Here is a 103,689-nt window from a genome sequence, read left to right as displayed (position 1 = left end):
GGACGCAGACACCGTCGCGACCACATGGCCGGGACATCGACGCTCCTCGCAGTTTCTTGAGCGCCGAGGACATCGACGATCAGGCACCTCACCGAACCTCTTCGCGTCATGCTGGCGCAGCACCCCTCCCCGGCCGTACACACCCGATAGGAGCAGATCATGGAGTACACCGAGGTCGAGCAGAAGTTCCGCCTCCTCAGCCCGGTGGACGATCTGAAGGCCACTCTGACCGCTCGTGGTGCCAAGGTCGGGGAGTCCTCTCGCCAGGTTGACACCTACTACAACGCGCCGCATCGAGACCTCCTCAGCGGCGAGGTCATCTCCGAATGGCTACGCATCCGCCAGGAGGAAGGGCGCTCCTCCCTGAACTTCAAACGCTGGTACCCCCTAGAGGAGAAGATCAAAACTCACTGCGACGAATACGAAACTGTCATCTCCGACGCCGAGGCAGTCCGGCGCACCCTCTCGGCCCTGGACTTCACTGAGCTGACCGTCGTAGACAAGGCCCGCGAAGAGTGGCACCTGGACAGCATCGCGGTCGCCTTCGACACCGTGGCCGACCTCGGCAACTTCGTCGAGTTCAAGGGCGAAGCCGACAGCATCGACCAGGCCACCGCTGAGATCACTGCGTTCATCGCGAGCCTCGGCATCGAGCTCGGGGAGCGGATCCATGCGGGCTACCCGCACATGACGTTGGGCCTCCATCCGGCCGTCTGATACTCAATGGTGACGACATAGAAGCACCTGTCCGATTTATCCTTTCTTGGACAACACTAAACCCCTTCCCCTCGAAAGGGGTTTATTACGTTTAAGTCACTCCGCTTGCACGCATGACTATCCTGTGGATGCTTGATGCATGACCGTCAAGAGACCCCCTGCCGGAATTAGAAACCAGACGAACGCAATTCCGTTCGGGCGATTCTATCGCGATCACCTCATAGCGATAGCCGAAGCCTTACAGGAGGCTGGCGGTGTATACTTCAAATGCTGTCACGGCTATGAAGGAGACGATCCGAGCGACTTTAACAGCTTCCCCGAAAGGCTGGATTCGCTAAGAATTCAAGATTACCCCTTCGACCGCGAGCCGGAACCCGATCGAAGCCGTATCGCCATCGTCTTGGATGACAAGAAGGCATTCATTGAGCGCGTAAATCCGAGCCTGCGCCACGACGGAGCTGCCGATAGGATCTTTCGGATGGCGCACCTGCAGCGCAGCAAGCTGCGAGATGTTCTCGGAGTGGGCGCTATAGCGCTGTATACCTATGGCGTAATCGGGATCAGCTTCGCCATAGTAATCCTCATGCGACTTGCGTTCCCGAATCTAAATACCTCCATTAGCACTGCAAGTGGCATTATTGTAGGCGTGGCAATCCTGGTAATTAGCAATCGAAGAATCATAAAGTGGTTTCGAGGTAGTTTGATCATACACAACATATATCAAAAAGAAGCCGCGGCAAGCTTCTGGAAAAGGAAGCGCGACGACTTCATTGTCGGCACGAGCGTAAGCACCGCGTTCCTGATCATTGGAATCGTCATCGGACGCCTATTGGCGTAAGCCTGCCCGGTTGACCTTCACCGCGTTGCCGCTAATGCGCTGCCTCGTACTTCTCGACGACACTGGAAGCGATACGTCTGCGCTCGCTGACCGGCAAGCCGAGGGCCTCAGCGCCAGCCGGATTGGTGATCACGGCCTCCGCGCTTCTGTCTGCTTCTGCACGGATATGGTGCATTCCTTGACCGTCTGCGCAACCGACTCCTCGTGGCGCACCAGGTCGCTCAAGAGCCCGCGAAACTCTGCGCGTCGAACCCTCACCCTAGTTAGAATTAGGGCATGGGTAGACGCCCGAAGATGACCATCCCCACCCAGCTTGTCCTCCGGACCTTCCTCCAAGACCCTGCACGCGAGACCTATGGGCTAGAGATCGCTCAGGCAGCAGGGCTCCAACCAGGAACCATCCACGCCATCCTCGCCCGATTTGAAGGGCTCGGTTGGCTGGAGTCCCGTTGGGAAGACCTCGACCCCCACCAGACAGGCCGGCCTCTCCGCCGCTACTACCGGCTCAGCCCGGACGGCGCTGACCTCGCGCGCGAGGCACTCGATCAGGCCAGGACTAACGCCCCGTGGTTGCCTGGCTGGGTCATGCCGCAACGCGGAGGCGCTGCGTGAACATCCGCCACCAAAATCACCCGGCCGAGAACCTCTCCCGCGTCCGTGACATTGCTATTGCTGAGGCGCGCGTCCTTGCCCGCAACCGCGCCTGCATCCGCGCCCTCGCTCGCACCCTCGACCGCGCGAACGCCCGCGCCTTTGACCTCGACATCGCCCTCCTCTACGCCCGCGACCTTGCCACCTACCCCGACCCCGACATCAACCTCGCCACCGACATCGCCAACGTCCACGACCACGACCACGCAAGCGACCTCGCCAGCGACCTTGCCAGCGCCGTCAACCGCGCCTTCGACAGCGTCCTCGGATTCAAGTACGTCCGCGCGAACGCCCGCGCCCTCGTCCGCGACCTCGCCCACGACCCCGACCGGGCCTGCGGCTTCAACTGCTCCCGCGACTTCGCTCGCGACCTCGCCCACGACGTCACCCGCGCCCGCGACTGCGCCCGCGCCCTTCACCGCGCCCACGACCTCATCCGCGTCCGCGGCCTTGCCGACGCTCTCGTCGGAGCGGCGGAGCAAGCCCAACACCTCGCGTCCCGCCTTGATACCGCCGCACAGTCAGACGCCCAACTCCGGGAGCAGCGGGCGAGCAGAGCCGCGGGCTATCTCATCGAGTTGAACGTGCGGCTACTCCCCCGACAGCACCGTTCCCGTTACCGCCAAGAGTTTCAGGCCGAACTGTTGAGCCTTGCCGATGCCGGGGCTAGCCGCTGGTCGCGGGTCATGTATGCGGGCCGCCAGTTCTCTCGCGTCTTGGAGTTGAGGGCGTCGCTCCTGGCCCCTGGCGAGCCTCGTTTGTTCCGCTCCTACCGGATGGCCTGCTGGATCTTGAGCTCCGAGTGGCGGACGTGGGGGCTGCTCGGGCCTTTAATGGCCCTCGCCGCCGTCAACGTCTTCCTTCAGCAGGGTTGGGGGAGCGCTTTCTACACCTTGCCGGGAGTCGTCGCCTTCTTCGCGGGCGTCGAGTGGCTCCGGAAGCGCTGGGGGATAAGCGTGAAACGGCGAAGCCAGACGGGCAGCCCCGATTCCAAATGAGCATACGAAGGAAGCCCCCGGCAACCCGAAGTCGGGTTGCCGGGGGGCTCTGTGGCGGGTGCTGATCAGCGCGAGTAGTCGTACGGCTGACGCTGTGTGTAGGTGGGAGACTTGGTGGATCCAAGCAGGATGCCAAGGGCGGGCCAGCGCTGCTCCAGCGCCCGGAAAACGCCGTAGTACAGGCCGGTGCCCAGCACGACCGCGCCCGCGCTGATCTGCTCGGCGGTGATGCCGTCGACGGTGATGCCGCGAAGGGCGAGCCAGCCGAGAGCTCCGCCGACCAGCGACGGGACGACGGTGCGCCACAGGCTGAGAAGCCACTGATGGAACATGATCACTCCTCGAAATGCGAAAACCCCGCGCTCGGCGGGGCGAAAGGTGGGCGGGGCTAGTTGGTCTCGTCGAACAGGCCGGGCACGCGCTGCTCGGGCAGTTCGTCGTCGAGGACCTCGTTCTCCTCGGCGACATCCACCGGAGCCTCGATCTCGTCGGGGCTGGTGTCGTTGCCGTCCTCGGCCATGTCACGCCACCTTGAGCAGCGCGGCCCACGTCGGAGGACCGGTCCGGCCGGCCTGGTCTGCGACGCCTGCGGCCTTCTGGAACTCGCGCAGCTGCTTGTCGTGGTGGCGGGTGAACACGGTGGCGTCGACCGTGTCCGGGACGGGGTAGCCGCGGGCTTCCAGTAGGCCCGTCAGGGTCTTGACGTGCCAGCCGGTGAGCGGCTTGTCGGCGTCGTAGTAGAGGGCGGGCAGCTTCTTCACGATCTCCTCCATCCAGTCGAGGGCGGGCTGCGGCTTGGGCTGGGAGGGCTTGGACGGCGTCTTGTACGGCGGGTTCCAGAAGCCAGCGATAACGCTTGCGGCTCTGACACGGCGGCGGCAGGCGTCTCTCGTGTTTCCTTCGATGGTCTGGATTCTGCCGTCGCCCAAGTTGCGCTCGACGATGCCGACGTGGTCGATCGCGCCGATGCTGTCACTCCGGGACCAGTCGAAGAACACGATCGCGCCGGGCTTGGCGTGCTTGCGCAGGTTGTCGGCCGTGCCCGCGAACCAGCGGCGCAGCTCTTTGCCGTCCTGCGCGTGCCAGACGGTGTAGGCGCGGTCCCCGCGCGGCAGCACGGCCGCTGCGTTGTCGGAGCGCCGGGCCCACTCGGTCACGCTCATGTTGCACCAGGGCGCGGTGAGGAAGGCAGCGCCGTGCCGGGTAGCGTATGCGCGGGTGATGCCGTTCGGCCGGCCCTGCGTACCGAGGGTCGCGCGGGCAGCCGTCAGCATGGCGGTGACGCTCATTCGGGTGCTCCGTCCTCGTCGTGGGGGTCGCCTTCGTAGGTGCCGGTCAGCGGGTTGAGGACGTAGCCCAGGCTGCGCAGCACCTGCTCTTCGTCAGGCTCTGTCGGGCCCCATGGCCTCAGGTCCACGCCCGCGGCCACGAGCTGATCCTCGGTCGGTTCAGACATTGCTCACCTCCTGTACGGGGTCGAGGAGAAGCCACTCGGCGACGGTGAGCCCGAACGCCGAGGTCGGTACATGAATAGGGAGGACAGCGGGCACGACGAGAACGCCGCCGTCTGTCGGAAAGATCGTCATTCGGGAGGAGGCGTACCTTCCGCCGTCTCGCCCGCTCCGGCGCCCGGTGGCCGAGCTTCGGATGACGGGGCCGGTGATGGTCTTGCCGTTGAGTGCGTCGGCGGTGATCTTCTCAGCGGTGATCGAGCCTGCCGCGATCTTGTCGGCGGTGATGGCCGACGCCGCGAGGTGTCCAGTCTGGATGGCGCCTGCCTGGATCTTGTCGGCGGTGACGCTGTTGGCGTTCAGGTGCCCGGCGTTGATCGTCAACGCCTGAATCAGGTTGCCGGTGATCGTGTTCGCGGTGATCTTCGCGTTGGCCGGGAGGCTGCCATCGATGATCGCCGTCGCTCCGTTGATGACCTGGCCGATCACGTCGGTGTCCACGAGTGGCCGAGTCTGGGCCACCACATGCGGTGACTCACCGCTGATGTTCCCGCTGCGGTCGATCGCGGTCAGCCAGAACTCACGATCGGTGTTGTACGGCTGGCCTGGCACCACGGCGATGCCGGCGCGTTCCAGCCACTCAACCTGGCGGCCCTCATCGACCGGATCGAGAGGGTCCTTCATCATGATCAGCACGCGGGCGAAGTCCTTGGGCATGCCGGTGCCCGAACTGGTGAAGCCGTCCCATTGGATGCGGAAGATGCCGAGCCGAGAGTCCACCACCGGGGCAGACGGGTCAGGCGGCGGCGTCTCGTCGTCCGGGATGACGATCACGGCAGTGCCCGCGACCAGGCCCTTCGTGCCTTGGTTCGTGGCTCGGACGCCGAACTGCCACTGCGATTTCGGCTCCAGCGGCGAGTAGGTGATGCTGGTGCCGGTGGTGATGGCCAGGACACGCGTCGCACCGGTGCCCGGCGGGGATTGCCCGACCACCTCGTAGCCGTCGACCGTAAGCGGCGTGCCGTTGACGTCGCTGGTCACGCCGACCCACGAGACTGTGATCTGCCCGTGAGCGTACCCCTCGTCATCCTGGTAAGCGGAAGGGCTTACGAGTAGACCGGTTGGAGCTGCTGGGATCCGGTTCTCGTTGTCCCCTCCGGGGTCTCCGCCGTTGCCTCCGCTGGAGACGCCACCGCTGAGAATGCCCGCAGCCTGGCGGGCGAGCTTGATCTCCCGCTCCAAAAACCTGTCGTTAAGCGTGAGGTTGCCGCCCACGACGCCGTCGTCACCCCGCGACAGGGTGATCTGCCGGATCCGCAGCGCGTCGGGCTTGCCCTCCTCCCCCGGCGCTCGGATGGTGTCGCCCGGCCGGTAGTCGGCCAGCGGCAGGAACCGCGCCTGCTGCGGCTTGATCTGGCGGGTGAACTGCACCCGCTCCCGGCTCGCGCGCTCCAGCGCCTGCCCGGCGAGAAGCCTGGCGGTGCCCTCGTCCTTGACGCCGCCTTGCGACTGGTATGCCTCCCACCGGCCCCAGGGAGCGACCGCGCCGGGGTTGGTGACCTCGACGCGCAGCCCCTCCTCTCCGACGACGAGGATTGCTGAGGCGGCGTCTTCGAGCGTCGCGTCGTCGGGGGCCTGGTCGATGTCGCGGCCCAGGACCAGCTCGACCGGCGCGGGTCCGGCGGCCAGCTGGCGACCCAACGCGGTGCCCTCGTTGTAGACCTGCAGAACACGGCCGGTCATCTGCCAGTCGCATACGCCCTGCTCAGACAGGTTGATGAGGAGCTGAAGCAGGTCAGTTCCGGGCTCCAGCCCTATTGTCAACTCGGTCGACCAGGGCTGCCCAGCCGAGTCGTGGGTGGCCGTGAAGTCCACGCTGAGGCCGGGCAGCGTGCCACGGCCGGCTCCTTCACTGATCAGTGTGGTCAGGAGGTGGCCGACGCGGACGGCGTTGAACTGGCGTTTGCCGTCGACCATGTCGAGTGACGGGTAGAGGACCAGCTTGCGTAGCATCCACGCCCATCCGGGCAGCGAGAATCGCTGCGCGCCGGTCTGGTCGGTCGCGTCTCCGGAGCGCTTGATCCTCAAGAACCTGCCATTAGCGGCCTCGCTCCAAGCGCCGCCGTTCACGCTGTACTCCAGTGCCACCTCGCACGGCTCGCGCAGCCAGGCCGCGCCTTGAGCATGTGTGGTGTAGGTCAGCTCCAGGCTCGGCACGTCGTTCAGCGGAAGCCCGGCGTCCCAGCTCAAGGGCTCGCCCAAGAGCCCGAGCCGGGCTCCATTCGGGGCATGGGCAACGAGCCGAATTCCGTAGCGGAGCTGTTCCCCAGGGATGATCACTTGCATACAAACCCCCCGGTGATGTGTTGGACTCGGACGAAGTACCGGCTCCCCGGCATCGGGATTGGGACATACTCTGAAACTGTGAGAAGCCAGCGAACGCAGAAGCGGCGCGCGATTCACAACCGCCGTCCGCTACTCGCTGTACTCACAGGTTTGACGATGTCGTTCAGCATTGCGTCGAACTTCGGAGACATGCCGGAGTGGCACCAGGTCATGTTGGGCCTGGCCGCTGTTGCTGGTGCAATCAGCACAGTGTCGGCCAGCGACAGGCCGAGCCTCACAAAAAAAGACCTGCAACTTGCATGACAGCAATCAAGCAAGAATCGCAGAACCAGACTTTTAGTCTGCCTTCGAAGGGGCTACACCCGTCATCGGTGTGAGGCGCGCCTGGAGTTGGTCCACAGCCGCTGAAAGTACAGCGTTCTCGTAGCTCAGTTCGTCCAGGCGGCGGCGCAGAGCCGCGATGATCCGCTCGGCCTCGATACTCAGGTCTTGCACGGTCCTCCTTGGGTTACATGCGCCAGCCCCAGAGCTGGGCAGTGATGGCGACAACCTGCGTCGTGGTGGGGCTGACGAAGACGCTCGTCGTGGTCCTGGCTGACACGCACGCGCCGACGCGCGGACTGCCGGTTGCGCCGACGTCGATGGTGGCCACCACATACGGGGCGCTGGCCATGGTCGGCCCGTATGTGAAGGTGGCCCCGGCCTGGTTGGCGGGGATCGTGACGGTGCTCATCACGAGCCCGGCGTCGCCGCCGCTATAGGACCAGGCCCCGGTGTGCCTGGTCGACGTGGGCAAGAAGGTCATCTGCTGGAACTGCGCAGTGGCGTGCCGGTTGAAGCCGAACCGCGACTGCGACTCCTCCAGGGCGAGGAATCCGCCGTTGTCGAAGGTGGTGTTCGGGTCGCGGACACGAACGTGGTAAGCGCCCGCGGCGTGCATCACCCTGGTTTCGGCGGTACTGCCGCTGTTGGTACCCGACAAGCTGATCAGGGTCGCTTCACCAGGAAACAGGGAGGCGTCGCTGAAGATGCGCGAGGAGTTGGCTCCAGCGCCGGGGTAAAAGCGCAGCTCCGGGACCGTCGCCCCGGACGGATTGATGACGACGCGCGCCCCCGTAACGCCCGAGGCGAGCTGGCCCACGAGCGACACGCTGCCGGTCGCAGAGGAGATGGAGACCGTCTGGACGCCGCCCGAGTCGTAGGCGGCCAAGCCCGTGCTGTTGAGCTCGACCCGAGCCCCGGCCGCGCTGCCCGCGACGATGCGGGTGGACAGCGTCAGCACCGATTCGAGCTTGGCCGCCGTCACCTGGTTCGCTCCGATGTGGGCCGCCTGGATCGCACCGACGTCGATCTTCGCCGCCGTGACGGCGTTGGCGACCAGGTGCCCAGTCGTGATCGAACTCGCCGCGGCGTCCCCGGACACCAACTGGACGGCTGCGATCGTGGCCGAGCTGGACGGCGCGGACTCGTTGCCCGAGCGGTCCACCGCGGTCAGCCGGAACTCGCGGTCCTGGCCGTACGGCTGGCCGGGTACAACGATCCCGCCCGCCTGCTCCAGGTATCCGACCTCGGACCAGCCGAGCGAGAGCGGGTCCTGCATCCACACCAGGAGATGGGCGAAGTCGGACGGCATGAGAACGCCACCGACGCCGTGCCCGTCCCATCCGACGTGGATGACGCCGAGACGGGTCGAGAGCGAAGGAGGCGTCGGCACGGGTGGCGCATCGATGTCGTCGGGGACCGTGACCACCTGCTGCGCCGAGAATCCGCCCCGCGCGCCCTGGTTGGTGGCCCGGACCTTGAACGCGTACTGCTCGCCGATCACGAGCGGGCTGTAGGTCGCGTTCCTGTCGTCGGCCTGGGTCAGCGCAACGAGGAACCACGGTGCGTCCGTCTGGTTGACGCGCATGAACAGCTCGTAGCCGTCGATCTCGACGGCTGTGCCGTTGACGTCGGTGACTACCGCGCCCCAGGTGGCAGTGACCTGTCCTTGTGGGACGCCGGCCGAGTCGATGTACGCCTGCGCGTCCACAACCAATCCGGCAGGCGCGGCGGGGGTACGCGGCCGAGGTGATGAGGGCGCAGGGCGCGCCCCTGAGCCGCCAGACGCCGTCGAACCGCCGACGATGCCCGCTGTGCGTCGGGCGAGGCGGATGTCCTGTTCGAGCAGCCGGTCGTTGAGGACGACGTTGCCCGAGAGCACTCCTGCCTGATCGCGGACCAGCGTGACCTGCCGGACCCGCAGCGACTCCGGCAGTCCGCCCGCGCCGGGCGCGAGCACCCGGTCACCGGGCCGGTAGTCCAGGACTGGGAACCACCGCGCCGCCGCGAGACTGATCTGGCGGGTCCGCTGCACTCGTTCCCGTTCGGCGCGCTTGAGCGCCGCGTCGGCGAGCAGCGCCGCCGTACCAGGGTCGGACACGCCACCCTGGCCGACGTACTGCTCCCACCGCCCCCATGGCGCTACGGCAGAGGGGTTGGTGTAGGTCTGCTGGAACTGGTTATCGCCCACGACCAGGACCGCGGACGCGGCGTCCTCCAGGGTGCCGACGTCGGGGGCGTGGGTGATGTCGCGGCCATGGCGGAGGTCCACCGGGGCGGGTCCGGTAGCGAGATCTCGCGCCAGGTCGGTGTCAGCGTTGTAGGCGCGCAGCTGGCGCCCCTGCATGGACCAGTCCAGCACGCCTTGTTCGGCCAGGTTGATCAGCGTGGTGAGGGCGTCCAGGCCGGGTTCGTAGTAGATCGTCAGCACCTTGGCCCACGGCTGGCCAGCAGAATCGTGAGTCGAGGTGAAGTTCCACGACAGGCCGGTCAGCGTCCCCCGGGTTTGTCCTTCGGCCAGGAACGTGGCAAGGATGGCGCCCGGCGTCGCGCTGAGAAAGGCGCGCTTCCCGTCGACCAGCGGCTGACTGCCGGGGTAGAGGACGAGCTTGCGCAGCATCCAGACATAACCGGGCAGGTCGAGCTGCTCCAGTGCCGCTTTGTCGGTGCGGTCGAGACGCCGCCGGATCAGCAGGAATCGGGAGTCGGCGGGCTCCGCCCAGCTGGTCCCGTCTCTCGAGACCTCACCGGCGATCTCGCAGGGGTCGGTGAGAAGGTCACTCCCTGGCCCGGCCTGGCTGTGCGTGAGCTTGAGAGCGGGCACGTCGTTGAGCGGCCAGCCGATCTCGGTCGCGATCGGTGCGGGGAGCACGCCCAGGCGGGCCCCGTTGGGGGCGTAGATGACGAGGCGGAGGCCAAACATGCTGACCTCCGCCCACGTTCAACCACGCCGTGACGTGCGGTTCTAAGCAGCGCCAGCAGTCGCGAGGGTGACATCCTTGTAAATCTCATGCGTCCTCGAGACTCTTCATTGTCCAATGAGGCTGAACCAGTAAGCTCTGCAACCGGGATCATGAAGGCGCAAAGATGAGGCTGCCTCAAAAGATTCGCAGTGCCCGACGGCTTCGACGCACCAACAAGAAGGCCCGCACCAAGCAGGGTTTGCGTAAAAGCACAGCGGAGAATACAGCAAGCCGCGCCAGAGCATGGATTATAGGAATAATCCTGGCAGGCTTAGCTGCCGTATTGACCGACGCAACCACGGGAAGCATTTCGTCGCTCGCGAAGACAGCCAAGGATTACTTCTTCCCAGAGCCGCCCTTAAGAATTACACCTGCCACAACATTCATGACCCATAACCGCAGAGACATGCCGCGATCGAGATACTTCTTCGTAAATAAATCACCAAAAACGCTCGGCCCGCCCCCTAAGATTGATCTTACAGATTATGAAGCCAAAGCGGATTGGGCTCGCAAGAACGAGGCGATGGACGCCTCCTGCACCTACGTGTATGTCGTCGTCGACGCACAGCCGCCCAACACCGTGGTTCTAACGGGAATCTCGATGCGAATTCTTGCCAGACGACCTCCCCCCAAAGGAGTTGTTATCTCCGAAATTGGAGCAGGGCCTTTACGCACAAGAAGTTTCTATGCCGCACTCGATGAACCTAGACCGAATTTCGAGTATGAAGGCCCAGAGGAGGACGAAGGCGAGCCGGAGCGCCCAATAGACTTCCCCTATCGCGTCTCAGATTCCGACCCAGAGGTAATCCTACTCATTGCATGTACCGAAAAGTACGACATCGAGTGGCGCGCGGAACTTGCCTGGGTGTCAAACGGAATAAGCGGCAAGTCTGTGATTGACAATCAAGGAACGCACTTCAGGACTATCGCAGAAACAAACGCCGAAATATATACTGCATCCGATAAAGGCTGGGAGAAAGAATCTACATAGGCGCAGCGTCAGCTCTCCGGCAGTGGCTGCGGTCATTGTCATGCATCCGCCCACGCGACAGACAGGTCATGGCCAGCGACGGACTTCCGCCATAGGCATCACAGAAAGGACCGCCGAGCCCGTATCTCCAGGGTGGAGGCAGCGGTGATCGAGCTAGCCGAGCTGGCAATGAGCACAACGCGGGAAAAGGGATCCCCGACGCCCCCAGCGGGTGTGAGGTGGAGCCAGCGGAACGCCGAACCGGGGCCGGATGCCTGGATCTGGCCGGTCACAGCGGGATGTAGTAGCCCCGCCGGGCGGCGTAGGACTCAATGGAGTCACGCTGAATGGCTGGCGAGATTTTCTCTTCCAGCATCATCGAGACGCGGATGTACCCGATCGCCGGAATCAGGCCCGCCGCGACCAGCGCGCCGCTTCTTGATTCGCTCATGCGTCATGCTTGCACCAACGTAAAGCGTGGGCACCAGCACGAGGGTCAGCAGGGTCGAGGAGATCAGGCCGCCGATGACCACGATCGCCAGTGGCTGCGAGATGAACCCGCCCGATCCGGTCACGCCCAGTGCCATCGGGGTCAGGGCGCAGATCGTGGCCACCGCGGTCATCAGGATCGGCCGCAGCCTGCGCCGGCCGCCTTCGACGACCGCCTCGACGATGCCCATCCCCTGCTCGCGGTACTGGTTGATCAGGTCGATCAGCACGATCGCGTTCGTGACCACGATGCCGATCAGCATCAGCATGCCGATCAGCGCCGGCACGCCCAGCGCCGTGTCCGTGGCCACCAGCAGGCCGATCGCGCCCGTCGCCGCGAACGGGATCGACACCAGCAGGATCAGCGGCTGGATGAACGAGCGGAACGTCGCCACCATGATCATGAAGACGATCGCGATCGCCGCGAGCATCGCGATGCCCAGGTCCGAGAACGCCTCCGCCTGGTCGGCCGAGACGCCGCCGATGGTGTAGGAGGCGCCGGCGCCCAGGGCCACGCCGTCCAGCTTCGTCGTCAGCGTCTGCGTCACGCTGCCCAGGTCGCTGCCGGCCGCCTTGGCGGAGATCGTCGCCGAGCGCTCGCCGTCGATGCGCGAGACCTGCGTGGGCCCCGCCACCTCTTCGACGTCGGCCACCGACGACAGCTTCACCAGGCCCGCCGCGGTCGGCAGCTTCAGCTTCTCGATCTCCTTGATGTCGGCGGGCGCGTCGTCGCCGCGCAGCACCAGGTCGGAGGAGCGGCCGTCGAGCGTGACCTCGCCCAGCGGGGCGCCGCGGAAGGCCTGCGCCACGGCCTGGCCCACCTGGGCCTCCGACAGGCCCTTCTCGGCCGCCTTCTCCCGGTCCACCCGTACTTCGACGCGCGGCGCGCTGGCCTCCAGGTTCGAGGAGACGTCACGCAGACCCGGCACCTCGGACATCGCGGCCTTGACCGCCTCGGACGCCGTGCGCAGCGACTCCGCCTCCGGCGCCTGGACGATCACGTCGATGGAGTCGGAGGAGAACCCGCCGCTCTGCGCGCCGACCTTCACCTCGCCGACGCCGCTCAGTCCTTCCAGCCGCTCGCGGATGCGCTGCTCCACCGCGACCGTGTCGACGTCCTCCTTCAGCGTCACCGAGTACGAGGCCCGGTCGGCGCCACCGCCGACGCCACCCTGCATCTGGTTGCCGCCGCCCACGTTGACCTGGTAGGACTCCACGCCGTCCAGCCCGGACAGCGAGTCCTCCACCTTCTTGGCCGCCGCGTCGGTGGTCTTCAGGTCGGTGCCGACCGGCATCTTCTGGCTGATCGAGATCGTGTTCTGCCCGGAGGAGTCCAGGAAGTTCGTCCGCATCTGCCCGGCCAGGCCCATCGTGCCCACGAACACGGCCACGCCGATGAGCAGCGTCACCACCCGGAAGCGGGTCGCGAAGCGCAGCACCGGCAGGTACATGCGCTGCAGCGGGCTGCGCAGTTCCTTCGCCTCGGCCTTCTCCCGGTAGGCGCGCGCCTGCTCGGGCGTGAGCTTCGGCGTCTTCAGGAACCAGTACGCCAGCACCGGCACCACGGTCAGCGACACCACCAGCGAGGCCAGCAGGGCGACGGCCACCGTGACCGAGAACGGGCCGAACAGTTCGCCGACCATGCCGCCGACGACGGCGATCGGCGCGAACACCGCCACCGTGGTGAGCGTCGAGGCCGTGACCGCGCCCGATACCTCGCGGACCGCGGTCAGGATGGCTTGGAGTTTGGCCTCGCCGTACGCGAGATGGCGTTTGATGTTCTCCAGCACCACGATCGAGTCGTCGACCACGCGGCCGACGGCGATCGTGAGGGCGCCGAGGGTGAGCATGTTGAGCGAGTAGTCGCCCGCCCAGAGCGCGATCAGCGCGATGACGACCGACAGCGGGATCGAGACGGCGGTCACCAGCGTCGAGCGCACCGACAGCAGGAAGACCAGGATGACCAGCACGGCGAAGGCCAGGCCCAGCAGGCCCTCGGTGGTCAGGCTCTTGATCGACTCCTGGACGTAGGGGGCCTGGTCGAAGACCACCTCGACCGCCGTGTTCGAGGAGTCGCCCAGCGACTTGGTCAGCTCGGGCAGCTTCTCGCGGATCTCGTCGGAGATGGTCACGGCGTTGCCGTCGGGCGACATCGTCACCGACACGCCGAGGCTGGTGTGGCCGTCGGTACGGGTGATCGTGCTCGCCTCGGCCAGGCCGCGCTCGACCGTGGCCACGGAGCCGAGCTTGACCGGCTTGAGCGGCTTCGGCGTCGGGATCGCCTGCGCCGGGATCTGACCGGTCTGCGGGTGGCCCTGCGGCTGCGCCTGGGGCTGACCCTGCGGCTGGCCCTGCGGACGGGCCTGGGCCGGGTTCTGCGGCTGCGCCTGGGGCTGGGCCGGGGTGAGGTAGAGGTCCTTGAGCTTGTTCAGCGAGTCGACCCGGGCGCCCACCTGAACCGACAGCGACTTGCCGTCGTCGGTCAGCGAGCCGGCCGGGATCGGCGTGCCGTTGGCCTTCAGCACCTCGGGGATCTGCGCCGCCGACACGCCCGCCTTGGCCATCTTCTTGGCGTCGGGCGTGATGGTGACCACCTCGTCGCGGGTGCCGGTGACCGACGCCTCGCGTACGCCCTCGACCGCCTGCAACTCCGGCACCATGATCGTGCGCAGCTTCTCGGCCATCCCCCGGGGGTCGCCGCCGTCGCCCACCGACAGCACCATCACCGGGATGTCGTCGGTGTTGCCCGCCACGACCTGCGGATCGACGTTGTCCGGCAACTGCGACTGAATGCGGCTGACCGCCGTCTGCATCTTGTTGAGCGAGGCCTCGATGTCGGTGCCGAAAGCGAAGGCCACCTGGATCTGCGCCAGACCCTCCTTCGAGGTGGAGGTGATCTGCTCCATGCCTTCGATGCCCTTGAAGGAGTCCTCGATGGGCTTGGTGACCTGATCCTCCACGATCTCCGGCGAGGCGCCCGGATAAGGAGCGACCACGAACGCGCCGGGGAAGGCCAAAGAGGGCAGCAACTGCTGCTTCAACTGCGGAATCGTGAATGCGCCGAACGCGCTGAGCACGATCGCGACCAAGATCACAAGGCTGCGGTTGACAAGGCTCAACCGGGCGAGAGCGGTCATGGGGGTCCCTTCAGAGTTCGCCCCAGACTAACACTTCGCCTTGCACGAATATTTAACGAGCAGTGGACTTCCTGATAACCTTCTCAGGAAGCAAGGGGTGAGAGTGGACGACGAACGCGCCGAACTGATCCGCCGGATCACCGAGACTCAGCGTGACCTGGGTCGATTCCTCACCCAAGATCGATCGCCCCTCTTCGACAGCAACCTGACCCTGCGCCAGCTCAAGGTCGTCATGATCGTGTCCTTCCACGGCTCGGCCTCCGGTCAGGACCTCGCGCACAACCTCGGCGTCGGCCTCGGTACGGTCACCGGCATCGTCGACCGCCTCGTCGCCCACGGCCTGGTCAGCCGCTACGAGGACCCCCACGACCGGCGGGTACGCCGCATCCGCCTGACCGAGGCGGGCCGCGAGCTGATCGAGCAGATCAACGACGCCGGCCTCGGCCACTTCCGCCGCATCATGGAACGCCTCGACCTCGACACCCTGAAGACCCTCGCCGAGGTCACCGAGAAGATCCACGAAGTGGCCCGCTGCCTCTGAAGCTACGCCGGAGCGGACTCCAGCCGGGCCAGCGCCCTCGGCAGCGGCCCTTCGTGCACCACCGTCAGCCGCCGCGTCGCCCGCGTCACCGCCACATACAGGTCACGCCCGCTCATCCCCGCCGGATCGACCACCACCACCGTGTCGAACTCCAGCCCCTTGGCCTGCGTCACCGTCAGCACCGCCACCGGCGCGTCGAGGTCGTCGCCACCCGGGAACAACGCCGCCACCCGCGCGTGCTCCGCGTCGGAGACGATCACCCCGGCCCGCCCCTCCCCGATCTCCGCCAGCTCGGCCGCCACCAGGCCGGGCAGCACCTCGGGCCCGCCCGCCACCGCCCTGGGCTCGGCGCCGCCCTCACGCACCGACTCCGGCGGCTCGTGGCCGGGGTCGATCTCCAGCAGCACGTCGGCGGCCAGCCGCATGATCTCCACCGGCGTCCGGTAGTTGACCAGCAGCCGCTCCTCCCGCCACCGGCCCTCCAGGTACGGGTCGAGCATCTGCGCCCACGTGCGCGCCCCGGCCGCCGAGCCGGTCTGCGCCACGTCGCCCACCACGGTCAGCGAACGCGCCGGGACCCGGCGCATGACCAGCCGCCACGCCATCGCCGACAACTCCTGCGCCTCGTCCACGATCACGTGGCCGTAGGCCCACGCGCGGTCGGCGGCGGCCCGCTCGGCCAGGCTCCGCCACGGCCCGTCGTCGTGGTGGCGCTCGGCCAGGCCGCCGCCCTCCAGCAGGTGGCCGACGCCGGTCAGCCGCACCACCTCGCTCGCGAACAGCTCGTCATCCTCGCGCTCCCTGTCGGCCTCGCGGGCCGCCGCGCGCCCGGCCGAGTCGTCCTCGCCCAGGAGTTCGGCCGCCTCGTCCAGCAGCGGGACGTCGCCGACCGTCCACTCGGCGTCCGGGGGCCGCAGCAGAGCCCGGTGGTCGAGCCCCTCCGGCACGGTCCTGGCCAGCGCGTGCGGGTCGGCGAACGTCTCGCCGATCAGGCGCCGCGGGGTCAGCTCCGGCCAGAGGCCGTCGACCGCGCGGCGTACGCCCTCATCGGCCCACAGGCGCTCCGAGCCCAGCCTGAGGTCGGTCTCGTCGAGGTCGCGATCCAGCTCCAGCGGCGCGTACTCGGGGTCGTCCAGGTCCTCGATGCGCAGCGCCGCCTCCAGGGCCCGCGCCTCGGCCGCGACCAGTTCCTTGAGCAGCTCGGTCACGAACAGCTTGCGGGCCATGTTGTGCGGCAGGCGGACCGCGCGGGCCCGCCGCCGCAGCGCGGCGCACGTCTCGTGCGCGACCCGCAGCGGCAGGCCGTCGTAGAGGATCTCCAGGTCGCCCTCGGGCAGGCGCTGACGGTCGCGCACCGCCGCCGCCACGAAGCCGGCCATCCGCAGGTCGCCCTTGACCAGCGCGGCAGGGGCCGGGTCATGCGCGGTGGCCCGCACGCCGGGGAACAACTCGCCCACCGTCGCCATCACCACCTGCGTCTCGCCCAGCGCGGGCAGCACCTGGCCGATGTAGCGCAGGAACATGGGGTTCGGGCCGACCACGAGCACACCGCGCCGGTCGAGCGCGCCGCGGTGGGTGTAGAGCAGGTACGCCGCCCGGTGCAGGGCCGCGACCGTCTTTCCGGTGCCGGGCCCGCCCTGCACCACCAGCGCCCCCTGGAGCCCGGCCCTGATCACCCGGTCCTGCTCGGTCTGGATGGTGGCCACGACGTCGGTCATCCGGCCGGTGCGCCCCCGGCGCAGCGCCGCCAGCAGCGCGGCCTCGCCGACCAGGTCGCGGCGGTCGTGCTCGCTCATCCCGGCCAGGTCGAACACCTCGTCGTCCAGGCCCACGACCGTGCGCGCGCGGGTGTGCAGGTGGCGGCGCCGTACCAGGCCGGCGGGGTCGGCGGGGGTGGCGACGTAGAAGGGGCGCGCGGCCGGCGCGCGCCAGTCGACGAGGACGGACTCGTGCTCGTCGTCGCGCAGGCCGATGCGGCCGATGTAGACGGTCCGGCCGCCGCTCTCGTCGACGCGGCCGAAGCACAGGCCCCGCTCGACCGCGTGCAGCTGGGCCAGGCGGCCGGCCTGCTCGCCCGCCGTCACCTCGCGTTCGACCAGCATCCGGGCGGTCAGTCCCGCCCCGCCGCCGCCGTGCACCTCGCGCAACGCCCGTTCGGCCCGCTCGCGCGCGAGGTCGAGCCTGCCGTACAACATCGTGACCTTGACCTGCTCGGACGCGATCGCCTCAGCCAGAGCACTTTGACGATTGGACATCGCGTGGTATACTCCTTACTGGAGATGTGTAGCCACCAAGCAAACTCTCCCTATACTACCGCGTGCGGTCGCACGCGGTTTTCGCGTCTTACGACCGTTTTACGGCATGCGGCATTGACTCCCCGGTAGATCGAGGAGGCATGCCATGACCGACATAGACCCTGTCCGCGTGATCCCGCGCAAACTCATCATCGGCGCCGTCGCCGCGCTGGTGATCACCACCGCCGGCGGAGCGGGCGTGGCCACCGCGGCCAGCGCCTCGCCCACCCCCGCCCCCAGCGACAGCGCCACCCCCACCGAGACCCCGGCGCCCACCGACGACCCGACCGCGCAACCCCCGAGCGCGGCCCCGGAACCACCCAAGCGCGCCCACCTCAGGGCCATGAGCGGCATCCGCAGCGAGGTCGTCGTGCCCAAGGCCGGCGGCGGCTACCAGACCGTCGCCACCCACACCGGCGAGGTCACCGCCACCGACGCCGACAGCATCACCGTCAAGAGCGAGGACGGCTTCTCCCGCGAGTACGCCGTCAACGACACCACCCGCGTCAGCGCCGGCCGCGAGGGACTCGGCGGCGTCAAGAACGGCGACACCGTCCACGTCACCGCCACCGTCGAGGGCGACAGCGCCACCGCCCAGCAGGTCACCGACCTCACCCGCCCGGAAGCCGGGCCCGAGACCCTGCCCGGCCACTTCAAGGTGCTGCCCGGCATCATGCCGCCCGACATCGCCATCAAGAAGCGCCTGCCCGAGAGGGACTGACGGGCACGCTGCTAACTTCGAGGCCGTGTCCGCTTACCTGACCGAACTGTTCTCCCTGGCCGGTCGGCGCGCCCTCGTCACCGGCGGCAGCTCCGGCATCGGCTACACCATGGCCGAGGCCATCGGCCGCGCCGGCGCCGAGGTGGTCATCGTCGCCCGCCGGCGGCCCGAGCTGCGCCGGGCCGCCGACCGGCTGACCGCGCACGGGGTCAAGGCCTCATGGATCAGCGCCGACCTCGGCGACCGGGCCGATCTCGACCTGGTCGTCGAGGAGGGCGGCGAGATCGACATCCTCGTCAACGACGCCGCCAACAACATCCGCAAACCCATGGCCGAGCTCACCGACGACGACTACGAGCAGACCATCGCGCTCAACCTCACCGCCCCCTACCTCCTCGGCCAGCACCACGGCCCCCGCATGGCCGCGCGCGGCTGGGGCCGTATCCTCAACATCGGCTCGCAGCAGACCAACAGCGCCTTCGGCAACAGCGGCGTGTACGGCGCCGCCAAGGCCGCCATCGCCGGCCTCACCCGCTCCCAGGCCGAGGCCTGGTCCCGCGACGGCGTGTGCGTCAACACGATCATCCCCGGCTTCGTGCTGACCCCGCTCACCGAACCCGCCCAGGCCATCCCCGGACGCACCGAGGAACTCGCCGCCCGCCACATGAGCGGCCGCAACGGCCTGCCCGCCGACTTCGCCGGCGCCGCCGTCTTCCTCGCCTCCGCCGCCTCGGCCTTCGTCACCGGCCAGCAGCTCTTCGTCGACGGCGGCTTCTCGGTGCACTGACAGCGGTACGCCCTGGAGATCGTCCGGCGGGCGGAGGGGCGCTGCAGGGGTCTCGTCCCAGGTGAGGACGCCCACGTGGTCCGGCGCTAAAGGCCAACGCCTTTACGTTGTAGATTTATTGCGCCGGGCCCGGTACGCGGCGGCCTTGGCGCGGTTCTGGCAGGCCAGCCCGCAGAACCGGCGCGAGGCGTTGCGCGTGACGTCGAAGAACACCAGCTCGCAGCCCGCCGCCTGACACGCGGCCAGCCGCTCCCCCTGCCCCACGCCGATGACCATCGCCAGCGCCGTGCCCGCGTCCGCGGCCATCGCGCCGGCCACGTCGGCCTCGACCGCGTGAAAGGCCAGGACCGGGGGCTCGCCGTGGAGGTTGGGTACGGCGCCGTGCCGTACCAGGAGGGTGTTGAGCTCGGCCACGCCCGCGTACGGGCCGTCCGCGAAGGCGGGACGCAGGGCCTTGGCCACCCCGGCCAGCCGGTCGGTGTCGAGCGGGCCGCCGTCACCCTCGGCGCGGGGGTGGCGGGCGCGCCAGTCCGCCAGCGCGGGTTCGAGGGCCGCCAGCCGTTCGGGCGCCGTCGCCGGAAGGGGCCGGGTACGGCCCTGCGTGTGGTCGACGGCGAGGGCGTTCACCAAGACGACGGCCAGCTCCGCCCACCGCCCGACATAACTGTCTATTTGGGATTGACCAGTGATGCGCCACACGTCTATCGTCACTGCCATAACCTTATTAGACAGTGAGAGGACGCCTCATGTCCACGATCTCCAGGCTTGCCCGCAGCATGTGGCACCAGCTGGAGCCCGTCCACGCCGCCGTCTACTTCGCCCCGCAGGCCTTCGAGCGGGCCGCGAAGCTCGGCTACGACGTCGAGTCGCGCTGGCCGAGCTACTTCGCCTGGCGCACCGCGCCGCTGGGGACGGCCGGCCCGCACCTGGTCGGCGCCGCCTATTACAGCTTCAGCCCGGCCATGGTCGCCGGGCACGTACCCGGGATCTGGGCGACCGCCTCCCCCTCCGAGGTGCTGACGGCCCGCCTGGAAGCCGTGGACCACCTCTACCGCGACTGGCTGGGTGACCATTTGACCTCGCCCGGCCTGGCCGAGGCCGCCGGGCTGGCGCGGTCCGCGGCCGAGAGCGTCACCACGCCGGGACGCCCCCTGGCCGCCGCCAACCTCGACCAGCCCTGGGCCGCCGAACCGCACCTGGTGCTCTGGCAGGCGGCGACCATCCTGCGCGAGCACCGCGGCGACGGGCACCTCGCCGCGCTCCAGGCGGCCGGGCTGGACGGCTGCGAGTCGCTCGTCTCCTTCGCCGCCATCGGCGCCGCGCCGGTCGAGACCTTCGCCGGGCGCGGCTGGAGCTCCGAAGAATGGGCTGCCGCCGCGGAACGGCTGCGCGAGCGCGGGCTCATCGGCGCCGACGGCCAGGCCACCGGCGCGGGACACGCGCTGCGCGACCAGGTGGAACGTATGACCGACGACCTGGCCGCCGCGCCGTGGCGCAGCCTGGGCGAGGAACGCGCCCAGCGCCTGGCCCAGCTCAACGGCCCCGTCCTGGGCGCCGTCTTCCAGGCCGGTGTGCTGCCCATGACCAGCACGCTGGGCATCGCCACCGTCAAGGCCCCGGCCTGACGATGGTCGAGCGACTGACGGGTGAGTCCGCGCGGGCCCGCGTCGAGGCCCTGGTCACGGTGTACCGGGAGGCGTTCGGGCCGCCGCCGTGGAACGAGGGCGAGGACGAGGTCGGCGCCTTCCGCGTGCGGCTCGACGAGGACTCCCGCCGGCCGGGGTTCGTGGCGGTGCTCGCCACCGCGGACGGCCACCCCTGCGGATTCGGTACGGCCTTCCCCACCCCCTCGCCCCTCCCCCGGCGCAGGTCCTACGGGTGGGCGGCGGAGATCGCCGGGACCGAGCGGCTGACCGGGGCGCTGGAGGTGACCGAGCTGGCCGTCTCGCCGCACGCCCGCGGCCGGGGCCTGGCCGGCCGCATGCTGGACGACCTGTGCGCCGGGGCGCCGCGCCGCTGGCTGCTGACCTCCACGCAGGCGCCGGACGCCGTCCGCCTCTACGAACGGCTGGGCTGGCGGCGGCTCAACGACGGGCCTGGGGCGATCGTGTTCACCTGGGATATAGTTGCCCCAGACGTTAACGGTTAAGGGCTGGGGACAGTGAACGACCTGGACGCCACGCTATCAGCGCTCGCCGACCCGACCCGGCGCAAGGTCGTCGACCTGCTCCGGGAGGGGCCGCGACCGGCCGGTGAGCTGGCCGAGGCGGTCCAGATGAGCGCGCCCGCGCTCAGCCGGCACCTGCGGGTGCTGCGCGCCGGCGGGCTGGTCCAGGCCGAGACCGGCGACGACGACGCCCGCCTGCGCCTGTACTCCCTGCGCCCCGAGCCCTTCACCGCGCTGCAGGCCTGGCTGGACCAGGTCCAGGCGTTCTGGGCCGAGCAGCTCGGCTCGTTCAAGGAGCACGTGGAGCGCGACCGGTGAGCGGGAGCACCGACTCGGTCACCGTGAGCGTGACGGTGGCCGCCGATCCGGGCACCGCGTTCCGGGTGTTCACCGACGAGATCGACGCGTGGTACGTGCGCGGGCCCTACAGCTGGGTCAACGCCGAGCGGGCGGCGCAGATCAGGTTCGAGGACGGCTACCTGCGCGAGGTCTGGACGGACGGCGGGCACGTCGACACCGGCCGGATCCTCACCTGGGAGCCGCCCCGGCGCCTGGTGTGGGCCGACCTGCTCAACGACGGCGCGATGGAGATCGAGGTGGAGTTCCGCGGGGTGACCGGCGGCACCGAGGTGGTGCTGGTGCACCGCGGCCTGGACACGCTGCCACCGGACGTGGCGGGGCGGATCCGCCGCGGATACTCCTGGAACATCGGCCTGAAGTGGTACGCCGAGTTCCTCGGCCGCTGAACGGTCAGCGTCTGCCGTACTTCTTGTGCGCGGCCTGTTTGCTGACCCCGATCGCGTCGGCGATCGTCGCCCAGGGCAGGCCCGCGACCCGCGCCCGCCGGACCTGCACCGCCTCCATGCGCTCGATCTCGCGCCGCAGCGCGGTCGTGGCCCGCAGGGCCAGCAGCGGGTCCTCGTCCTGTGCCTGCCGTACCAGGCCTGCCAGGTCGTTCGTCATGGACTAAAGGTAGTCCAGCAACAGCGTGGTGATCACCTTCGGACGTTCCAAGGACGGCAGATGACCCGCCCAGTCGAGCTCCACGAGCCGCGCGTCCGGCAGGTTCTCCGCCAGGTGGCGGGCGCTGCGCCGGAAGTGGAGCAGGTCGTGGGCGCCGCCGACGACCAGGGCGGGCACGCCGATCCCGGCGAGCGTGAAGTCCGGCTCGAACTCGTCCACGTCGCGGCCGAGCTGCAGCGAGAAGGCGTTCGCCTGCATCTCCACGACCAGGGCGCGCGCCTCGTCCGTGGCGTGGGGGCCGAGCCACGTGTCCGCGTTCAGCTCAGCGGCGCCCCTGATGTCGCCCAGCTCCAGCAGCCGGTCCTCTTCGGCGCCGAACGCCTTCATGTCCTCGGTCTCCGGTACGTCGGAGGAGCCCGGGTTGAGCAGGACCAAGCGGGTGGCGCGGCCCTGCTGGGCCAGCTGGAGGGCGATGCGGCAGCCGTAGGAGGAGGCGACGATCGCCGCGCGCCCGTGACCCTCCGCGTCCAGCACGTCCGCGACGTCCCCGCAGGTGCTGAACGGCTCCGCCGCCTCATACGGGGTACGGCCGAAGCCCCGGTAGTCAGGGCTGATGACACGGAAGCGCTCGGTCAGCTCCGCCGCCTGGGGCTCCCACATGCGGGAGTCGGCCACGCCGGAGTGCAGCAGGAGCACCGGGTCGCCGGATCCGGCGGCGCCGTACCAGATCGTCATCGTGCCTCCAGGACCAGGCGGACGCCGAGCCCGATGAGCACGACGCCGGAGATCTGCTCCAGGCGGCGGCGCACGGACGGGCGGGAGAGCACCGCCTTGGCGCGCACGACCGTCCAGATGACCAGGCCGTACCAGAGGGTGTCGACGAGCACCCAGATGACGGCGAGGGCGACGAGGGTGAGCGGCACGTTCTGGCCCTGGGGTACGAACTGCGGCAGGAACGACATGGCGAACACCGCGGCCTTGGGGTTGGCCAGGCAGGTGCCGAGGCCGGCGAGGTAGGACCGGCGCCAGCCGTCCACGGCCACGGGTTCGGCGAGCTCGGGACCGGCCGCGTCCCGGCGGCGCTTGCGGGCCTGCCACAACGACTGCGCGCCCATGTACAGCAGGACGCCGGCGCCGGCCACGCGCATCACGTCGTAGGCGAGCTGGGAGGCCAGCAGCAGCGCCGACAGGCCGAAGGCGGCGGCCAGGGCCCACAGGAAGATGCCGGTCTCGTTGCCGAGGGTGGCGGCCATGCCGGAGCCGCGGCCCGCGCGCAACGTCTGGCGCAGGATGATCGCGGTGCTCACCCCGGGGACCATCGCCACCAGGACGCACGCGCCGATGAACGCGAGAAGATACATGGCGGCCATACTCGCACGTGCCCGGACATGTCAGCCGTAGATTTTTCCCAGCTCGGCGACCGCCTCGGCCATCAGCTCGCGCAGCTCAGGGGGCCCGAGGACCTCCACGCTCGCGCCCATGCGCAGCAGCAGCCACCGGGCGTGGGTGATCGACTCGATGGGCACCGTGAGCGTGCGCCGGCCCTCGGCGTCCGGCTCGCCCGCCGCCGCCAGCGCCCCGGCCACCACGTCGTCGCCCATCGTGTACGCCAGCAGCTTCTCGATGCCGGGCGCCGTCCTGATCACCGCCTCGGCCGTGTACATGCGTTCGCGGAACTCCTGCGCGTAGGCCCGCCAGAAGCCGCCCAGCTCGAAGCCGTCAGGACGCTCGAAGGAGTGCCCGCCAGGCTCGGCGGTCAGGACGCGCGAGACCCGGTAGGTGCGCGGATCGCCGCCCCCGGCCGGAGCCGCCACCAGGTACCAGGAGCCGCCCTTCAGCACCAGCCCGTACGGATGCACGAGGCGCTCGACCACCTGCTGCCCCCAGCGCCGGTAGGTCATCCGCACCGCCCGCTGCTCCCACACCGCCTCGGCCACCACGCTCAGCAGCGGCACGTCGTCGGCCCCCCGGTACCAGCCGGGCACGTCGAGCAGGAACCGCTCACGCATGCGCGAGGCCTGCGAGCGCGGCTCGGGCGGCAGCGCCGCCAGCAGTTTGAGCTCGGCGTTGGCCACGACCTCCGACAGCCCCAGTTCCGCCGCCGGGCCGGGCAGGCCCGCCAGGAACAGCGACGAGGCCTCCTCGGCGGTCAGGCCGTTGAGCCGGGTGCGGTAGCCGTCGAGCAACTGGTAGCCGCCGGCCGGGCCGCGGTCGGCGTAGACCGGGACGCCCGCCGCCGACAGCGCGTCCACGTCGCGGTAGACGGTCCTGACCGACACCTCCAGCTCCCCGGCCAGCTCGCCGGCCGTCATCCTGCCCCGCGTCTGGAGCAGAAGGAGCAGGGAGAGCAGGCGGCTGGCGCGCATGTCAGCACCCTACGCGATAGGTTTCTTGCCGCCTCGCCGGCGGAGTCCGAGGCCTGGTCACGCGCTAGCTCGTACCGGAGCACGGCGGGTGCCGGGGCGGAGTCAGGCGAACTGCTGCCAGGCCAGGCGGGTGACCATGGCGGCCACGACGATCAGCAGCACGATCCGGACGAACGAGGCGCCGCGCTTGAGTGCCATGCGGGCGCCCAGGCGGGCGCCGGCGATGTTGCACACCGCCATGCCGAGACCAAGCGCCCACAGCACGTGCCCCTGCAGCCCGAAGACGACGAGCGCGCCCACGTTGGTCCCGATGTTGATGATCTTCGCGGTGGCGCTGGCGTTGACGAAGTCGAGGCCCAGGATGGTGGTGAACGCGATGATGAGGAAGGTGCCGGTGCCCGGCCCCATGATGCCGTCGTAGAAGGCGATGCCCACGCCGCCGACCGCGACCGCCGCGACCACCCGCGCGTTGGTGCGCAGGTGCGGCTTCGGCACCTGGCCCATCGCGGGCCGCAGCGTGACGAACGCCGCCACCCCCAGCAGCACCACCATGACCACCGGCCGCAGCACCTCGGCGCTGATCGCCACCGCGGCCGTGGCCCCGAGCCCGGAGCTCAGCACCGCCAGCGCCCCCGCCGGGATCGCCACCTGCCGGTCCAGCTTGGTGGAGCGCACGTACGTGATGGCGGCGGTGGTGGTGCCGAAGACGGACGACAGCTTGTTGGTCGCCATGGCCTGCACCGGCGCGATGCCCGCCACCATGAGCGCGGGCAGTTGCAGCAGCCCGCCCCCGCCCACGACCGCGTCCACCCATCCGGCTCCCGCGGCGGCCACGAGCAACACGACGACCTGTTCCAGCGACACGCCACTCCCCCGTCACGGCCCACACGGACCGCAAAGAGGGTACAAACCCCACCCGAACTCCCCTGCACCCGGGGTCACCCGCGCCATCGGCGGCGCGTGGGCCATCACAGGAGATCACGCCTCTCCCCGGCACCCGGGGCGGCGTAGGCGCCGATTCCTGAGTGCCGGGGAACCGGAGGGGGATCAGCGCGGGAGGAGCGTGCGCTTGCGGCCGGCGAAGACGTCGTCGATCAGGCCGTAGGTGCGGGCCTGCTCGGCGGTGAAGATGCGGTCGCGTTCGAGGTCGCGCCGGATCTCCAGCTCGTTCCTGCCGGTGTGCCGGGCCAGGATGTACTCCTGCTGGTCGCGCATGCGCAGGATCTCCCTGGCGTGGATCTCCAGGTCGCTCGACTGCCCGCGCCCGCCCTCCGTGGACGGCTGGTGCAGCAGCACCCGGGCGTGCGGCAGCGCCGCCCGCTTGCCCGGCGCCCCGGCGGCCAGCAGGACGGCGGCGGCCGAGGCGGCCTCGCCGATGCAGACGGTCTGCACCTCGGGACGCACGTACTGCATGGTGTCGTAGATGGCGGTCATGGCGGTGTGGGAGCCGCCGGGCGAGTTGATGTAGAGCTGGATGTCCTGGTCGGGGTCGATCGACTCCAGCGTCAGCAACTGGGCCATCACGTCGTTGGCGCTGGTGTCGTCGATCGGCGTGCCGAGGAAGACGATCCGGTCCTCGAACAGCTTGTTGTAAGGCGTCATCTCCTTCATGCCGTAGGAGGTGCGCTCGGTGAAGGAGGGCAGGACGTAGCGTCCGCTCATGGTCAGTTCACCCCGCTGCTGGAGATGTGGTCGACGAATCCGTACTCCAGGGCCTCCTGCGCGGTGAACCAGCGGTCGCGGTCGGAGTCCTCCCTGATGCGCTCCAGCGGCTGCCCGGTGTGGAAGGCGATGAGCTCGGCCATGCGCCGCTTCGTGTACATCAGGTTCTCGGCCTGGATCTGGATGTCGGTGGCCGACCCGCCGATGCCGCCGAGCGGCTGGTGCATGACGATCCGGGCGTTGGGCAGCGCGTAACGCTTGCCCGGCGCGCCGCCGCACAACAGCAACTGCCCCATCGAGGCGGCGAAACCCATCGCGACCGTGGCCACGTCGCAGGGCACGAACTGCATCATGTCGTACAGCGCCATGCCGGCGGAGACGGAACCGCCCGGTGAATTGATGTAAAGGGTCACGTCGCGCTTCGGGTCCTCGGCCGCGAGCAAAAGCAGCTCACCACAGAGCCGATTACAAATCTCGTCGTCGACCTCCTGGCCGAGAACGAGGATGCGCTCCTTCAGCAAACGCTGGCCCAACTGCTCCGGCCACTGCTTCGTCTCTGTCATGACCTGCCTTTCCGTCGACGTGCAATTACTTCCGACGGTAGACCCGGCGGCCTTGAATTCGGCTTTCTTTTCGCTCACGGGGGATTTCACCAAAGGCGTATTATGCCGTGCGCGAATTTCGTCGACATACAATGCACCCTGTGAGAAAGAACCTCGCCAGGCGGTGGGCCTGCCTGGTGCTCGGCGGCGCGCTGCTGATGCCGTACATGATGGCCGGGGTGCTGATGTCCGGGGTGCTCAGCGGCGGCAGGCGGGTGCCCGACCTGCTGCTCCCCGTCGAGCTGGGCGTGTTCGCGGCGGTCCTGCCCGTCGTGGCGCTGACCGGGCTGTTCCTGCCGGTGCGCGCGCTGGAGGTCAACGCCGCGCAGGGACTGCTCGGCGTGCACGTCGACACCCCGCCGCGCCAGGCCCGGCGCAGCTGGCAGGAGCGGCGCCGCACCGCCGCGTGGTTCACGCTCCACCTGGGCGTCGGCGGGATCATGAGCGGCTGCACGCTGGCGATCGTGCCGTTCACACTGTGGACGCTGCCGCTGCCCTGGCGCGGCGCCACCTGGCTCGGATACACCGTCGAGCCCGGCTGGGCCGCGCTGCCCTGGACGCTGGCCGGGCTCGCGCTGCTGGTCGCGCTCGTGTTCGCGGTCGCGGGGTCCGGGGCGCTGCTGGCCAGGCTGGCGCCCGTCCTGCTCGGCCCCACCCCGGGCGAGCGGCTGGCCGCCGTCGAGGAGCAGGCGCGCGGCCTGGCCGAACGCAACCGGCTCGCCCGCGAACTGCACGACTCCGTCGGCCACGCGCTCAGCGTCGTCACCCTCCAGGCCGCCGCCGCTGGGCGCGTCCTGGACCGCGATCCCGCCACCGCCCGCGCCGCGCTGGCCGCCATCGAGCAGTCCGCGCGCTCGGCCCTCGACGACCTCGACCACGTGCTCGGCGTCCTGCGCGAGGACCGCGGCGGGCACGGCGGCCACCGTGGCCACGGCGGCACCGAGCCGCAGGCCACGCTGGCCGACCTCGACGCGCTGGTGCGCGCCTCGGGCGCCGAGGTGCGCGCGGAGGTGGGCGACCTGAGCGGGGTGCCCGCCGTGGTGTCGCGCGAGGCGTACCGCATCGTGCAGGAAGCGCTCACCAACGCCATCAAACACGGCCATGGTCCGGTACGGCTGGCGGCAGCCGTACAGGGAGACGATCTGAAACTCGAGGTCAGCAACCCCGCGGCGGCCCGGGAGGGACGCGGCGGCGGGCGGGGCGTGACCGGGATGCGCGAGCGCGTCCGGCTCCTGCGCGGAGAGCTGGAGGCCGGGCCCGCCGAGGGCGGCTGGCAGGTCTCGGTACGGCTGCCGCTACGGTCGAGCCCATGACAGTCAGGATCGTGATCGCCGACGACGAGGACCTCATCCGCGCGGGCCTGCGCGTCATCCTCGACTCCGAGCCCGATCTCAGCGTCGTGGGCGAGGCGGCCGACGGGGCTTCGGTCGTCCCGGTGGTGCGGCGCGAGCGGCCCGACGTGGTGCTCATGGACGTGCGGATGCCCGCCGTGGACGGCATCCAGGCCACCCGGCGGCTCGTGGCGATGGAGGAGCCGCCGAAGGTGCTGGTGGTGACCACGTTCGAGAACGACGACTACGTCTACGACGCGCTGCGGGCCGGCGCCGACGGGTTCCTGCTCAAGCGGACCAGGCCGGAGGAGCTCGTGAGCGCGATCAGAACGGTGGCCAGGGGCGAGTCGCTGCTGTTTCCCGCGGCGATCCGGGCGCTGGCGGGCAGCCGTCCGCGCGTGCAAGTGCCGGGGATCGAGCGGCTGACCGGGCGCGAGGGCGACGTGCTGCGGCTGATGGCCAAGGGGCTGTCCAACGGCGAGATCGCCGCCGAGCTGGTGGTGAGCGCCGAGACGGTCAAGACGCACGTCGGCAACGTGCTGACCAAGCTCGGCGCCCGCGACCGCACCCAGGCCGTCATCGCCGCCTACGAGTCGGGGTTCGTCAGCCCGGCCTGAGGCGTCACCTGCTCGCGCGCAGGATCTCGGCGGCGGGCAGGCCCGAGCTGTCGGCGGCGCTCATGCCGGTGGCGGCCAGGTGGGCGTCGACCAGGCGCAGCCCGACCGCGTACCCGGCCATGTCGGGGATGCCGCGCGGCTCCCCGCCGAACTTGCGCACCGCGCTGTCGCCCAGCACGTACGCGGGCGTGTGCCGCATCCCCTCCAGATCGATGTCGGCCATGATCTTGCGATAGGCGTCCTCCAGCGGCTCGCCGCTCACCATCGACGACCACGGCCCCATCGCCCGCGGCCCGGACAGCTCGCGCACGAACGCCTCCGCCAGCCCCTCGGCCACGATGTGCTCGCCGACCGTGACGGTCTCCGGGTTCCACACGACGTTGTGGTAGCGGATCTGGTGGTGCATCTCGTGGACGGCGCAGTGGGCGATGCGCTCCACGTTCTCGTCCGTGGGCCAGGCAAGCAGGTAGAGCCAGCCGGGGGCGCCGCCCATGCCGTAGTAGCCGCGCGCGGTGGTCATGAGGTGTTCGTTGTCGGGGTTGCCGAGGACGAACATGACGCGTACCCGCTCGGGCTGCTTGAGGTGGGCCAGGCCCGCGCCGGCGCGCTCCAGCTCCTTCTCTATGCGGCCCTTGAGGTCGATCGAGATCAGCCGCTCGATGGCGGGCAGGTAGCGCGGGTCCTCGATGTCGGCCCGGAAGCCGCCGCCCTCGTGGTGGATGTCGACGAGGTCGCCGGGGAACGGGATGATCTCGCCGACCGGGGCGAGCATCTCGCGCAGCAGGTCCGGCCGTTCGGGCAGCGGGGCGCGCAGGATCGCGGCCATCGCGTCCAGGTTGTCGTGAACGATGATTTCCATGCCGGCGACGCTAAACCCTCCCGTTACGGGAGGGTCAAACCGGTTTCAGATGGGGTTGCCCTCGCCGGACTCGTCACCCGGCGTCGGCCCGGGGGTGCCGCTGCCGCTCTGGCTCGGCGACGGTGACGGCGTCGGCTGCTGCGGCTCCGGCGTGAGCGGCGTCGGCGGCGGCGTCGGCACCTGCACCGTCGGCGGCAGCGGGCGCGGCAGCGGCTCGCTCTCCTGCCTGCCCAGCAGCAGGACCAGCGCGATCACCACCCCGACCAGCAGCAGCGCCAGCAGAACGGCCAGCGCCAGCAGCACGCGCCGCGCGGTCTCGGTCAGCGGCCTGGCCGCGCCCGGCCGCCCCGGCAGCGCCGGAGCCCGGTCCCCCAGCCAGTACGGCACGAAGTCCGGCCCGTGCGCCTGCCCGATCAGCGTCCCGCCGACCATCACCGGCTCCAGGAAGCGCTCCGCGCCCGGCCGTCCCGGCAGGTACGGCACCGCCACCCAGGGCGCCACCCCGGCGTCCATGGCCAGCACCTGGGGCGTGCCGTCGAGCACCGCCGCCCGGCCCGTGGCCCGGCCCAGCCAGCCCCGCACCCCGGCGGGCGCCGACTCGCGCACGGCGGTGACGAACCGGTCGCGCGCCGCCGCGTCCAGCGCCGCGCCCTTCGTCAGCACGGCCAGCGACACCGCCCGCCCGTCCTGGGCCTGACCGAGATAGACGAACCCGGCGGGCAGGACGTGCAGGCGCGCCTGCACGGTGAAAGGGCCCAGCGAGGGCGGATCACCGTGCTGCAGCGGACTGGCCACCCACCCATGAAAGCACAGCCGGCCTGCCGCGCCGGCGGGAGCGGGGCCGCCCGGCCGGGGGTGCCTCCGTGCGCGTTCGCGGCGCGTTTGGTGAAATGGCACCCATGACCGTCGCTGAAGAGCTGCCCAGCGGAACCGACCCGGCCGTGCTGCGCAAAACGCTGGACGAGGTCCGGCGCGTCATCGTGGGCCAGGAGCACATGGTGGAGCGCCTGGTCGTGGCCCTGCTCGCGCGCGGCCACTGCCTGCTCGAAGGCGTGCCGGGCGTGGCCAAGACCCTGGCCGCCGCCACGCTGGCGACGGTGGTGGGGGGCACGTTCGCCCGCATCCAGTTCACCCCCGACCTGGTGCCCAGCGACATCGTCGGCACCCGCGTCTTCCACCCGTCGAGCGAGAAGTTCGACGTCGAGCTCGGCCCGGTGTTCGTCAACTTCCTGCTGGCCGACGAGATCAACCGCGCCCCCGCCAAGGTGCAGTCGGCGCTGCTGGAGGTCATGGCCGAGCGGCAGGTCACGCTGGCCGGCGTCACCAACCCGCTGCCCAAGCCGTTCATCGTGCTGGCCACGCAGAACCCGATCGAGTCCGAGGGCGTCTACCCGCTGCCCGAGGTCCAGCGCGACCGCTTCCTGTTCCGCGTACGCGTGCCGCACCCGAGCGCGCACGAGGAACTGGAGATCCTGCACCGGATGAGCGTGGCGCCGCCGGTGCCCGAGCGGATCCTGGAGCCGGACACGCTGATGGCGCTGCAGGAGCAGGCCGAGCAGGTCTCGGTGCACCAGCTCGTCGCCGACTACGTGGTGCGCCTGGTGATGACGACGCGCTCGCCCGCCGAGTACGGCCTGCCCGACCTCGCCGAGATGATCGAGATCGGCGTGAGCCCGCGGGCCACGCTGGGACTGGTGTCCGCCGGGCGGGCGCTGGCGCTGCTGCGCGGGCGCGACTACCTGCTGCCCGACGACGTGCGCGACGTGGCCGTGGACGTGATGGCGCACCGGCTGATGCTGACGTTCGACGCGCTGGCCGACGGGGTGGATCCGGAACAGGTGGTCAGGCAGATCCTGCACGCCGTACCGCCGCCTCTGGTGGTCTGGAACCAGAACCGATGAGCGAGGCGGGAGCCGTACCCCCGAAGAAACGCGGCGCCGAGCACGCGCTGCGGCGGCTGGAGCTGACCGTCACCCGGCGCCTGGACGGGCTGCTGCACGGCGCGCACCAGGGACTGCTGCCGGGGCCGGGCAGCGAGGCGGGCGACAGCCGCGTCTACGTGCCCGGCGAGGACGACGTGCGGCGCATGGACTGGGCGGTGACGGCGCGCACGACGGTCCCGCACGTGCGGGACCTGATCGCCGACCGCGAACTGGAGACGTGGGCGCTGGCGGACCTGTCGGCCAGCATGGACTTCGGCACCGCCGACACCGACAAGCGCGATCTCGTGGTGGCGGCGATCGGCGCGATCGGCTTCCTGTCCAGCCGGATGGGCGACCGGTTCGGCGCGCTGGTGCTGCACGAGGAGTTCATCCACCGGCTGCCGGCGCGCACGGGCCGCCCGGCCCTGTACGGGCTGCTGCACGCGCTGATGGACGCGCCGCGCGGCGGTCCCCGGCAGGACGCGCCGGACCTGGCCGAGGGCATCGACGTGCTGGCGGCCACGCGCAGGCGGCGCGGCATGCGGCTGGTGGTCTCCGACTTCCTCGACGCCCGGCCGTCCCTGGACCCCGACGCCGAGCGCCCCTGGGAGCGCCCGCTCCGGCGGCTGGCGGCCCGGCACGAGGTCCTGGCGGTCGAGGTGATCGACCCCCGCGAGCTCGAACTACCCGATGTCGGGCAAATCGCGTTCACTGATCCGGAGAGCGGGAAGGTACGCGACGTGCACCTTTCACCCAAGGTACGGCAGGCCTACGCCGAGGCCGCGGCGCTGCAGCGCGAGGGCACGCGGGCCGCCCTGCGCCGGGCCGGCGTCGCCCACCTGGTGCTGCGTACCGACCGCGACTGGGTGTTCGACGTCGCGCAGTTCGTGCTGCGCCGCCGCAGGATGGCGCACCTCGCCCACCGGAGGGGCGCGTGACGTTCCTGTCCCCGGCCTGGCTGTGGCTGTTCGCGCTGGTGGCGGCGCTGATCGGCGGCTACGTGGCGGCCATGTTCCTGCGCCGGCGCTACACGGTGCGCTTCACCAACCTCGCCCTGCTCAACCTCGTGGTCCCCGAGGGCCCCGGCTGGCGCCGGCACGTGGCGCCCGCGCTGTTCCTGGTGATGATGTCGCTGCTGGTCATCGGCGCCGCCCGGCCCGCCGACCAGGTACGGGTGCCGCGCGACCGGGCCACGATCATCATCGCGCTGGACGTTTCGCTGTCGATGGAGGCCGACGACGTCCAGCCCAACCGCATCAGCGCCGCCAAGGCCGCCGCCCAGGCCTTCGCCCGCGACCTGCCCGAGCGCTTCAACGTGGGCGTGGTCGCCTTCGCCCGCTCGGCCAACGTGGTCATCTCCCCCACCACCGACCACCAGGCGGTGGTGACCGCCATCGGCAACCTGACCACCCGGCCGGGCACCGCGATCGGCGAGGCCGTCTTCAACGCGCTCGACTCGATCCGCTCCTTCGACCAGCAGGCCGCCACCGACCCGCCGCCCTCGGCGATCGTGCTGCTGTCCGACGGCGACAACACCTCCGGCCGCTCGGTGCCCGAGGCGATCGAGGCCGCGACGTCCGGGCGCGTGCCCGTCTCCACCATCGCGTACGGCACGCAGGAGGGCACCGTCTCCATCGACGGCCGGGAGGTGAACGTGCCGGTCAACAAGCAGACGCTCCAGTCGTTGTCCGAGGGCACCAACGGCCGCGCCTACGCCGCCGAGTCGGGCACCGAACTGCGCGAGGTCTACGAGCAGATCGGCACCTCGCTCGGCTTCAAGCTCGTCAACCAGGAGATCAGCCAGTGGTTCATCGTGGCCGCGGTGCTGCTGGGCGCGCTGGTGGCCGGTGCCTCGGTCTGGTTCGGTGCCCGGATCCCGTAACGTTTCTGCACGTGGCCCACTACTTCTCCGAGCGGCCTGACACGAGCCACAAGCCGGGCTCGGTCAGTCTCGTGCTGCCCGATCTGCACCTGCGGCTGGAGACCGACAGCGGCGTGTTCTCCCCCGAGCGGGTCGATCTGGGGACGAAGATCCTGCTGGAGAGCGTGCCACCGCCGCCGCAGGAAGGCGACCTGCTCGACCTGGGCTGCGGCTACGGGCCGATCGCGCTGACGATGGCCACGCGGGCGCCCGAAGCGACCGTCTGGGCGGTCGACGTGAACCGGCGCTCGCTGGAGCTCACGGAGCGCAACGCCCAGGCCGCCGCCCTTTACAAAGTAAGACCGATTCATATCGACGACGTACCAGATGACGTGAAATTTCGGGCTATCTGGTCTAATCCGGCGATCCGGATCGGCAAGCCGGCACTCCACGCCATGCTCACCAGGTGGTTGTCGCGGCTGACCCCCGACGGCGTCGCCTACCTGGTCGTCCAGAAACACCTCGGCTCCGACTCCCTGCAGCGCTGGCTCGGCGAGCAGGGCTGGCAGGCCTCCCGTGAGGCTTCCAGGGCCGCGTACCGAATCCTGAAGGTGACACGATGAGAAGGCAGCTTCGCCCCACGGACGTGAAGCGGCTCAACCGCACCTGGCGGCGCGGCACCGAACACCGGATCGCGCTGATCCTCGAGTCGGTGACCGGCCCGTTCAATGTCGGCTCGATCTTCCGCAGCGCCGCCGCGTTCGGCGTCGACACCATCTGGCTGGCCGGCAACGCGACCCCGCCCACCAATCCCAAGGCGGGCAAGACCGCGCTCGGCACCGACCGCCTCGTCACCTGGCACGAGCCCATGCCCGCCGTCGACGCGGTCAAGGCGGCCCGCGAGGACGGCTACGCCGTACTGGCGATCGAGCTCACCTCCGACGCGCGGCCGATCTTCCGCGCCGACCTCGCCCGCGACGTCTGCCTGGTCGTGGGCAGCGAGGACCACGGCTGCTCGCCCGCGCTGCTCGACGCCGCCGACGGCGCCTGCTACATCCCGCAGGTCGGCCGGGTCGGCTCCTTCAACGTCGCGGTGGCCGCGGCCATGGCACTGGCCGAGACCCGCCGCCAGGAATGGGCAGACCTGCCTGATTCGTAACCCAAACGTTCACCCACGGAAGGCATACTCGACCCGTGCTCAGCCGTCGATTCCCGTTCCTCGACCATCCGGGCCCCCTGGCCTTCGCCCACCGGGGCGGGGCGCTCGAAGGACGGGAGAACACCGCTGCCGCCTTCGAGCGGGCCGTCGCTCTCGGCTACACCTACCTGGAGACCGACGCCCACGCCACCTCCGACGGCGTGCTGCTGGCCTTTCACGACCACACGCTCGACCGGGTCACCGACCGGCGCGGCCGGATCGCCGACCTGCCCTACAGCGCGGTACGCCAGGCCCGCATCGGCGGCGCGCACGAGATCCCCCTGATGGAGGACCTGCTCGGCAGCTTCCCCGAGGCCCGCTTCAACATCGACGTGAAGGAGGCCGGCGCGATCGCCCCGCTGGCCGAGGCGGTCAGGCGCACCGGCGCCCACGACCGCGTCTGCCTGACCTCCTTCTCCGACGATCGCCTCGAACGGGCCAGGGCGGCGATGGGCCGCGAGGTCTGCTCCTCCCTCGGTCCGCGCGGCGTGGCCGCCCTGCGCACCGCCGCCAGCACCTCCGGCTACGGCCGGCTGCTCACCCGCCTGGCCCGTTCCGGGGTCCCCTGCGCGCAGGTCCCGGTCGGCTTCCGCGGCCTGCGCGTGACGACCAGGGCCCTGGTGCACACCGCGCACGCCGTCGGCATGCAGGTGCACGTGTGGACCATCAACGACCCGCTCCGCATGGAACGCCTGCTCGACCTGGGCGTCGACGGCATCATGACCGACAACATCTCGGGCCTGCGCGACGTCCTCGACCGGCGCGGCCTCTGGCATCCCGGCTCCCTGGCCGCATAGGAGAAGCATGACCGTCCCCTCACCCCCCGCGGTCTTCGACGACTCCCCCGCCGCGCGCAAGCGCGAGCAGTGGGGCTGGTACTTCTACGACTGGGCCAACTCCGCCTTCCCGACGACGGTCCTGACCGTCTTCCTCGGGCCGTACCTGATCACGATCGCCGAGGCGGCCGCGAACGGCGCGCCGTACGTGGACGTGCTCGGCTTCGACGTACGGCCGGGCGCGTACTTCTCCTTCGTCGTCGGCGTCGCGGCCATCCTGCAGATCGTCTTCATGCCGGTGGCGGGCGCGCTGGCCGACCACACCGGGCGCAAGAAGGAGCTGATGGGCTTCTTCGCGATCCTGGGCGCGCTGGCCACGGTCTGCTTCTGGTTCGTCGGCGACGGCCGCTACATCCTCGGCGGCCTGCTGTTCCTGATCGCGAACGTCGGCTTCGCGTGCGCGTTCGTCATCTACAACTCCTTCCTGCCGGACATCTCCACGCCCGACGAACGGGACAAGGTCTCCGGCATGGGCTGGGGCTTCGGCTACCTCGGCGGCGGGCTGCTGCTGGCCGTGCACCTGGTGCTGTTCCTGTTCGGCGAGGACATGCTCGGCATCGACAAGGGCACCGCGGTGCGCATCGCGCTCGCCTCGGCGGGCCTGTGGTGGGGCGGCTTCACGATCATCCCGCTGCTGCGGCTGCGCAACCGGCGCGGCGCCGCCCCGCGCCGCGAGACGGCCGGCCAGGCGATCGGCGGCTCCTTCCGCCAGCTCGGCCGCACCGCGATCGGGCTGAAGGCCTACCCGCTGACGCTGGCCTTCCTCGTCGGCTACCTGCTCTACAACGACGGCGTCCAGACCGTCATCTCCTTCTCCGCGACCTTCGCCGAGAAGGAACTGGGCCTCGACACGACCGTGCAGATCGGCGCCATCCTGATGGTGCAGTTCGTGGCGTTCTTCGGCGCGCTGCTGCTGAGCTTCGTGGCCTCGCGGATCGGCGCGAAGAAGGTCGTGCTGATGGCGCTGGTGGCCTGGACGGTCGTCGTCGCGATCGCCTACTTCCTGCCCGCGGGCTCGGCCGCCGCCTTCTACGCCCTCGGCTTCGCGATCGCCATCGTCATGGGCGGCACCCAGGCGCTGTCGCGCTCCCTGTTCTCCCACGTGATCCCGAAGGGCAAGGAGGCGGAGTACTACAGCCTCTACGAGATCAGCGACAAGGGCTCGACCTTCCTCGGCTCGGCCACCCTCGGCATGGCCATCCAGTTGTCGGGCAGCTACCGGCTGGGCATCATCTCGCTGGTCGCCTTCTTCATCCTGGGCGGCGCCATCCTGGCCGCGGTCAACCTGCCCAAGGCCATCCGCGCCGCCGGCAACGACGTCCCGGACAAGCTCTAGTCCGGTTTGGCCAGCACCATCGTCCCCGGCCCCTGCGCGGCGCCGGGGCCGCCGACCATCGTGATCGTGTCCGCGCCGGCGGCGCCGCCGCAGTGCGGGCACGTCACCTCGGGCGTGAACTGCCGCCCGCAGGAGTGGATCAGCAGCGCGGGCGGCCCGCCGGGCGGCGTCGCCCACCGGTCGCCCCACGCCATCAGCGTGATGAGCGCGGGCACGATGTCGCGGCCCGCCTCGGTCAGGTGGTACTCGTGGCGGGCCGGCCGTTCCTGGTAGGCGACCTTCTCCACCACGCCGGCCGCCCGCAGGCGCTCCAGGCGTTGCGTGAGCAGGTTGCGCGAGATCCCGAGGTCCTCGCTCAGCTGGTCGAACCTGCGCAGGCCGAGGAAGAGGTCGCGCAGGATCAGCGGCGTCCACGGCTCCGCCACCACGCCGACGGCCTGGGCGATGGAGCAGTGCATGTCCCCGAACCTGTTCATGACCCCAGCATAGTCAGTTGATAAAGTGAACCCATGACAGTTCACTTTCAGGACTCACTCAACGAGGTCAGCCGGCGCTACCGCGAGGCGGGCGAGGCCAAGGACGTCGACGCCCTGATGGCCACGCTCTCCCCCACCGTCACCTTCCACTCCCCGCTGAGCGCCCGCGCGGGCTTCTCCGGGCACGCGCAGGTCCGCGAGCTGTTCACGGTGGCGCTCGGCGCGCTGCGCGAGCTGCGCTACCACACCGACGTCGGCGACGAGCGCACCCGCATGCTCGCCGCCACCGCCCGCCTCGGCAAGCACGAACTGGAGGAGGCCGCCCTGGTCAGGATCGGCGAGGACGGTCTCATCGAGGACGTCACCATGTGGATCAGGCCGCTGCCCGCGCTCACCGCCATGATGGCGGCGCTCGGTCCCGGCCTGGCCCGCGCCGCCGGCAAGCCAGCCCTGGCGGCGCTGGTCGGCGCCTCGGTCAAGCCGCTGGCGTTCATGACCGACTTCGGCGACCGCACGCTGGTGCCCCTCGTCACTCCGAAGTGACGCGTACGTGCGCGCAGTGGCGGAAGACGTCGTCCGGGTCCCAGGCCGACTTCACCCGCCGCAGCCTGCCGTAACGCTCCTCGCCCATCGCCCAGCGCACCCGGTCGTCGTCCGGGGCCTCCAGGTTCAGGTAGGTGCCGGTCACCTCGTGAGCCCGGATCGCGGCGGTCACCTTGGCCGTCCAGGCCCGGTTGGCCTCGTCGTCGGCCGGGTCCGTCCAGACCGCCATGGGGTGGATGAGGTAGCGGCCGCCCTCCCGGCCCGGGTAGGCGGAGTCGGGTCCGTTCCTGACCGCCTCCGGCATCGCCGCGACGACCAGTTGCGTCAGCGGGCTCGGGGCGGTCATCGCAGCGTCCTGCAGGTCGGCGACGAGGTCCGGCGGCAGGCCGCGGACCAGCTCGGCGCTCCACCGGTTGCGCCAGCCCGGCTGGGCGCCGCCGTCGATCATCGACTGCAGCGCCACGTAGGGCATCGGCTGGACGGCGTCGAACAGGGGCTCGGCCGCCGCGTACAGAGGCCTGATCAGCTCCTTTCCGGCGTCCGGGTCGCCCAGCCACACCGGCGCCACCGCGAGGACCGGCCGGCCCACCACGTGGCCGGGCACGAACGGCTCCGGCGGCGCCGTCATGAAGATCACCGCGCCGTTGTAGTCGGGGAACTCCTCCAGCCCGGCCAGCGCGTCCAGGACGGCCGGCGCGTCGGCCACCCGGTAGCCGATCAGCCCGCCGAGCATCAGCGGCTCCACCGGGTGCAGGCGGAAGGTGAAGGAGGTGACGACGCCGAAGTTGCCGCCGCCGCCACGCAGCGCCCACATGAGCTCCGGCTCGTCCCGCTCGGTGACGGAGACCACGCGGCCGTCTGCGGTGACCATCTCCACGCCGATCAGGTTGTCGGAGGTCAGGCCGTGCCGTCCCGACAACCAGCCGTGGCCGCCGCCGAGCGTGAGCCCGGCCACGCCGGTGTGGCTCACCCGGCCGCCGGGGACGGCCAGGCCGTGGGCCTGCGTGGCCTGGTCGACGTCGCGCCAGGTCGCGCCGCCCTGGACCACTGCGGTGCGCTCGCGGGCGTCGACGGTGACGCCGCGCAGCGCGGACAGGTCGATCACCAGGTCGCCGCCGAGCGCGAGCCCCGCCACACCGTGCCCGCCGCCGCGCACACTCACCTCCATGCCGCGGGCGCGGGCGTGGGCCAGCGCCACCACCACGTCCTCGGTGCCGCCGGCCCGCACGAGCAGCGCGGGCCGCCGGTCGATCATGCCGTTGTAGAGCCTCCTGGCGTCCTCGTAGCCCGGGTCGTCGGGGGTGAGCGCTTCTCCTCGTACGGCGAGCCGCATCGTTGTCTCCTCAGGCCGTGAAACCGATGCCGCCCAGCCTGGACGGGCGACCTTCCACCTCCGTTTCACCGGCGTCTCACCGGCGAGCCTGGGATAATCCAGCCCATGTCATCGCCCTCCGGCCTGGACGTCCTCGTGCTCGGACCGGTCGTGATCCGCGCCGGGGAGGCTCTGGTCCGCCTGGAGCGCCCGCTCGAACGCGCGCTCCTGGCCCGGCTCGCGCTGGCCGGCGGGCGCCCCGTGCCCGACGAACGGCTCGCCGCCGACCTGTGGGGCGCGGCCGAGCTCACCCGGCCCACCGAGCGGCTGCGCGTCCTGGCCTCCCGCCTGCGCACCGCCCTCACCGCGGCCCCGTCCCCGTCTCCGTCCGGTGCGCGGCTGGCGCGGGCGGCCGGCGGCTACTCCCTCGACGCCGGCCCCGCCGACCTGCGCGCCGCCCGCGAGGCGGCAGAGAGCCTGCACGCCGCCGCGCGCGCCGGTGACCACCGCTCGGCCAGGGCCGCCGCGGCCGAGGCGCTCGGGTTGTGGCGCGGCTCGTCGCTGGAGGACCTGCGGGCCGTCCCCTTCGCCGCCGCGGAGGGCGAGCGGCTGGACGCGTGGCGCTTCGACCTGCTCGTGGAGCGGCTGCGGGCCGACCTGGCACTGGGCGCCGCCACCGAGGCACGGCCCGAGCTGGAACGGCTGGCCGCCGAGCACCCCCTGCACGAGCCGGTGCACGGGCTGCTGGCCACCGCCCTCTACCGGAGCGGCCGGCAGGCGGAGGCCCTGGACCGGCTGGCCAGGCTGCGCCGCACGCTTGCGGAGGAGCTCGGCGTGGACCCGGCCCCGGAGACGGCGCGGCTGGAGATGCTCATGCTCCGCCAGGACCCCTCCCTCCTTCACGAGCAGCCCGCCCCGGCACGAGAGGCGAGGGCGGCACGCGAACCCGCCCTCGGCGGGCCGCCTGAAGAGGACGGACCGCCAGGAGAAAACGGGCGGCCGGGAGAAAACGGGCGGGCGGGTGAAAGTGGGCGGCCGGGAGAGGGCGTGCGGGCGGGTGAAGGGGCGGTGCGGCTTCCCGGGCCCGCGACCAGTTTCGTGGGCCGCGACGGCGACCTCGCCGCCCTGGTGGGCCGGTTGGCGCGGCCGGGGCTGGTGACGCTCACCGGCGGGCCGGGCAGCGGGAAGTCCCGGCTGGCGATCGAGGCGGCCAGATCGGTGGCCGGGCAAGGGCCCGAGGTGGCGGGACGGCCCGAGGTGGCGGGACAAGGGCCCGTGGTGGCGGGAGTGCGACCGGTCCCGGTGGCCGGGCAGCGGGCGGTCACGGTGGTCGAGCTCGCCCCGCTGCGAAGGCAGGACGCGATCTGGGCGGCCGTCGGCGCCGATCCCGGCGACCCGGCCGAGGCGGCCGCGCGGCTCGACGGCTCCCTGCTGGTGCTGGACAACGCCGAGCACCTGGTCGAGGCGGTGGCGGAGCTGGTGATGGCGCTGCTGGGCCGTACGACGGAGCTGACCGTGCTCGTCACCTCACAGCGGCCGCTGCTGGCCCCCGGCGAGGAGTTGCACAGGGTCGGGCCGCTCGCGCCCGCGGCGGCGGCGCGGTTGTTCCTGCAACGGTGCGCGCCCGACCAGAGCGGCGCCGAGCCCGCCGCCGTGGCCGCGATCTGCGCCGCGGTGGACCGGCTGCCGCTCGGCATCGAACTGGCCGCGGGCCTCACCCGGGCGCTGACCGCGGCGCAACTGGCCACGCGCGTGGAGGACCGGCTGCGGCTGCTGGTCGGCGGCGCGCGCGGCGCCGGCGGACGGCACACGAGCCTGCGCTCCGCCCTCGACTGGAGCCACGACCTGCTGGAGCCCCGCGAGCGCGCGGTCCTGCGCCAGGTGTCGGTCTTCAGCGGCGGCTTCACGCTGGAGGCCGCCGAGCACGTGGCCGCCGCGCGCATGCCGGTCGGCGACGTCGCCCCCGCGCTGGCCGAGCTCGCCGACCGCAGCCTGGTGACGGTGGAGACCGGCGGTGGCGAGCGCAGGTTCGGGCTGCTGGAGACCGTCAAGGACTACGCCACGGTACGGCTGGCCGCCGCCGGCGAGAGCGAGCCGGCCCGCGCCGCGCACCTGGCCTGGTGCCTGGAGTTCGTCAGGCAGGCCGGCGACCCGGACGACTTCGCCGGCGCGGAGGCGGTCGGGGCGGTGTTCGCCGAGTGGCCGAACCTGCTGGCCGCCCTGGACGGCGCCCCGGACACCGAACGCGCCGCCGACGGCCTGCGCCTGGCCCTCGAACTGCACACCCCGTGGCTCATCAGAGGCTGGTACGCCGAGGCCAGACGCCACTTCGCCGCCCTGTCCGACGCCCCGGGCAGCACCCGGGCGGAACGCGCGGCCGCCCTGTGCGACCACGGCTTCGTCACGACCATGGTCGGCCGCTTCGACGAGGCCGCGGCCCTGCTGGCCAAGGCCGCCGAACTGGCCGACGACGACACGCTGACCATGAACGTCCGCTACTACCGCGGCATCGTCGAGATCGAGCGCGGCCGGCTGAAGGACGCCCTCGCCCCGCTGCTGGAGGGCCAGGAACTGGCGGAGCGGCTGGCCAACAGGCAGCGCAGGTCCGCGTTCGCCGACGCGCTGGGCACCCTGTACCTGTACACGGGCCAGGCCGAGGCGGCGCTCGACCGCTACGTCACCGCCAACGCGCTCGACCGGGAGAGCGGCGACGAGCACGGCCTGGCCAGGGGCCTGAGCAACCAGGCCCAGGCGCTGCTGGCCATGGGCCGTACCCGCGAGGCGGTGGCCTGCGCCGACGAGTCCGGCCACTACGCGACCCGGCTCGACGACCGGCAGATTCTGCCGCTGAACGAGCTGATCAGGGGCAACGCCCGGCTCGCCGACGGCGACACGGGCGCGGCGCAGACGCATCTGCGCGCGGCGCTGGCCTACGCGGCCGAGGACGGCACCGGGGCGAGCATGGCGCACATCGACCTGGCCGACGTGCTGATCCTGCGCGGCGACCTGGACGAGGCGGGTTCGCTGCTGCGGGCGGTCTACGCCGACGCGCCGGAGGGCAGCACGCCGTGGCTGGCCGCCAGGGCGGTGTCGGCGGCGCTGACGCTCGCCTCCGGCGACCGGGCCGGCGCCGGGGACCTGGCCGAGGCGACGGCCTCCGCGTACGCCGCCTCGGGGTTCGGCTGGCCGAGATACACCGCCCGGCTGGCGGCGGTCCGCCACGAGCTGAGCCTCTAGAGGCTGTCTCAAAGGGCTGACCGCCGGTGATCCGGTCGTCCAAGGGCTCAGCCTTCGGTGATCTGGGCGTCCAGGGGCTCGCCGTACCCGCCGAGCTGGACCTTCACCGACGCGACGTTCCCGGGGGGCGCGGGCAGCAGCCCCCACAGCGTCACCTCGGCGCCGGCGGGCAGCACGTCGAGCTTGCCCGGCATGAAGCCGGAGCTGAGCGTGCCGACGAAGTCGAAGTAGGTGGGCTCGGCGAACCCGCACAGCTCGTGGCGGCTGCCGGGGCCGCTGACCGACAACTGTCCCGTGGTCAGCTCCTTGGGCGTGAAGTGGTTCTCGTACGGCAGCGGCGCGGGCTCGGAACCGGGGTTGGTCACCTTCACCGAGGCCAGCAGGTAGCCCGACAGCCGCCGCACGCCGTCGACCTCGGCCCGCAGGCCCGCGTCGGACAGTTCGCCGCCGGAGACGGGCGCCTCGGGCTCGCGCTGCCCGTCGACCTCGACCTCGACGCGCCGGTTCTTGGCCCGTCCCCGGGGGTCGTCGCTGCCGTCCGGCTTGGCGTTCGGGGCGACGGGGTCGCTCTCGCCGTGGCCCTTGGCCCGGTAGTCGAAGGAGTCGCCGAGCGAGGGCCCCAGCGCCTGGCGGACCGCCTGCGCCCGGCGCTCGGACAGCGTCTGGTTGTCGGCGTCGCCGCCCACCCCGTCGGTGTGGCCGTCGACGGTGACGGTGCCGGAGGAGGCGCCGACCCGCTCGCCGAGACCGGTGATCGCCGACCTGGCCGCCGGTGACAGCTTGGCGCTGCCGAACTCGAACAGCACGTCGCTGGGCAGCGTGAACGCCTCCTTGCCGCCCCTGCCGACCTTGCAGACCAGCGCGCCCACCTGCGCGTCGCCCCGGCCCGGCGGCACCGCGCCGTCCTCGGGACCGGCGGGGCCGATCGGCACCATCACGGGCCGCAGGCCGTTGAGCGCCACGAGCAGTTCGGTGGTCTCCTCGGGCGGCGCGGTGAACACGGCCGTCACCGGCGTGCTTGCGCCGGGCTCCACGTCCACGTCCTCGCTGATGCGCCCTTCGCCGGAATTGCCCGCCAGGCCGTAGGCGGTGCCCGTGACCGGGTCGACGAGGGCCACGAGCCGTTCGCGGGCGTCCAGGCCGAGCGTGCCGGGCGACAGTTCCTTGTCCGTGCCGTTGAACAGGTCGAACCGCAGCGCCAGCTCCTTCTCCCCGGTCCTGGACAGGCGCAGGTTCCTGCCCTCGACGGGCAGCGCGGTGGAGACGGCGGGGGCGACGATGCCGGGATCGGGCCGGCCCGGCTGGGGCTTGTTCGCGCTCGGCCGCGCCTCGTCCCGCGTGGACCGGGGCTCCTCCTCCGCCGGGGCGGAGGGCTCCCCCGCGGAGGAGGAGGGCTCGTCCCGGCCGGCGGCGGGGGGCGGGAGCGCGCCACAGGCGGACAGTCCGATGACGAGGGCCACGCCGCAGGCCAGGCGCCGGGTGTGAGGGGTCATGCCGAAAGCGTGCCGGGGGCGCGTTCCACGGACATCTCACCGGCGTCTCACGCGAAACGCCCTTCCGAGAGCGGTGCTCTTGACACTGGCGCTCTCTTTCGAGAGCATTGCTCTCACAACAGAGCGATGTACTTCAAGGAGACTCCGATGCCCGCCCCCCGTCTCACCTCCGCCGCCTTCGCGGCCACCGGCCTGATGTTCCTGCTCTATCCGGTTCTGCGCCCCTCGGGCGACGACGCGGCCGCCATGGCCTCGGCGAACTGGGTCATCGGGCACCTCGCGGCCATGCTCGGGTTCATCCTGATCGGCCTCGCCGTACTCGGGCTCCACCAGGTCCTCGGCGACCGGCTCTCACTGCGCGCCGCGGTCGTGACCTGGATCGGCGCCGGGCTGACCCTGCCCTACTACGGCGCGGAGGACTTCGGGCTCAACGTCATCGCCGAACGATCCCTGCGCGACGGCGCGCCCGCGCTGATGGAACTGGCGCAGGACTTCCGTTACGGGACGGTGGAGGTCACGATGTTCGCCGGCGGCCTGCTGCTGCTCGGCGCCGGCGCGGTCATGGCCGCGGTCGCCGTCTGGCGCACCGGCGTGCTGAGCAAGTGGAGCGCGGTGCCGCTGGCGGCCGGGTTCGCCCTGTTCATCCCGCAGTTCTTCGCGCCGGTCTACGCCCTGCGCATCGCCCACGGGGTGCTCATCGCGCTGGGCGCGCTGTGGCTGGCCGGGGAAATGTGGCGCTCGCGAACCGCGTGAAACAAGAACTTCCTCCCACTCCTGGCGGCCTGAGCGGTTGGATCACGCTCCGGGTGGGAATCCCATCACGGTACCAAGCGTTAGACACCGTGGGAGACAGACCCCCCATCTTAGTGGGGGCCCTGTAGGAGGCATTTAGACATGGGCGAGCGCGCACTTCGTGGCACCCGGCTCGGGGCAACCAGCTACGAGAACGACCGTAACACGGATCTGGCCCCGCGCCAGGAGGTGTCCTACACCTGTCCGAAGGGCCATCGCTTCGAGGTTCCGCTTGCCGCTGAAGCCGAGATCCCCGCCACCTGGGAGTGCCGCATGTGCGGCGTGACCGCGGTGCGCGTGGACGGCGAGCAGCCGGAGTCGAAGAAGGCGAAGCCACCGAGGACGCACTGGGACATGCTCCTGGAGCGGAGGTCCATCGAGGACCTGGAAGAGGTGCTCAACGAGAGGCTGGCCGTCCTACGCGCCCAGCGTCGCAAGAGCGCCTGACACATTCTCACGGTGAAGCCCCCGGGCCCTGACGGGTCCGGGGGCTTTGGCTTGTCCGCGACCGGCCGCTCAGCCGCCGTCGCGCTCCTCCCTGATGACCTCGCCGTGCACGACCTTGCCGCCGCCGCCCGACGGGTCGGCCGAGGGGTCCTGGTCCGCGCGCTGGAAGGGCACACCCAGGTTCGCGTACGGCGAAGCCGCCGCCATCGCCTTGACCCGGCGGGCGAAGAACCACGACCCCAGGCGGCGCATCATCGGCCGCGTGAACGGCAGCACGCACAGGAACCCCGCGATGTCGGTCAGGAACCCCGGCGTCAGCAGCAGGGCCCCGCCGACGAGGATGAGCCCGCCGTCGGCCAGCTCCTTGTCCGGCATCCGGCCCGACTGCAGCGACTCGTTGATGCTGCGCCAGGCCCGGCGCCCCTCGCGGCGCACGATCCACGCGCCGAACAGGCTGTCGGCGATCAGCAGCGCCACCGTGGTCCAGCCGCCGATCACGGAGCCGACCTGGATGAGCACCCAGATCTCCAGCACGGGCACGACCAGGAAGGCCAGGAAAAGCAGGAGCCGGACCATCGATTTCCTCATTCGGGCAGGCGGACGCCGTTTACTGACGGTACAACGTCCGGGCCGCCCCGGACGTTCCGCGCGAGGGCGGTGTCAGCGGCGGCGGCGCAGGCGTGCGGGCAGCCCGGTGACGCCCCAGAGGCTCACCCGCCACAGCGCCTCGGTGATGACCTTGCCGCTCATCTTGCTGACCCCGTTGACCCGCTCCACGAACGTGATCGGCACCTCGCGGGCGCGCAGCCCGCTGCGCACGGTGCGCAGGGTGAGGTCGACCTGGAAGCAGTAGCCCTGCGACTCCACGCCCGACACGCCGATCTTCTCCAGCGTGGCGGCGCGGTAGGCGCGAAAGCCCGCCGTGGCGTCGCGGATCGGCAGGCCCAGGATGAGGCGCACGTAGACGTTGGCGCCCCGGGACAGGAACTCGCGGTGCGCCGGCCAGTTGACGACCTTGCCGCCGGGCACCCAGCGCGAGCCGATCGCCAGGTCGGCGCCCTCGGCCAGCGCCTCCAGCAGCTTGGGCAGCTCTTCGGGCTGGTGGGAGCCGTCGGCGTCCATCTCGACGAGCACGTCGTAGCCCTCGCTCATGCCCCAGCGGAACGCGGCGATGTAGGCGGCGCCGAGCCCCTGCTTGCCCGGCCGGTGCAGGACGTGGACGTGGTCGTCCTCGGCGGCCAGTTCGTCGGCGAGGTCGCCGGTGCCGTCGGGGCTGTTGTCGTCGACGATCATGAGGTGCGCGTCGGGCACGGCGGCCCGGATCCGTCCGGCGATCAGCGGCAGGTTGTCACGCTCGTTGTACGTGGGTACGACGATGAGCACCCGGCCAAGCGTCTCCATGGTCAGTCGTTACCTCATCCGATCGTCTCGGCGCCTGCCGCGCCACGCGGCGACGCCTACGGCCCCCACACCCATCACCATCAGTGCCCATTCGGGCGCCGCGCCCACCGTGGTGGCGAGCGTGGCCCGGGTCCTTACGGGCACCTTGACCACGTTCATGTCGGCGACCCCCTCGCGGGTCTGCCAGGAGACCTTACCCTCCGGCGTGACGAAGGCGGAGATCCCTGTGGTCGCGGCGGTCACCACGGCTCGATTGTGCTCCACCGCGCGCAGCTTGGACATGGCCAGTTGTTGCGGGGGAAGATTGGACAGTGCGTAGGTGGCGTTGTTCGTCTGCACGGCCAGCGGCGTGCCACCGGCCCTGACGGTCTCGCGGACGGTCGCGTCGAAGGCCACCTCGTAGCAGTTGACGGCGCCGATGGTGACCGGGCCCATCCGCAGGTCGCCCGGCCTGGTGCCCGCCACCGACTGCCGCCCGACGAGCCTGGCCCGCTCGAACAGCGCCAGGAAGACCTCCTTGAACGGCGTGTACTCACCGAACGGGACGAGCTGCCGCTTGTCGTAGTAGGCGCCGGGCCCCTTGACCGGGTCCCAGACGAGGCTGCGGGTGGCGCGCTGCGCGTCGCCGATCGAGACGACCGCGCCGACCAGCGTGGGCACCCCGACGTCCTTGACCGACTCGTCGATGACCGAGCGGGCGAAGTCGCTGCGGTAGGGGTCGATGTCGGTGGAGTTCTCGGGGAGGATGACGATGTCCGGCTTGAGGACCTTGCCCTCGCGCGCGGCCTGGGCCAGGCGCTTGGTCTCGTTGGCGTGGTTCTGCAGGACGATGGCGGGTTCCTCGCCGAAGGCGTACATGCCCTTGCCGGGCACGTTGCCCTGGACGATGCCGATGTTGACCGACCGGCCCTCGTCGCCGGGCCGCGGGATCGCGAGCGCCGCCAGCGGTACGGCCAGCGCGAGCGCCAGCGGCGCCACCGCCAGGCGCCCGTCACGCGGCTCTGGGGCGCCGGTGGCCCGGCGTAGCGCCGGAAGGTAGCGGACGGCCGCGTAGGCGATCAGCGAGCCGCACAGCGCCACGACGAAGGTCACCAGCGGCACGCCGCCGAGCGCGGCGTACGGGGTGAACGGCGACTCGCCCTGGCTGAAGGCGACCCTGGCCCAGGGGAAGCCGCCCACCGGGAAGGTCGAGCGGCACCACTCCATGCCCACCCACAGCGCCGCCGGCCACAGCGGCCACCAGGGCAGGCGCAGGGTGAGCCGGGTCAGGAAGGCCCAGGCGGCGTAGAAGAGGCTTTCGACGGCGACCAGCGCGATCCAGGCGTCGACGCCGATCGGGCTGACCCACCACAGGGTCGGCAGCAGGAAGACCACGCCCGCCAGGTAGCCGAGCCAGGCGGCGCGGCGGGGGCGGCAGCCGTACACGGAGATGACCAGGAGCGCCAGGCCGATCGGCGCGCTCCACCACCAGTCGAGCGGCGGGAAGGCGAGGAAGAGCGCGAGCCCGCCGGCGACGGCGGCGGCCACGCGGGCGAGCAGGCGCGCGGGCGGTTCCTTCGGCCACTTCACCGATGGCGGGGCGGGCGCGGCGGGGCCGGGGAGGGGTGAGGGCGGTGGGGCCGCCGCTTTCTCCTGCACCACGCCGGTCTCCTCGCGATCGCTGCAAGCCGTCGCGCAAACGGTACCGCCTGGCCGGGGCGATTGGCTCCGCGCCTGGCCAGGAGTGCCGCACCTGGCAGGGTGACCTCGCGGGCCGTCGGCCGCGAGATCACCCGGCGCTTTGTGGTGATCCACTGGCACGGGAGCGGGAAGAGGGCCCGGAAACCCTTCGGACCGGACCCGTCTCGTCGGCGGCGAGCGCGGAATTCCGTTGTCTACTGGGCTACCGGGCCCGTCCCGGGTCCAACCCCCCGCCCGGTTGGGGTGCCCCGACTCGACGGACCGACGGCCCTGCACCTGGCTGTGTGGACGGAGTCGCGCGCAATATGTCACGCTCCGTCACGGACGCAGGATCCGACGATGTCAGAGACGGCCAACCGGCCAAGTCCCGTGCTGGACTGCGCAGCAAACTACCGACTCCAACTCAGATGTCAACCGTGTCCCGATCAGCGGAAACATCAAGTTTTCGCAGGTAGTCCATGGGAGCGGCAGGGAGACCGCGCGGTGACCCGCCACGACCCGCCCGCGCGGCCGCCGCGCTAAAGCCCATTTGTCGGTCCATTTCCTCGAGGCCGCAAGCGGCTCAACGCGGGCCCCAGCGGGCGATCGTGGGCGACGCCCAGGCGTTGTGTGGCGCGGGTCAGGGCCACGTAAAGATCGCTCGAACCGCGCGCCGACTGCTCGACGATCAGTTGCGGTTCCGTCACGATCACGGAGTCGAACTCCAGCCCTTTCGCGTCCGCCACGCCCATCACCGCCACCGGCGCGTCCAGTGCCGCCGCCCCGCCGCCCACGGCCGTGCCGGGCACCGCCGCGGCGACGCTCGCGCCGAGCGTGCCGACCAGGACGTCCGGGGCGACGACCACGACCTTGCCGCCCTCGCCCACCTCGGCCTTGACCAGGTCCGGCAGCTCGGTCAGCGGCGCCGACCAGGGCGTCGCCCCGCTCTCGCGCACCGAGGTCGGCGCCCGCAGCTCGGGGTCGATCGTGGCCAGCACGTCGGCGGCGACCGCCATCAGCTCCACGGGCGTGCGGTAGTTCACCGTCAGCTTCTCCTGGCGCCAGCGCCCGGCCACGTAGGGGTCGAGGACCTCGGCCCAGGCGCGCGCCCCGGCCGCCGAGCCGGTCTGGGCGATGTCGCCCACGATCGTCATCGAACGGGTGGGGATGCGGCGCATGAGCGCCCGCCAGGCCATCGGCGACAGTTCCTGCGCCTCGTCCACGATGACGTGGCCGTAGGCCCAGGTGCGGTCGGCGGCGGCGCGCTCGGCCGTGGTCAGGTAGGGGCCGCCGCCGCGCTGGCGCTCGGCCAGCCGCTCGGCCTCCATGACGTCGGACAGGCCGGTCAGCTCCAGGACCTCGCGCGCGTAGGCGAGCTCCGCCTCGCGCTCGTGCTCCTCGGCCTGGCGGGCCGCGGCGAGGTCCTCCTCGGCCTGGGCGGCACTGGCGCGCAGCACCTTCTCGTCGATCTCGCCCAGGAGCTCGGCCGCCTCGTCGAGCAGCGGGACGTCGGACTCGGTCCACTCCCCGCCCTCCCTGCGCAGCAGTGCGCGTTCCGCGGGGGTCAGGGCGGCGGCGGCGTAGTCGAGCCGTTCGGGCGAGCCGTACAGGCCGAGAAGGAGGCGCTGCGGCGTCAGATACGGCCAGAAGCGGTTGAGCGCGGTGCGCACCACCTGCTCGGTGCGTAGTTCCTCGCGCAGGTCCGCCAGCTCGTCGTCGTCGATGAGGCCCTTGCCTATCTTCTTGGCCGCCTGGCGGGCGAGGGCGTTGAGGATGGAGCGGACGAACACCGTGCGCGCCTGGTTGTGCGGGCGGCGCGAGCGCACCGCCTTGTTGCGCGCGGCGTCGAGCATGCCGGGCTCGATCGTGAGCGTGTAGCGGCCCAGCGGGAGCTGGACGGGCTTGCGCTGGACGCGCTGGCGGTCGCGCACGGCCCGCGCGATCACCTCGGCCATCCTGATGTCGCCCTTGAGCGCCGCCGTGGGCGGCCGGTCGCGGGCGGTGGCGTTCAGGCCCGGGTAGAGCTCGCCGACCGTGGACAGCAGCACGTCGGTCTCGCCGAGCGAGGGCAGCACCTGCTCGATGTAGCGCAGGAAGGTCAGGTTGGGGCCCAGGATGAGCACGCCGCGCCGTTCCAGGCGCTCGCGGTGGGTGTAGAGCAGGTAGGCGGCGCGGTGCAGCGCCACGACCGTCTTGCCCGTGCCGGGGCCGCCCTGGACGACCAGGACGCCGTTGAGGTCGGCGCGGATGACGCGGTCCTGCTCGGCCTGGATGGTCGCCACGATGTCGCGCATGCGGCCCGTGCGCTTCTCGTCCAGCGCCGCCAGCAGGGCGGCCTCGCCGTTCAGGGTGGCGCGGTCGGCCTCGCTGATCCCGTCGAGGTCCAGCAGGTCGTCATCGACCCCCACCACGGTACGGCCGCGCGTCTGCAGATGCCGGCGGCGGGTGACGCCCATGGGGGCGGCCGGCGTGGCGCGGTAGAACGGCTGGGCGACCGGCGCGCGCCAGTCGATGAGCAGCCGCTCCTGCTCGTCGTCGGTGAGGCCGAGCTTGCCGATGTAGAGCCGGCCCTCCTCCGTGTGGTCCAGCCGGCCGAAGACCAGTCCGCGCTCGACCGCCCACAGGCGGGCCAGGCGGTTGGCGTACATGTCGGCGAAGGTGTCGCGTTCGGAGCGGTTCTGCATGGTGCCGACGGCTCCGGTGGCCAGGACGTCCTTCAGCTGGCCCTGGGTGCGCTCGCGTAGCACGTCAAGCCGGGTGTACAGGCGGGAGACGTACTGCTGCTCCTTGGCCAGCTCGGTTTGACGGGCGGTAGTGGGACCACTAGTGTTTGTGGTGTTAATGGGACACTCCGGGCCATTCTGCTAGTTGTTACGACAAATCACGACCTTAGCATGCCTGTTGAGACACCCAGGATCTTCCTTTCCTTGAGACGGTCACGTCTTGGTTTCACCTCTTGACCGATCCTGCCAGGACTCCGTACGTTCACACCAAGTTAGGAAACTTTCCTAACCCTCACTCCGCTCGTCGGGACCCGCGGATCCCCAGGGTGAGGATGTGGCGAGGGAGATGTCGTGAGTGGTCCGGTTCCTGGTACTCCAAGTCTGCTACGCGCGATCAACGACCGCGCGGCCCTGCAGGCGCTCCTGGAGCGAGGGCCCCTGACGCGCCCCGAGATCGGCACCCTGACCGGCCTGTCCAAGCCCACCGCCTCCCAGCTCCTGTCCCGTCTGCAGGATGCCGGCCTGGTGGTCCTCGACGGGATCAGGGAAGGACTGCCGGGCCGTACAGCAGAGGTTTACCGGATCAACCCCGCCGCCGCCTACGTCGGCGCGCTCGACGTCACCCCCGACCGCGTCCAGGCGCGGGTCGCGGACATCACCGGCGCCGTCGTGGGCGAGTACACGCTACCCACGACGCGCCGCCCCTCGGGCACCCTCGTCGAACGGCTGCGCGCCGCGCTGGACGGCGCCAACGCGCCCGGCCCGCTGCGCCGCGTGGTCATCGGCGTCCAGGGCGCCATGGACCCGACCACCGGCCGCCTCGGCTTCGCCACCGCCAAGGACGTGCCCGGCTGGCTGATCCCCGACCTGGTGCCCACCCTCGCCGAGGGCCTGGACGCCCCGGTCGACGTCGAGAACAACGTCAACCTCGTGGCGCTGGCCGAGCAGGCCCACGGCGTGGCGCGCGGGCACGGCGACTTCGTGCTCCTGTGGGCCGACGAGGGCATCGGCATGGCCATCGTGCTCGGCGGGCGGATGCACCGCGGCGCCACCGGCGGCGCCGGCGAGGTCGGCTACATGCCCACGCCCGGCGCGCCGACCGCGCGGGAGGCAGGGCGCTACGCCAACCACGGGTACCAGGCGCTCAGCGGCGGCCCCGCCGTACACACCCTTCTTCAGTCCTACGGCGTGCGCGGGTCCGACTTCCGCCAGGCCATCGCCAACGCCACGCGCGCCGCCCAGGGAAGCGGGCAGCGCGCCGACGACGCCAGGGCGGGGCTGCGCGATGTCGCGGCCCGGCTCGCGGTGGGGCTGGCCTCGATCACCTCGGTGATCGACCCGGCGCTCATCGTGCTGACCGGCGGCACCGTGCTGACCGGCGGCGAAACCCTGCGTGAGCTCGTCGAACACGAGCTTCACGCGCTCACCACCCTTCGACCTCAGGTGCGCTTGTCGACCATGGAAGGCAATCCCGTCCTCGCCGGCGCGCTCGACCTGGCCCTCGACACAGCCCGTGACGAGGTCTTCAGCAGTACGGTTTCCACGCCATGAGGAGGCACCCCCCGTGCGCTTCGTCCCCCTGGCGGTCGCCGGGCTCACAGCCCTGGTCCTGACCGCCTGCACCGCGGGCAAGGAAGCGGCGCCGTCACTCGGCGCCCAGCCCAAGCCCTCAGGATCGGCCTCGCAGGCGCTGCCCGCGGCCACCCTCGAACTCTGGCACGGCTTCGCCACCGATGCCGAGGCCAAGGCGTTCGAGGATTCCGTCGCGGCCTTCACCAAGAAGTTCCCGCAGATCACCGTCAAGACCAAGAAGGGCGTCCAGGACGACCAGATCACCGCGGCCATCCGCGGTGGCAAGGCGCCCGACGTGGCCGCGTCCTTCACCACCGACAACGTCGCCCAGTGGTGCAAGTCGGGAGCGTTCCAGGATCTGACCGCGGTCATCCAGCAGGACGGCATCGACCTGTCGGTGCTGCCCGAGGCCTCGCGCGCCTACACGGAGTTCGAGGGCAAGCGGTGCACGATGCCGCTGCTGGCCGACGCCTACGGCCTTTACTACAACCGCGCCCTGATGAAGGGCAGCGAGCCGCCCAAGACGCTGTCGGAGCTGACCGAGCTGACCAAGAAGCTCACGGTCCGCGACGCCAACGGCGACATCAAGGTGGCCGGCTTCATCCCCAGCGCGCAGTACTACGAGAACAGCCCGTCGCACCTCGGCCCCATGGTCGGCGCCAAGTGGTACAACGACGACGGCACCTCGGCCATCGGCACCGACCCCGCCTGGAAGCAGTTGCTGACCTGGCAGAAAGAGCTGGTCGACTGGTACGGCTACGACAAGCTCGAGAAGTTCCGCAAGGGCCTGGGCGACGAGTGGGGCGCCGAGCACCCGTTCTTCAAGGGCAAGGTCGCCATGATCCTCGACGGCGAGTGGCGCAACGCCATGATCGCCAATGACCCGAAGGCCAAGAGCCTGGACTACGGCACCGCCCCCCTGCCGGTCGCCGACGACAAGCCCGACCTGTACGGCAGCGGCTTCACCGCCGGAACCGTCATCGGCGTCCCCAAGGGCGCCAAGAACCCGCAGCACGCCTGGGAGCTGATCAAGCACCTGACGACCGACACCGACTCGCTGGTGACGCTCTCCAACGCGCTGCGCAACGTGCCCACGACCAAGGCCGCGATGGAGTCGCCCAACCTGGCCAAGGACGACAACTTCAAGACCTTCCTCGACATCTTCGCCCACCCGAAGACCTCGACGCTGCCCGCCAACGTCAACAGCGTCTTCAACCAGGACGCCCTCTCCACCTTCATGGCCTCCTGGGAGAAGGGCCAGGTCAAGGACCTGGACGCCGGGCTGAAAGATGTCGACAAGCGGATCGACGACAAGATGAAGCTGTCCGGAGGCTGATGTGGCTTCCCGCGCTCACGCTGCGCCGCCGTCCCGGTGGCGGCGCAGCGAGGGCCTGCGCGCCCTCGTGTGGCTGTCGCCCTGGCTGGTCGGGATCTCGATCTTCTTCGTCTACCCGCTCGTGGCGACCGTCTACTTCTCCTTCCACCGCTACGACCTGTTCACGCTGGAGTTCATCGGCCTGGACAACTGGCGCTACCTGTTCAAGGACGACCGGGTCTGGACCTCGATCCAGAACACGCTGTGGCTGGTCGCGATCATGGTCCCGGCGCAGCTGATCTTCGCGCTCGGCGTGGCCCAGCTCATCACCCGGCTGAAGTCCGGCCTCGGGCTGATCCGCACCATCGTCTACCTGCCCTCGCTGGTGCCGATGGTGGCCGGCACGGTGGCGTTCGTCTTCCTGATGAACCCCTCGACCGGCCCGTGGAACCAGATCCTGGCGCTCATCGGCATCACCGGCCCCGACTGGTTCGGCAACCCCGCCTGGTCGAAGCCGAGCCTGACGCTGCTGGCGATGTGGAGCTGCGGCAACATGATCGTCATCTTCATGGCGGCGCTGCTCGACGTGCCCAAGCACCTCTACGAGGCGGCCTCCATCGACGGGGCGAACGCCTGGCGGCAGTTCCGCAGCGTCACGCTGCCGATGATCTCGCCGGTGCTGCTGTTCTCGACGATCACCGCGGTCATCTACGCCCTGCAGTACTTCACCCAGGCGATGATCGCCTCCCGGGTCGCGTCGGGCTCCACCGACTCGGCCGGGTCCGTGTTCACGCCCGGCTATCCCGACCAGTCACTGCTGACCCTTCCGCAGTGGCTCTTCCACGCCGGCTTCCGCGACTTCTCCATGGGCTACGCCTGCGTGATGGCGCTCCTGCTGTTCGCGGCGGCGATGGTGTTCACCACGGTCCTGCTGCGCAGGTTCCGCTACGCGGAGGAGGTCTCATGAGCGCCACCGCGACCGCACCCGCCCGGCGGCGGGCCGTACGCGCACGACCGGCGGCCGGCGCCCGGCGCAAGACGCTCATGTGGATCGCCAAGCACGCGATCACCATCGTGCTCTGCATCATCTTCATCGCGCCGCTGGTCTTCGTGTTCCTGACCGCGCTGATGACCGACGAGCAGGCGCTCACGAGTGAATTGTGGCCGCAGACGTGGAACTGGTCGAACTTCGCCGCCGTGTTCGCCAAGTCGAAACTGGTGCAGTGGACGCTCAACACGTTCATGTACGCCGCGCTGGCCACGACGTTCACGCTGCTGTCGTCGATCCCGGTCGCCTACGCGCTGGCCCGCTTCCGCTTCCGGGGGCGCAAGCTGGCGTTCCTGCTGGTCATCACCACGATGATGCTGCCGCCCCAGGTGGTGGCCGTCCCGGTGTACCTCATCTGGGCCCGCTTCGACCTGACGGACTCACTGTGGCCGCTGATCCTGCCGATGCTGCTGGGCGACGCCTTCTCGATCTTCCTGTTGCGCCAGTTCCTCGTCACGATCCCCCGCGACTACACCGACGCCGCCCGGGTGGACGGCTGCTCGGACGTCAAGACGCTGTTCAAGGTCATCCTGCCGATGGCCCGCCCGGCGATCGCGGCGGTCGCGCTCTTCCAGTTCTTCTACTGCTGGAACGACTACTACGGCCCACTCCTGTATGCGGGAGTCGACCAGGAGGGGTGGACGCTATCGCTGGGTCTGGCCACCTTCAAGGCCTTCCACAGCGTGCAATGGAACCTCACCATGGCGGCCACGCTGCTCGTGACGGCTCCGGTCATCATCATCTTCTTCCTCGCGCAGAAGGTGTTCATCGAGGGGGTGACATTGACGGGGGTGAAGGGCTGATCCTGGCCATCGACGGGGGCAACAGCAAGACCGACGTCGCTCTGGTCGCCGCGGACGGCCGGGTCCTGGCCACCGCTCGCGGCGGCCCGTTCACGCCGCACACCGACGGCGTCCCCGCCGCCGTCGCCACGGTCCTCCACACGGTACGGCGGGCCGGCATCACCACCTCCCCCGCGCTGGTCGCGGCCTTCCTGGCCGGCGCCGACCTGCCCGCGGAGGAGGAGATCCTGGCGGCCGAGTTCGCCCTCCAGGGCTTCTCCGGCCGGATCGTGGTCCGCAACGACACGTTCGCGCTCCTGCGGGCCGGAGCGTCGGGACCGTGGGGAGTGGCCGTCGTCTGCGGCGCCGGCATCAACGCGGTCGGTGTCTCCCCCACCGGCCGGATGGCCCGCTTCCCCGCCCTGGGGAAGATGTCGGGCGACTGGGGCGGCGGGCAGGACGTGGCGGAGGAGATGCTCTGGCACGCCGTCCGCGCCGAGGACGGCCGCGGCCCGGCGACCTCGCTGAGCACGCTGGTCAGGCGGCAGTTCGCCGTCGGGTCCGTCGAGGAACTCGTGCTCGACCTGCACTTCGGCCGGATCGATCCGGCCCGCGTGCTGGAGCTGGCGCCAGGGTTGTTCACCGCCGCCGGCTCCGGCGACGCGGTGGCCGCGTCCCTGGTCCGGCGGCTGGCCGAGGAGGTGGTGGTGATGGCTGAGGTGTGCCTGCGGCGGCTCGATCTGCTGGAGACGCCCACCGAGGTGGTCCTGGGCGGCGGCATGCTGACCGCGCGGGACCCGCTGATGACGGCGCTGCTCGACGGTGAGTTCGCCGGGCGGGCGCCGCGGGCCAAACTGCTCGTCGCCGACGTACCGCCGATCGCCGGGGCGGCGCTGAGCGGCCTGGACCTGCTCGGCGCCACCGAGGAGGCCAAGGCCCTCCTGCGCGCCCAGTACACCCCCCGGCTTCCCTGAACGGCTTCCCCGCTGCCGTGCGGGGAGCCTGTTTAGGCATTCTGAGCTGCGGATACTAATCACCTCGGCATGAGTTTCGCGACTCTGGGTGATGGTGTGACCACGGTGTGTTCGCAGATCGGATCGGCGCGGTGGCCGGCGGTGCTGGCCGCGTTCTGGCTGTGCGCCGCGTTGTGGTCGCCCGGTCACGCCGCCTGGGCGGCCGAGTCCGTCGCGGTGGCCTCCGCCGTACACCTTGTTGAGGAGTGCGGCACCGACGAGGCCGGGCCGCGCGGCAACCGCCGCCCGCCCGTGAAGCGACCGCGCAGCGCGGCCGCCCGCCCTTTTCCCGAGGTACGGCGGGCCGCGGCGCCCACCCGGGCGACCGGGAACACCGAGCGCCTGGTCCTGCTGAGCGTCTGGCGGCTGTGAGCCGGCGGGACACCACTCCCCCGCCCGTCAGCCATCCGCACCGAACGCCAGGAGGGTGCTTCGCCATGCGCGAAACCGACGTCTTCTCGGAAATCTGGACCTTCTTCTGCCAGCGCTGCTCACACGTCTGGCAGGACGAGTACGAAGCCCGCCACCTCGACGACGGGCACGGCGGCGACACCGTCGCCTGGCGCCACCACGGCGTGCACAGCATGCCGCCGTGGGCGCACGCGACCTGCGTGAGCTGCGACGGCGTCATGGTCACCGTGCTACCGGCCATTCCCGGCCAGCGCTGAGCCTCCCGCCCGCCGGGGAAGCCGCCGCGACGGTCAGTCGACGGGGTCCGCACCGCCCTCCAGCAGCGGGGGGCGGTGCTCGTACGGGGTGCTCAGGACCACGGTCGTGCGCGTGGAGACGTTGGCCGCGGCGCGGATCTGCTGCAGCAGTTCCTCCAGGCCCACCGGCGAGGCCACGCGGACCTTGAGTATGTAACTCTCGTCACCGGCCACGCTGTGGCAGGCCTCGATGCCGTGCAGATGGGCCAGCCGGTCGGGCGCGTCGTCGGGCGCGGCGGGGTCGATGGGTTTGATCGACACGAACGCGGTCAGCGGCAGCCCGATGGCGTCATGGTCGATCACGGCGGCGTAGCCGCGCACGATGCCGCGCTTTTCCAGGCGGCGCACCCGCTGGTGCACGGCCGAGACGGACAATCCCGTCTCCCTGGCCAGATCGGTGAAGCTCATCCGGCCGTCCTTGGCCAGCAGCGTGACGATCCGGCGGTCGATCTCCTCCATCGGTCAAAGGTAGCGGCTTCGTGTCACGGCGCGGTTCCGACGGGCTCGGCGCCCGTCCGCAGCGCGTGCTCGACGAGCGTGATGAGCACCTCTTTGCCCGAGTCCTTACGGCGGGCGTCGCATAACACGATCGGGATCTCGGGCTCCAGCTCCAGCGCCCGGCGCACCTGACCGACGGTGAAGGGGCGGGCGCCGTCGAAGCAGTTGAGGGCGACGACGAAGGGGGTGCGGTGGCGTTCGAAGTAGTCGATGGCCGGGAAGCAGTCGGCCAGCCGCCGCGTGTCGGCCAGCACGACCGCGCCCAGCGCGCCGAGCGCCAGCTCGTCCCAGACGAAGTAGAAGCGCTCCTGGCCGGGGGTGCCGAACAGGTAGAGCATGTAGTCGTCACGGATGGTGATGCGGCCGAAGTCCATGGCGACCGTGGTCGTGGGCTTGGTCTCGACACCGGACAGGTCGTCGACACCCGCGCTGACGTGGGTGATCATCTCCTCGGTGCGCAGCGGGCGCGTCTCGGAGACGGCGCCGACCATCGTGGTCTTGCCCGCGCCGAACCCGCCGGCGATCAGAATCTTGATCGCGGTCGGCAGTCGCCATCGTTCAGAGCGACCGAAGTCCATCGAGCACCGCCCTGTGAAGTGCCCTGGTCAGAGTGACCTGTCAAGGCGCAGAGAAAAGGTCCCATCCACTTACCTGGCAACGAGACACCCTAGCAACGCCACAATTTCCACTCAAGGCACAATCCATCACAGGAAGCCATATGTCCCTCTTTGTCGCCTAGAGCACGGTAATACATGGCGGCCCGTTGCGCTCCTAAACTCCGGAGTCAGCGAGTTGTCAGGCCATGAGGCCCGAAATGCCATGAAAACCGGTATTAAATCCGATCTGACGGCGCAGGTACGCGGCCGTCAGCGGGCTCACCTCGCGCAACGGCCCGATCAGCGCCGCCGCCTCCTGAGCCAGAACGGTCATCCGATCGGTCACGTCGCCGTGACTGACCCCCAGCATGAGCACGTTGAGGTCGCCCCAGCTGACATCCCGGCGGTAGGAGGCCAGGTCACCCAGCAGGTGCAGATACCGCTGCACATGCCTGCTGGCCGGCTCCAGCTCACCCAGATGCCGCCGCGCCCACGGGTCGCCCGCGTAGATCCAGTGTGACACATCCACGAAGCTCGAACCGCAGCTGTCAGCGTTGTCGAGATAGCGCCCGAGCGAGGGCACCATCCCCGCCTCCCGCCACACCCAGGCCCGCTCCATGGCCGTCAGCATGCGCTCCAGCTGCGCCCGCCAGCGCCCCCGCAGCCCCTCGAACCCCTTGACCGTCGCCATCTCATCCCGCAGATCCGCCAGGAACCGGGTCGCCGGCACCCTCGGCGCCGCACCGTCGGCGACGGCCATGCAGTCGCGGCTCAGCTCGTCCACCTCGTCGCGGGTGGCGGCCGCGTGCTCCACCAGCCACCCGACGGCCCGCACCCACAACGCCGCCCGGTTGGCGACCTTCAGCCGCTCCGCCGCCGACCAGGGCGAACTGAACGCGGTAGACAGGCAGAGCGCATGATAAAGATCGGGGTCGAAGGCGGCCCTGGGAAACAACCCGCCGTACATCTCAACGCACCGGCGCAGATCACGGGCGCATTCGGCGGCGAGCGCACAGACGCGACCAAGCTCGGAGGCCTCGCCCAGCTCGTCGCCCGCCACCCTAGGGCCGCTCGCTCAGCGTTCGCACCATGACGCCGACCCCCACACCGCGTGTATCGACCTGTGGGCGAATTGTCACATGATCGCGCACTACCGATCAAGGTATGCCCCCGTTCCTTCCCCACCCATCCCCAACCCCCAGACCCAGCCACCAACCCCAAGCCATCCAGCCCCACCCAGCCACCCGCAACCCCGCGATGTCTTCACGCGCCGCCAGCCGCGCCCCACACCCTGCGTCCCCGCATCCCCGCCCCGCCACGCCCCGCCCCGCCCCGTCACGCGCCGCCGAAGCCGTGCATCACGCGCCGCCCCGCATGTCCCGCACCCCGCCCCCCACCCCGCGTCCCCTCCCCGCCACGCGCCGCCGACGCCTTTCATCGCGCCCCGCCTCGCATGCCCTGCACCCCGCCCCGCCTCCCGCGCCCCCGCCTCCCGCGTCTCGCGCGCCCGACATCGCGCCCCGGCGTCATGCGTCCCCGCGTTCGACGCACCGCTTCCCACGCGTCCCGCGTCTCGCCTCGCCCCGAGCGCCCTGGGGGTGGCATCCCGCGGCCTGGTGGCATCCCGCGGCCTCGGGTGTCGCGTGAAGGTGGCCGACTACAGGCGCGCGGACGTTGCCCGGCGACGCATGGTCTGCTCAGCGGCCGGAAGGTCGGTGGCGAGTCGGTGGCGCCGAGGTCTGTGTGGTTGCCGGGAGATGTGGGGCTGACCGGGAGATGTGGGGCTGGCCGGAGTTATTTGAGGGTGTCGAGGAGACGGTTGAGTGGGCTGTCGAGGTCGTAGCGGTCGGCGAGCTGGACCAGGGTTTCCGGGTCGCGGGGCTTGGTGGGCAGGGTGAGGTCGGTGGTAGGCAGCGGGGCGTCGGAGGCGACCTCCACCACGGCCGGGGCGACGCGCAGGTAGTCGCGGGCGGCGGCCAGCTTGGTGCGGGCGCCGGCCGGGAAGCCCTCGGTGGCGCCCTCGTCCAGGGCGGTGAGCAGCGCGTCCAGGGAGCCGAAGCGGGTGATCAGCGCGGCGGCCGTCTTCTCCCCCACTCCCGACACGCCGGGCAGGCCGTCGGACGGGTCGCCACGCAGGGTGGCGAAGTCGGCGTAGGAACGGCCGGGAATGCCGTACTTGGCGCTCACGAACGCCTCGTCCACCACCTGGAGGTTGCGGATGCCGCGCGCCGTGTAGAGGATGCGAACCGGCCGCGAGTCGTCAACCAGCTGGAACAGGTCCCGGTCCCCCGTCACCACGTCCACCGCGCCGCCGCCGGCCGCGTGGGTCAGGGTGCCGATGACGTCGTCGGCCTCGTACCCGGGAGACTCCAGGCGGGCGATGCCGACCGCGTCCAGCACCCGCTCGATCACCGGGATCTGCGGCACCAGCGTGTCGGGCACCTCCTCGGTGTCACCGTGGGCCACCCGGTGCGCCTTGTAGGTGGGAATCGCCGCCACCCTGAAGGCCGGGCGCCAGTCCGCGTCCATGGTCGCCACGAGCTCGGCCGGGCGGTACTTGCGCACCAGCGTGGCGATCATGTCGATCAGCCCGCGAACCGCGTTGACCGGCATCCCGTCGGGGGCGGTCATCGACTCCGGGATGCCGTAGAAGGCACGGAAGTAGAGCGAGGGTGTGTCGAGAAGCATCAGCACCCGCCCATGTTCGCACCCCGCCCCGACATTCCGCTCCCCACCACCCCCACCACCACCCGTTTCCCCCCGGTACGGCCCCGCCCGAACCGCCTCCGGCTGTGAGGCAGGGCGTGGGCCAAGCGGTGGGCCAAAGCCCCAGGGTCAAGGCGAGTCGGCCGGATCTCAAGGCCGAAGGCGCACAGACCGGGGCCGAAGGGCCGGGAGCCGAAGGGCCGGGAGGGGCGAGGGCCGGGAGGGGCGAGGGCCGGGAGGGGCGAGGGCCGGGGACAGAGGGCAAGGGGGAGGGGCCGGAGGCGCACAGGCTGGGGCCGAGAGCGGAGGGCCGGGGCACCAGGAGTCAGAGGCCGGCGGGTCAGAGGCCGAGGGCAGGAAGGGCGGGAGGGCGGGAGGGCGGGAGGGCAGGGTTGGGGGTGGTGGGGGTGGGGTTGCCGGGGCGCGGGCTCAGGGTGGAGTCGTTACGGCGAGCAGCCCGTGAGCCCTCACGACCGGCGCTTGACGGGCGGTCACGCACGACGGCGGGGCGGGTGGGGCGGCTTGCCGTAACGGATAAAGGGACCGGAAAGCCCTCACGACCGGCGCTTGACGGGCGGTCACGCACGACGGCGGGGCGGGTGAGGCGGCTTGCCGTAACGGATAAAGGGACCGGAAAGCCCTCACGACCGGCGCTTGACGGGCGGTCACGCACGACGGCGGGGCGGGTGGGGCGGCTTGCCGTAACGGATAAAGGGACGGAGAGACGTCAGATGCCAACTCCCACGGCGAGGAGGCAGGCGTCGTCTTCTGGGTTGGGGCCGCCGATGGCGGCGAGGAGGCGGTCGAGGCCGGCGTCGAGGTCGGTGGTGAGGAGGTGGGCGGCGGCCGACACCGCCAGGTCCAGGCCTTCGTCGATGTCGCGGGTACGTCGTTCGACCAGGCCGTCGGTGAACAGCAGGAGGAGGTCGCCGGCGCGGAGTTCGACGCTGGCCAGGCGGTAGGGCTGGTCGCAGGTGGCGCCCAGCAGGACGCCTCTCGGCTGGCTCAGGGTTTCGGCTTTGCCGTCGCGGACCAGGATGGGTGGCAGGTGCCCGGCCTGGCTCCAGGTGAAGATCCGGGTCTCGGTGTCGAGGTGGCCGATGATGGCCGTGGCGGTGGTTTCGTCCAGGCGGTGCAGGACGAGTTCGTTGAGCCAGGCGAGAAGCTGGTCGGCGGGCTGGCCGGTCATGGTGAGGCCGACGAGGGCGTGGCGGAGCTGGGCCATGTGGGCGATCGCGGGCAGGCCGTGGCCGGAGACGTCGCCGATGGCGAGCATGACGCGGTCGTCGGGCAGGGCGGCGGCCTCGAACCAGTCGCCGCCCAGGTTGGCGGTCTTCTCGGCCGGTACGTAGCGGACGGCGATCCTGGTGCCGGGCAGGTCAAGGCGGCCGGTCGGCTCGGGGAGGATGGCCTCGCGCATCGCGAGCATGACGTGGCGTTCCTCGGCGGCGCGTTCGCGGGCCTCCAGGAGCTGGCGGCGTGATTCGGACATGATGCGTTCGGCGCGGCGGCGGCCGGTGATGTCCTGGACGACGCCGTGGACGCCGATGGGACCGCCGGGGGCGATGAGGGGTTCGAGGACGACGCGCAGGTTGCGTACTTCGCCGCCGCGCCGGATGCGGAACTCCGCCTGGACCGGCTCCACGCCCTGCACCACGCTCCACAGGAGCTGGTCGAGGGCGCCGAGGTCGCAGGGTTCGACGTAGCCGGCGAGTTCGGGCAGGCCGAGCGGGCCGTCGGCGCGGTCGCGGCCGAAGATGACGTAGACGTGGTCGGACCATACGGCGTCGCCCGTGCGCAGGTTCCACTCGGCCCAGCCCATGTTGCCGAGCCGCTCGGCGTGGGACAGGCGGATGGCCAGCATGGCGGCGTCGTGCTCGCCGGCCTGCTGCCGGGTCAGGTATCCGATGAGCTCGGCCGCGCTCATCGGACGGTGGTCCGGTGATGGGAGGGGTGGCTGATGGCCGCCCGTAACGTCGACCATAGTTCACTCGCAAACGACATGGATCGGGACAAGAGGTCCCACAGTATGTGATCGTCCTTGAACGGAGTGTAGCGATGGCTTGCCGTGTTGTGAGAGCTTTTCGCGGATTTTAGGTGAGCGGTGACGAGTAGATTGGGGCCCGTGACGTCCCAAGACTTGTATCCCGTGTCCCGTCTGGCCGCCGCCCAGGAGGCCACCGCCAAGGCCGGGCTCGACGCCCTGCTGCTCACTCCCGGGCCCGATCTGCGCTACGTCAGCGGCTACCAGGCGCTGCCGCTGGAACGGCTCACCTGCCTGGTGGTTCCGGCGGCCGGCGAGCCGTACATGATGGTGCCGCGGCTGGAGCTGCCGGCGGCGCAGGCCTCGCCCGCCTCGCGGCTGGGGCTGGAGTTCGTGGCGTGGGACGAGACCGACGATCCCTATGAGATCGCCGCGAGGCGGCTCGGTCCGGTGGCCAAGGTGGGGCTGGCCGACCGGATGTGGGCGATGGCCTCGCTGGCCTTCCGCGCCGCGATGCCGGGGACCGAGCAGGTGCTGGCCGGGACGGTGCTGCGCGAGCTGCGCATGCGGAAGTCCCCGGCCGAGGTCGAGGCGCTGCGCGAGGCCGGTGAGGCGATCGACGCCGTGCACCGGCAGGTGCCCGGTTTCCTGCGGGCGGGGCGGACCGAGCGCGAGGTGGGCCGCGACATCGCCGACGCGATCCTGGCCGCCGGGCACGAGACGGTCGACTTCGTCATCGTCGCCTCGGGACCCAACGGCGCCAGCCCGCACGCCGAGCTGTCGGACCGGGTCATCCGGGCGGGCGAGCCCGTCGTGGTGGACATCGGCGGGCAGCTGCACAACGGCTACTGCTCCGACTCCACGCGCAACTACTGCGTCGGCGAGCCGCCGGCCGAGTACGCGGCGTACTTCGAGGTGCTGCGCCGCGCCCAGGACGCCGCGTGTGATGCGGTACGGCCCGGCGTGTCGTGCGAGTCGATCGACGCCGTGGCCCGCGAGGTGATCACCGAAGCCGGGTTCGGGGACAGGTTCATCCACCGCACCGGGCACGGGATCGGCATCGAGACGCACGAGGAGCCGTACATCGTGGCGGGCAACGGCGAGCTGATGGAGCCGGGCTTCGCGTTCTCGGTGGAGCCGGGCATCTACCTGGCGGGCTCGCACGGGGCGCGGATCGAGGACATCGTGGTCTGCACGGACTCGGGCGGTCTGCGGCTCAACAACACGCCGCGCGACCTGGTGATCGTCTAGCCTGGCCAGCCCGGTTCGAGCAGGTCGAAGACGGCGTGCATCGCGGCCAGGGGGTCGGGCTCGGCGCCCGCGAGCTCGGGGATCTCCAGCACGTAGCGGGCCAGCGCGCGCACGGCCATGCCGTCCGGGTCCCGGCCGCTCTCCGCCGCGATCGCCGCCGCCAGGACCGGCTCGCCGGCGATCCACAGCTTGCGCGAGTACGCGCGCAGCGCGGGCGTGTTCACGATCAGGTCGCGTTTGCGCCGCAGCTCGGGCGGCAGGTCGCCGGCGAACGGGCCGCTGGCGGCCAGCCGGCGCCGCAGGGCGCGTAGCACCGGCTCGCCGGGCGGCCGTTCGCGCACCGCCTCGGCGAGCCAGGCGCCGCGCCCGGCGCCGTCGTCGAAGATCAGCGCCTCCTTGCCGTCGGGGACGTGCGCGAACAGGGTCGCGATGGACACGTCCGCGGCTTCGGCGATCTGGGCGACGGTGACGCCGTCGTAACCGTGCTCGGCGAACAGCCGCACCGCCGCGTCCGCCAGCGCCTTGCGCGTCTGCGCCTTCTTCCGCTCACGGCGGCCCATCGTCGTCCCCATGCACCCCACTGTAGCGACAAATCCAGAATGACTATAGTTTCAGAGTCGTTTCAGAATTTTTCGCGATAAAGGGGGCGTCATGGCGTGGGACGTGCACCGGCCGCCACGGGCGGAGGGCAAGACGGTCCTGGTCACCGGCGGCAACGCGGGCATCGGCTACTTCGTGGCCGAGCAGCTCGCCGGAGCCGGGGCCGAGGTCGTGCTCGGCAGCCGCGACCCGGCCAAGGCCGCGCTCGCGAAGCAGGCGATCCTGGCCAGGGCGCCCGGCGCGCGGGTGCGGCACCTGCGGCTGGACCTCGGCGACCTGTCCTCGGTACGCGCCGCCGTACACGAGCTGAACCGCCTCGACGCGGTGGTCTGCAACGCCGGGACGCTGCTCGACCGGCCGCCGCGGCGTGAGACGGAGGCCGGGCACGAGCTGATGTTCGCCACCAACCACCTCGGGCACTTCGCGCTGGTCGGATGGCTGGCGCCGCTGCTGGCCCACGGGCGGGTCGTCACCACCGGCAGCTTCACCGCGAAGTCCGTGACCCTCGACCCCGCCGACCTGCAGAGCCGGCGCGACTACGAGCCGAAGCGCGCCTACTCGCGCTCGAAGCTGGCGCAGATGCTGTTCGGCTTCGAGCTGGACCGCCGCCTGCGCGCGGCGGGCGCCGCGACGCTCAGCGTGGTCACCCATCCCGGCGGCGCGCTCGACTGCCTCACCCCGTCGCGTCCGCCGCTGCGCCGCCGGTCGGCCGGCGAACGGCTGCGCGCCCTGCCCGCCGGGCTTCTGTTCCAGAGCAAGCGGGCGGCGGCGTGGCCGGCGGTCCGCGCCGTCCTCGACCCGGACGTGCGCGGCGGCGAGCTGTGGGGGCCGAGGGTGTTCGGCCTGCGCGGCCGGCCCGTCCGCGAGCCGGTACGCGGCCCGCTGGCCGACGCCGGTCTCGCGGCGGCCGTGTGGGCGGCCAGCGCCGAACTGACCGGCGTCGACCCGGCCTGGACCCTCCGCTGACCGTCAGCCGGCGCCGAACCGCGGCACCGGCAGGTCCTCGGTCGCCAGGTGCACGATCGGCGAGACCGTGTACACGTCGATGCTGTGCCGCCCGCCCTCGCGGCCCAGGCCGCTGGCCTTCACCCCGCCGAAGGGCGTGCGCAGGTCGCGGACGTTCTGGGAGTTGACCCAGAGCATCCCGGTCTCGATCGCCTGGGCCATGCGGTGGGCGCGGCGCAGGTCGTTGGTCCACAGGTACGCGGCCAGGCCGTACCGGGTGGCGTTGGCCAGCTCGATCGCCTCGGTCTCGCTGCCGAACGGGGTGACGCACACGACGGGGCCGAAGATCTCCTCCTGGAAGATCCGCATGTCCGGGGTGACGTCGGCGAAGACGGTCGCGGCCAGGAAGTTGCCGTGGGGCAGATGCGGCGGACGGGCGCCGCCGGCGGCGAGGCGGGCGCCCTCCTCGACGCCGAGCCGTACGTGGTCGGTCACCCGCGCGTAGTGCTCGGGGTGGATGAGCGCGCCCAGCTCGGTCGCGGGGTCGGAGGGGGCGCCGACGCGTACCTGGGCGGCCCGCGCGGCCAGCCGTTCGGTGAACTCGGCGTAGATCGAGGCGTGCGCGAGCACGCGGGAGCTGGCGGTGCACCGCTCGCCGTTGAGGGAGAACACGCCGAAGACGGCGGCGTCCAGCGCGCGCTCCAGGTCGGCGTCGTCGAACACGATCAGCGGGGACTTGCCGCCCAGTTCCATGGACAGGGTCTTCAGCGCGCCCGCGGCGTTGCGCATGATGGCCTGGCCGGTGGCGCTCTCCCCGGTGAAGGAGATCACCGGGACGTCGGGGTGCGCCACGAGCGCCGCGCCTGCCTCCTCGCCGATGCCGTGCACCAGGTTGAACACCCCGGGCGGCAGGCCCGCCTCCTCCATGATGTCGGGCAGCAACCCGGCCGACAGCGGCGACCACTCGGCGGGCTTGAGCACCACGGGGCAGCCTGCCGCGAGCGCGGGCGCCAGCTTCCAGGTCTCCAGCATGAACGGCGTGTTCCACGGGGTGATCAGCCCGGCCACGCCGGCGGGTTTACGCAGGACGTAGTTCAGCTGGGCCGAGCCGACCCGGTAGACGTCCTCGCTGAGCGTGGTGACGACGTCGGCGAAGAAACGGAAGTTCTGCGCCGCGCGCCTGGCCTGCCCGCGGGCCTGGGTGATCGGCAGGCCGGTGTCGCGGCACTCCAGCGCCGCGAGGCGCTCGTCGCGCGCCTCGATGGCGTCGGGGAGGCTGGGCCGGCACGCGGCCCCGGCCACGGCCGGCCGCCGCCCGCCCGCCCCCGCGCAGCGCACCGACCTGCGCAGGATCGCGGCCCGTTCCTCGCCGGGCAGCCGCGGCCACGGACCGTCGCTGAAGGCCTTCCTGGCCGCGGTCACGGCCGCGTCGACGTCCTCGGCGCGTCCGGCCGCCACCGTCAGGTACGCCTCGTTCGTCGCCGGTTCCAAGGAGGTGAAGGTGGCGCCGGAGATGCTCGGGACGCGGGCCCCGTCGATGTAGTGCTCCAGGGTCATCGGGTCAGTTCCTCACAGTCGGCCAGCAGCGCCTCGATCCGGGTGATTCCGGCCGGGGTCGGCGGGATGAGCGGCGGCCGCACGTGTCCCGAGGCGATCCGGCCCCGCTGCTCCAGCACCCATTTGGCCGGGGCGGGGTTGGTCTCCACGAACAGCAGCTCCACGAGCGGGTGCAGGGCGTAGTGCAGGTCGAGCGCGGTCCGGTGGTCGCCTTCCGCGTACGCGGTGTACATGCGGGCCACGGCCGCCGGAGCCAGGTTGGCCGCCGCGCTGACGAACCCGGTGCCGCCGATGGCCAGCAGCGGCAGGCAGAGCAGCTCGATGCCCGACCACATGAGGAAGTCGCGGCCGCACCGGTGGAGTACCTGCGAGAAGTGCTCGAAGTCGCGGGTCGTCTCCTTGATGCCGGCGATGTTGTCGTGCGCGCGGCGGAGCCTGGCGACCGTTTCCGGCGCGATGTCGACGGCCGTGCGCGAGGGCACGTTGTAGATCACGATCGGCAGGCCGGGGAACTCCGTGGCGATCGTGGAGTACCAGCGGAAGAGCGCCTCCTGGCCCGGCCTGGCGTAGTACGGGGTGATGACGAGGACGGCGTCGGCGCCGAGCCGTTCGGCCTCGGCGGTGAGCAGGAGGGTCTCGTCCAGCTTGGCCGAGCCGGTGCCGGGCAGGAACGGCGCCCGGTCGCCGACCTCCTCGGCGACGGCGGCCATGGCGGCGATCCGCTCCTCGGCCGACTGGGCGCCGGGCTCGCCGGTGGAGCCGCCGATGGAGACGCCGTGCGAGCCCTGGCCGAGCTGCCAGCGGACCAGGCAGCGCAGCGAGGCGAGGTCGAGCGCGCCGTCGGCGGTGAAGGGCGTCACCACCGGCGCGATGGACCCCCTGATGGCGGCGGGGTCGGAACGGTACTTCACGCGTCTCCTCCTTGCTGCCAGGCCCGGTAGGACTCGCGCCAGGACTGGTTCATCGGGTAGAGGCCGTCGATCGAGGCGCCGGCCGCGACCCGCTGGTAGATGAAGCGCTCCTCGTCCTCCTGCCCGGCGGCGGCCCCCGCCACCTCGGCGGCCAGGGCGGGCGGCAGCACGACCACGCCCTCGGCGTCGCCCACCAGCACGTCGCCCGGCATGACGAGGACCCCGCCGCACGCCACGGGCACCTGCGACTCGACGGGCACGTGCCGGCGCCCGAGCACGGCCGCGTGCGGCACCGCGAAGTAGGCGGGCAGGTCCAGGTCGGCGAAGGAGGGGCTGTCGCGCAGCCCCCCGTCGGTGACCACCCCGGCCGCTCCTCTGCGCAGGGCGCGCATGGCGAGGATGTCGCCGAGCGTGCCGGCGCCGTGCTCGCCGCGCGCCTCGATCACCAGCACCTCCCCGGGCCTGATCTCCTCGACGGCGCGTTTCTGGGCGTTCATGCCGCCGCCGATCTCGGCGAAGACGTCCTCGCGCAGCGGCAGGTAGCGCAGGGTCCGCGCGAGGCCGACCATGCGCAGGTCGGGCCGGGTGGGCCGGACGCCTTCGATGAAGTGGTGGTCGATGCCGCGCCTGCGCAGCTGCGCGGAGAGCGTGGCGGTGGAGACCGTCCGCAGCGCCGCGATCGTCGGATCGTCCAGGGGGTACGGCGCCGCCGCCCGCCCCCGCCCGACCGCGGCGGCCCGGCTCTCCTCGTCGGCCCTCGGCTGCGCGCCCCACGCGGCAGGGGCGGCCCGGGGCTCGGCGACGACCTCGTTGCGCAGCCGTCCGGCGTCTTCGAGCTCGACCTCGACCACGTCGCCCGGCTTCACGACGGTCGAGCCGGCGGGTGTGCCGGCGAGGATGAGGTCGCCGGGCTCCAGCGTCATGTACCGCGACAGGTCGGCGATGAGCAGGTCGAAGCCGAACAGCAGTTCGCCGGTGTCGGCCTCCTGCGCGAGCTCGCCGTTGACGTAGGTCCGCAGCCGCAGGGCCCCGGGGTCCACGCCGGTGAGGATGGCGGGGCCGACGGGCGTGTAGCCGTCCTGGCCTTTGGCGCGCAGGTTGGATCCCCGGTCGGCGTGCCGGAAGTCGTACACCCCGAAGTCGTTGGCGGCGGTGTAGCCCGCGACGTGCTCCAGCGCCCGCTGCGGCGGCACGCACCGGGCGCGCGCGCCGATGACGACGGCGATCTCGCCCTCGAAGGTGAGCAGCTCGCACCCGGCCGGGCGCACGACGGGCCGGCCCGACCAGGACAGCGAGGAGGGTGGCTTGAGGAAGTAGGAGGGCGCCGAGGGGAGGCGTCCCCGTTCGGCGGCCCGGCCGCGGTAGTTGAGGTGAACGGCGATGATCTTCCCCGGCGCCAGGCCGAGCGGGTGATCCATGGCGACTCCAGATCATATACGACATCGTGGATGATAGCGGATCCGAAGGATGGAGTACTATAGACAAAGATATCTGAGTTCGTACATGATTTTGCGATGCCGGGGGGTGGAACAGGCCCCCCGCCCTTCGGCATACTCAGTGAGCCGATGCCGGGCCTGGGAGGATGCGCATGGGAGAGATCGTCCTGGCAGCCAAGATCACACACGTCCCGTCCATCTGGCTGTCCATCCAGCCGGGCAAGCACTACGGCATCCGCCGGCCGGCCGAGATGGCGCTGACGGAGATCGGCAGGCGCGCCCGCGAACTCGGCACCGAGACCTTCCTGGTGGCCGACACCCACTGGATGAACAGCATCGGCTTCCACCTCAACGGCAAGGAGCGCCACCGCGCCTCCTACGCCAGCCACGAGCTCCCGCACTTCATCCACGACCTCAAGTACGACTACGACGGCGACCCCGAGCTGGCCGAGCTCATCGGCGAGGAGATCGTCGCCGGCGGCCAGAAGGCGCACGTGCACACCTACAAGGACCTCGGTCTGGAGTACGCCACGCTCGTGCCCATGTACTTCGTCAACGGCGACGCCGCCATCAGGGTGCTGCCGATCGGGTGCAACATCTACTCCTCCATCGAGGAGAACCGCCGGATCGGCGAGGCGCTGCGCCGCGCGATCCTGCGCAGCGGGCGCAAGGTGGCCTTCCTGGCCAGTGGCTCGCTCTCGCACGCCTTCCCGCCCAACGAGATCGCCGAGACCCTGCTCAACGAGGTCAGCAGCGCGTTCAACCGCAAGACCGACATGGCGGTGCTCGACCTGTGGACCGAGGGGCGGATCGCGGAGTTCCTGGAGATGCTGCCCGACTACAACCTGCGGTGCACGGGCGAGGGCGCCATGGCCGACACCGCCATGCTCTTCGGGCTGCTCGGCTGGGACGAGTACACGGGCAAGGGCGAGCAGCTCTGCCCGTACTTCGGCAGCAGCGGCACCGGGCAGGTGGTGGTCGACTTCCCGGTGCCCTCGTGGAGTAACATCTGAAATCGTATGTGAAAGGTGCTGGAGTCATGGGAGAGCCGGCCGTACGCGTGTTCGCCGCCGAGGTGACGGCCGGTCCCCCGGTGCTGCTTCTGCACGGGTTCGCCTCCGACGGGCAGCGCGACTGGGTGGGGACCGGGATGGCGGACGCGCTGGCCGCGACCGGCCGCCGGGTCGTCGTCGCCGACCTGCCCGGGCACGGGGACAGCGCGGCGCCGGTCGGCCCGGCGGAGGCGGGGGCCCGCCGGATCGCCGAGGCGCTGGTCGCGGTGATGGACGACGGGGTGTTCGACGTCGTCGGGTACTCGCTGGGGGCCAGGATCGCCTGGGAACTGCCCGGCGCGGCGCCCGGCCGGGTGCGCAGGGCGGTGCTGGGCGGGCTCAGCCCGTCCGACCCGTTCACCGCCGTCGACGTCGAGGCGCTGCGCCGGGCCGTCGCGGGCGGTCCCGCGCCCGCCGACCCGCTCACCGCCATGATCGCTGATATGGTCCTCGCCCAGGGCCATCGGGCGGCCGGGCTGGTGACCTGCGTGGAAGGGTTGCGCGCCACCCCGTTCGAGCCGGGGGCGTGGACCGGCGCCGAGCCTCCGGTGTTCGTCGCGGGGCGGGAGGACGTGGTCGTGGCCGAAATCGAGCGTATCGTCGGGCAGGTGACGGGTGCCCGGCTGGTCACCGTCGCGGGCGACCACGTCGAGGCGTTGTCCGGTCCCGGCCTGCGCGAGGTCGTGACGACGACGCTGGCGCCTTGACAACGAGGGGGATCCCGGACATGAGAGGGATCTCGATATGAGGGGAATGAGGAAAGAGCGGTGAGTACCGCGAAGGGGTCCACGCGGGCCAATGCGTCCAAGGCCGAGATCAGCTACGAGCTGCTGCGCTCGCGCATCCTCGACGGCACCTACGGGCCCGGCTACCGGCTGGTGATGGACCAGCTCGCCCGCGAGACCGGGGTCAGCACCATCCCGCTGCGCGAAGCCGTACGGCGGCTGCAGTCCGACGGGCTCGTCGAGGTGGTGCGCAACATCGGCGCCCGGGTGGCCGTCTTCGACGCCGCCCAGGTCGAGCACGCGCTGCAGGTGCTGGCCCGGCTGGAGGGGTACGCCACGGCCATCTCGGCGCCGCTCATGACCCCGGAGCAGCTCGCGCGGGCCCGCGCGGTCAACGACCGGATGGTCGAGGCGCTGGAGGAGTTCGACCCGGTGTCGTTCACCGCGCTGAACAGGGAGTTCCACTTCGCCATCTACGCGCAGTGCCCGGACGAGCACCTGCTGGCGCTGCTGGAGGCGGAGTGGGCCAGGCTGGACCACATGAGGCGCTCCACGTTCAGCCACGTGCCGGGGCGGGCGCGCCGTTCCGTGGAGGAGCACGAGCACATGCTCGACCTGATCCAGGCGGGAGCGCAGGCCCAGGAGATCGAGCGGGTGGCCTGTGCACACAAGATCGCCACCGCCGACGCACTCCACAAGGCCCAGGCCAAACACCTCAAGACCAGCTGAGCCACCCCACCACCGGCCGGACGCCACCGCTCAGCTCAGCGGCGACCTCATGGGCACGCGCGTGAGGCTGTCCTTCGCGTGGGAGACGACCCACGGCACCACGAGCGGAGGGCGCTCACTGGACGGCCTCGTGGCTCGCTCTGCCGGGAGGTCCTTCGCGGGAGACGGGGCGTGGTTCAGGTGAGGAGCTGCCCGCCGTCCACCTGGATGACGGTGCCGGTGATGTGGCGGGCGGCGGGCGAGGCGAGGAAGAGGACCAGCGGCGTGATGTCGCCGGTCCCGGCGATCCTGCCGAGCGGGATGCGCGACTCCCAGGCGGCGCGGGCCGCGGGGTCGGACATGAGGCCGGCGGTCATCGGGGTCAGCACCGGGCCGGGCGCGACCCCGTTGGCCCTGATCCCGTGGGGGGCCAGCTCCAGGGCGGCGGTCCTGGTCAGGGCGTCCACGGCGGCCTTGGTGGCCTCGTAGTGACCCAGGCCGGCGGTGGGCTGGCGGGCGCCGATCGAGCTGATGTTGACGACGCAGCCCCCGCGCCCGGCCGCGATCATGGCGGCGGCGACCGCCCGGGTGACGGTGAACGTGCCGCGCAGGTTGACCGCGACGACCCGGTCGAAGACCTCCAGCGGCAGTTCCACCAGCGGGCCGCCACCGGCGACGACCCCGGCGTTGTTGACCAGGACGTCGATCGTGTCCCCCACACCGGCCAGCGCGGCGTCCACCGACGCGGCGTCGGTGACGTCCATGGTCACCGACGCGGCCCCGATCTCGGCGGCGGCCTTCTCCCCCGCCTCCCCGTCCACGTCGGCGATCACCACCCGGTCCCCCGCCCGCGCGAACGCCCGCGCCACCGCCTTCCCGATCCCACTGGCCCCGCCGGTGACCAGCACCAGCCGTCCAGAGCGGCCCTGCTCACCGGAGAGGTCGTGGTCCGGCCCGCCAGATGCCGCGGGCTCGGCGTGCGGGCTCATCGGGCGTACGCCACGATCACGCGGGGGCAGCCGGGCAGGCACAGGGTCGGGCCGGGTTCCCAGCCCGCCTCGGTGAGCCAGCCGCGTACCTCGTCCTCGGGATAGACCGTGGTGCCGTCGATGACCAGGTACTCGGCGGCGTGCAGGGCGTCCACGACCCGCTGCACGGGGTCGGCGTCGAGGAAGAAGTCCAGCAGGAGCAGCGTGGCGCCGGGCGAGGCGAGTTCGCGGGCGCGTTCGGCGTAGCGGATGTTCCGTTCCGGGCCGAAGCGGTGCACGACGTGCTCCAGCAGGACGAGGTCGTAGCCGGTGGTCAGGTCAGCGGTGAACGGGTCGGCGGCGGCCAGTTCGGCGCGGTCGCCGACGCCCGCCTCGTCCAGCGTCCGCTTCGCGAAGGCGGCCAGGTCGCCCTCGGCGCAGAACGTGCCGCGCAGTTCCGGAGCCGCGTTCAGGGCCTGGGCCAGGAACGCCCCGGACAGTCCGCCGAGGTCCAGGGCGCGGCGGTGCGGGGTGAAGTCGTAGTGCGCGGCGAGCGTCTTCGCGTGCAGGGAGTTGTAGGTCATCACGCCGGTGAGGAACACCTCCATCCGCTCGCCTTCCAGGTCCAGCGGCGCGGTCTCCCCCGTACGGGCGCTGGCGCCGAAACCCAGCCAGTGCGGGTAGCTGACGGCCTCCAGGAAGGTGAGGAAGGGGCGCAGGTCGAGTTCCCCCGCCGCGCCGGTCAGGTGGCGGTCGGTGGCGGGCGTGTTGGTGTAGACGCCGCCGGTCCTGGTGAGCAGGCCGAGGCCGGACATGGCGTCGGCGAGGATGCGCACGGTGCGCTCCGGGAGGCCGGTGCGCCGGGCCAGGTCGGGCGCGCTCGCCGGGCCGGTGGCCAGCGCGGCGAACAGGCCGAGCTCGCCGGCCGCGAAGAGCTGTTTGGCGGCCATGTATCCGGTGGCCACCTCCACGATGCGCGCCGCGCCGCTGCTGTCCTGGTAAAGCGACATGTGACACCCCTTCAGGAGCGAACAGTATCGGGAATGCTATACGATTCTTGGGCGTGGCCGCCAGGCCCGTTGTCGCTCGGCTCAGGAGGTGTGCGGTGCGATACTCCGGTGCGGTGCCCAGGCGCAGGCTCGGCGTACGGGGGCCCTTGGTCCCCATGGCCGGGCTCGGCTCGTGGAACACCTGGGATCGGATGGAGTTCGGCGCGGCGGTCGAGCTGATCGGCGCCGCCGTACGCCATGGGGTGAGCCTGTTCGACGTCGCCCACTACAACGCCGGGCCGCACGCCGAGGACGCGACGACCGACGTGATCTTCGGCAAGGCGGTCAGGGAGGCGGGGATCGCGCGCGAGGAGTACACGCTGTGCGGGAAGCTCTGGCTCTGGGACTACCCCGCCAGCTCCTTCGCCGCGCAGATCGAGACGTCGCTGGAGCGGATCGGCACCGACCGGGCCGACCTCGTGGTCGTCGGCGACTTCCTGGGTGAGCTCGACCTGCGCGCGGTGCTGGCCGACGTGTCGGAGCTGGTGCGGGCGGGGCGGTTCGCGGCCTGGGGGGTCAACAACTGGGCGGCGCGCGATCTCGGGCGGGCGTGCGCGCTGGCGGCCGCCGAGGGGTTCACGCCGCCGTCGTTCGCCCAGCTCAAGTACAGTCTGGCCCGGCGTTCGGTGCCCGAGGGCCTGCCGTACGGCCGGCTGCTGTCGCAGGCGGGTCTCGGGCTGCAGGCCTCCGACGTGTTCGAGGGCGGCATCCTGGCGGGCCGGCTGCACCCGCGGCGCAAGATCGGCGCGGACCCGGGCGGCATCCGCGAGCGGATCCGCGCCTCGTTCCCGCTGGTCATGCGGGCCGCCGAGCGCTTCGGCGCCACCCCGGCGCAGCTGGCCGTCGCCTTCTGCTTCACGCACCCGGCGGTCGCGACCGTGCTGTTCGGGGCGAGCGGCCTGCGCCAGCTCGAGGAGAACCTGGGCGCCCTCACCCTTCTCGAACGGCACGGCCCCGAACTGCGCGAAGCCGTGGCCGAGCTGTGGCTGGACCGGGGCGTGGTCGACCCCGAGGCCTCCTGGGGAACCGCCTAGGCCTGGTGCACGACGCGCCCGTCCACCATCGTCAGCGCGACGGGCACCCCGGGCAGCGCGGCGGGCTCGACCGCGCGCAGGTCTCCGCCGAGCACGCACAGGTCTGCCACCTTGCCCGTCTCCAGCGTCCCCTTCCAGTCCTGCGCGCCGTCCTGCCGGGCCGGGACGACGGTGTACGCGCGCAGCGCCTCGTTCATGGGCAGTCCCGCCTGGGCCACGCCCACCCGCCAGTCGGGCGTGAGCACGGGCGCGTCCGAACTGAGGCAGAGCCGTACCCCCGCCGCCAGCGCCTCGCGCAGGGGCCAGGCGCCCGCGAGCGCCTCCGGTCCCAGCGCGGCGGCCAGCATGTCCCCGGTGGCCGCCGCGATGCCCGGCTGGGTGTTGAGCCCGATCCCCGAGGCGGCCATCGCCGCGAGCGTCCGCGGCGCGACCAGATCGCCGTGGATGACGTAGTGGCGCCGGTCTCTGCCGTCGCGGGCGGCGGCGGCCCGCATGGCCTCGACCACGGCGTGCACGGCCCTGCCGCCGGTGGCGTGCACGCCGACCTGGTACCCGGCCGCGTGCGCCGCGGCGATCATCTCGGTCAGCGCGGCCGCGCGGGCCTCGGGTGAGGAGCCTTCGACCAGGAGCCCGCCGTGGCCGCCGTGCGTGTAGGGCTGGTCCGTCCACGCGGTGCCCATCGGCGGGATGCCGTCGGCGAAGATCTTGACCCCCGCCACGTTCAGCCATCCCGGCACCTCGGCGGGCGGCCGGAAGCCGCGCAGCCCCTCCCGCAGGTCCGCCAGGGTGCTGGGCCCGTCGAGCTCCCCGAACAACATCAGCGCGGTGACCCTCGCCGTGAGCCGCCCGTCCGCGGCCAGCCGCGCGTAGTCGCGCAGCGCCGCCGACCCGAAGCAGCCGGTACGGCCGGCGTCCTCCCCCGGCCCCAGCCCCGGCTCGGTGTAGCTGGTGACGCCCAGCGAGGCCAGCAGCCGCCCGGTGCGCAGGATGGCGGCGCGGCGCTGCCGTCCGTTCTCCAGCCGGACCGGCGCGCCGTCGTGCTCGCCCCCGGCCAGCTGGTCCATGAGCAGTTCCGGCCACATCGCGCCGAGCCACACGCCGTGCAGGTGCGAGTCGTTGATGCCCGGCAGCACCGACCGGCCGCGCAGGTCGATCACCCGGGTGCCGGGTCCGATGAGCGGCGCGACCTCGCGGGCGGAGCCGGCACGGGCGATGAGCCGGCCGCGTACCGCGAGCGCCTCGACGACACGATCTTCCTGGTCGAGCGTGTGCACCACTCCGCCCGTGAGCACCGTGTCGGCGGGCCGGGAACCGTTGCGCAACATCTTCCTCCCCACTCTGGACACCACTGCGTGGATGCCCATAACGTACACGGAATCAGATACGATTCGAGTTCTGACCCCGGGTGCGTCTCTCACCCAGGCGAGCGGAGGTAGGCATGCCTTTGCATCCCGACGCGCAGGCGATCATCGACCGCACTCCCGCCGTAGAAGCAGGCCGGCCCGTCGTGCTGGACCCCCAGACCATGCGCGAGCAGTTCCGCACCACCTGGCGGCTGCCCGACATCCTGCCCGCTGTGCACCGGGTGCGCGACACCGCGATCCCCGGCCCGGCCGGTGAGATCCCCGTGCGCGTCTACACCCCGGAGGGCGCCGGGCCCTTTCCGGCCTTCGTGTGGTTCCACGGCGGCGGGTGGACGATCGGCAGCCTTGAGGAGAACGAGTACGCCTGCCGTACCGTCTGCGCGCAGGCGGGTGTCGTCGTGGTCTCGGTGGACTACCGGCTCGCGCCCGAGAACCCCTATCCGGCCGCGGCCGACGACTGCTTCGCGGCCGTTCGCTGGGTGCACGGGCACGGGGCGGAGATCTCGGCCGATCCGGAGAGGATCGCGGTCGGCGGGGAGAGCGCGGGCGGCAACCTGGCCGCCGTGGCCGCGCTGAAGGCCCGCGACCTGGGCGGACCGCGGCTGGGGCTGCAGGTGCTGGTCTCGCCGGTGCTCGGGCATCCCGACGACGGGCGCGCCTCCTACCGGGACTTCGCCGAGGGCTACTTCCTGTCACGGGCGAGCATGGAGTGGTTTTTCACCCTTTATCCGCGTGATCCCACGAACCTGCGCGACCCCTACCTGCTGCCGCTGCGGGCCGATGACCTGTCGGGCCTGGCCCCGGCGCTGGTGCTGGGGGCGGAGTACGACGTGCTGCGCGACGAGGGCGAGGAGTACGCGGCCCGGCTGCGCGCGGCCGGGGTGCCGGTGGAGGTGGTCCGCTACGACGGGCTGATCCACGGCTTCTTCGGCCTGCTGGCCACCGAACTGCCCGCCGCGCGCGCTGCGCACGACCGGGTCGTCCAGGCGCTGCGGGCGGCGTTCGGCGGAGGCGGGCGGTGAGCGGCAGCACCCCCGGCCCGGACCCCGGCCCGGACACGGCCCTCAACCCGGACCCGCACGGAAACCCGGACGCGCACGGAAACCCGGACGCGCACGGAAACCCCGGCCCGCACCCCAGCCCCGGCCCGCACCTCAGCCCGGACGCGCACCCCAGCTCGGACGCGATCCTCCGGCTGGAGGCGGTCGGCGTCAACCGGGGCGAGGCCGAGATCGTCCACGAGGTCTCGCTGGAGGTCGGGCCCGGGACGGTGACCGTCGTCCTGGGCTCGAACGGGGCCGGGAAGACCACGCTCATGGACGGCATCGCCGGCGTCGCCCGGGTGTCGTCGGGCGCCATCCGGCTCGGCGGCAGCCCGATCGAGAAGCTGCCGGCCTACCGGCGGGCCCGCGCCGGCCTCGGCTACGTCGAGCAGTCACGCACCGTCTTCCGCACGCTCACCGTCGAGCAGAATCTGCTGGTCTCGCGCAGCGGGCAGGGCGAGCTGGGCCGCGTGTTCACGCTCTTCCCCGAGCTGGAGCGCCGCAGGAACCTGCAGGCCGGGCACCTGTCGGGCGGCGAGCAGCAGATGCTCGTGCTCGGCCGCGCGCTGGTCGGCGACCCGCGGGTCATGCTCATCGACGAGATGTCCATGGGCCTGGCGCCCGTGGTGGTGCGCCGGCTGATGGGGGCGGTGGGCGACATGGTCGGCCTCGGCATCTCGGTCCTGCTCATCGAGCAGTTCGCGGCGCTGGCGCTGGAGATCGGCACCCGCGCGTACGTGCTGCGCAAGGGGCGGGTGGTCTACGCCGGCTCGTGCGCGGAGCTGAGGCGGGACCCGGACCTGCTGCACGAGTCCTACTTCGGGGTGGCGCCGGCATGAACCCGCGCTCCCTGGCGATCGGGCTCGGCCTGGCCGTGGCGGCCTGCGTCGCCGTGCCCGCCCTGTTCTCCGCCCACTGGGTCTTCCTGGCGATCACCGCCGTCGTCGTCTCCGTCATCATGCAGAGCTACGGCGTGATCGTCGGCAGGGCCGGGATGATGTCGCTGTGCCAGATGTCGTTCGCGGCCATCGGCGCCTGGGTGGTGCTGAAACTCAACCTGCACGACGCCCCCGGCGGGTTCCTGCTCTGGCTCGTGCTGGGCGGGCTCGCCGCGGTCCCGGTGGGGGTGCTGATCGGCCTGCCCGCGCTGCGCATCCGCGGCGTCAACCTGGCCGTGGTCACGTTCGGGTTCGCGGTCTCGACCGACATCGTGCTCAACGCCAACCAGTTCCCCGGCACCGGTGAGCTGAAGACGGTCGTGCGGCCCGCGCTGTTCTCGGGCGACCGGGCCTACTTCGTGCTCACGGTGATCGTCTTCTGCCTCGTGGCGATCGGGCTGGCTCTGTTCAACCGCACCCGGCTCGGCATGTCCTGGCTGGAGCTGAAGCACTCCGAGCGGGCCGCGGCCGCGCACGGGGTCTCGGTGGCACGCAGCAAGCTGGCCGCCTTCGCCATCAGCGCGTTCGTCGCGGCCGTCGGCGGCGGGCTGATGGCCGGTCAGCTCGGCCTGGTGGTCGCGCAGAACTTCTCGATGGGACAGTCGCTGGCCTTCTTCGCGGTCGCGATCCTCATCGGGCCGCACCACGTGGACGGCGCGATCATGGGCGGCCTCTTCGGCGCGATCATGGCCACGATCCTGGAACGGCTCCACCTGCCGCAGGACCTGGGCGGCATGCTGTTCGGCGTCTTCGCCGTGCTCGCGCTGCGCTCCGGCGTGAGCCAGACCGACTTCGTCCAGGCCCGCAGGCGCGAGCGGGCGGCGCGGCCCCTGCTCGAAGGGCGCGGCGAGGTTTCCGCGGCGGTGGTGCCGGCGCCCGTGCCGCCGTCCGGGCCGCCGGGTCCCCCGCTGCTGGAGGTCAGCGGCCTCACCGTGCGCTTCGGCGAGGTCACCGCGCTGCACGAGGTGGACCTCACCGTGCCGGAGGGCGCGGTGACGGGTCTCATCGGGCCCAACGGGGCGGGCAAGAGCACGTTCATCGCCGCCGTGACCGGTTTCCTCGGCGGCTACCGGGGCTCGATCGTGCTCGCCGGCCGGCCGCTGGACGGGCTGCGGCCCGAGGTGCGGGCCGGGCGCGGGCTGCGCCGTACCTTCCAGACCACCACGATCCCGGCCGAGCTGACCCAGTACGAGTACCTGACGATCGGGGCCGGGCGCCGCCTGGACCGGGGCGAGGCAGGGGAACTGCTGGAGTTCTTCGGCTGCCCGCCGGCGGACGTGCCGGTGTCGCTGCTGGACGCCGGGACCCGGCGGCTGCTCGACGTGGCCGCCGCCGTCGCCGCCCGGCCCAAGGTGGCGCTGCTCGACGAGCCTGCGGCCGGCCAGTCGGGCGCGGAGTCGATGCGTTTCGCGGCGCGGCTGGCCGAGGTGCCGGCCCGCTTCGGCGTCGCCGTCCTGCTGGTCGAGCACGACATGGAACTCGTCTCCGCGGCCTGCTCGCAACTCACCGTCCTCGACTTCGGGCGGGTCATCGCCTCCGGCCCCACCAGGGACGTCATGGAGGACCCCGCCGTCGTCAACGCCTACCTCGGCATAGCGGCTGCCCCGCTGGCCTGATCTCCCTGAGGAGGAAGCACGCACATGCAGCTTTCACACAGGCTCGCCGCCGCGTCCGGGGCCGCGGCGCTCGCGCTGACCGGATGCGCCGCCGGCGGCGGCACCGACGGGCCCATCAAGGTCGGCTCGATCAACGGCGTCACGGGCCAGTTCCAGGCGCCCGAGGTGCCCAAGGCCGTGCAGGCCGTCTTCGACGAGGTCAACGCGGCGGGCGGGATCGGCGGCCGTACGATCGAGTTCATCAGCAAGGACGACGCCATGAACCCGCAGCGCTCCACCGAGGCGGCCGTGGAGCTGATCGAGTCCGAAGGCGTGGTGGCGCTCGTCGGCTCCTCCAGCGCCGTCGACTGCGGCCTGAACCGGGCCAAGTACGGCAGCGCCGGCATCGTCTCCATCCCGGCCGTCGGCGTCGACCCCGCCTGCTTCACCAGCCCGAACATCGCCCCCGTCAACCCGGGCCCCTACAAGCTGCTGACCGCCGCCCTGTACTTCCTGTCGCAGACCAAGAAGCACGAGAAGGTCTGCGCCTACCTGACGGTCCTGCCCGGCAGCGGCGACGGCATCGAGAACGCCATCAAGGAGTGGTCCACGGTCACCGGCAAGCAGCTGACCGTCAAGGAGACCTCCGTCGGCACCGGCGACCCGACCCCCTACCTGGTCAAGGCCAAGGAGGCGGGCTGCACGGGCATCGTGTACAACTCCCAGGTCGGCCCCTGGTTCGCCCAGGCCAAGACCCAGGGCATGACCGCCGTCGACTTCGCCATGCTGGCCAACAGCTACACCGACGCCAACGCGCAGGCGATCCCCGAGGGCCTCAACGTGTACTCGGCCACCGAGTGGCAGCCCTACACCGACGAGAGCCTGCCGGGCAACGACAGGTGGGCCAAGATCGTCGGCTCCAAGGGGATCCCGAAGACGGCCTTCAGCCAGGGGGCGGTCATGGCGGCCGACGTCTTCGTCCAGGTGCTCAAGGGCATCCGGGGGCCGATCACGCGCGAGTCGGTCACCAAGGCCTTCAAGGAGATGAAGCCGGTGGACTATCCCATGGTCGGCACGCCGTACGTGTTCGGGCCCGGCGAGGCGCACAACCCGGTCGAGGGCGCCAGGTTCGTGAAGGCGGAGAACCGCGCGTGGCGGGTGCTGCCCGAGGGGTTCGTCGTCCCCGGCAAGGGCTGAGCGATGCTCAACTCCCTGATCGCCGGGCTGACGAGCGGCGGCGTGTACGCGCTGCTCGGGCTGTGCGTGGTGCTGACCTACCGGCTGGTCGCCGTGGTGAACTTCGCCATGGCGGCCACGGGGGCGGTGGGCGCGTACGTGATGGTCTCGCTGATCGGCGCGGGTGTGCACGGGGCGCTCGCGCTGGCCGCGGGGGTCGTGGCGGGCGCCGCGCTGTCGGCGCTCGTCGGCGCGGTGCTCGTGCGGTGGTTCGGCGAGCACAGCGAGCGGACCAAGGCGGCGGTGACCGTCGCGCTCTACGTGGCCGTCATGGCGATCGGGCTGCGCGTGTTCGGCAGTGCCACCACGGGCACCCGGCGCTTCCCCGCGCCGCTGGACGGGCCCGCGTTCGTGCTGGGCGACGTGGTGGTGCCGGTCTCCACGCTGGTCTCGCTGGCCTTCGCCGCGCTCATCACCGCCGGGGTGGGGCTGTTGTTCAGCCGGACCCTGCTGGGCCTGCGGCTGCAGGCGCTGTCGGAGCGTCCGACGACCGCGCAGGTGGTCGGCATCGCCGTGCCGCGCCTGGCCATGGCGGTTTGGGCGGTCATCGGCGGGCTCAGCACGCTCGTCATCGTCCTGGTCGCGCCCCGGCTGGGCGGCGACTTCGCCACGCTCGGCAACCTCATCACCACCGCGCTGGCCGTGGCCATGGTGGGCGCGTTCCGCAGCCTGCCCATGACGCTGGCCGGCGGGCTGATCCTCGGGCTGCTGGAAGGCGTCGCCGTGTCGCTGAGCGGCCTGCAGGCCTACCGCGGCGTGGTGCCCTTCCTGGTGATCCTGGTGCTGCTGTGGTGGCGCAGCAGGAACGAGGTCTGGGACACCGCCCACACCCGCTGAGAAAGGACCCCGATCGTGCCTGTCCCGACCGCCACCCGCGCCGCCGTGCTCCGCGAGCACGGCGAGCCGCTGGTCATCGAGGAGCTCCCGCTGCCCGGGGAGGTGGAGCCGGGCGCGGCCGTCGTCAGGATCGGCTGCGCCACCCTGTGCGCCACCGACGTGCACATCTGGTCCGGGGCGATGTCCTGGCCGGGGATGCTGCCCATGGTGCTCGGCCACGAGATGTCGGGGACGGTCGCCGCCGCCGGGCCCGGCACCCTGGACGCGCTGGGCCGGCCGGTGCGGGCCGGGGACCGGATCGGCTGGTCGGAGTCGACGTGCGGGCACTGCCACGGCTGTACCGTGCTGCGCGCCCCGGTCGCCTGCGCCCAGCGGGGGTACGGGTTCACGCAGCGCGCGGACGCGTGGCCGTACTCCACCTGTGGTCTGGCCGAGTACGCCTACGTCAGGCCGGGCGCGCTGAAGCTCCTGCTGCCCGACGACGTCCCCGACACCTGGGCCGCCGCCGCGGGCTGCGCCGTCAAGACCGTCGTCCACGCGTACGGCCGAGCCGGCGGCATCCGTCCCGGCGCCGCGGTCGTCGTCCAGGGCGCCGGCGCCCTCGGCCTGGTGGCCACGGCCATGGCCGCCGCCTCGGGGGCGGGCACCGTCATCACCGTCGGCGCCCCGGCGGCCCGGCTGGAGCTGGCCCGCGGCTTCGGCGCCGACGTCGTGATCGGCCTGGACGGCACGCCGCCGGAACGCCTCGGCCAGGTCCTGGAGGCCACCGACGGGCGCGGCGCCGAACTCGTGCTCGACCTGGCCGGCGCGCCCGGCGTGGCCGCGGAGGCGGTGGACATGGCCGCCTGGGGCGGCACGTTCGTGGTCGTCGGCAGCACCGGCCCGCGCCCCGACCCGGTTCCCATGGGCACGGTCATGGGCAAGGAGCTGAACGTCCTCGGCTCGCTCAACGGCGACATCGGCGACTACCACCGTGCCCTGGAGTTCCTGCGCGCCTTCCGCACGCGCTTCGACTGGAACGCCATGTTCGGCGCCCCCGCCGGGCTGGGCGCGGCCACCGGCGCGCTCCGGTCGATGTCGAGGCTCGACGAGGTCAAAGCCGTCATCCACCCGTGGCTACCGTGACGAGGAGTCCCATGCACACCGTTCCCCGCCGCACGATCGGCACGCACGGGCCCGAGGCGTCGGTCCTGTCCCTGGGCTCCTGGCACATCTACGACCGCATGGACTTCGCCGAGGCCGTCGCCATGGTCCGCCACGCCGTCGACCTGGGCGTCAACCTGTTCGACGTCGGCGTCTACGGCATGCCGGGGCACCCGCCGGTCTTCACCGACGTCCTGTTCTCGGCCATCGTGCGCGCCGCGGGCGTGGCCAGGGAGGACTACCTGCTGTCGGAGAAGCTCTGGCTGGAGCGCTACCCCGAGCAGCCGTTGCGCGAGCAGCTGGAGCACGCCCTGTTCCGGGCCGGCGCCGACCGGGCCGACCTGGTCGTCCTCGGCGACGTCCGGCGCGCCGACCTCGATCTGGAACGGCTGGCCGGCGACCTGGCCGAACTGGAGCGCGACGGGATCATCGGCTGCTGGGGCGTCAACAACTGGTCGGCGAGCACGATCAGGACGATCCGCGGGCACGCCCAGGCCGCCGGCTCCCCCGGGCCACAGCTCGCGCAGCTCAAGTACAGCCCGTGCCGCCGCTCGATCCCGGACGGCGGGCCGTTCGCGCCGCTGTTCGCCGAGGGCCTGTCGCTGCAGGCCTCCGACGTGATGGAGGGCGGCATCCTGGCGGGCAGGACCAGCCCCTCCCGGCAGGTCGGCCGCGACCCCGGCGGCGTGCGCGAGCAGATCGTCCGGGCCGCCCCCGGTCTCGCCGAGGCCGCCGCGGGCGTGGGGGCGACCGCGGCCCAGCTCTGCGTCGCCTTCGCGCTGTCGCACCCCGCGACCGGCACCGTGTTGTTCGGCGCCAGCAGTACCCGGCAGCTCGTGTGCAACGTCGGCGCGCTGGCCGTGCTGGAGCGCGTCGGCGCGCAGGAGATCAGGCGGCTCGTGGAGCCGTTCTGGGCCGACCGGGACACGGTCGACCCAGAAGGTCCTTAGCCGCCTGCCCTAATGGGTGTCGCAGTACGGCCCCGGCGGCACGCCGGGGGCGTAGAACGACATGCACACCACGTCGCCAGGCACCAGTGCCGGTGTCGGGTAGTAGGTGCCCTGCAGGTAGGTGGGCGTGGTCCACGTGGAGATCGACCCGCCGCGGGGCGTTCCGTTGACCGTGGCCTGCATCGACAGGGTGGACGGCGGCGGCTTGATGGTGAAGACGAAGCGCCCGTTGTCGAGGCCCGCGCACACCGGGGCCTCGGGGATGCAGATGGGCCCTGCCGCCTGGGCGGGCGCGGCGGTGAGGGCGAAGGTGAGGGACAACGACAAACCCAGAATGATCCGTACTGCGCTGATGACGCACCCCCTGCGGGTCCGCGGGATGACTTCGGGCGTGCCGTTCCGACGGTAACCCGGCCGGGCGGGCGGGTCCAGCGCCCGGCAGCGAGCCTGCTGGGAAACGGGGCGGGGCCTGCCTAGGGTTGTGCGGTGAGCGCGGATCAGGTCCTTGAGGTGGCGACCAAGCTTTTCGCCGAACTGGGTTACGACGAAACGGATGTCGGGCTCATCGCGCGGGCGGCCGGGGTCGAGCCGGGCTTCATCGGCCGGGAGTTCGGCGGCAAGGCGGACTTGTACAAGACCGTCATGCTCAAGGCCGACGAGGCGGAACACGCCGCGATCTCGGCGGCTCTCGCGCAGTTCACGGGCACGCCCGAGGCGCTGCACCGCATGGTGGACGCCTACCTCGACTTCTTCGCCGCCAATCCGATGCTGGTGCTGCTGTGGATGCACCGCTGGATGGGCGACGCGGCGGACATTCCGGAACTCGAGGAGGCCTACACCCGGCCGCTGCTGGACGAGATTCTCCGGGCGATCTCGCCTTTGCTGCCGCCCGGGGTCGAGACCCGTTACTTCGTCTGGATGATCGTGTGGTGCGTTTATGGGTTTCTCACCGGCGGCGTTCTCGAACGGCGGCGGAGCGAGCGCACGGTGAAACCCGCGGAACTGGCGCGCTTCCGCGCCTACCTGCACTGGGTGATCGGGCGGCTGGTCGCCTGAGCGAGGGGGGCCTGGCGGGTGGGGAACCCCCATAGTGCCCACGCCGCCGGCCCCAGCACAGCATAGAGTGATTCAACGGCTACCGAGGGTGGTTTCACGCCCTGATTTCACACCCCCGGCGCAGGGGACAGAATTGGCTGAATGCGGCCATGTGCCAGATGGCCGTAAGGGGTTCGCGATCATAGCGTGGGCTCATGAGCGCTTGGTATGCGATGGACGCCGCCGAGACGGCCGAGCGGCTGCGCGTCGACCCGGCCGGCGGGCTGAGCGGGGCGGAAGCCGTACGGCGGAGGGAGGAGCACGGCGCCAACCGGCTGCCCGAGGCGCCGCGCGAGCCGCGCTGGCACGCCTACCTGCGGCAGTTCCAGGACCTGCTGATCGTGACGCTGATCGGCGCGGCCCTGGTGAGCTTCGCGGTGACCCGTGAGTGGGAGACGCCGGCGATCATCGTGCTGGTCGTGATCCTGAACGCGACGATCGGGTTCGTGCAGGAGACGCGGGCGGAGGCGTCGCTGGAGGCGCTGCGCAAGATGCTTCACACCGAGGCGACCGTGCTGCGGGGCGGGGCGGCCATGCGGCTCGACGCGGCCGAGCTGGTGCCGGGTGACGTCGTGGACCTGGAGGCGGGCGACCGCGTACCCGCCGATGGGCGGCTGGTGTCCTCGGCGTCGCTGGAGGTGCAGGAGTCGGCGCTGACGGGCGAGGCGGAGCCGTCCGCCAAGTCCGCCGGCGCGGTCGTGGCGCCGGACGCGCCCCTGGCCGAGCGCGGCAGCGCGGTGTTCATGAACACCACGGTCACCCGCGGCCACGCCCGCATGATCGTGACCGCGACCGGCGCCTCGACCGAGATCGGGCAGATCGCCGGGCTGCTCCAGCAGACCAAGCAGGCGCCGACCCCGCTGCAGCGCCAGATCGACACGCTCGGCAAGACCCTCGCGCTGATCGCGCTCGCGGTGATCGCGGTCGTGTTCGTCCTGGGCCTGCTGCGCGGGCAGCCGATCGGCGATCTGTTCACGACCGCTGTCTCACTGGCGGTGGCCACGGTCCCGGAAGGGCTGCCCGCCGTCGTGGCCTTCACCCTCGCCATGGGTACGGCCCGCCTGGCCCGCAGAGGCGCCATCGTCAAGCGGCTGGCCTCGGTGGAGACCCTGGGCAGCACCTCCCAGATCTGCACCGACAAGACCGGCACGCTGACGCTCAACCAGATGACCGCCCGCGAGGTGTACCTGGCCGACCGGCGCTTCACCGTCTCCGGCCACGGCTACGCGGTGGAGGGACGCATCCGCAGCACCGACGACGACCCGCCCGACAGCCAGACGCTGCACGTCGCGCTCGTCGCCATGGCGCTGTGCACCGACGCCGTGGTACGCGCCGCCGACGACGTGGTCGGCGATCCCACCGAGCTGGCCATGGTCGTGCTGGCCGAGAAGGGCGGGGTCGACGTGGCCGCCCTGCGGCGCAGGCATCCGCGCATCGCCGAGGTGCCCTTCGACTCCGACGACAAGTTCATGGCCACCTTCCACGAGGAGGACGGCCGGGTGCGCTGCTTCGTCAAGGGCGCGCCGGACGTGCTGGCCGCCCGCGCCGACCGCTACCTGACCGCCGGCGGCCGGCGGCCCTTCGACGCGGCGGCCCGCGAGGACTACGCCGCCGCCAACGGCGAGCTGGCCGAGCAGGGGCTGCGCGTGCTGGCCGTCGGCGTGAAGGACTTCCCCGCCCTGCCCGAGGAAGCCGATCTCAAGGCGATGCTCGACGGCATCGTGCTGATGGCGCTGGTCGGCATCGTCGACCCGGCCAGGCCCGAGGCGGCGGCCGCCATCGAGCAGTGCCACCGGGCGGGCGTCCAGGTACGGATGATCACCGGCGACCACGCCGTCACCGCCGCGGCCATCGCCCGCGAGCTGGACATCCCCGGCAAGGCGGTGACCGGCGCCGAGCTGGACGAGCTCTCCGACGAGGAACTGGCCAGGCAGCTGCCGGACATCGGGGTCGTGGCCCGGGTCACGCCGCAGCACAAGATCCGGATCGTGCGCGCGCTGCAGGACAACGGCGCCGTGGTGGCGATGACCGGTGACGGCGTCAACGACGCCCCGGCCCTGCGCCGGGCCGACATCGGCGTCGCCATGGGCGTCACCGGGACCGAGGTGAGCAAGGAAGCCGCCACGATGATCCTCACCGACGACAACTTCGCGACCGTGGTCGACGCGGTCCGCGAGGGACGCGGCATCTACGCCAACATCGTGAAGTTCACCCGCTTCCAGCTGTCGACGGCGTTCGGGTTCGTGCTCACGTTCCTGGCGGCCTCGATCACCGGGCTGGCGGGCGGCGCGCCGTTCACCGCCGTGCAGATCCTCTTCGTGAACCTCATCATGGACGGCCCGCCCGCGCTGTCGCTCGGCGTCGACCCGGCGGGGCCCGACGTCATGTCGCGCCCGCCGCGCGCGCGGGACGAGCGCATCCTCACCACCGCGCGGCTGCTGCGGATCCTGCTGGCCGGGACGACGATGGCCGCGGGCACGCTGGCCGTGCTCGCGCTGGCTCCCCCGCCGGTCGCCGCGACGATGGCCTTCGTCACCTTCGTCTTCTTCCAGATCTTCAACCTGGTCAACGTCCGCAACGACCTGCGCAGCGCCTTCCACCGCGACACCTTCTCCAACCGCTCGACGTTCGTGGCGATCGGCGTCGTGCTCGTCCTGCTGGCGGCCATGGTGGAGTGGAAGGGGCTGCACGCCTTCTTCTCCGTCACCAACCTCACCGCGGGCCAGTGGCTGACCTGCGCGGGCGTGGGCTCGGTGATCCTGTGGCTGGGCGAGCTGGTCAAGATGATCCTGCGCCGCGCCGGCGCCCGCCCCTGAAGCCCGCCTTCGACGATCACAGCCAGTTCTCGCGGGCGGCGTGCCAGGCCAGCTGCATCCGGGTCTGGGCGCCCGCCCGCTCCATCAGGTGGGTGATGCGGCGCTGGACGGTGCGCTGCGACACCTTCAGCTGCGTGGCGATCGACTTGTCGGGCACGCCCGCCAGCAGCAGCGACAGCAGGTAGAGGTGGTCGGCGTCCAGCGGGCTGCCCGGGGTGGTGAGGTTGACGGGGGTGGCCCGCTCCCACAGGGTCTCGAACAGCGCCTTGAGCGCGTCGAGGAGGCTGCTCGGCCGTACCAGGGCGGCGGTGAGCTGGGTCAGCCCGCCGGTGTGCTGGACCAGCGGGAGCACGCCCAGCTCGCCGTCGGCGATCATCATCCGCACCGGCAGCTCGGGGAACGCGCGCGCCTCCTCCCCGAGCATGATCCCTTCGGCCAGGTTGACCAGCATGCCGGGTTCTTCGAGCAGGGCCCGCTCGTACAGCACCCGGAAGCTCACCCCGCGCCGCAGCGCGGCCAGCTCCTCGGTGTTCTCCTGCGAGGTCATCGCCACGTGCCCGGCCCTGCACAGGCTCACGACCTCGTGCCGGGCGTTGTCCTGCATCAGCCGCAGCTGCTCGCGCAGCACCGTCCTGCTGCTGATCACCTCGATCAGCTGCGCGGCCTCACGCCGCCTGGAATGGGCCAGGTACTCCCCCGTGAGCTGCTCCACGGCCTGCCGGGCCCGGTCCACTTCCTCCTGGCGCCGGTGCAGCCGCGCCGCGAGCGCGACGTCGGGGGCGACCGCGGTGAACGTGTCGCTTTCTCCGGGTACGGCACGCGCCAGCCCCTTGGCCAGCAACGACCCGAGCGCCCGGCGCGCCGCCTCGTCGGCCACGCCCAGCTCGCCCGCCAGCTCGGCAACCTCGACCTCAGCGGTCCTGACCAGGAGCCGGTAGGCGGCCTCCTCCTCGGCGCCCAGGCCCGCTGCGCTCAGCACGTCGCCGGGGAGATCCGGCCGGTGATCTCCCAGGGTCCACCACGTCGTGCTTTACGGCCATGTATCGGCAACATGTGGTTCACGTGCTCATTGTAGGGATGGCCATCCAGGGAGCCGCCCGCTCCCGGGGAGGCATCCGCTAGGACGGGGTGTGGCGCTGGCGGAAGGCGCCGTACAGGCCGCCGGCCACGCACAGGCCGACGATGGCGGCGAGCCTGATCGCGTCCATGCCGCCCGACACCACCAGCTCACCGGCCGGATCGATGAGGAAACCGGTGGCCATCGTCCAGGCCAGCGCCCCGGTCGCGGCGGAGGCGATCAGGTCGGCGGTGAGGCCGGCGTAGAGGGCGGCGATCAGGCCCACGACGGCGAAGCGGATCTCGACCTGGGCGTGCGGGACCAGTAGGGCGACCAGCGCGCAGGCGGCGATCACGACGAAGAACCCGATGCCGATCAGCAGACCGGTCGGTCGCGAGGAGGGAAGGTGCGGGCTGCGGAGAAACATGGGCCTCTCAGACGGCGACGAAGGAACGGCGTTGATGTTCATCAAAGTACGCCCGAATGACCAGGTTGGCATCCGCACCCTCCTGACTTTGGGTCTTGCGCGTTTCCTCATCGGTAGTTAACTATTAGGAAACTTTCTTAAGCATTACACCCCCCAAGGAAGTGATCACGTGCGAAAACTCCTGGCCCCGTTAGCCGCGCTGCTCATGGCGATGGGCGTGCTGGCGGTAGTCCTGCCGTCGGCCGCCAGCGCCGCGGCGTGCGCCACGGCATGGAGCTCCTCGGCCGTATACAACGGAGGCGCCGTCGTGTCGCACAACGGACGCAACTGGTCCGCCAAGTGGTGGACCCAGAACGAGAGTCCGGGCAGCGCCGCCGTCTGGGCCGACCAGGGCGCCTGCTCGGGAGGCGGCGGCGGTGGCACGCAGTGCAACTACCCGAACTGGGCCGCCGGGACGTTCTACGCGGTGGGCAGCATCGTCCGCTACACCGACGGCAACCACTACATCGCCGTCCACGAGAACCCCGGGTACGACCCGGTGATCAGCCACTGGTACTGGGACCCCTACGCCTGCGACGGCGGCCCCGGCCCGACCGACCCGCCGGACCCGTCGGGGTTCGTGGTGAGCCAGGCGCAGTTCAACCAGATGTTCCCGAGCCGGAACTCCTTCTACACCTACAGCGGCCTGACCGCCGCCCTCAGCGCCTACCCCGCCTTCGCCAAGACGGGCAGCGACACCGTCAAGAAGCAGGAGGCCGCGGCCTTCCTGGCCAACGTCAACCACGAGACCGGCGGCCTCGTCCACATCGTGGAGCAGAACACCGCCAACTACCCGCACTACTGCGACGCGAGCCAGCCGTACGGCTGCCCCGCCGGGCAGGCCGCGTACTACGGCCGCGGCCCCATCCAGCTGAGCTGGAACTTCAACTACAAGGCGGCCGGTGACGCGCTGGGCCTGCCGCTGCTGACCAACCCGTGGCTGGTGCAGCAGGACGCGTCCGTGGCCTGGAAGACCGCGATCTGGTACTGGATGACCCAGAACGGCCCCGGCACCATGACCCCGCACAACGCGATGGTCAACGGCCGCGGCTTCGGCGAGACCATCCGCAGCATCAACGGCAGCCTGGAGTGCAACGGGCGCAACCCCGCCCAGGTGCAGAGCCGGATCAACGCCTACCAGCGCTTCACCCAGATCCTCGGCGTCGCCCCCGGCGGCAACCTGTCCTGCTGAGGGACCCCTCACCCCGCCTCCGCGCCGTCCGTTCCCCCCGGTGGGACGGCGCGGAGGCTATGGCCCGGGTGAGGGTCGCGGCCTCTACTGCTCGTACGGCGCCGGCGGCTGCAACGACGCGCACCCCGCGAAGACCTGCTTCTCCGCCGCCGAGCCCGGCTTGACCTGCTTGAACCCTGCCGGCTTCGCCTCCTTGCCGAGCGGCTGCCAGACGCCGCCCTTCTGCAGGCACCTCGCCCAGGCGGCGAACTTGGCCTCCTCCTCGGGCGAGGCCGGCTCGCTGCTGCCGAGGATGACCGAGTCCCACTCCTGGCACGCCTTCATGGCGGCGTCGAGCTTGGCCTGGGTGACCTTGGAGACCGCGCCGGTGTCGAGGTCCTGGCCCTTGACCGGGTCGGGGATGTCGATGCCGTTGTCCCGCATGCAGGCCGCGAACTTCAGCGCGGTCTCGTGCCAGCTCGGCTTGGCGGACGCGGACGCGGACGCGGAAGCCGCGGGGCCCTGGCTCCCGGTGTCGGCGAAGCTCTGCGCTCCGCAGGCCGCGCTCAGGGCCAGCGCGGGCAGGGCGGCCATGACGGCCAGACGTCGCCTGCTGATGATCACAATGTCCTCCTAAAGGTGGCTGCTGACTGCCCCTGAGACTCTGGCCCGGCACTGTGCACAACCGGTCCGCACGATGTCATGAACGTGTAATAGCTCTTGAGACCGGACAAAGCGCACGTCAGCGCGGCCGATACTGGGACGCATGGCTCGCGTGTTGCTGATCGAGGACGACCCGGCCGTCAGGGACGGTCTGACGCTCGCCCTGAAGGGCCGCGATCACGAGGTCGAGGCGGCGGCGTCCGGCGAGGAGGGCCTGGAGCGGCTGGCGGAGTTCGCCGCCGACGTGGTCGTGCTCGACCTCATGCTGCCCGGCATCGACGGGTTCGAGGTCTGCCGGCGGATCCGCGCGGGCGCCGCCACCTCGATCGTGATGCTGAGCGCGCGGGGCGACGACTTCGACGTGGTCGGCGGGCTGGAGGCCGGGGCCGACGACTACGTGGTCAAGCCGGTGCGCCCGCAGGTGCTGGAGGCCCGGATCAGGGCGGTGCTGCGCCGTACCGAGAGTGTGCAGTCGCCCGTCGAGACCTACGGCGCGCTGCGCGTCGACCGCGCCTCCCTCACCGTGAGCAGGGACGGGCGCGAGGTCGCGCTGCCGCCGATGGAGCTGCGGCTGCTGCTGTACCTGTCGGCGGCGCCGGGCCGGGTGTTCACCAGGCAGCAGCTGCTGGAGTCGGTGTGGGAGCACGACTACCTGGGCGACTCGCGGCTGGTGGACGCCTGCGTGCAGCGGCTGCGCGCCAAGATCGAGGACGTGCCGGCCGAGCCACGGTACGTGCGGACCGTGCGCGGGTTCGGTTACCGGTTCGGGCCGGTATGACCTGGCTGCGGGGCTTGCGGGCCCGGCTGGTGATCACGTTCGTGCTGGTCGGCGGGGTGTGCGCGGTGGCCGCGGCCGGGCTGACCTATCTGCAGGCGCGCGAGGACCTGGTGGGCGGGGTGCAGGACCGGCTGCTCGACGACTTCAGGAACCGGGTGCTGCTGCTGTCGCGCGACGTCGCGTTGCCCGCCGACGACGGCGAGCTGGCCCTGCTCGCCGAGGACCTCGAGGTGGGCGACCGCAAGGTGTACGTGGTCAGGGACGGCGCCATCCCCAGCGACGCCCGCATCACCGCCGCCCTGCGGCGGACCGTGGCGAGCCGGCCCGAGCTGGCCTGGCAGCGGGTCAGCCGGGACGGCGTGCCGTACCTGGTGGGAGGGAGCAGGGTCATGTTGCGTGCGGGCGGCACGCCGTCCGGGATCACCGTCTACCTCGTGGAGTCGCTCGCGCAGGCCGCCGCCGACGAGGCGGCCGTGCTGCGCGCGGCGCGGACGGCGGCGGCGCCGGTCGTGCTGGTGGCGGTGCTGGCCGGGCTGCTGGCCGCGCGCGGCGTGCTGCGCCCGGTCGCCGACCTGGACCGCGCCGCGCGCCGCCTGGGCGAGGGGCGGCTGGAGACGCGGCTGCCGGTACGCGGCGGCGACGAGCTGGCGCGGCTGGCGGGACGGTTCAACGAGACCGCCGCCGCGCTCGAACGCTCGGTCGGCGAGCTGCGCGAGATGGAGGCCAGGTCACGCCGGTTCGTCGCCGACGTCTCGCACGAGCTGCGCACCCCGCTGGCCGCCGCGACCGCCGTCACCGACGTGCTCGAAGCCGGGGCCGACCGGCTTGACGCCGACGCGGGCACCGCCGCCCGCATGGTCACCGCCGAGGTCGCCCGGCTCACCCGGCTCGTGGACGACCTGATGGAGATCTCCCGGTTCGACGCGGGCGCGGCCGTGCTCAACCTCAACGAGATGGACGTGGGCAAGGCGGTCGCCGCCTGCCTGCGTACGCGCGGCTGGACCGGCGCGGTCACCGCCGACCTGCCCGAGGGCGTCCACCTCGCGCTGGACCCGCGCCGCCTGGACGTCATCGTCGCCAACCTCGTCGGCAACGCGCTGCGCCACGGCGCGCCGCCGGTCACGCTCACGCTGCGCGCCGATGAGCCGGCGCTCACCCTCAAGGTGGCCGACCACGGCCCCGGCCTGCCCGAAGACGTCCTGCCGCATGTGTTCGAACGCTTCTACAAGGCCGACGCCGCCCGCGCCCGCTCCGAGGGCAGCGGGCTCGGCCTGGCCATCGCCCGCGAGAACGCCCTGCTGCACGGCGGCGACCTGTCCGTGGGCCCGGGGCCCGGCGCCGTCTTCATCCTCACGCTGCCGAGGACCCGCCCGTGACCGGCCGGTCCCTGCTCCTGCTGCTCCTGCTCGTCGCCACGGCCTGTGGCACCGGGCCCACGGACGTGGTCGGCGCCGGCGAACCGGCCCGCGGGTTCACCCAGGGCACCCGCCTGTACTTCGTGCGGAGCGGCGGCCTGGCCTCCGTCGGCCGGCCCGAGGGCCCGCTGGACGCCGCCGGAGCGGTCGAACTGCTGACCGGCGGCCCCACCGCCAAGGAACGTCAGCGCGACTTCGACACGGTCCTGCCCAGGAACCTGGCCGTCCGGGTGAGCGACGACGGCTTCGCCCTGGAGAAGGGCTCGTCGATGCTGGTCGGCGGCGCGTGGCTGCCGCCGGTCGAGCGGCTGTCGCGTATGGCCACCGGCCAGCTCGTCTGCACGATCGCCGCCGCCACCGCCGCCGGGCGGGGCGTGGACGTGGACGAGGTGCGGGTGACCGTACCGGAGAAGGGCGCCGTTCGCTGCGCGGACTACCGCTGAGACCCGCGGTGCTGGACAAATGCGGGCGTCCATGGTCATCGTTGGCCGCATGCGACAGGAAGAGATCTGGGACGAGGAGGCCGCGCGCGGCTATGACACGCCGGGCACCGGCATGTTCGCGCCCGAGGTCCTGAAGCCGGCCGTGGACCGGCTCGCGGAGTTCGCGGGCGGCGGGCGGGCGCTGGAGTTCGCGATCGGGACGGGCCGCGTCGCCCTGCCGCTGGCCGGGCGGGGGGTGCCGGTCACCGGCATCGAGCTGTCGCGGCCGATGATCGAGCAGTTGCGGACGAAGGCGGACGAGGCGGCGATCCCCGTGATCGCCGGGGACATGTCGGCCGCGACGGCCCCCGGGGAGTTCTCGCTCGTCTACCTCGTCTACAACACGATCTCCAACCTGCTCACCCAGGCCGGGCAGGTGGCGTGCTTCCGCAACGCCGCCCGCCACCTCGGGCCCGGCGGCCGGTTCGTGATCGAGCTGTGGGTGCCCGAACTGCGCACGCTGCCGCCGGGCAGGCAGGCGACCGTCTGGCACCAGGAGCCCGGCTACATCGGCCTGGACACCTACGACGTGCTGGGGCAGCAGGTCGTCTCCCACCACTTCAGGTTCGGCGAGGACGGGCAGGGCCGGGTGTTCCGCAGCCCGCACCGCTACATCTGGCCGAGCGAGCTCGACCTGATGGGGCAGCTGGCCGGGTTCGAGCTGGAGAGCAGGCACGCCGACTGGTCGGGGGCCGAGTTCACCGCCGAGTCGCGTTCGCACGTGTCGGTGTACCGCCTCCCGCCGTCGCCGTGAGCCGCGCCCGCCCGGCCGGCGGGCGCGGCCCCGGAGCCTAAGGCCGCCGCGCCACCAGGAGCAGCCTGGGACTGCCCAGCCGGTACGGCGTGCCGTCGGGCCCGCCGTACAGCTCGGCACCGGCGAACCCGGCCTCGGTGACCAGCCGGACGACCTCGGCCGTGGTGTACACGTGCTGCACCGAGGTCCCGCGGTGCACCTGCTCGCCCCTGCGGAAGGTGAACGAGGTGAGCCAGCGGCCGGCGGCCACGTCGTACTCGTTGACCGAGACCGCCTCGACGCCGCCGAACGTCATCGGCTCCTCCTCCAGGCTCAGCCCGGGAAGCAGCGACTCGGCCACGAACCCGTAGTCCAGGACGAGCGCGCCGCCGGGCACGAGGAGCGCGGCCAGCCCGGCCAGGAACTCCCGGGTGGCGGCGTGCTCCAGGTAGCCGAAGGCGTTGCCCATGCAGATGGCCGCCTCGGCCCGGACGTCGGCGGGCAGTGCCCGCATGTCGCCCTGGCGCAGGTCGAGGTCGAGCCCTTCGGCTCCGGCCGCGGCTCTGGCGTGGGCGACGGCCTCGGCCGAGACGTCGAGACCGGTGACCCGGCAGCCGCGCCGGGCCAGTTCGAGCGCGTGCCGGCCGCTGCCGCAGGGCACGTCCAGCACCCAGGAGCCGGGCCGGAGCCCGGCCGCGCGGACGACGAAGGCGACCTCGTCGCCGGTCAGCTCCTTGGGTACGGCCGCGCGCCAGAAGGCGTTGGGCAGCTCGGTGAAGAAGTCCGCGTACCACGCGGACAGGGAGTCATGCGACATTTCGTGAATGCTCCAGATCAGGAGTATGCGAAGACGGGCTGCGTGACCCGGGGCATGGCGAGGACACCTGTCCGTCCGCCCCGGGGTGACCGGGGGGCGACCATGGCATCGCCTTCTCGTGATCGGCCGGGCGGTACCCGGCGGGAGCATCTTCCGCCCAGGCTACAGGCCGCCGCCCTACGCTGGACAGGTGGAGACGGGTCGCTGTTACGGGTGCAAGCGGGAGTTCAGCTTCGATCCGGCGGAGGTCGAGACCTTCCTGGTCGATCCGGAGACCGGCCTGCCGCCGGGCCTCACCGTCCTGGCCTCCCTGCGCCCGGCCACCCCGGAGGCCGTCGCCAGGTCGGTGGACCTGCCCGTCTGCCCGGACTGCGTCGAACGGGCCAAGCGCTTCCAGCCCTAACCCTTCCCATATCGTTTTTCGATGCTATCGTTTCTCGATAACATCGAAAATCGATATGTCCAGGAGGGCCTGATGGCCACCGCACAACCCAGCGTCCTCGGCAGGGCGCGACGCCCCGCGATCTTCGCGCTCCTCCTCGCCGCGACCGGCGCGATCACCGGCATGGTCCTCTACTCCCAGGCCGGACTCTTCGGCCTGGGCAGCCGGCTCGCCGTCGCCCGATCCCCCCACGGCTTCGGCATCAGCCTCGACGGCGACCCCGCCTTCACGCAGGGCGCCCTGCCGGGCGTCCACGTCTCCGCCGGGTCCGTCGAGTTCTTCACGGGCTCCCCGGACCTCGCCCAGTACATCTGGCAGGCCCTCACCACCCTCCCGACCTTCCTGGTGACGGCCGTGGCCTTCTTCCTGGTGTGGCGGCTGCTGTGGCAGGCCCGCCAGGGGGTCTATCTGCCGCAGGTCGTCGGCCGGGTACGCCTGCTCGGCTGGTGGCTGCTGATCGGCGGCCTGCTGGCTCCCCAGCTCGAACACTTCGCGATGATGCGACTGCTGGACACACTCGCGCGGAACGAGTCCTTCTACGGCCCGGCGAACGCCTCGCTGCTCGTCCCGCTCCTCGCCCTGGGCCTGCTGGCCGTGGCGAGCGTCCTGCGCGACGGCGTGCGCATGCGCGACGACCTCGAAGGCACGGTGTGATGTCGCCGGCCGAGGCCGACACCAACGCCATCAGCGTGCATCTCGACCGGCTGCTGACCGAGCGCGGCATGACACTCACCGACCTCGCCGACCGCGTGGGAGTGACCGTGGTCAACCTGTCCATCCTGAAGAACGGCAGAGCCAAGGCCATCAGGTTCACCACGCTCACCAAGATCTGCGAGGTCCTCGGCTGCCAGCCCGGCGACCTGCTCACCTACGCCCCGCAGAAGCGGCTCCCCCGTGAGGGGGAGGCGGATCGCCCGGCAGGGTGATCACCGGGCCGGGACGTGCGCGACAGGCTCGGGACCATGCAGAACCTCACCAGGCCGTGGGCGGGCGCGGTCGTGATCTCGCTGGCCGCGCTGGCCGTCGCCGCGTTGTGGCTGGCCGTCCCCGGCTCCTACCCCTACGGCGCCGCCGGCCGTGTCACCGTGGGCGTCAACCACTGGATCGAGCGCGGCCCCGGCGCCGCGCTGCTGCTGGGCTCCGGCGTCCTGGGGCTGCTGCTGGCCGGCGTCCGGCGATCATGGCCGAGGGTCGCGGCGGCCGGGGCGGTGGTGGAGGCGGCGTTCTTCCTGCTGGTGATGTCGGACGCGGCCGTCCTGTCCTCGCTCGGGTACGCGCTGATCCCGCTGTCGGCCGCCGCGCTGCTCGGGCTGATCGTGATGGGGTGCCTGCGGCGGCATCCGGCGGGGTACGCCGCTGCCGCCCTGGTCGCGGCGGTGGCGGCGGGGCTGGTGACCGGGCTGATCGACGCGGGGCCGGTCGCCGGCTATCTGGGGAACCTGGGCAAGGGGTTCGGCGACTTCGGGGTCAGGATCGCGTGGTCGTGGGGCATGGCGGCGGGGGCCGCCGGGTGGGCGTGGGTGGCGTTCGCGGCGCTGCTTCCCGTCTCCACCGCCGTCGCGGGGCCACGGCGGTGGGGGCGGGTGGTGACCGTGCTGGCCGCGCTCGGCGCCGCGCCGTACGCGCTGGCGCGGATCTCGTGGGCGACGCCGTGGCCGTTGCTCGGGTTCGACCCGCGCACCGACCGGATGGTGGTGCTCATCTCCGGGATGGACGCGGCGACCAGGCTGCAGGGCTTCCTGATCGGCCTGGGCTCCGTGGCGGCGGTGGTGCTGACGTTCGGGCTGATCAGCCGGTGGGGCGAGGTGTTCCCGCGGTGGCTGCCCGTGGTGGGCGGGCGCGAGGTGCCCGTGAGGCCGGCGGTCGGGGCGGGAGCGGCCGGGGCGGCGGCGCTGTGCGTGTCGGCGCCGGGGGTGCTGGCGGGCGCGGTCCAGCACAGCGCGTGGCTGGACGGGGTGCTGTTCGTGGTGCTGTTCCCCTGCCCGGTCTGGGGGCCGCTCCTGGCCGCCGCCGTCTACGCCTACTGGGTGCGCCGCCGTACCGCAACTAAACCCCTTTAGCGGCCGGGGCCGTGCTCTCGCGGACGGTCAGGCGCGGCGTCGGCGTCTTGACGTCGCGCGGCCGCGACGGCTCCTCCAGCGTCTCCAGCAGGGTCTCGGCGACCTTCTCCCCCAGCGTGAACGTGTCGCGCGAGAGCGCCGTCAGCGCGGGGTGCACGATGCGGTTGAGCACCGAGTCGTCGAAGGCCACGATGGACAGCTCCCGCGGCACCTTGACGCCCATCTCGGCGGCCACCCCGAGCCCGGCCACCGCCATCACGTCGGAGTCGTAGACGATCGCCGACGGGCGCGTGGCGCGCGACAGCAGGGAGCGGGTGGCCGCGGCGCCCTCGGCGTCGCTGAAGTCGGTGGGCACCGACAGCACCTCGGCGAGACCGAGCCGCCGGGAGGCGTCGCGCAGGGCGCGGATGCGGCGCTGGGTGTGACGGAATCCGGGCAGCCCGGCCACGTGGGCGACGCGGGTGTGACCGAGGGCGGCCAGGTAGTCGGCGATCGACAGCATGGCCTCGCGGTCGTCGGCCCACACGCTCGACAGCGTGCCGTGCCTGCCGGGGCCGCCCAGCACCACCGCGGGCACGCCCAGCTCCTCGATGACCGCGATGCGCGGGTCGGACACCTGCAGGTCGACCAGGATGAAGCCGTCGACGCGGTGCTCGCGGGCCCAGCCGCGGTAGACCTCGATCTCGGCGGCGGTGTCCTCCACGACGAGCAGGTGCAGCGCCACGCCCCGCGCCGACAGGCCCGCCTGCAGGCCCGACAGCAGGTGCGCGAAGAACGGCTCGACGCCGATGGTGCGCGCGGGCCGGGCGATGACCAGGCCGGCCGCCTGCGCCCGCGCGCCGCCGAGCGCCCTGGCGGCACTGTGCGGGCTCCAGTTCATCTCCTCCGCCGCCGCGAGGATGCGGGCGCGGGTCTCCTCGCTGACGCCCGGGCGCCCATTGAGCGCGAACGACACCGCGCCCCTGGACACCCCGACCTTGCGCGCGATGTCGTCGATCGTCGGCCGTCCCACGGCCCCTCCCCTTGACACGATAAGTACAGCGGGTAGATAGTCCCGAAAACTGAAGCGGTTTAGCAACCCGGCAGGAGAGTGCACCATGCGCTTCCCCTTAACAGCACTGACCACGGCGACGGTCCTGATGCTCGCGGGCTGCGGGCTCGGCACCGCCGAGACCCCCGCGAACAGCCCCGCGGCGAGCGCGAGCGGCGCGGTCACGGGGAAGGTCTCGCTGCAGACCTGGTCGTTGAAGCCGAAGTTCACCGACTACGTCCAGGGTGTCATCGATTCCTTCGAGAAGAAGTATCCCGGTACCGAGGTGGAATGGCTGGACCAGCCCGGCGAAGGATACGCCGACAAGGTGCTCAGCCAGGCCGCGAGCGGCACGCTGCCCGACGTGACGAACCTGCCGCCGGACTTCGCGCTGCCGCTGGCCCGCCAGGCCATGCTGGCCGACATCGGCAGGTCCGACGCCGCCGCGCTGGCCGACTACGTCGAGGGCGGGCTGGCCGCCTACCGCTTCGCCGGGCTCGACGGCGTCTACGGCTACCCCTGGTACCTCAACACCGACGTCAACTACTGGAACGCCGAGCTGATGAAGAAGCACGGCCTCGACCCGGCCAAGCCGCCGGCGAGCCTGGACGAGCTCATCGAGCAGGCCCGCACCGTCAGGGACAAGTCCGGCGGCAAGGTGTACCTGATGAGCCGCAAGCCGGAGCTGGGCGACCTGACCAACGCCGGCGTGAAGGTCATGAGCGACGACGGCAAGAGCTTCACCTTCAACACCCCCGAGGCCGCGGCGGTGCTCGACCGCTACCGGGAGGCGTTCAAGGAGGGGCTGCTGCCCAAGGACGTGCTGACCGACGACTACGCCGGCAACGCCAAGCTGTTCACCGAGGGCAAGGTGGCCTGGACGACGGCCGGCGGCAACTTCATCTCCTCCCTGGCCGTGGACAACCCGTCGATGGCCCCCAAGGTGGTCTCCAGCAAGGCGTTCGGCACCCCGCCCCTGTACGTGCAGGGCGTGTCGGTCTCGGCCAGGAGCAAGAACCCGGCCGCGGCGACCGCGCTGGCCCGCTGGGTGACCAGCCCGGACAATCAGGCGGCCTTCGCGCACCTGACCTCCATCTTCCCGAGCACCAAGGCCTCGGCCGGCGACCCGTTCTTCAGCAAGAGCGACGGCACCAACGGCGGCGACGCCAAGGTGACGGCGTTCGCGTCGCTGCCCGAGGCGAAGATGCTGCAGCCGGTCGAGGTGGGCGAGGCGATCTCCAAGGTCGTCAAGCAGCAGTTCTCGCTGGCGATCAGCGGGGGCGCCACCTCCCAGCAGGCCCTGGACACCGCCGTGGCCAAGGCCGACGAGCTGCTCCAGCAGTGATCAGGACCTTCCAGGGCCGGTTCACCCCGTGGTTGTTCGCCGCGCCCGGCCTGGTGTGGCTGGTGGTGTTCAACCTGTGGCCGGCGGTCAACACCGTGGTCCTGGCCTTCACCAACGCCAAGCCGCTGGGCGGCGGCCACTTCACCGGGCTGGCCAACCTCGGCCGGGCGCTGAACGACGACCAGCTCGCCACCGCCCTGCTCAACAGCGTGATCTACATGCTGGTCTGCCTGCCGGTGCTGACCTTCCTGCCGTTGCTGCTGGCCGTACTGGTGGAGAAGAAGCTGCCCGGGATCACGTTCTTCCGCACGACCTTCTACACGCCGGTGGTGGCCTCGGCGGTGGTGGTGGCGCTGATCTGGGAGTGGCTGCTGGAGGACCGGGGGCTGGTCAACGGCTTCGCGCAGTGGCTCGGGGTGATCGCCGAGCCGCTGCCGTTCCTGACCGACCGGTGGCTGCTGCTGCTCAGCGCGATCAGCCTGACGATCTGGAAGGGCATGGGCTACTACATGGTCATCTACCTGTCGGCGCTGGGGAACGTGCGGCGCGAGCTGCACGAGGCCGCGGCGGTCGACGGGGCCGGCGCGGTGCGCCGCTTCTGGTCGATCACGGTGCCGGGCGTGCGCAACACGATGCTGCTGGTGTCGGTGCTGATCTCGGTCTCGGCGCTGCGGGTCTTCTCCGAGCTCTACGTGCTCTCGAACGGCACCGGCGGCCCCGGCGGCCAGGACATGTCGGTCGTGATGCTCATCCAGATGTACTCCCGCGGCTTCACCGGCCATCTGGGGTACGCCTCGATGCTCAGCCTCGTGCTGTTCGTGGTGACGGTGGGCCCGATGCTCGTGCTGCTGCGGCTCAGCAGGAAGGGGGCGTAGATGCGCGGCTTCACCGGGGAGAACGTGCTGCGTTACGCGCTGCTCCTGCTGGTGCTCGTGCTGACCGTCGGCCCGTTCGCGTGGATGCTGTCCACCTCGCTCAAGGGCAGCGGGGAGGACATCTTCACCGAGATCCCGGCCTTCCTGCCGCGGCAGCCCACGCTGAACAACTACGCGCGGGTCGCCGACAGCATCCCCGTGTGGTCCTACATCGCCAACTCGCTGATCGTGGCCGCCATGGCCGTGACCGGCAACGCCGTCGGCGCCACGCTGGCCGGGTACGCGCTGGCCAGGCTGCGCTTCCGCGGCATGAAGCTGCTGCTCGGGCTCACGCTGGGCACGCTCATCCTGCCGGGCGAGGTGACGATCATCTCGCAGTACGTCACCGTGCGCGGCATGGGCCTGGCCGACACCCTGCTCGGCGTGGCGCTGCCCGGCGCGATCGCGATGCTCAACGTGCTGCTCATGCGGACCGCGTTCGCCGCGATCCCGGACGAGATGGACGAGGCGGCGATCATCGACGGCGCCGACGCGTGGCAGCGCTTCGTCCGCATCGGGCTGCCGAACGTCAAGGGCATGCTCAGCGTGGTGGTGATCTTCTCGTTCATCGGCGCCTGGGACGACTTCCTGTGGCCGCTGATCGTGCTGACCAATCCGGAGAAGTACACGCTGACGGTCGGCCTGCAGTACCTCAGCGGCGCCTTCAGCTCCGACCCGCGGCTCATCGCGGCCGGAACCATGATCGCGTTCGTGCCGATCGCGGTCGTCTTCGGCGTGACGCAGCGCTTCTTCTTCCGCGGTGTCGAGGAGGGCGCCATCAAGGGGTGAGGGTAGGTTTGCCCTGTGACGACCAAGATTCGCGTGCACGGCGAGGTCCCGGCCCGGCTGGACGAGGGGTTCGAGCGGATCAGGCGCGAGCTGAAGCTGCCGGAGGCGTTCGCGCCGGCCGCGCTCCGGGAGGCCGAGCGGGCCGCGGGCGCGGACCACGGTGAGCGCAAGGACCTCACGGACCTGCCGTTCGTCACCATCGACCCGCCCGGGTCGATGGACCTCGACCAGGCCGTCCACCTGGAGCGCCGGCGCGACGGTTTCCGCGTGTGGTACGCGATCGCCGACGTCGCCTCCTTCGTACGGCCCGGCGGCGCGCTCGACACCGAGGCCCACGCCAGGGGCGAGACCGTCTACCTGCCCGACGGCAAGGTCCCGCTGCATCCGCCGGTGCTGTCGGAGGGCGCGGCCAGCCTGCTGCCCGGCACCACCCGCCCGGCCGCGGTCTGGCAGATCGACCTGGACGCCGAGGGCCGCATGGCCGGCGCCGACGTCCAGCGGGCCCTGGTCCGCAGCCGCGAGCGCCTCGACTACGCCTACGTGCAGGCCGCCGCCGACACCGGCACCGCCGACGGCACCCTCGCGCTCCTGGAGGAGATCGGCCGGCTGCGCCTGCAACTGGAGCGCGAGCGCGGCGGCGTCACGCTGCCGACGCCCGAGCAGGAGGTCGTGGCCGACGGTGACGGCTACCGCCTGGAGTTCCGCGTCCCGCTGCCCGCCGAGGCCTGGAACGCCCAGATCTCCCTGCTGACCGGCATGGCTGCGGCCACCATGATGCTGGACGCCGAGGTCGGCGTGCTCCGGGTGCTGCCGCCGCCGCGCCCCGCCGACCTGGCCAAGGTGCGCCGGGTGGCGCGGGCGCTGGACGTGCCCTGGCCCGACGGCGGCACCTACGGCTCGGTCGTGCACGGCCTCGACCCCAGGAACCCGCAGCAGGCGGCGTTTTTGCAGGAGTCGAAGGTGCTGCTGCGCGGCTCCGGCTACGTGGCCTTCGACGGCGAGCCGCCCGCACTGGCAGAGCACTCC

At 71.4% G+C, this 103,689-nt stretch carries 103 protein-coding genes (1 of these 103 cut by a window edge); 60 read left to right on the top strand and 43 right to left on the bottom strand.

Annotated features, from left to right (window positions below):
* Positions 1-159 precede the first annotated feature (159 nt).
* The 3 genes from cyaB to ACFWYW_RS33580 all read left to right on the top strand — a co-directional run bounded on the left by cyaB (position 160) and on the right by ACFWYW_RS33580 (position 3,204).
* Complete coding sequence (cyaB, locus tag ACFWYW_RS33590; protein WP_379627377.1) at positions 160-717, top strand: class IV adenylate cyclase; 558 nt, start codon at positions 160-162, stop codon at positions 715-717.
* 139 nt (positions 718-856) lie between these two features.
* Positions 857-1,555 carry a hypothetical protein gene (locus ACFWYW_RS33585; protein ID WP_379627379.1) on the top strand — a complete coding sequence of 233 codons (699 nt, stop codon included), beginning with the start codon at positions 857-859 and terminating at the stop codon, positions 1,553-1,555.
* A gap of 608 nt (positions 1,556-2,163) precedes the next feature.
* Entirely contained in the window at positions 2,164-3,204 is a 1,041-nt protein-coding gene (locus ACFWYW_RS33580) for a hypothetical protein (RefSeq protein WP_379627381.1), read from the top strand.
* Positions 3,205-3,269: 65 nt separating this feature from the next.
* Here ACFWYW_RS33580 and ACFWYW_RS33575 read toward each other — a convergent pair whose 3' ends face one another.
* From ACFWYW_RS33575 to ACFWYW_RS33555, 5 genes are read right to left on the bottom strand one after another with little or no spacing between them, the layout of a single operon-like run.
* A complete protein-coding gene (locus ACFWYW_RS33575) occupies positions 3,270-3,536 on the bottom strand; it encodes a hypothetical protein (RefSeq protein WP_379627383.1) in 267 nt (88 codons plus the stop codon).
* Between the two features lie 56 nt (positions 3,537-3,592).
* Positions 3,593-3,724, bottom strand: a complete 132-nt coding sequence (locus tag ACFWYW_RS33570) for a hypothetical protein (protein WP_379627385.1) — start codon at positions 3,722-3,724, stop codon at positions 3,593-3,595.
* A 1-nt stretch (position 3,725) separates the two neighbouring features.
* Positions 3,726-4,493, bottom strand: coding sequence for a CHAP domain-containing protein (locus ACFWYW_RS33565; protein WP_379627387.1), 768 nt, complete (start codon positions 4,491-4,493; stop codon positions 3,726-3,728).
* Complete coding sequence (locus ACFWYW_RS33560; protein ID WP_379627389.1) at positions 4,490-4,660, bottom strand: hypothetical protein; 171 nt, start codon at positions 4,658-4,660, stop codon at positions 4,490-4,492. The genes ACFWYW_RS33565 and ACFWYW_RS33560 overlap by 4 nt, the downstream gene beginning before the upstream one ends.
* The gene (locus ACFWYW_RS33555) at positions 4,653-7,001 is read right to left on the bottom strand and encodes a hypothetical protein (protein WP_379641155.1); all 2,349 of its coding nucleotides are present in this window, start codon (positions 6,999-7,001) and stop codon (positions 4,653-4,655) included. The genes ACFWYW_RS33560 and ACFWYW_RS33555 overlap by 8 nt, the downstream gene beginning before the upstream one ends.
* Positions 7,002-7,157: 156 nt before the next feature.
* On the opposite strand from ACFWYW_RS33555, the gene ACFWYW_RS33550 reads away from it, so the two are divergent.
* Positions 7,158-7,304, top strand: coding sequence for a hypothetical protein (locus ACFWYW_RS33550; protein WP_379627393.1), 147 nt, complete (start codon positions 7,158-7,160; stop codon positions 7,302-7,304).
* 205 nt (positions 7,305-7,509) lie between these two features.
* Here the strand turns inward: ACFWYW_RS33550 and ACFWYW_RS33545 are convergent, their stop codons facing one another.
* Positions 7,510-10,245 (bottom strand): hypothetical protein, encoded by a 2,736-nt coding sequence (locus ACFWYW_RS33545; protein WP_379627395.1) that lies wholly within the window; start codon positions 10,243-10,245, stop codon positions 7,510-7,512.
* A 164-nt stretch (positions 10,246-10,409) separates the two neighbouring features.
* Between ACFWYW_RS33545 and ACFWYW_RS33540 the strand changes: the two genes are divergently transcribed.
* Positions 10,410-11,276 carry a hypothetical protein gene (locus ACFWYW_RS33540; RefSeq protein ID WP_379627397.1) on the top strand — a complete coding sequence of 289 codons (867 nt, stop codon included), beginning with the start codon at positions 10,410-10,412 and terminating at the stop codon, positions 11,274-11,276.
* Positions 11,277-11,593: 317 nt separating this feature from the next.
* On the opposite strand, the gene ACFWYW_RS33535 is transcribed toward ACFWYW_RS33540, so the two are convergent.
* Positions 11,594-14,881, bottom strand: coding sequence for an efflux RND transporter permease subunit (locus tag ACFWYW_RS33535; RefSeq protein ID WP_379627399.1), 3,288 nt, complete (start codon positions 14,879-14,881; stop codon positions 11,594-11,596).
* Positions 14,882-14,984: 103 nt separating this feature from the next.
* On the opposite strand from ACFWYW_RS33535, the gene ACFWYW_RS33530 reads away from it, so the two are divergent.
* The gene (locus ACFWYW_RS33530; RefSeq protein ID WP_379627401.1) at positions 14,985-15,422 is read left to right on the top strand and encodes a MarR family winged helix-turn-helix transcriptional regulator; all 438 of its coding nucleotides are present in this window, start codon (positions 14,985-14,987) and stop codon (positions 15,420-15,422) included.
* Between the two features lie 2 nt (positions 15,423-15,424).
* Here ACFWYW_RS33530 and ACFWYW_RS33525 read toward each other — a convergent pair whose 3' ends face one another.
* Entirely contained in the window at positions 15,425-17,677 is a 2,253-nt protein-coding gene (locus ACFWYW_RS33525) for a HelD family protein (RefSeq protein WP_379627404.1), read from the bottom strand.
* Positions 17,678-17,822: 145 nt separating this feature from the next.
* On the opposite strand from ACFWYW_RS33525, the gene ACFWYW_RS33520 reads away from it, so the two are divergent.
* Both ACFWYW_RS33520 and ACFWYW_RS33515 read left to right on the top strand, forming a co-directional pair.
* A complete protein-coding gene (locus tag ACFWYW_RS33520) occupies positions 17,823-18,437 on the top strand; it encodes a hypothetical protein (RefSeq protein ID WP_379641154.1) in 615 nt (204 codons plus the stop codon).
* A gap of 25 nt (positions 18,438-18,462) precedes the next feature.
* Positions 18,463-19,224 (top strand): SDR family NAD(P)-dependent oxidoreductase, encoded by a 762-nt coding sequence (locus tag ACFWYW_RS33515; RefSeq protein WP_379627793.1) that lies wholly within the window; start codon positions 18,463-18,465, stop codon positions 19,222-19,224.
* A gap of 102 nt (positions 19,225-19,326) precedes the next feature.
* Here the strand turns inward: ACFWYW_RS33515 and ACFWYW_RS33510 are convergent, their stop codons facing one another.
* Entirely contained in the window at positions 19,327-19,941 is a 615-nt protein-coding gene (locus ACFWYW_RS33510) for a CGNR zinc finger domain-containing protein (RefSeq protein ID WP_379627796.1), read from the bottom strand.
* A gap of 29 nt (positions 19,942-19,970) precedes the next feature.
* Between ACFWYW_RS33510 and ACFWYW_RS33505 the strand changes: the two genes are divergently transcribed.
* The 4 genes from ACFWYW_RS33505 to ACFWYW_RS33490 are packed head-to-tail and all read left to right on the top strand — an operon-like array spanning position 19,971 to position 22,137.
* The gene (locus ACFWYW_RS33505) at positions 19,971-20,849 is read left to right on the top strand and encodes a hypothetical protein (protein ID WP_379627798.1); all 879 of its coding nucleotides are present in this window, start codon (positions 19,971-19,973) and stop codon (positions 20,847-20,849) included.
* A 2-nt stretch (positions 20,850-20,851) separates the two neighbouring features.
* Positions 20,852-21,373 (top strand): GNAT family N-acetyltransferase, encoded by a 522-nt coding sequence (locus ACFWYW_RS33500; protein ID WP_379627800.1) that lies wholly within the window; start codon positions 20,852-20,854, stop codon positions 21,371-21,373.
* A 12-nt stretch (positions 21,374-21,385) separates the two neighbouring features.
* On the top strand, positions 21,386-21,709 hold the full coding sequence (locus ACFWYW_RS33495) for an ArsR/SmtB family transcription factor (protein ID WP_379627803.1): 324 nt from the start codon (positions 21,386-21,388) through the stop codon (positions 21,707-21,709).
* Positions 21,706-22,137: an SRPBCC domain-containing protein gene (locus ACFWYW_RS33490; RefSeq protein WP_379627805.1), complete on the top strand. Its 432-nt coding sequence runs from the start codon at positions 21,706-21,708 to the stop codon at positions 22,135-22,137. Before ACFWYW_RS33495 ends, ACFWYW_RS33490 begins: the two co-directional genes overlap by 4 nt.
* 4 nt (positions 22,138-22,141) lie before the next feature.
* Here the strand turns inward: ACFWYW_RS33490 and ACFWYW_RS33485 are convergent, their stop codons facing one another.
* From ACFWYW_RS33485 to ACFWYW_RS33455, 7 genes are all read right to left on the bottom strand, one after another.
* Entirely contained in the window at positions 22,142-22,354 is a 213-nt protein-coding gene (locus ACFWYW_RS33485; protein ID WP_379627807.1) for a hypothetical protein, read from the bottom strand.
* Between the two features lie 3 nt (positions 22,355-22,357).
* Positions 22,358-23,089, bottom strand: a complete 732-nt coding sequence (locus ACFWYW_RS33480; protein ID WP_379627810.1) for an alpha/beta fold hydrolase — start codon at positions 23,087-23,089, stop codon at positions 22,358-22,360.
* Positions 23,086-23,715 carry a LysE family translocator gene (locus ACFWYW_RS33475; RefSeq protein WP_379627813.1) on the bottom strand — a complete coding sequence of 210 codons (630 nt, stop codon included), beginning with the start codon at positions 23,713-23,715 and terminating at the stop codon, positions 23,086-23,088. The genes ACFWYW_RS33480 and ACFWYW_RS33475 overlap by 4 nt, the downstream gene beginning before the upstream one ends.
* Positions 23,716-23,745: 30 nt before the next feature.
* Positions 23,746-24,720 carry a helix-turn-helix transcriptional regulator gene (locus ACFWYW_RS33470; RefSeq protein WP_379627815.1) on the bottom strand — a complete coding sequence of 325 codons (975 nt, stop codon included), beginning with the start codon at positions 24,718-24,720 and terminating at the stop codon, positions 23,746-23,748.
* Between the two features lie 102 nt (positions 24,721-24,822).
* Positions 24,823-25,584: a TSUP family transporter gene (locus ACFWYW_RS33465; protein ID WP_379627818.1), complete on the bottom strand. Its 762-nt coding sequence runs from the start codon at positions 25,582-25,584 to the stop codon at positions 24,823-24,825.
* A gap of 183 nt (positions 25,585-25,767) precedes the next feature.
* Entirely contained in the window at positions 25,768-26,382 is a 615-nt protein-coding gene (locus ACFWYW_RS33460; RefSeq protein ID WP_379627820.1) for an ATP-dependent Clp protease proteolytic subunit, read from the bottom strand.
* A gap of 2 nt (positions 26,383-26,384) precedes the next feature.
* Positions 26,385-26,945, bottom strand: a complete 561-nt coding sequence (locus tag ACFWYW_RS33455) for a ClpP family protease (RefSeq protein ID WP_184968951.1) — start codon at positions 26,943-26,945, stop codon at positions 26,385-26,387.
* A 140-nt stretch (positions 26,946-27,085) separates the two neighbouring features.
* On the opposite strand from ACFWYW_RS33455, the gene ACFWYW_RS33450 reads away from it, so the two are divergent.
* Both ACFWYW_RS33450 and ACFWYW_RS33445 read left to right on the top strand, forming a co-directional pair.
* Positions 27,086-28,297 carry a sensor histidine kinase gene (locus tag ACFWYW_RS33450; RefSeq protein WP_379641153.1) on the top strand — a complete coding sequence of 404 codons (1,212 nt, stop codon included), beginning with the start codon at positions 27,086-27,088 and terminating at the stop codon, positions 28,295-28,297.
* The gene (locus ACFWYW_RS33445; RefSeq protein ID WP_379624454.1) at positions 28,294-28,932 is read left to right on the top strand and encodes a response regulator; all 639 of its coding nucleotides are present in this window, start codon (positions 28,294-28,296) and stop codon (positions 28,930-28,932) included. The genes ACFWYW_RS33450 and ACFWYW_RS33445 overlap by 4 nt, the downstream gene beginning before the upstream one ends.
* A 4-nt stretch (positions 28,933-28,936) precedes the next feature.
* Here ACFWYW_RS33445 and ACFWYW_RS33440 read toward each other — a convergent pair whose 3' ends face one another.
* Positions 28,937-29,791 (bottom strand): DUF2268 domain-containing protein, encoded by an 855-nt coding sequence (locus tag ACFWYW_RS33440; RefSeq protein WP_379624456.1) that lies wholly within the window; start codon positions 29,789-29,791, stop codon positions 28,937-28,939.
* Positions 29,792-29,836: 45 nt separating this feature from the next.
* Complete coding sequence (locus ACFWYW_RS33435; RefSeq protein ID WP_379624458.1) at positions 29,837-30,586, bottom strand: hypothetical protein; 750 nt, start codon at positions 30,584-30,586, stop codon at positions 29,837-29,839.
* 104 nt (positions 30,587-30,690) lie between these two features.
* Between ACFWYW_RS33435 and ACFWYW_RS33430 the strand changes: the two genes are divergently transcribed.
* From ACFWYW_RS33430 to ACFWYW_RS33400, 7 genes are read left to right on the top strand one after another with little or no spacing between them, the layout of a single operon-like run.
* Positions 30,691-31,692 (top strand): AAA family ATPase, encoded by a 1,002-nt coding sequence (locus tag ACFWYW_RS33430; RefSeq protein WP_379624460.1) that lies wholly within the window; start codon positions 30,691-30,693, stop codon positions 31,690-31,692.
* Complete coding sequence (locus ACFWYW_RS33425; RefSeq protein ID WP_379624462.1) at positions 31,689-32,651, top strand: DUF58 domain-containing protein; 963 nt, start codon at positions 31,689-31,691, stop codon at positions 32,649-32,651. Before ACFWYW_RS33430 ends, ACFWYW_RS33425 begins: the two co-directional genes overlap by 4 nt.
* Positions 32,648-33,595 (top strand): VWA domain-containing protein, encoded by a 948-nt coding sequence (locus ACFWYW_RS33420; protein ID WP_379624464.1) that lies wholly within the window; start codon positions 32,648-32,650, stop codon positions 33,593-33,595. The genes ACFWYW_RS33425 and ACFWYW_RS33420 overlap by 4 nt, the downstream gene beginning before the upstream one ends.
* An 11-nt stretch (positions 33,596-33,606) precedes the next feature.
* On the top strand, positions 33,607-34,197 hold the full coding sequence (locus ACFWYW_RS33415) for a class I SAM-dependent methyltransferase (RefSeq protein WP_379624466.1): 591 nt from the start codon (positions 33,607-33,609) through the stop codon (positions 34,195-34,197).
* Positions 34,194-34,733 carry a TrmH family RNA methyltransferase gene (locus ACFWYW_RS33410; RefSeq protein WP_379624468.1) on the top strand — a complete coding sequence of 180 codons (540 nt, stop codon included), beginning with the start codon at positions 34,194-34,196 and terminating at the stop codon, positions 34,731-34,733. The genes ACFWYW_RS33415 and ACFWYW_RS33410 overlap by 4 nt, the downstream gene beginning before the upstream one ends.
* Positions 34,734-34,768: 35 nt before the next feature.
* Complete coding sequence (locus ACFWYW_RS33405; RefSeq protein WP_379624470.1) at positions 34,769-35,569, top strand: glycerophosphodiester phosphodiesterase; 801 nt, start codon at positions 34,769-34,771, stop codon at positions 35,567-35,569.
* Between the two features lie 7 nt (positions 35,570-35,576).
* Positions 35,577-36,944, top strand: a complete 1,368-nt coding sequence (locus tag ACFWYW_RS33400) for an MFS transporter (protein ID WP_379624472.1) — start codon at positions 35,577-35,579, stop codon at positions 36,942-36,944.
* On the opposite strand, the gene ACFWYW_RS33395 is transcribed toward ACFWYW_RS33400, so the two are convergent.
* Positions 36,941-37,420: a winged helix-turn-helix transcriptional regulator gene (locus tag ACFWYW_RS33395; RefSeq protein ID WP_379624474.1), complete on the bottom strand. Its 480-nt coding sequence runs from the start codon at positions 37,418-37,420 to the stop codon at positions 36,941-36,943. The genes ACFWYW_RS33400 and ACFWYW_RS33395 overlap by 4 nt on opposite strands.
* A gap of 33 nt (positions 37,421-37,453) precedes the next feature.
* On the opposite strand from ACFWYW_RS33395, the gene ACFWYW_RS33390 reads away from it, so the two are divergent.
* Complete coding sequence (locus ACFWYW_RS33390; RefSeq protein ID WP_379624476.1) at positions 37,454-37,963, top strand: nuclear transport factor 2 family protein; 510 nt, start codon at positions 37,454-37,456, stop codon at positions 37,961-37,963.
* Here the strand turns inward: ACFWYW_RS33390 and ACFWYW_RS33385 are convergent.
* A complete protein-coding gene (locus tag ACFWYW_RS33385; RefSeq protein WP_379624478.1) occupies positions 37,950-39,296 on the bottom strand; it encodes an FAD-binding oxidoreductase in 1,347 nt (448 codons plus the stop codon). The genes ACFWYW_RS33390 and ACFWYW_RS33385 overlap by 14 nt on opposite strands.
* A 105-nt stretch (positions 39,297-39,401) precedes the next feature.
* On the opposite strand from ACFWYW_RS33385, the gene ACFWYW_RS33380 reads away from it, so the two are divergent.
* On the top strand, positions 39,402-42,512 hold the full coding sequence (locus ACFWYW_RS33380; RefSeq protein WP_379624480.1) for a BTAD domain-containing putative transcriptional regulator: 3,111 nt from the start codon (positions 39,402-39,404) through the stop codon (positions 42,510-42,512).
* 47 nt (positions 42,513-42,559) lie between these two features.
* Here the strand turns inward: ACFWYW_RS33380 and ACFWYW_RS33375 are convergent, their stop codons facing one another.
* Positions 42,560-44,005: an OmpA family protein gene (locus ACFWYW_RS33375; RefSeq protein ID WP_379624482.1), complete on the bottom strand. Its 1,446-nt coding sequence runs from the start codon at positions 44,003-44,005 to the stop codon at positions 42,560-42,562.
* Positions 44,006-44,152: 147 nt separating this feature from the next.
* Here ACFWYW_RS33375 and ACFWYW_RS33370 point away from each other — a divergent pair, with 147 nt between their 5' ends.
* Both ACFWYW_RS33370 and ACFWYW_RS33365 read left to right on the top strand, forming a co-directional pair.
* Positions 44,153-44,758: a hypothetical protein gene (locus ACFWYW_RS33370; RefSeq protein ID WP_379624484.1), complete on the top strand. Its 606-nt coding sequence runs from the start codon at positions 44,153-44,155 to the stop codon at positions 44,756-44,758.
* Between the two features lie 141 nt (positions 44,759-44,899).
* Complete coding sequence (locus ACFWYW_RS33365) at positions 44,900-45,244, top strand: RNA polymerase-binding protein RbpA (protein ID WP_184968423.1); 345 nt, start codon at positions 44,900-44,902, stop codon at positions 45,242-45,244.
* 69 nt (positions 45,245-45,313) lie between these two features.
* Here ACFWYW_RS33365 and ACFWYW_RS33360 read toward each other — a convergent pair whose 3' ends face one another.
* From ACFWYW_RS33360 to ACFWYW_RS33345, 4 genes are all read right to left on the bottom strand, one after another.
* Entirely contained in the window at positions 45,314-45,820 is a 507-nt protein-coding gene (locus ACFWYW_RS33360) for an FxsA family protein (RefSeq protein WP_379624486.1), read from the bottom strand.
* Between the two features lie 84 nt (positions 45,821-45,904).
* Entirely contained in the window at positions 45,905-46,645 is a 741-nt protein-coding gene (locus ACFWYW_RS33355; RefSeq protein ID WP_379624488.1) for a polyprenol monophosphomannose synthase, read from the bottom strand.
* 9 nt (positions 46,646-46,654) lie between these two features.
* Positions 46,655-48,286: an apolipoprotein N-acyltransferase gene (gene lnt / locus ACFWYW_RS33350; protein WP_379624490.1), complete on the bottom strand. Its 1,632-nt coding sequence runs from the start codon at positions 48,284-48,286 to the stop codon at positions 46,655-46,657.
* Between the two features lie 557 nt (positions 48,287-48,843).
* On the bottom strand, positions 48,844-50,988 hold the full coding sequence (locus ACFWYW_RS33345; protein ID WP_379624551.1) for a HelD family protein: 2,145 nt from the start codon (positions 50,986-50,988) through the stop codon (positions 48,844-48,846).
* A 390-nt stretch (positions 50,989-51,378) separates the two neighbouring features.
* On the opposite strand from ACFWYW_RS33345, the gene ACFWYW_RS33340 reads away from it, so the two are divergent.
* The 7 genes from ACFWYW_RS33340 to ACFWYW_RS33310 all read left to right on the top strand — a co-directional run bounded on the left by ACFWYW_RS33340 (position 51,379) and on the right by ACFWYW_RS33310 (position 57,425).
* Entirely contained in the window at positions 51,379-52,578 is a 1,200-nt protein-coding gene (locus ACFWYW_RS33340; RefSeq protein ID WP_379624492.1) for an ROK family protein, read from the top strand.
* A 13-nt stretch (positions 52,579-52,591) separates the two neighbouring features.
* A complete protein-coding gene (locus ACFWYW_RS33335; RefSeq protein ID WP_379624494.1) occupies positions 52,592-53,935 on the top strand; it encodes an extracellular solute-binding protein in 1,344 nt (447 codons plus the stop codon).
* A 1-nt stretch (position 53,936) separates the two neighbouring features.
* The gene (locus ACFWYW_RS33330; RefSeq protein WP_379624496.1) at positions 53,937-54,881 is read left to right on the top strand and encodes a carbohydrate ABC transporter permease; all 945 of its coding nucleotides are present in this window, start codon (positions 53,937-53,939) and stop codon (positions 54,879-54,881) included.
* Entirely contained in the window at positions 54,878-55,765 is an 888-nt protein-coding gene (locus ACFWYW_RS33325; RefSeq protein WP_379624498.1) for a carbohydrate ABC transporter permease, read from the top strand. The genes ACFWYW_RS33330 and ACFWYW_RS33325 overlap by 4 nt, the downstream gene beginning before the upstream one ends.
* Positions 55,651-56,718: an N-acetylglucosamine kinase gene (locus ACFWYW_RS33320; protein ID WP_379624500.1), complete on the top strand. Its 1,068-nt coding sequence runs from the start codon at positions 55,651-55,653 to the stop codon at positions 56,716-56,718. Before ACFWYW_RS33325 ends, ACFWYW_RS33320 begins: the two co-directional genes overlap by 115 nt.
* 69 nt (positions 56,719-56,787) lie before the next feature.
* A complete protein-coding gene (locus ACFWYW_RS33315) occupies positions 56,788-57,129 on the top strand; it encodes a hypothetical protein (RefSeq protein WP_379624502.1) in 342 nt (113 codons plus the stop codon).
* A 65-nt stretch (positions 57,130-57,194) separates the two neighbouring features.
* Positions 57,195-57,425, top strand: coding sequence for a hypothetical protein (locus ACFWYW_RS33310; RefSeq protein ID WP_379624504.1), 231 nt, complete (start codon positions 57,195-57,197; stop codon positions 57,423-57,425).
* A 33-nt stretch (positions 57,426-57,458) separates the two neighbouring features.
* On the opposite strand, the gene ACFWYW_RS33305 is transcribed toward ACFWYW_RS33310, so the two are convergent.
* The 5 genes from ACFWYW_RS33305 to ACFWYW_RS33285 all read right to left on the bottom strand — a co-directional run bounded on the left by ACFWYW_RS33305 (position 57,459) and on the right by ACFWYW_RS33285 (position 63,191).
* A complete protein-coding gene (locus ACFWYW_RS33305) occupies positions 57,459-57,923 on the bottom strand; it encodes an Lrp/AsnC family transcriptional regulator (protein ID WP_379624506.1) in 465 nt (154 codons plus the stop codon).
* A 23-nt stretch (positions 57,924-57,946) separates the two neighbouring features.
* Complete coding sequence (locus tag ACFWYW_RS33300; RefSeq protein ID WP_379624508.1) at positions 57,947-58,540, bottom strand: ATP/GTP-binding protein; 594 nt, start codon at positions 58,538-58,540, stop codon at positions 57,947-57,949.
* 217 nt (positions 58,541-58,757) lie between these two features.
* A complete protein-coding gene (locus ACFWYW_RS33295; protein ID WP_379624510.1) occupies positions 58,758-59,618 on the bottom strand; it encodes a terpene synthase family protein in 861 nt (286 codons plus the stop codon).
* A 734-nt stretch (positions 59,619-60,352) separates the two neighbouring features.
* Complete coding sequence (locus ACFWYW_RS33290; protein WP_379624553.1) at positions 60,353-61,246, bottom strand: 5'-3' exonuclease H3TH domain-containing protein; 894 nt, start codon at positions 61,244-61,246, stop codon at positions 60,353-60,355.
* Between the two features lie 745 nt (positions 61,247-61,991).
* Positions 61,992-63,191: a PP2C family protein-serine/threonine phosphatase gene (locus tag ACFWYW_RS33285; protein WP_379624512.1), complete on the bottom strand. Its 1,200-nt coding sequence runs from the start codon at positions 63,189-63,191 to the stop codon at positions 61,992-61,994.
* Positions 63,192-63,389: 198 nt separating this feature from the next.
* Here ACFWYW_RS33285 and ACFWYW_RS33280 point away from each other — a divergent pair, with 198 nt between their 5' ends.
* A complete protein-coding gene (locus tag ACFWYW_RS33280) occupies positions 63,390-64,499 on the top strand; it encodes a M24 family metallopeptidase (protein WP_379624514.1) in 1,110 nt (369 codons plus the stop codon).
* On the opposite strand, the gene ACFWYW_RS33275 is transcribed toward ACFWYW_RS33280, so the two are convergent.
* The gene (locus ACFWYW_RS33275) at positions 64,496-65,071 is read right to left on the bottom strand and encodes a TetR/AcrR family transcriptional regulator (protein WP_379624516.1); all 576 of its coding nucleotides are present in this window, start codon (positions 65,069-65,071) and stop codon (positions 64,496-64,498) included. The two genes, ACFWYW_RS33280 and ACFWYW_RS33275, sit on opposite strands and share 4 nt — an antisense overlap.
* Before the next feature lie 79 nt (positions 65,072-65,150).
* Here ACFWYW_RS33275 and ACFWYW_RS33270 point away from each other — a divergent pair, with 79 nt between their 5' ends.
* Positions 65,151-66,065, top strand: coding sequence for an SDR family NAD(P)-dependent oxidoreductase (locus ACFWYW_RS33270; protein ID WP_379624518.1), 915 nt, complete (start codon positions 65,151-65,153; stop codon positions 66,063-66,065).
* 3 nt (positions 66,066-66,068) lie between these two features.
* Here the strand turns inward: ACFWYW_RS33270 and ACFWYW_RS33265 are convergent, their stop codons facing one another.
* The 3 genes from ACFWYW_RS33265 to ACFWYW_RS33255 are packed head-to-tail and all read right to left on the bottom strand — an operon-like array spanning position 66,069 to position 69,930.
* Positions 66,069-67,601 carry an aldehyde dehydrogenase gene (locus tag ACFWYW_RS33265; protein ID WP_379641151.1) on the bottom strand — a complete coding sequence of 511 codons (1,533 nt, stop codon included), beginning with the start codon at positions 67,599-67,601 and terminating at the stop codon, positions 66,069-66,071.
* The gene (gene dapA / locus ACFWYW_RS33260; protein ID WP_379624522.1) at positions 67,598-68,512 is read right to left on the bottom strand and encodes a 4-hydroxy-tetrahydrodipicolinate synthase; all 915 of its coding nucleotides are present in this window, start codon (positions 68,510-68,512) and stop codon (positions 67,598-67,600) included. The genes ACFWYW_RS33265 and dapA overlap by 4 nt, the downstream gene beginning before the upstream one ends.
* On the bottom strand, positions 68,509-69,930 hold the full coding sequence (locus tag ACFWYW_RS33255) for a fumarylacetoacetate hydrolase family protein (protein WP_379624524.1): 1,422 nt from the start codon (positions 69,928-69,930) through the stop codon (positions 68,509-68,511). Before ACFWYW_RS33255 ends, dapA begins: the two co-directional genes overlap by 4 nt.
* Positions 69,931-70,100: 170 nt before the next feature.
* Between ACFWYW_RS33255 and hpaD the strand changes: the two genes are divergently transcribed.
* The 3 genes from hpaD to ACFWYW_RS33240 are packed head-to-tail and all read left to right on the top strand — an operon-like array spanning position 70,101 to position 72,454.
* Positions 70,101-70,961, top strand: a complete 861-nt coding sequence (gene hpaD / locus ACFWYW_RS33250; RefSeq protein WP_379624526.1) for a 3,4-dihydroxyphenylacetate 2,3-dioxygenase — start codon at positions 70,101-70,103, stop codon at positions 70,959-70,961.
* Positions 70,962-70,987: 26 nt separating this feature from the next.
* A complete protein-coding gene (locus ACFWYW_RS33245) occupies positions 70,988-71,707 on the top strand; it encodes an alpha/beta fold hydrolase (RefSeq protein ID WP_379624528.1) in 720 nt (239 codons plus the stop codon).
* A gap of 60 nt (positions 71,708-71,767) precedes the next feature.
* Positions 71,768-72,454, top strand: coding sequence for a GntR family transcriptional regulator (locus ACFWYW_RS33240; RefSeq protein ID WP_379624530.1), 687 nt, complete (start codon positions 71,768-71,770; stop codon positions 72,452-72,454).
* Between the two features lie 176 nt (positions 72,455-72,630).
* Here ACFWYW_RS33240 and ACFWYW_RS33235 read toward each other — a convergent pair whose 3' ends face one another.
* Entirely contained in the window at positions 72,631-73,422 is a 792-nt protein-coding gene (locus ACFWYW_RS33235) for an SDR family NAD(P)-dependent oxidoreductase (protein WP_379624533.1), read from the bottom strand.
* Entirely contained in the window at positions 73,419-74,411 is a 993-nt protein-coding gene (locus ACFWYW_RS33230) for a methyltransferase dimerization domain-containing protein (RefSeq protein WP_379624535.1), read from the bottom strand. Before ACFWYW_RS33230 ends, ACFWYW_RS33235 begins: the two co-directional genes overlap by 4 nt.
* Before the next feature lie 95 nt (positions 74,412-74,506).
* Between ACFWYW_RS33230 and ACFWYW_RS33225 the strand changes: the two genes are divergently transcribed.
* The gene (locus ACFWYW_RS33225) at positions 74,507-75,484 is read left to right on the top strand and encodes an aldo/keto reductase (protein WP_379624537.1); all 978 of its coding nucleotides are present in this window, start codon (positions 74,507-74,509) and stop codon (positions 75,482-75,484) included.
* Here the strand turns inward: ACFWYW_RS33225 and ACFWYW_RS33220 are convergent.
* Positions 75,481-76,809: an amidohydrolase gene (locus ACFWYW_RS33220; protein ID WP_379624539.1), complete on the bottom strand. Its 1,329-nt coding sequence runs from the start codon at positions 76,807-76,809 to the stop codon at positions 75,481-75,483. The two genes, ACFWYW_RS33225 and ACFWYW_RS33220, sit on opposite strands and share 4 nt — an antisense overlap.
* A 113-nt stretch (positions 76,810-76,922) precedes the next feature.
* On the opposite strand from ACFWYW_RS33220, the gene ACFWYW_RS33215 reads away from it, so the two are divergent.
* The 7 genes from ACFWYW_RS33215 to ACFWYW_RS33185 are packed head-to-tail and all read left to right on the top strand — an operon-like array spanning position 76,923 to position 84,590.
* Positions 76,923-77,870, top strand: a complete 948-nt coding sequence (locus ACFWYW_RS33215; RefSeq protein ID WP_379624541.1) for an alpha/beta hydrolase — start codon at positions 76,923-76,925, stop codon at positions 77,868-77,870.
* Entirely contained in the window at positions 77,867-78,730 is an 864-nt protein-coding gene (locus ACFWYW_RS33210) for an ABC transporter ATP-binding protein (protein ID WP_379624543.1), read from the top strand. The genes ACFWYW_RS33215 and ACFWYW_RS33210 overlap by 4 nt, the downstream gene beginning before the upstream one ends.
* A complete protein-coding gene (locus ACFWYW_RS33205) occupies positions 78,727-80,445 on the top strand; it encodes an ATP-binding cassette domain-containing protein (protein ID WP_379624545.1) in 1,719 nt (572 codons plus the stop codon). The genes ACFWYW_RS33210 and ACFWYW_RS33205 overlap by 4 nt, the downstream gene beginning before the upstream one ends.
* A 24-nt stretch (positions 80,446-80,469) precedes the next feature.
* The gene (locus ACFWYW_RS33200; protein WP_379624547.1) at positions 80,470-81,621 is read left to right on the top strand and encodes an ABC transporter substrate-binding protein; all 1,152 of its coding nucleotides are present in this window, start codon (positions 80,470-80,472) and stop codon (positions 81,619-81,621) included.
* Between the two features lie 3 nt (positions 81,622-81,624).
* The gene (locus tag ACFWYW_RS33195; protein ID WP_379624549.1) at positions 81,625-82,497 is read left to right on the top strand and encodes a branched-chain amino acid ABC transporter permease; all 873 of its coding nucleotides are present in this window, start codon (positions 81,625-81,627) and stop codon (positions 82,495-82,497) included.
* 15 nt (positions 82,498-82,512) lie between these two features.
* On the top strand, positions 82,513-83,622 hold the full coding sequence (locus tag ACFWYW_RS33190) for a zinc-binding dehydrogenase (protein ID WP_379641149.1): 1,110 nt from the start codon (positions 82,513-82,515) through the stop codon (positions 83,620-83,622).
* 11 nt (positions 83,623-83,633) lie between these two features.
* On the top strand, positions 83,634-84,590 hold the full coding sequence (locus tag ACFWYW_RS33185) for an aldo/keto reductase (protein WP_379623628.1): 957 nt from the start codon (positions 83,634-83,636) through the stop codon (positions 84,588-84,590).
* Positions 84,591-84,599: 9 nt separating this feature from the next.
* Here the strand turns inward: ACFWYW_RS33185 and ACFWYW_RS33180 are convergent, their stop codons facing one another.
* Complete coding sequence (locus tag ACFWYW_RS33180; protein WP_379623626.1) at positions 84,600-84,917, bottom strand: hypothetical protein; 318 nt, start codon at positions 84,915-84,917, stop codon at positions 84,600-84,602.
* Positions 84,918-85,076: 159 nt separating this feature from the next.
* On the opposite strand from ACFWYW_RS33180, the gene ACFWYW_RS33175 reads away from it, so the two are divergent.
* Both ACFWYW_RS33175 and ACFWYW_RS33170 read left to right on the top strand, forming a co-directional pair.
* Positions 85,077-85,646, top strand: a complete 570-nt coding sequence (locus tag ACFWYW_RS33175; RefSeq protein ID WP_379623624.1) for a TetR/AcrR family transcriptional regulator — start codon at positions 85,077-85,079, stop codon at positions 85,644-85,646.
* A 194-nt stretch (positions 85,647-85,840) separates the two neighbouring features.
* Positions 85,841-88,501 carry a cation-translocating P-type ATPase gene (locus ACFWYW_RS33170; protein ID WP_379623622.1) on the top strand — a complete coding sequence of 887 codons (2,661 nt, stop codon included), beginning with the start codon at positions 85,841-85,843 and terminating at the stop codon, positions 88,499-88,501.
* Between the two features lie 16 nt (positions 88,502-88,517).
* Here ACFWYW_RS33170 and ACFWYW_RS33165 read toward each other — a convergent pair whose 3' ends face one another.
* Positions 88,518-89,480 carry a helix-turn-helix domain-containing protein gene (locus ACFWYW_RS33165; protein ID WP_379623620.1) on the bottom strand — a complete coding sequence of 321 codons (963 nt, stop codon included), beginning with the start codon at positions 89,478-89,480 and terminating at the stop codon, positions 88,518-88,520.
* Positions 89,481-89,619: 139 nt separating this feature from the next.
* Positions 89,620-89,985 carry a hypothetical protein gene (locus tag ACFWYW_RS33160; RefSeq protein WP_379623618.1) on the bottom strand — a complete coding sequence of 122 codons (366 nt, stop codon included), beginning with the start codon at positions 89,983-89,985 and terminating at the stop codon, positions 89,620-89,622.
* 169 nt (positions 89,986-90,154) lie between these two features.
* Between ACFWYW_RS33160 and ACFWYW_RS33155 the strand changes: the two genes are divergently transcribed.
* On the top strand, positions 90,155-91,216 hold the full coding sequence (locus ACFWYW_RS33155) for a glycoside hydrolase family 19 protein (protein ID WP_379623616.1): 1,062 nt from the start codon (positions 90,155-90,157) through the stop codon (positions 91,214-91,216).
* An 84-nt stretch (positions 91,217-91,300) separates the two neighbouring features.
* Here the strand turns inward: ACFWYW_RS33155 and ACFWYW_RS33150 are convergent, their stop codons facing one another.
* Complete coding sequence (locus tag ACFWYW_RS33150) at positions 91,301-91,819, bottom strand: hypothetical protein (RefSeq protein ID WP_379623614.1); 519 nt, start codon at positions 91,817-91,819, stop codon at positions 91,301-91,303.
* Between the two features lie 142 nt (positions 91,820-91,961).
* Between ACFWYW_RS33150 and ACFWYW_RS33145 the strand changes: the two genes are divergently transcribed.
* From ACFWYW_RS33145 to ACFWYW_RS33130, 4 genes are read left to right on the top strand one after another with little or no spacing between them, the layout of a single operon-like run.
* The gene (locus tag ACFWYW_RS33145) at positions 91,962-92,636 is read left to right on the top strand and encodes a response regulator (protein ID WP_379623612.1); all 675 of its coding nucleotides are present in this window, start codon (positions 91,962-91,964) and stop codon (positions 92,634-92,636) included.
* Positions 92,633-94,012, top strand: coding sequence for an ATP-binding protein (locus tag ACFWYW_RS33140; protein WP_379623610.1), 1,380 nt, complete (start codon positions 92,633-92,635; stop codon positions 94,010-94,012). Before ACFWYW_RS33145 ends, ACFWYW_RS33140 begins: the two co-directional genes overlap by 4 nt.
* On the top strand, positions 94,009-94,494 hold the full coding sequence (locus ACFWYW_RS33135) for a hypothetical protein (RefSeq protein ID WP_379623607.1): 486 nt from the start codon (positions 94,009-94,011) through the stop codon (positions 94,492-94,494). Before ACFWYW_RS33140 ends, ACFWYW_RS33135 begins: the two co-directional genes overlap by 4 nt.
* 49 nt (positions 94,495-94,543) lie before the next feature.
* Positions 94,544-95,287 carry a class I SAM-dependent methyltransferase gene (locus ACFWYW_RS33130; protein WP_379623605.1) on the top strand — a complete coding sequence of 248 codons (744 nt, stop codon included), beginning with the start codon at positions 94,544-94,546 and terminating at the stop codon, positions 95,285-95,287.
* Positions 95,288-95,324: 37 nt separating this feature from the next.
* Here ACFWYW_RS33130 and ACFWYW_RS33125 read toward each other — a convergent pair whose 3' ends face one another.
* Complete coding sequence (locus tag ACFWYW_RS33125) at positions 95,325-96,083, bottom strand: SAM-dependent methyltransferase (RefSeq protein WP_379623603.1); 759 nt, start codon at positions 96,081-96,083, stop codon at positions 95,325-95,327.
* A gap of 190 nt (positions 96,084-96,273) precedes the next feature.
* Here ACFWYW_RS33125 and ACFWYW_RS33120 point away from each other — a divergent pair, with 190 nt between their 5' ends.
* The 4 genes from ACFWYW_RS33120 to ACFWYW_RS33105 all read left to right on the top strand — a co-directional run bounded on the left by ACFWYW_RS33120 (position 96,274) and on the right by ACFWYW_RS33105 (position 98,585).
* The gene (locus ACFWYW_RS33120; RefSeq protein WP_379623601.1) at positions 96,274-96,486 is read left to right on the top strand and encodes a hypothetical protein; all 213 of its coding nucleotides are present in this window, start codon (positions 96,274-96,276) and stop codon (positions 96,484-96,486) included.
* Between the two features lie 72 nt (positions 96,487-96,558).
* A complete protein-coding gene (locus ACFWYW_RS33115) occupies positions 96,559-97,179 on the top strand; it encodes a hypothetical protein (RefSeq protein WP_379623599.1) in 621 nt (206 codons plus the stop codon).
* Positions 97,179-97,451, top strand: a complete 273-nt coding sequence (locus ACFWYW_RS33110; protein ID WP_379623597.1) for a helix-turn-helix domain-containing protein — start codon at positions 97,179-97,181, stop codon at positions 97,449-97,451. The genes ACFWYW_RS33115 and ACFWYW_RS33110 overlap by 1 nt, the downstream gene beginning before the upstream one ends.
* A 36-nt stretch (positions 97,452-97,487) precedes the next feature.
* Positions 97,488-98,585 carry a hypothetical protein gene (locus tag ACFWYW_RS33105; RefSeq protein ID WP_379623595.1) on the top strand — a complete coding sequence of 366 codons (1,098 nt, stop codon included), beginning with the start codon at positions 97,488-97,490 and terminating at the stop codon, positions 98,583-98,585.
* Here ACFWYW_RS33105 and ACFWYW_RS33100 read toward each other — a convergent pair.
* Positions 98,572-99,597, bottom strand: a complete 1,026-nt coding sequence (locus ACFWYW_RS33100; RefSeq protein WP_379623593.1) for a LacI family DNA-binding transcriptional regulator — start codon at positions 99,595-99,597, stop codon at positions 98,572-98,574. The genes ACFWYW_RS33105 and ACFWYW_RS33100 overlap by 14 nt on opposite strands.
* An 85-nt stretch (positions 99,598-99,682) precedes the next feature.
* On the opposite strand from ACFWYW_RS33100, the gene ACFWYW_RS33095 reads away from it, so the two are divergent.
* The 4 genes in view from ACFWYW_RS33095 to ACFWYW_RS33080 are tightly spaced (at most 15 nt apart) and all read left to right on the top strand, a layout consistent with a single transcriptional unit that may run on beyond the window.
* Positions 99,683-100,960 (top strand): ABC transporter substrate-binding protein, encoded by a 1,278-nt coding sequence (locus ACFWYW_RS33095; protein ID WP_379623591.1) that lies wholly within the window; start codon positions 99,683-99,685, stop codon positions 100,958-100,960.
* Complete coding sequence (locus ACFWYW_RS33090; protein WP_379623589.1) at positions 100,957-101,835, top strand: carbohydrate ABC transporter permease; 879 nt, start codon at positions 100,957-100,959, stop codon at positions 101,833-101,835. Before ACFWYW_RS33095 ends, ACFWYW_RS33090 begins: the two co-directional genes overlap by 4 nt.
* Complete coding sequence (locus tag ACFWYW_RS33085) at positions 101,836-102,663, top strand: carbohydrate ABC transporter permease (protein ID WP_379623587.1); 828 nt, start codon at positions 101,836-101,838, stop codon at positions 102,661-102,663.
* A 15-nt stretch (positions 102,664-102,678) separates the two neighbouring features.
* Positions 102,679-103,689 carry the 5' portion of an RNB domain-containing ribonuclease gene (locus tag ACFWYW_RS33080; protein WP_379623585.1) on the top strand. It continues 411 nt past the right edge of the window, so 1,011 of the gene's 1,422 nt are visible here — the first part of the coding sequence; the start codon lies at positions 102,679-102,681; its stop codon lies off the right edge, out of view.

Source organism: Nonomuraea sp. NPDC059023 (assembly GCF_042740095.1).
Taxonomy (GTDB): domain Bacteria; phylum Actinomycetota; class Actinomycetes; order Streptosporangiales; family Streptosporangiaceae; genus Nonomuraea.
The sequence above is the reverse complement of the archived record's forward strand: the minus strand, read 5'-3'. Positions and strand labels throughout refer to the sequence as shown.

Coding starts and splice junctions, on each gene's coding strand:
- ACFWYW_RS33355 (WP_379624488.1), bottom strand. CDS start 46,645: ATGGAGACGCTTGGCCGGGTGCTCATCGTCGTACCCACGTACAACGAG.
- ACFWYW_RS33105 (WP_379623595.1), top strand. CDS start 97,488: ATGCAGAACCTCACCAGGCCGTGGGCGGGCGCGGTCGTGATCTCGCTG.
- ACFWYW_RS33575 (WP_379627383.1), bottom strand. CDS start 3,536: ATGTTCCATCAGTGGCTTCTCAGCCTGTGGCGCACCGTCGTCCCGTCG.
- ACFWYW_RS33265 (WP_379641151.1), bottom strand. CDS start 67,601: ATGACCCTGGAGCACTACATCGACGGGGCCCGCGTCCCGAGCATCTCC.
- ACFWYW_RS33145 (WP_379623612.1), top strand. CDS start 91,962: ATGGCTCGCGTGTTGCTGATCGAGGACGACCCGGCCGTCAGGGACGGT.
- ACFWYW_RS33305 (WP_379624506.1), bottom strand. CDS start 57,923: ATGGAGGAGATCGACCGCCGGATCGTCACGCTGCTGGCCAAGGACGGC.
- ACFWYW_RS33275 (WP_379624516.1), bottom strand. CDS start 65,071: ATGGGGACGACGATGGGCCGCCGTGAGCGGAAGAAGGCGCAGACGCGC.
- ACFWYW_RS33545 (WP_379627395.1), bottom strand. CDS start 10,245: ATGTTTGGCCTCCGCCTCGTCATCTACGCCCCCAACGGGGCCCGCCTG.
- ACFWYW_RS33300 (WP_379624508.1), bottom strand. CDS start 58,540: ATGGACTTCGGTCGCTCTGAACGATGGCGACTGCCGACCGCGATCAAG.
- ACFWYW_RS33520 (WP_379641154.1), top strand. CDS start 17,823: ATGACCGACATAGACCCTGTCCGCGTGATCCCGCGCAAACTCATCATC.
- ACFWYW_RS33570 (WP_379627385.1), bottom strand. CDS start 3,724: ATGGCCGAGGACGGCAACGACACCAGCCCCGACGAGATCGAGGCTCCG.
- ACFWYW_RS33565 (WP_379627387.1), bottom strand. CDS start 4,493: ATGAGCGTCACCGCCATGCTGACGGCTGCCCGCGCGACCCTCGGTACG.
- ACFWYW_RS33480 (WP_379627810.1), bottom strand. CDS start 23,089: ATGACGATCTGGTACGGCGCCGCCGGATCCGGCGACCCGGTGCTCCTG.
- ACFWYW_RS33425 (WP_379624462.1), top strand. CDS start 31,689: ATGAGCGAGGCGGGAGCCGTACCCCCGAAGAAACGCGGCGCCGAGCAC.
- ACFWYW_RS33390 (WP_379624476.1), top strand. CDS start 37,454: ATGACAGTTCACTTTCAGGACTCACTCAACGAGGTCAGCCGGCGCTAC.
- ACFWYW_RS33200 (WP_379624547.1), top strand. CDS start 80,470: ATGCAGCTTTCACACAGGCTCGCCGCCGCGTCCGGGGCCGCGGCGCTC.
- ACFWYW_RS33195 (WP_379624549.1), top strand. CDS start 81,625: ATGCTCAACTCCCTGATCGCCGGGCTGACGAGCGGCGGCGTGTACGCG.
- ACFWYW_RS33115 (WP_379623599.1), top strand. CDS start 96,559: ATGGCCACCGCACAACCCAGCGTCCTCGGCAGGGCGCGACGCCCCGCG.
- ACFWYW_RS33475 (WP_379627813.1), bottom strand. CDS start 23,715: ATGTATCTTCTCGCGTTCATCGGCGCGTGCGTCCTGGTGGCGATGGTC.
- ACFWYW_RS33510 (WP_379627796.1), bottom strand. CDS start 19,941: ATGGCAGTGACGATAGACGTGTGGCGCATCACTGGTCAATCCCAAATA.
- ACFWYW_RS33255 (WP_379624524.1), bottom strand. CDS start 69,930: ATGGATCACCCGCTCGGCCTGGCGCCGGGGAAGATCATCGCCGTTCAC.
- ACFWYW_RS33430 (WP_379624460.1), top strand. CDS start 30,691: ATGACCGTCGCTGAAGAGCTGCCCAGCGGAACCGACCCGGCCGTGCTG.
- ACFWYW_RS33110 (WP_379623597.1), top strand. CDS start 97,179: ATGTCGCCGGCCGAGGCCGACACCAACGCCATCAGCGTGCATCTCGAC.
- ACFWYW_RS33560 (WP_379627389.1), bottom strand. CDS start 4,660: ATGTCTGAACCGACCGAGGATCAGCTCGTGGCCGCGGGCGTGGACCTG.
- ACFWYW_RS33290 (WP_379624553.1), bottom strand. CDS start 61,246: ATGCTTCTCGACACACCCTCGCTCTACTTCCGTGCCTTCTACGGCATC.
- hpaD (WP_379624526.1), top strand. CDS start 70,101: ATGGGAGAGATCGTCCTGGCAGCCAAGATCACACACGTCCCGTCCATC.
- ACFWYW_RS33555 (WP_379641155.1), bottom strand. CDS start 7,001: ATGCAAGTGATCATCCCTGGGGAACAGCTCCGCTACGGAATTCGGCTC.
- ACFWYW_RS33375 (WP_379624482.1), bottom strand. CDS start 44,005: ATGACCCCTCACACCCGGCGCCTGGCCTGCGGCGTGGCCCTCGTCATC.
- ACFWYW_RS33440 (WP_379624456.1), bottom strand. CDS start 29,791: ATGGAAATCATCGTTCACGACAACCTGGACGCGATGGCCGCGATCCTG.
- ACFWYW_RS33365 (WP_184968423.1), top strand. CDS start 44,900: ATGGGCGAGCGCGCACTTCGTGGCACCCGGCTCGGGGCAACCAGCTAC.
- ACFWYW_RS33095 (WP_379623591.1), top strand. CDS start 99,683: ATGCGCTTCCCCTTAACAGCACTGACCACGGCGACGGTCCTGATGCTC.
- ACFWYW_RS33540 (WP_379627397.1), top strand. CDS start 10,410: ATGAGGCTGCCTCAAAAGATTCGCAGTGCCCGACGGCTTCGACGCACC.
- ACFWYW_RS33505 (WP_379627798.1), top strand. CDS start 19,971: ATGTCCACGATCTCCAGGCTTGCCCGCAGCATGTGGCACCAGCTGGAG.
- ACFWYW_RS33500 (WP_379627800.1), top strand. CDS start 20,852: ATGGTCGAGCGACTGACGGGTGAGTCCGCGCGGGCCCGCGTCGAGGCC.
- ACFWYW_RS33525 (WP_379627404.1), bottom strand. CDS start 17,677: ATGTCCAATCGTCAAAGTGCTCTGGCTGAGGCGATCGCGTCCGAGCAG.
- ACFWYW_RS33315 (WP_379624502.1), top strand. CDS start 56,788: ATGAGTTTCGCGACTCTGGGTGATGGTGTGACCACGGTGTGTTCGCAG.
- ACFWYW_RS33325 (WP_379624498.1), top strand. CDS start 54,878: ATGAGCGCCACCGCGACCGCACCCGCCCGGCGGCGGGCCGTACGCGCA.
- ACFWYW_RS33370 (WP_379624484.1), top strand. CDS start 44,153: ATGCCCGCCCCCCGTCTCACCTCCGCCGCCTTCGCGGCCACCGGCCTG.
- ACFWYW_RS33130 (WP_379623605.1), top strand. CDS start 94,544: ATGCGACAGGAAGAGATCTGGGACGAGGAGGCCGCGCGCGGCTATGAC.
- ACFWYW_RS33385 (WP_379624478.1), bottom strand. CDS start 39,296: ATGCGGCTCGCCGTACGAGGAGAAGCGCTCACCCCCGACGACCCGGGC.
- ACFWYW_RS33170 (WP_379623622.1), top strand. CDS start 85,841: ATGAGCGCTTGGTATGCGATGGACGCCGCCGAGACGGCCGAGCGGCTG.
- cyaB (WP_379627377.1), top strand. CDS start 160: ATGGAGTACACCGAGGTCGAGCAGAAGTTCCGCCTCCTCAGCCCGGTG.
- ACFWYW_RS33360 (WP_379624486.1), bottom strand. CDS start 45,820: ATGGTCCGGCTCCTGCTTTTCCTGGCCTTCCTGGTCGTGCCCGTGCTG.
- ACFWYW_RS33230 (WP_379624535.1), bottom strand. CDS start 74,411: ATGTCGCTTTACCAGGACAGCAGCGGCGCGGCGCGCATCGTGGAGGTG.
- ACFWYW_RS33535 (WP_379627399.1), bottom strand. CDS start 14,881: ATGACCGCTCTCGCCCGGTTGAGCCTTGTCAACCGCAGCCTTGTGATC.
- ACFWYW_RS33460 (WP_379627820.1), bottom strand. CDS start 26,382: ATGAGCGGACGCTACGTCCTGCCCTCCTTCACCGAGCGCACCTCCTAC.
- ACFWYW_RS33455 (WP_184968951.1), bottom strand. CDS start 26,945: ATGACAGAGACGAAGCAGTGGCCGGAGCAGTTGGGCCAGCGTTTGCTG.
- ACFWYW_RS33215 (WP_379624541.1), top strand. CDS start 76,923: ATGCCTTTGCATCCCGACGCGCAGGCGATCATCGACCGCACTCCCGCC.
- ACFWYW_RS33410 (WP_379624468.1), top strand. CDS start 34,194: ATGAGAAGGCAGCTTCGCCCCACGGACGTGAAGCGGCTCAACCGCACC.
- ACFWYW_RS33400 (WP_379624472.1), top strand. CDS start 35,577: ATGACCGTCCCCTCACCCCCCGCGGTCTTCGACGACTCCCCCGCCGCG.
- ACFWYW_RS33185 (WP_379623628.1), top strand. CDS start 83,634: ATGCACACCGTTCCCCGCCGCACGATCGGCACGCACGGGCCCGAGGCG.
- ACFWYW_RS33160 (WP_379623618.1), bottom strand. CDS start 89,985: ATGTTTCTCCGCAGCCCGCACCTTCCCTCCTCGCGACCGACCGGTCTG.
- ACFWYW_RS33310 (WP_379624504.1), top strand. CDS start 57,195: ATGCGCGAAACCGACGTCTTCTCGGAAATCTGGACCTTCTTCTGCCAG.
- ACFWYW_RS33380 (WP_379624480.1), top strand. CDS start 39,402: ATGTCATCGCCCTCCGGCCTGGACGTCCTCGTGCTCGGACCGGTCGTG.
- ACFWYW_RS33270 (WP_379624518.1), top strand. CDS start 65,151: ATGGCGTGGGACGTGCACCGGCCGCCACGGGCGGAGGGCAAGACGGTC.
- ACFWYW_RS33235 (WP_379624533.1), bottom strand. CDS start 73,422: ATGAGCCCGCACGCCGAGCCCGCGGCATCTGGCGGGCCGGACCACGAC.
- ACFWYW_RS33395 (WP_379624474.1), bottom strand. CDS start 37,420: ATGAACAGGTTCGGGGACATGCACTGCTCCATCGCCCAGGCCGTCGGC.
- ACFWYW_RS33205 (WP_379624545.1), top strand. CDS start 78,727: ATGAACCCGCGCTCCCTGGCGATCGGGCTCGGCCTGGCCGTGGCGGCC.
- ACFWYW_RS33470 (WP_379627815.1), bottom strand. CDS start 24,720: ATGCGCGCCAGCCGCCTGCTCTCCCTGCTCCTTCTGCTCCAGACGCGG.
- ACFWYW_RS33085 (WP_379623587.1), top strand. CDS start 101,836: ATGCGCGGCTTCACCGGGGAGAACGTGCTGCGTTACGCGCTGCTCCTG.
- ACFWYW_RS33245 (WP_379624528.1), top strand. CDS start 70,988: ATGGGAGAGCCGGCCGTACGCGTGTTCGCCGCCGAGGTGACGGCCGGT.
- ACFWYW_RS33550 (WP_379627393.1), top strand. CDS start 7,158: ATGTCGTTCAGCATTGCGTCGAACTTCGGAGACATGCCGGAGTGGCAC.
- ACFWYW_RS33125 (WP_379623603.1), bottom strand. CDS start 96,083: ATGTCGCATGACTCCCTGTCCGCGTGGTACGCGGACTTCTTCACCGAG.
- ACFWYW_RS33585 (WP_379627379.1), top strand. CDS start 857: ATGACCGTCAAGAGACCCCCTGCCGGAATTAGAAACCAGACGAACGCA.
- ACFWYW_RS33445 (WP_379624454.1), top strand. CDS start 28,294: ATGACAGTCAGGATCGTGATCGCCGACGACGAGGACCTCATCCGCGCG.
- ACFWYW_RS33285 (WP_379624512.1), bottom strand. CDS start 63,191: ATGAGCGCGGCCGAGCTCATCGGATACCTGACCCGGCAGCAGGCCGGC.
- ACFWYW_RS33140 (WP_379623610.1), top strand. CDS start 92,633: ATGACCTGGCTGCGGGGCTTGCGGGCCCGGCTGGTGATCACGTTCGTG.
- ACFWYW_RS33220 (WP_379624539.1), bottom strand. CDS start 76,809: ATGTTGCGCAACGGTTCCCGGCCCGCCGACACGGTGCTCACGGGCGGA.
- ACFWYW_RS33345 (WP_379624551.1), bottom strand. CDS start 50,988: ATGCAGAACCGCTCCGAACGCGACACCTTCGCCGACATGTACGCCAAC.
- ACFWYW_RS33485 (WP_379627807.1), bottom strand. CDS start 22,354: ATGACGAACGACCTGGCAGGCCTGGTACGGCAGGCACAGGACGAGGAC.
- ACFWYW_RS33320 (WP_379624500.1), top strand. CDS start 55,651: ATGGAACCTCACCATGGCGGCCACGCTGCTCGTGACGGCTCCGGTCAT.